Consider the following 111,830-nt stretch of genomic DNA (forward strand, 5'->3'; position numbering starts at 1 on the left):
AATCCCTGCTGAAATTCTCAGCAGGTCAGTGGAACACCCTGGTCAATATTGGATTGGCACTTTGCGGTTTAGCTGGTCAAGATTGCATCGGCACCAACAGTCTATCCATGATGGCCAACGCTCATGCGCACCGACAGGGACTGATTCCTGTGCCGACGCGGCACTAGGCAAACATCACACCGCTCCCCTCAACTCTTTGGTTTACGACCGCTTGAAACTGGTCGAACTGCTGGTGTGCTGCCACCGTGTTCAGCCCACCATTCGGTGAGGGCCTGCATCGTAGGGCCAAGCGCCCGCGCTTTTGACGTGATCTCGTATTCAACGCGCGGCGGCACCTCCGCAAACACGGTCCGCGATACCAATCCATCCGCCTCCAACTCGCGCAACTGCGCCGTCAGCATGTGCTGCGTGATCCCGGGTATCGCCTTGCGCAACTCGCCAAAACGGTAGATCCGCTGGTTGAGCAACCACATGATTTCCAGCTTCCATTTGCCTGAAAGCAGGGCAAATGCACGCCGCATTTCCTCGTGCATGTTGATCCCGGTGTTTTCATTAGTCTGCTTTTTCATACTAAGCACCATTTTTTCATCCTACTTGTCAATATTTATCTTAAACGACATCCTTGCTGCATGTTGAACTCAATTGCTGACTAGCAAAACACCATGGCCACTGTCTACCTCTACTGGATCAGCACCGCGCTGCTGTCTCTGCTCTATTTCGCTTCAGCCGCGATGTACATCGCCAAAGGCGACTTTGTACGCAAGGCGCAGGCGGAGCTGGGCTATACAGCCCCGCTCCTAGTGCCTTTCATGATTGTTATCAAGCTGCTCGGGCCTATCGCAGTGCTGTGGCACTTCAACGTGGCGCTCAGCGATCTGGCCTACGTTGGCATCCTCTATCACCTGGTCTTGTCAGGCCTCGCGCATCTGGGCGTCCGCAAGCCCAAGGGCGCCATTCCAGCGGCTGTGGGACTCATCCTGTTGGTTGCTTCCTTCGCTACACAAAACGCCGCCCGCGAACTGCAATCGCCTTACGCACCCGCATTTGCGCCTGCGTCGACCGCAATCGAAGCACCCTTCAACTAACGGAGAAACGAATGAGCCAATTTCACGCCATAGTCTCGGAGCAGCCTTTTGCAGCGAAGAAGTACCTCGACATTCACGGTCACAGGATGGCCTATATCGACGAAGGCGAGGGGGCGCCCATCGTCTTCCAGCACGGGAATCCGACGTCTTCCTACCTCTGGCGCAATGTGATGCGGCATCTCAAGGGACAGGGGCGCTTGATCGCCGCTGATTTCATGGGCATGGGCGATTCCAAGAAGCTCGACCCGGCGCTTGGCGCGTCTCGATACAGCTTCAACGAGCAGCGCAAGTACCTGCATGGCCTGTTGGACGCACTGGACCTCGGAGATGAGGTGATCCTTGTGTTGCATGACACCGGTTCGATGGTCGGCTTTGACTGGGCCAACCAGCACCGCAGCCGCGTTCAGGGTATTGCTTACATGGAATCCATCGTTGCCCCGCTGCTCGTGTCGGACTTTCCTGAGTATGTGCAGGCGCAGCTCAAACACATGACACCTGAAGGACTGGAGGCAAGCCTGCAGGGCGCTGACTTTCTCGAAGGCTTTTTGCTCAGTGCACGTGACTTCACCGATGTGGAGAAAGCTCACTATCGCGTCCCGTTCCTCAATCCCGGCGAGGACCGCAGGCCTCAAATTTCGTTCGACTTGCCAATTGAAGGCCAACCCGCGCACACCGTGAAGATCGTTGAGGACTATTCGCGCTGGCTTGGCCAAAGCGATGTCCCCAAGCTGCTCATCCGTGCCGAGCCGGGCTATCTGCTGAGCAGCCGTCTGTACGACATCGTGAAGACTTGGCCCAACCAGACCGAGGTTACGGTTAAGGGTGGTCACTATATCCAGGAGACCAACCCCGATGAAGTGGGGACGGCAATTGCCGATTTCGTTCGTCGTGTGCGCAGCTAGGCCGTACATCGCTTCGCTTACATCACGGTGAGCTGAGCGCTTGCCGGATAAGGATGAATGAAGCATAGCGTTTGAGGCTGAACGAACATCTGGATGTTTCACGGGACGCGTTCAAGGTCGGCTATGAAAGCCCTTCGCAGTTCAGTCGAGAGTACAGCCGCTTCTTCGGCGTAGTACCCAAACGGGACATCGCAGCGCTCCGACTTGAGGCGGGGGCCAAGACTGCACAGAAGTGAGGTTCGGCAGCCAGTCGTGGAATTGGATTACCTGAGCCAGCTTCAGGGTAGCTTGGCTCCACCAGAGAGTACGGTTTCGATCAAAGCTGTCTTTCGCCCCTCCAGCCCGTCAGTCCGTTCCCAGCCTGAAGCTGCCACGCTGGAGGTCGGTTTTGCAGCGGTTGCGGACCATTGATGGCGGCGTGCATATTTCTGCTTTGCCCCAGTAACCAGACGATCACACGAGCACCCAACTAGAGAGCCACAGCTCCCCAAGAAGATCTGGATGGCTACTAGCTTGAACTGATCGAGCATCCAAGATGCGTGTTGACATGATTAGGTCATTTGTCCTACGATATTAGGACAAACGACCTAAACCTTTGGAGTCTTGCATGCATGAGCTTTTTGCCCCCTTCATGCTGAGCGACATGTTGCTCGGCAACCGGATCGTCATGGCGCCGATGACGCGCAACCGCGCTGCACCAGAGGGCGTACCGTCCCCTCTCATGTCGATCCACTACGGACAGCGTGGAGATGCCGGGCTTGTGATCTCGGAATCTGCTCCCGTGTCGGCTCAGGGGGTTGGATATCCTGGAACGCCCGGGATCTACACGGAGGAACAGGCGCTGGGATGGCGGAAGGTCACTGACGCGGTCCATGCCAAAGGTGGGCACATCTTTGCCCAGCTACAGCACTGCGGTCGTATCTCACACCCCCGTCTTCAGGTGAACGAGGAACTGCCCGTGGCCCCTTCAGCGATCAAGCCCGAAGGTCTGGCAGTCACCTATGTTGGGATGCAGCCGTTCGTGACGCCAAGAAAGCTGACCACTGCGGATATCCTCCAGGTGGTGGACCAATTCAAGAAGGCCGCCGCAGTGGCAAAAGCTGCAGGCTTCGACGGAGTCGAGATCCACGCCGCGAATGGGTACCTGATTGATCAGTTTCTGCGAGACGGAAGCAATCAACGGGGCGACCGGTATGGAGGATCACCCGCAGGGCGGTTGACGTTTCTGCTGGAGATCGCGGCTGCCGTCAGCGAGATCTGGCCGAAGGGACGTATCGGTGTGCGATTCAGTCCAGAAAACTGCTTCAACGACATGCGCGACAGCGACCCGGCAGCGCATTTTGGGTACTACGCCCAAGAGCTTTCCAAACTGCACCTGGGATATCTTCATGTGCTGGAGGGGGATATGTCGGCCATGGCTACCGCCATGGACTATCGAGAACTGCGGCGCCGCTTTGGCGGTACCTACATCGCCAACAACGGTTACGACAGAGCCCGAGCCATGGCAGCTATCGAGCAAGGCACTGCCGACTTGATCGCCTTCGGCAAGCCCTTCATTGCCAATCCGGACTTGGTCACACGACTGCGTCGAGATCTTCCTCTCGCGCCTTCCCATCCGGCCACGTTCTATGGGGGAGACGAGCGCGGATACACGGACTATCCATCGGCCGCTGAGCAGTCGCTTTCAACAATGGCGGCAGCATGAAGTCCGCAGCGCCTAAACCCAGCACGCGGCAGGAGATCGTCGAGAAAGCCGATCTCCTGTTCTATCAACGCGGCTTTGAGAACACTTCGTTCGCGGACATTGCTGATGCAGTGGGTATCTCACGCGGCAACTTCTACTACCACTTCAAAACCAAGGACGACATCCTCAAGGAAGTCATCGCTCACAGAGCGGCCAAGACGCAGGGGATGCTGGAGGCCTGGGCGCTCAAGGGGCGCACGCCTATCGAGAGGCTGAAATGCTTTGCTCAGATGCTGATCGACAACCGCAAAGACATTCAGCGCTTCGGTTGCCCAGTAGGAACGCTGTGCGCCGAACTGGCAAAGCTCGAACATCCCTCACAAGGCGAGGCGGGAATGATCTTTGGCCAGTTCCGACGTTGGCTGGCGCAGCAGTTTGTAGAGCTGGGTCGCATCAAGGATGCCGATGTTCTGGCCATGCACCTGTTGGCGCGAAGCCAAGGCATTGCAGCTTTGGCAAATGCCTTCCATGACGAGGCTTTCATTCACCATGAGGTCAAGCAGATCGAAGCCTGGGTGCTGGATGCAGCGGGTCCAGGCGCACCGCAAAAGTAGACGCGGATTCCAACTCTGAAATCGCTATCAATAGGAGAGAGTTCTCATGCACATTGTCTTGCTCAAATTCGGACCCAATCGTTCGCAAGCCCCGCAGTGGATGGCCGGGCACAAGGAGTGGATTGAAAAGGGGATCAGCGATGGGGTGTTCCTGCTCGCAGGCTCTCTGGAGAATGCGCAAGGCGGTGCGCTCCTGGCAGTCAAGCTCAGCAAGGCCGAGGTGACCGCTCGGGTTGAAGAAGACCCTTTTGTGAAGCACCACGTTGTGGAGCCAGAGATCATCAGCATTGCGCCGTCGCGAATGACCATGGGTTTGGCTGAGCTCGTGGGGTGAGGGGCCATTGGCTCGCATCCCTGATAACCAGGCTGTAGAGGGCTACTCACTGCCCGGTGGCGCAAGATCGGAGAATGAGCAGAACATCGTGGTGGACGGCGAAGGCTGACTGCTATTGATGACAGCAGTCGTTCAGCGATGTACATGTGGACGACGGCTCTCGCCAGCTGGCCTCGCTTCGCGATCTGCTTAGCCGCTTCGATCTTGAATTCTTCGGGATACGGTTGCTTTGTCATGGAACCCCCTATTGGGCTAGGGCTTGAGGCTCGAAAGTGTCTAGCTCAGCCGGGCGATTCACTATTCGCACTTGCTATCAAGCCACGCAGGAACACCATGATCATGCGTCCGGACGGATGCAGGCGATCGGTGGTCCTTTGCAGTGCCAGCCCATGTGAAAGCGCCATGAAAGCAGCGGCCAGTTCATCCAGTGCTGCTGGAGGAGCACGCCCGATCTTTTCGAACAACAGGCCAATCACGCCGCCGATCTCGGACCGGTGTTTGTCCCACACCTTCTGGTACTCCGCAGCGAACGTCGGGCTGCGATTGGCATGCAACTGCAGTTCGATGGAAAGCATGCACCAGTCGGCATCTTGATTGAGCGTGGAAGCCCAGGCGTCCAATTCGGCCAACATCTGATCGGGCTGTTGCGAGTCCTTGCCCATGACCGTGGAAAGCTGCATTGCTTCCGCTTCCATGTGCCGTCGCAGCAACTCCAGCAGGACGTCTTCCTTGCTCGAGAAATTTGAATAAAAAGCGCCTTGGGAGTAGCCCGCCTTGTCCGCAATGTCGCGGATCGACGCGCCCCCATACCCGTTCGACACGAACAATTGCTGCGCAGTGTCGATCAGGCGCTCGCGCGTCTGCGCCCGACTTTCCTCGCGGGTCAGGCGCCTTCTTGCTGTCGTGGGGCTCATGCCATAAACATATCACATGAACTTTGGATATCGACTGCAGGGGCGTGCTTCTGGACACAAGTTGCGCTCCATTTCAGATATCACTTGATATTTCAAAGTGTCAAATGTACATTCAAAGCTCACTTGATCTTTGAATTTCAATCGATATGGAAAAAACCTACACTCCAAGGTCAGCGTTTGTTACTGGCGCCACCGGCCTTCTCGGCAACAACCTTGTGCGCGAGCTGGTTGCACGTGGTGTCTGCGTCAAAGCCCTCGTCCGCTCGAAGGCCAAAGGCCTGCAACAGTTTGCGGGGGTGAAAGGCGTTGAGCTGGTGCTGGGCGACATGGCGGATGTAACCGCGTTCTCCCGGGCACTGTACGGATGCGATGTGGTGTTTCACACCGCCGCTTTCTTTCGAGACAACTTCAAGGGAGGCAGTCACTGGGATGAACTCAAACGCATCAATGTGGACGGCACGCAGCAGCTCATCGCGCAGGCCTATGCCGCGGGTATACGGAGCTTCGTTCAGACCTCATCCATCGCGGTACTGAATGGCGAGCCGGGGATGCCCATCGACGAGACCTGTCTGCGTGACCTGGCAGATGCCGAGGACGACTACTACCGCAGCAAGATACTGGCCGATCAAGTCGTGTCTGCCTTTCTTTCTGCGCACCCGGACATGCACGCGAGCTTTGTCTTGCCAGGGTGGATGTGGGGGCCCGCCGATATCGGCCCCACCTCGTCAGGGCAATTTGTCAACGATGTGGTGCTTGGAAAATTGCCTGGATTGCTGCCGGGGAGTTTTTCCGTTGTCGATGCCCGCGATGTAGCGGGGGCTCAGATTGCGGCTGCGGAGCGAGGGCAACGTGGCGAGCGCTATTTGGCTGCTGGGCGCCACATGACGATGCAGGAGTTGGTGCCTTTGATGGGGAAGATCGCAGGCATCAAGACGCCGACACGCAACTTGCCCTTCCCGCTCCTGTATCTCCTTGCGACCGTGCAGGAGTTCTACGCGAGGATCAGCGGCAAACCCATCTTGCTCAGCCTGGCGACGGTGAGGCTGATGCGCAAGGAGGCTGGGCGCAGTCATTTCAACCACACGAAGAGCGAGCAGAACCTTCAACTGAAATTTCGCCCGATCGAGCAAACCGTTGCCGATACGGTCGCTTGGTATCGCAGCAATGGCTGGCTGCCCAGTGTGTCGCCCCAATAGCGCCCCGTAGATCACTTCATTGCCCGAGTGACGGACGTGAGCCGCCAAACCCATCAAAGGAAAAACCGTGACTAACAAATTGATCTTGAAACTTTTGACGGCCCTTGGCGCCGTCCTTCTTGCTGTGGCAGCGCCGAGCGAATCCGCAGCGCAGGGCATCTCCCCGGTCAGGACAGCGGACAGCATGGCCGATTTCTGCAGGAAAGGACAGGCCGAGTACCCAGGAGGAATCGCTCGCATGCATCCCTCGTTCAAGTTCAACATCTGTTGGTGGCTTGAGGATGCCGGCATCAAAGCAAGCACATTCGATGAAGTCGTCGGAGCGCTGCCGGAGCATGCGGGACCGTTGCAGTCGGCCTGGCAAGCCACTTTCAGCAAGCCCGCCCAGGTGCACCTGGAGCAAGCGCACGTGGCCGAGGTGCGGGGCGACCGTGAGACCGCATCGGCCGAATACAAGAAGGCCGCTTTCTATCTGCGGATGAACCGACTGCCCAAGCAGGTCCCCATTGCGGACATACAGGCGACCGAAAAAGCCCATGCGGTTCTGGGAAAACCACTCCAACGGATCAAATTCAGGGCTGGTGAAAAAGAATTCGTTGGCTATTTTCGAGCACCGCCCGCACGGAACAGCAGCAATGAGAAGCCACCGGTACTGGTCATTCTCGGTGGTCTCGACAACCTGAAGACGGAGATGATCCGGCACAGCGACTACTTCGTGGGTCGTGGGTTCGCAACCCTCGTTGTGGAAAATCCAGACACCGGGGAAAACCAGTTGGGATTCCGTCCAGAGTCCTCTGCGATGCTCGACACCGTTGCGGACTACATCCAGACCCGCAGCGACCTGGACGCGAGCCGGGTGGCGATTTACGGTTGGAGCATGGGGGGTTATTTGGGAACGCTTGGTGGATTGAGGAACGACTTTTACAAAGCGATTGTCAACATAGGCGGCCCCAGCGATTCGAGCTTCGGACAAGCGCATTGCAAGACAGCGCCTGCATGGATCGTCGCGCCCTACACCGTATTTGCCAATATGAATCCGCAGACGACGCCTCGCCAGGCAATGTGCGAGTACTACGAAGCATTCCAACTCTCACGCCAACTGAAGATGCCAACCGCAGTTCAGTTGCGCAAACCGATTCTCATGGTGAACGGTGCCCGCGAAGATCTCGTCTCCAAAGACGAACCTGCATCGCTGACCGCTCTTGGCTTCAATGTGACGCAACTGGTCTTTGGGGAAGATGGCCATACGGCGGAGTCGAACATGCAGGAGCACTTCGAGTTCACCGCGAACTGGCTCATGCGGCAGTTGAAAATCGCCAACGGACCTGACCTCTGACAACGAATCGGCTCACCTTACCCCCTTGTAACAAATTTTCCACATGCGTAACGTTGATCGTGCGGCAGGGGGCGTCTAACGACCGGTGTTGGCGGTTGCTGCCGTTCAGACGCTGGACCGTGAATGACTTAGATCAGTCTGAAGCCCGCCACGCTGGAAGTCTGTCCTGCAGCGTTTGCTGTCCTTCGCTGGCGCAGTCCGTACTCACGCTGACTGCCATTAAGCGGTCGCTGGTCCTGACGACCTGGGAGCGCACAGCTGCCAATAAACGAGGCGCAGTATGTTGATTTCCACACAAACCTAACCCACCGGGGCTTGTTGGCCCAGGCGTCCCTCGACGCCAGCCGTACTGGCTGGCGTCGGAGGAGAAATCCGCGTCCTTTCCTGGGGTCAAACCGCCGTTGGCATGCTGAACTCAGCGCCCGTGCGTTTGCCCGCCGGCCAGCGCTGCATGATGGATTTCTGCTTGGTGTAAAAGCGCACGCCCTCTTCGCCATAGATGTGGATGTCGCCGAACAGGCTCTTCTTCCATCCACCGAAACCGTGCCAGGCCATCGGTACGGGCAACGGCACATTGATCCCGACCATGCCCACTTCGATCCTGCGGGCGAATTCACGGGCAGTGCCACCGTCGCGGGTGTAGCAGCACACGCCGTTCCCGTACTCATGGGCGTTGATCAGATCAACAGCTTCGTTCAGCGTTGCAACGCGCAGGCAGCCGAGTACCGGGCCGAAGATCTCTTCTTTGTAGATACTCATCTCAGGGGTCACCTGGTCGAACAGCGTGCCGCCCAGCCAGAACCCGCTGTCGCAACCGGCGCCCGCACTTGCATGGGTGAACTCGCGCCCATCCACCAGCAGCTTCGCACCTTCGCTCTGTCCTTGCGCGATGTAGCCGGCGATCCGCTCCCGCGCGGCGCTGCTGATGATTGGCCCCATCTCCGCCTCAGGGTCCGTTCCGTTTCTGACCTTTAGGGCACGAGTCTTCTGCGTGAGGATCGGAAGGATGCGTTCGGCTGCGTCGCCGACCATGACGGCGACGGAAAGAGCCATGCACCGCTCGCCTGCAGAGCCAAACGCTGCACCAATCAAGGCGTCCGCTGCCTGTTCCATGTCTGCGTCAGGCATGACGACCATGTGGTTCTTCGCGCCACCCAGCGCCTGCACCCGCTTACCCTGCCTGGCGCCTTCGATGTAGATCTTGTGCGCCACCGGAGTGGACCCGACGAATGACAGCGCCATGACGTCTGGGTGTTCCAGGAGCGCGTCCACGGCTGCCTTGTCTCCCTGCACTACATTGAACACGCCATCGGGCAGGCCGGCTTCCTTGAGCAACTGCGCCAGCATGATCGAGGGAGTGGGATCCAGCGGGCTGGGTTTGAGGATGAAGGTGTTGCCCGCCGCAATCGCGACGGGGAACATCCACATCGGCACCATCACCGGGAAATTGAATGGGGTGACACCGGCCACGACGCCCAGCGGCTGTCGCAAGGTCCAGTTGTCGATGCCGGTAGAGACTTGGTCGGTGAAATCCCCCTTGAGCAGTTGAGGAATTCCGCACGCGAACTCAACGATCTCGATTCCGCGCGTCACCTCGCCCTGGGCATCAGACGTCACCTTGCCATGCTCGCGGGTGATGGCAGCAGCCAACTCGTCACGATGCCGATTCAGCAACTCCAGGAATTTGAACAGCACGCGCGCGCGGCGGATGGGAGGCGTCAGCGACCAGGCGGGAAAGGCGCGCACGGCGGATTCGACGGCGCGGTCGACATCCTCACTCGTCGCCAGCGAAACACACGCGGCAATATCGCCCGTTGCTGGGTTGAAAACAGGCGAGGTCTTGATGTCGGCGACCGGGATGACCTGGCCGTCGATCCAATGGCCGACGTTATGCGCAACTGGGCTGTCAGCGTTACTGTGGGTTGGAGTCATGGCGTTTGGCGTTGGGTGATTTCTGCGTTTTTGGAGTTCCTGACCAGCTCGATGGCGGCCAGACAGTCGGTGGCGTTGTAGTACTTCTCGACGCTCTCGGCGACCTTGCGGCGGTCTTCCCCGTAAAGGGTCCAACGCCAGAGGTTTGAGCTTTCTTCGCGGTAATAGATGAATTTCATGGGGTCTTTGCTCCTGGGGATTAGCGCGGGGTCTCACCCTGCATCGTTTGCTGCATGGATGGCCGCTGGGCAAATTGGTCGTACCACTTGGCCAGGTGTGGCGCTGGATTGCGCCAGTCGTCCTCCGGGAAGCGGAAGTCGGATGTGGCGCAGGCGCACGCCACCGCGATCTGGCCCAGATCCGGCTCATCTCGAAAGTCGCCGCAGATCTTGTCGAGGTACTCGTAGCAGCGGTCCTGGCGGTCCATCATCTTGCGCACGAAGCTGCCCGAAAATTCCTGCGGATTGGGCGACCCTTCGCGCTTGCGCAGCATCTCTGCGCGCCGCAGCACTTGGGCCTCCATCAAGCCATGTGTGGCGATGGAGACAACGGAGAGAATCTCCCAGCGCTCCCTTCCCGTCTGAGGGCACAACCGGAAGTTGCCGAGTTCGTCGTTCAGGTACTCGCAAATCGTTGACGAGTCGGTCAAGCGCAATCCGTCTTCGGTCAGCAATGCTGGAATCCTGGCGATCGGGGATGCGTCGAGAAAATCCTCCCGATACGGGGTGGTCTCGGTCCCCCAGTTGTGAGGCCAGTTGGTGGGGATCAACTCGAAGCGGTCTTCCAGACCCAGTTCGATGAGCGTGACGCGGCACTTGCGCGTGAAGTGCGAGGCAGGGGTAATGAAAAGTTTGTTCATGATTTTCAATGGCCGAAGTACAGCCGCAGGGCTGTTTCAGAGATTTGCCGCCGCTGCAGCGGGTCGGGGACAGCGTCCAGGAAGGACTTGACCGCTTCGCCATAGGCGTAGCCTTCATGCGCCGCGACGAATGGCCAGTCGCTGCCCCAGAGCACGCGCTCCGTACCGACCGAAGAGAGCAATGCGGCGCCGACTTGCGGGCCGATGTCCCCAAGACGATGCCAGGCAGCCATCTTGACCCAGGTGCGGTCGTTGTCGACGGCGCGTACCGCAGCTTGGTAGCCGGGGCACCGGGTTCCAAGTTCGGGGGGCGGGAATCCGAAGTGGTCGACGACCACTTTCGCGGGGCAGTCCGTCAGCGCCGCCAGCACTGGGCCGAGGCGCTCGCCACCCAACAAGATCTCGACGTGCAGATCGAGATCTGCAAGTCGCGCCAAGAACAGCCGGTACTCGGCTGAACGCAGATCCGGCAGGTCATGCTGCATGAACCAGACCCAACGAACACCCACGACCCCGTCGTCGCGCATGCAGCGCAAGATGTAGGGATCGATGTTCGGCGGAACAATGACCGTGCCGCGTAGCCGTGGCGACGCCCGCAGTGACTGGAGCGTGTACTCGTTGTACTCACCGAACATGCTGGCCGCAGCAATCACTCCAAACGGGATATGGTGCGCGTCCAGATTGGACAGGAAGTCCTCGACCGGCGCCGGCTTCTCCACTGTGCGCCACGCATCCTTTGCCACTGGCATGGACGCGGTGTAGATATGGGCGTGTGTGTCCACCAGCGGCAGCTCCGCCACGCCTGTGACCTCGGGCATGCTTTCGGTCCTCGTCATTGCTGCGGGTTGAACTTGTAGACGTTGGTGCGCTGGGCCAGCTCCGGCACAGGCACGCCTGCGCGAATGTCCGCGTACCGCTTGGCCTCGCCGGCCGCGATTTCGTGGGCGCGCTTGAGTACGGCTTGCACCGCATCTCGAGGGACAAAACAGACGGCCCCCTCGTCTGCCACCACCAGGTCACCAGGCCGCACCTGGACGCCAAGAATGGTCACGGTTCCGTTCACCGCCACCGTCTCCAGGCGCCACTTGCCGGTGATCGAGCTGGGCCCGCGCGACCAGATTGGGAACTGGTGCTCGCGTGCGTGCTGGACGTCCCGGATGCCGCCGTCGATGATCGCGCCGACCTCGCCCTGGCGTTGTGCGATGGTGACGGAGAGTCCGCCCATATTGGAGATACCCACCACACCCTCGATCACCAGGACATCGCCAGGCTCGGCCAGGTTGTGCGCCTCGATCTCCGCCATCTTCGAGACCCGCTCCTTCGCCCCGCGGTAGGAGTTGTCCCGCTGTTCGACATTGCGAAGCGTGAGGGCGGGCCCGACGATCCTGGCAGAAGAGAAGTTGGACGGCAGGTTGCAGCCGGGCACCACGGTGTCGATGCCCATTTCGTCCAATGCGTCGGAGACCGTGCCAGTGAGGTCTTCCAGCTCGTGGAAGCCGTCGATGATTTCCCGGTCATAGCGAGGGATGCTCAGCTGCAGGATCGCTTCGCGCGGAATCTTTCCCAGGGGTTGCTTCGTCATGTTGTCTCCTTGGGCTTTCATGAGAGGATGGTCTTGAAGAGGCGCATGAAGTTGCCTTGCGCGATGCCTTCAACCTGGGCCCGGGTCAACTCCTGCGCGAGAAGGGACTCAAGCAGTTCCTGCTGCTGTTGCAAGTTGTCCACCGGAAAACGCCAGGGCCAGGTGCCATACACCTCGGGCTTTTTCATGAACTCCTGATAGCGCTCCGCGGGCTGGTCGGTGATGAAGTCGGAGCCGATTCCCACGTGCTCAGCGCCTATGCGCTTGGCGCAATGGGTGATATGGGCGATGACGTCCTTGGCCGAGGGCGCGCCTTCCGTGGGCATGCGCACCAACGGCGGGAGGTAGGTGATGCCGATCACGCCGCCGTTGTCCTTCAGCGCGTCGAGCAGGGCATCGGACTTGTTGCGCATGTTCGGACAGACCGTAAATGCGTTGGCATGCGTGACGGCGACGGGATGCTTGGACAGCTTCGTCGCCTCGACGCCCGAACGGTCGCCGACGTGCGACAGGTCGATCACGATGCCCAGCTCGTTCAAGGTCACGACAAGTTCGCGCCCCAAGGACGACAGGCCTGCGTCGGCAGGTTCCGCGCACCCGTCGCCGTAGAGGTTGCGGATGTTGTGTGCGATCTGGATCACTCGCACGCCGGCGTCATGAAACAGGCGCAGCAGGTTCAGGTCGCGTTCGACGCCAGGGACGTTCTGGTAACCCAGAACCACAGCGAGTTTCTTGTCGGCGCGTGCGCGTTCGAAGTCGTCGGCCGACTCCACCATCCTTACCAACCCGCCCAGCGTACGCAGATGCGCGCGGTAGTTGGCCAACTGGTTGAGCGAGTGGCGAAGGTCGGGAACGGGGTTGATGCCCTGGAAGTTGTTGAGCGTGACGTGAATAGCTTCCACGCCATTTGCCAGGCAACTCTCGACGTATGGAGCTGTCAGGCGCGACCCATTGAGGAGATCGAAGATTTTGAACATAGATGTTTCGGGTTGGTTCAGGTCGTCGATCCACCAAATGGACCTTTGCGACGAAAGAATTTTCATTGGCACGTAAAATCTACGCAAATACATGCTTATATGGTCCGTTATGTGAACCTTCTGTATTTTCTGCCTTGAAGTTTCAATGGCTTTTCTTCAAGACAACGGCCTACCTTGCCCATCGCCTGGTGCGGAGGGCCCGTCGAGTTGTGCTATGCCACGGGGCGCGGAGAATGACGCGGCCACAGCGCCACAAGGTGGAGCTTCACCCTTTGATCCGGCGCCTGGTGCTGCCGCGAGACCACTCCGCCCGCGTTCCGTCTGGGTGTTCGTGTAGGCAATGGGCTTGGTGCCGCTGCCAACCGGCCGTGGCGTGGTCGTTTACTGCTTGCGGGAGGACTTCCTCGCCGAGGGTGCGAGGGCTGGACGCCTAGCCGACGCGCCTAACCGACGCGCCTAGCCAACGCGCTGCTGAAGTGGCGGCTCGTTACGCAGAACGCCATGGCGCGGGACGGGCTGCACTCGCGCACTTTCCAATTGCCTCAAGGCGCCCTCGGCACGAGAAAGGAGCCGAACTGCAGGCCGAGGTCGGCGCGCGCTTATCGAGAATGCCGACGCCTGCGCGCGGCGCAAGCGGGTGAGTCCACACACTTGCGCGAGCGGCACTTTGCTGTGGCGCTGGCTGCGATGGACACGTTCGAGCTCATGCCTCTCCGAGGCCGGATTTCATGTGAGCGAGACGATTCCGACGCGCCCGCTGTCGTTCTCCTCACGTTCGACACACAGTGGACGGGTAGGTATTGAGGCGCTGCTCATCGCCTCCGTGGACTGCCCCACAGCAGAGTGACATGGGCCAGAGGCCACGACGAGCCAGACATCGCAGGCACCGCGCCCATGTATTCATTCACCCGCTAAGCCAACGTGACGAGCAGGTCGTTCAGGGATGCTTGCCCGGTACCTGAAAAATCGACTGATGTTCGGCCGAGATAGCCACTAGGCGCTCAAAGTCAGGCGAGGCAGGTGAAATTTCACGATCAAGATGCTCGAACAACGGCTCGAGCGCCTCACGGCTGCCGATATTGAACATCTGACCGCCACCTTCGCCAAAACGGAACGAGTGAACCGTGCCCCCGGGCAAGTGCACGAGAGTCCCGGCTCGGGCGACAATCTGCTGCTCCTGATCGCCGGAGCCGAACTTGAATGCGATTTCGCCGCGCGTGACATAGAAGGTCTCATCCCACGGGTGATGGTGCGGCGGCGGACCACTGCCTTCCACACCGTCCTGCAACAAGGCTTCATATGCCCCGGTCTTTTTGGCCGAGGCAAGGACCGTGACGCTCACGCCGACGACCTGGAGTGGTCGAGGGTAGCTGGCAGGTTCGATGAAGAAGGCCGACCGATTTGTGGGATCCATGATGATTTGTCTCCTGAAATTTTTGATATGAACTTTGCAATGAGCCCGGTGCAAAGTGGAGGATGGTGCACGGCCTATCTACGGGATTGGATGCGCACGGCCGCACGAAACCGTTGCTGCATTCGCTTCGGTGTTGCCATGCTAGTCAGAACTTGACGGGCTACAAGTCTTTGTCACTGTGTTCCACTATTTGGACCCATTTCATGAATAGAGCGACTGGTGCATGGGCGATCAATGAGGCAGAATCACAGGTACCATTCCGTAAATTGGACCCATTGATGAGTACCCAGACACTTGAGCGCGCAATAGGTCTGATCCGCATCCTGGCAGCTGGTGGCGCTGAAGGCTACCGGCTTGTAGATCTGCAGCAGACATCCGGCCTGACTAAACCGACGGTGCACCGCATCCTTGGCACCTTGAAGGAACAAGGGATGGTCGAGCAGGTGGAGGACAGTCGTCGGTATCGACTGGGCCAGGAAATGGCGGTGCTGGGGTGGTCGGCCAACCGTACGGTCTACGACCTCAAGGAACTCGCTGCGGAGGATCTCGCTGCCGTCGCTACAAAGACCGGCGACACTGCTTTCCTTTCGATCCGCAGCGGCACCGAAACAGTCTGCATCGACCGGCAGGCCGGCGCCTATCCGGTGAAAGCCTTCACAGTGGAAGTGGGAACCCGCCGCCCGCTGGGCGTGGGTGCTACGGGGGTGGCTCTGCTTGCAGCGCTGTCTCCGGAGGAGACGGAGACCGTGCTCGACGCCGTCAAGGGCAGCCTGGCCCGCTTTCCCGATGCGGGGTTACGGCATATCCGGGAATCCGTGCAAGGCGCCCGCAAAGCAGGCTACGCACTGAGTGACGGCCTCATGCTCAAGGGCGTGCGCGGTGTTGCTGTCGTGATCCGCGACGGCGCGGGCCGACCCATTGCAGGCATCGGGACAGCGGCCATCAACGACCGCCTGCCACCGTCTCGCATTCCGGAGATCGTGCGGATCCTTCGCATCCATGCCAACCACGTCGAACAACGAATTGCGACTGCTGAAAGCGGCACTGGCACTGGCAGCGTGCGGCGTTTCCGCGCCGCCGAGGGAAAGCCGACCGTCCACAAGAGGTCCAAGTAATGGAACAATAAATTGAAGTGTTGCCGTTGAAGCTCCAGGAGCGGGAAGATTGAGGCGCGTTAACGGTCCATATTTTTGGACCCTCAAAATACCCGGGCCCCACCACATGAAGCGACGCCAATTCACCCACGCCATGGTAGCGGCCGGCTGCGCGCCAACTGCGGCCGTTCACGCGCAGGAGCCCTATCCTGGCAAACCGGTGCGCCTGCTCGTGCCGTCCACTGCTGGTGGAGGCATCGACCAACTGGCCCGCATGTTCGCACAACGGCTGTCCGAGCAGATGGGACAGCCTTATGTGGTTGAAAATGTGGGCGGTGCCGGCGGCACCATCGCCTCGGGGATGCTCGCCCGGGCCGCGCCGGACGGCTACACGCTGATCTTTCAAGCCACCACCGCGGCGGTGAATGCAGCGTCGCTGCCCAAACTGCCGTTCGACGCCGCGAATGCGCTCACGCCGGTTTCCATGGCTGCACGCTTCCCCCTCGTCATGGTGGTGAACTCCGCGATTCCAGCTGGCAACCTGCGCGAGTTCATCGCACTGCTGCGTGCCAACCCGACGAAGTACACCTATGGCTCGGCCGGCGTCGGCACAGGCACTCACCTGGCTGCCGAGTGGTTCAAGCTGCTCGCCAAAGTACGCATCCTGCACATCCCTTACAAAGGAACGGCTTCGGTGATGCCCGATCTGATGTCCGGCCAGGTTCACATGCTGTTCGACGGCGTGCCGCCACAGTCGGGCCATATCAAAGCCGGAAGGGTCAGGCCGCTAGCAGTCACATCGAAGCAGCGCAGTACCGTGCTGCCTCACGTGCCAGCCATGGCTGAAGTGCTGCCGGGTTACGACCTGCCCTTCTGGACCGGCGTGTTTGCGCCTCCCGGCACGGCGGGGCCAATTGTGGACCGACTGGCTGCGGAAATCCGCAAGGCGGCGGGCTCGGCGCAACTGGTGGCCAGGCTGCAGGAGTTCGGTGCTGAGGGTGCTCCCATGGCGCCGAACGAGTTCGCCCGCTACTGGAAGGAGCAGATCGCGCTGTACCGCAAGATCATCAGCGATGCGAACATCAGGCTGGAGGCGGGCTGACGCACACGGATGACCGTTTCCGCTTCAGCCGGTGCTGCGCCGAGCGAGAACAGTCTGGCATAAAGGTATTTGCAATCAAACTGCGCTGTGAGCTTTCGTAAGCGTCAGAAAAGGCCCATGTCGATGGATCGACATTGTGGATCCGAGCGACGCTATGCCCATTGGCTTAGCGCACGATCGACCTGCCCGAACCCAGCAGCACCAGCTCGGAAAACGTGCTACCCGTGCGGTCACCTGCGCCATAGCGCACCAACAGTCCACCCAGCTCCAGTGGTCGGAACGACTCCAGCGCGCGCACCAGTTGTTCGCGTGTGGCGCGTGGTCCGGCTCGCCGCAGGCCTTCCACCAGTACACGAGCTTCCAAATAGCCCTCCAGACCGTGGAAGGACGGCTGTGCCGCAGGATCGAGGCGGGCCAGATGCGCGCGGTATTCGCCGGCAAGCGCCGACGTGGGGCTGGTGGGCGCCGGAACCGGTTGCGAAAGCCCAATGCCCACGGCCAGCGGACCGAGCTCGGCCCGCAGGTCCTCGGCGCGAATGACCGAGAGGCCGAAGATGCGGGCCGCGCCGCCGCCCCCGCGGTAGGCGCGCAGCACACCGGCGAACGGCTTGGGCAGCACCGAGATGAAGATGACTTCGGGTCGCGCCTGCAGCAACTGCGCCGCCACCCGCTTCGCATCGTCGCTCGCTTCAAACGCCAGTTCGCCGAACTTCCGGCCCGCTCGGTGCAGCGCGCTCGTGTACGCCGCTGCGCCGGAAGGGCCGTAGGCCTCGCGACTCGTCAGTACCATGAAGCGCTGCGCGCCCAGCGTCATCTGATGCCGCACGGTGGCGGCCGCTTCCTCGATGGCCGAGACGCGCACCGGGAATATCCAGCGGCGCGGCGGCTGGCGTGCATCGTTGGCGATGCTGGAGGCGCCCACCAGTGGCGCGCCCATGCGTTCGGCCACCTCGATCACTGCCGGCACGGTCGGCGTGCCGAAGGCGCCGAGCAGGGCGAAAACTCCATCCTGCGACAGCAGCGATTGCGTCTCGCGTGCGGCCCGTGCAGTGTCGTAACCGTCGTCGCGGTCGAGGACAACGATGCGCTGGCCGGCGATGCCTCCGCTCGCGTTGGTGTGCGCCATGCAGGCGTCGGCGCCTTGCGCGCGCTGGCGGGCCATGCTGGCGAAAGCCGGAACTCCGTACGGCAGCACGCGCCCGATCCGGATCGCGTTGCCCACATCGTCCGCAGCCCGCAATGCTGGAGCCACGGTGCAGGACCCAACTGCCGCCAAGCCTTGCAGCCAATGGCGGCGTGTGAAAGACGCGGCCATGTTCAGTGCTTGGGGGTACGGGCCTCGAACGAAACCAGCTTGCCCAACGGCTGGTAGGTCTCGCCGTCGAAGCGCATCAGCTGCAGGCTCTCGATGGGATAGGGATCGGTGCCCGCGCGCGTGCTCAGCGTGATGCCGGGCAGCAGCATGCCCAGTTCAACCCTGTCCAGGTTGCGCGCGGCGTCCAGCATGGCCTGTCGCGTCGGCTGGCGCATCAGCTCCAGCACGCGCACCAGCGCTTCGCCCGTCAGGTAGCCGACTTGTCCTTGCGAATCGGTCCTGTCGAAGCGTGGCTTGGCCGCCGCATGGTCGGCCAGGTAGCGCTTGACTCCAGCGTCGTCTGCAAAAGCGGCTGCTTCCACCGGCTTCACGAACTGGCTGGTGACCAGCCCCTTGGCATTGGCAAGGCCCGCAGGCCTGAGGGCAGCGACCGAGGAGGCAATGTATGAGAGCAGTGTCTCCGGCTTCCAGCCACTCTCGCTGGCGAACTTCACCGCCTGCGCGCCCTGGCGCGGTGGCGCGATGATGACCAGCGTGTCTGCACTAGATGCCTTGAGGTTGATCATTTGGGTGTCGATGGTGGGATCGACCGGCGTCACCGCCTGTTCGGCCGTAATCTGCACGCGCGAGCCCTTCAGTGCATTGGCGAAGGCGGCCTTGAAGGTCTGGCCAGTCTCGGTGTTGAGGAACAGCAGCGCCACCTTGGCGTCCGGCTTGCTTGTTTTCAGGTACTCGGCAAACACTGCTGCCTCGGTGGTGAACGACGGCACCAGCCCGATCATCCAGTTGGGTCCCTCGGCCAGCTCCTGCACGCCCGAATACATAAAGAGGTTGGGCACCTTGCGCTGCTCGACATAGCGGCCAATTGCCTGGTTGTTAGGTGTGCCGGACACGCCCACCAGCGCGAACACCTCGGTCTGCTCCACCATCTTGCGCACGTTGGCAAGCGTGCGCTGCGGATCGATCGCGTCGTCCTGGATCACCAGTTCGATCGTGCGCGCCATGCCGTCGCCCATCTTGACACCACCTGCTGCGTTCACTGCGGCGACCTTGGTGCGTATGCCTTCCGACACGGCACCGACACCGGCGACCGGGCCAGTGAGCGGCGCCGAGATGCCGATGCGAATGGTCTTGTCGGTGATGCCGGGTTCAGCCGCCTGGGCTGCGGCAGCGGCCAGGCTGAGCACGGCGGCTGCGATGCGCAGAGCGCTGCGGCGCTTCACGTTGGAAAGAGCGGTCATGGGGATGTCTCCTGGTTGTTGTGGTGGGGAGTGGTGGCCGTAGCGGCCGACCGAGGGGGAAGGCCCTTGCGGGCGAGTGAGAACACGGTGGGCGCGATGCGCCGTGCCAAGCCAACCAAGCCATCGCGGGCAACGAGCATCATCGCGATCAAGCAGGCGCCATAGATCAGGCCCCCTAGCGCCGGGCTGAGTTCGGCGGTCCATTCCGGCACGAACACCACGAACAGTGCACCGAGGAAGGCGCCGCTGACGCTGCCGATGCCGCCGACGATGGCGCCGATCAGGATCTCGATCGAGCGCCCTGCCAGGAAGGACTGCGGGCTCACGTAGCCGTTGAGAATGGCGAACAGCCCACCGCCCAGCCCGGCGAAGGCAGAGCTGACGGCGAAGGCGGCCAGCCGTGCCCGAACCAGGTCCACTCCGAGCGAGCTGGCGACCAGCGGGTTGTCGCGCAGGGCCTGCAGGGCGCGACCGCTGTCGCCGCGCGTCATGCGCAGCGCAAGGACGGTACATACGGCGGTCGCGGTCACGCACAGTGCGTACAACCACAGGTCGGGCCCTACCGGCAGCCACGCTGGCGGCGCCGGGGGATCGAATGTGATGCCGGTGACGCCACGGGTCAGGCTGTCGAACTTCAGGATCAGCTGCGGGGTGAGCACCGCGACGCCAAAGGTGACAATGGCCAGCTGGAGCCCGCCCAGCCGCAATGCTGGTAGGCCGATCACGACACCGGCCAGCGCGGTGATGGCGGCTGCAGCAGGCAGTGTCGCGAGCGCCGGCCAGCCCCCCTGTGCCACCAGGATGGCCGTGGTGTAGGCACCGCAGGCAAACAGCGCGCCCTGCGCCAGGCACACCTGGCCCGCGAAGCCGAGCAGCAGGTTGAGACCAAGAATGGCGAGCGCGAAAGTCAGGGCCGTGCTCACCTGCATGAGCAAGAAGTTCGGAAGCAGAGGGAGCAGCACAATCACGAGCAGGACCAGCGCGAGCGGAGCAGATTTGGCCCAGTGCGCCATGGCGAAGCGAGCGGATCGTGGCGGATCGAAACGCGCGGCAGAAGTAGGTCGCAAGGCATTCATACGCGCACCGCCATTACTTGACCAAACAGTCCCTGCGGCCGCAGCAGCAGCACTGCCAGCGTGAGCACCAGCGGGATCAGCAGGCGAAGCTCGGAGCCGATGAAGGGCAAAAAGGTCGCACCCACGCTCTCGGCGACCCCGATCAAGAGGCCACCCACCACGGCTCCGATCGCGCTGGTCCAGCCGCCGAGCGTGGCGGCCGCCAGCGCATACACCAGCACCGGAGCCATCATGGTGGGGCTCAGGAACAGGCGCGGCGCGACGAGCACGGCAGCGAGGAAGCCGACCACACAGGCCAGGCCCCAGCCGAGCATCAGCATCACCTCCACCCGGATACCGACGATCGTGCTCTTGTCTGCATCGGCTGCCGCGGCGCGCAGCCCGAGACCCAGGCGGGTGAAGCGGAACAGCGCGGCGAGCGACAGCGCCAGGGCGCAAAGCACGCCCAGCACACCCAGGTTGTAGGCGGTCAAGCGCACACCAGCCAAGGTCCAGCCCCCGGTTGGGAACAATACGGGAAAAGTCCGCTGATCGGCCCCCCACAGCCACAGGCACAGCGCCTGGAACGCGAGGAACAGGCCGAGCGTCACCACCACCACGGTTTCCACTGAGGCGCGCGATACCGGACGCACCACCAGTTGGAACACTGCAGCGCCGAGCACGAACGCCAGCACCGCCGAAACCGCCAGGGCCAGCGCGACGGGCATGCCCCACTCGCACAGCTGCCAAGCCAGGAAGGCGCAGAAGGTCGCCATCTCACTCTGTCCGAAGTTGACGATGCGCGTGGCACCGAAAATCAACACCAGCGCTAGCGCGAGTGCCGCATAGATGGCGCCGACAGCCAGGCCGTCGACGATCTGTTGCATAAGTAACTGCATATCAGGCTCCAAGATAGGACTGCTGGATGGCGGGCGACACCAGCAACTCGTCACTGCTGCCCTGCAGCGTGATCTCGCCGGTTTCCATGACATAGGCACGCTGTGCCAGACGTAGCGTGAGGTCGGCGTTCTGTTCCACGATGAGCAGCGTGGTCCCATGCTCGCGGTTGATGCGCTCGAACACACGGAACATTTCCTGCGTGACGGCGGGCGCCAGGCCGAGTGACGGTTCGTCGCACATCAGCACGCGCGGCCTCGACATCAGGGCGCGGGCAATCGCCAGCATCTGCTGCTCGCCGCCGCTCAGCCAGGCGGCGCGTTGCCGCCGCCGCTCGCGCAGCCGAGGGAATACCTCGAACCAACGCTCCATGTCGGTGGCAATCTGGCGGCGTGATGGCACGGTGTAGGCACCCAGCGCCAGGTTGTCCTCGACCGTGAAGTCGCCAAAGGTGCCACGCCCCTGGGGCACATGCGCCAGGCCGAGCGCAAAGCGGCGCGCCGGGGGGATAGTGCCAATGTCGAGACCGTCGAAAAGCACCTGCCCGCGCGTCGGAAGCAGCCCGGACAGTGCGCGCAAGGTGGTTGTCTTGCCGGCGCCGTTGGCACCGAGCAGCGCGACGATCTCACCGGCATGCACGTCGATGCTGATGCCACGCAGCACCTGCGTGGCACCGTAGCCCGCATGCAGGCCACGGACTTGCAGAAGGCTCATGCCGATCTCCCGAGATACGCGGCCACCACTTGCGGATTGGCGCGGACGCTCGCCGGGTCACCCTGGGCCAGGTTGCGCCCCAGGTTCATGACGACGATCCGGTGGCACAAGTTCATCACCAATCCCATGTGGTGTTCCACCAGCAGCACGGTGAGACGGTGCCTCGCACAGATGCCCCGCACCAAGTCGCCAAACTGCGCTACCTCGCCGTGCGTCAAACCGCCTGCCGGTTCGTCCAGCAGCAGCAGGCGCGGTTCAGAGGCCAGCGCCCGCGCGATCTCCACGCGCTTCTGGGTGGGATACGGCAGCGCGCCGGCCGGCTCCGCCGCAAGCGCCTGCAGGTCCAGTTCGGTCAGGATGCCATGGCAGCGCTCGGCCAGTTCTCGCTCGGCGCGCGCCGTGCGACGCGGCTGGAACAGACTGGTGATCAGGCCCTGGCGTGCGCGGTGGTGCGCACCCAGCATCACGTTCTCCAGAACAGTCATACCAGGGTACAGGCCGACGTTCTGGAAAGTACGCGCTATGCCGGTTGCAATCACTTGGCGCGGGTGCAGCGCTACGATGTCGCGCCCCTCGAAAACGATGCTGCCGCCCGAGATCCCGCAAAGACGCGTGATGCAATTGAATAGCGTGGTCTTGCCGGCTCCGTTCGGGCCAATGAGTCCGCAGATCTCGCCCGGCTGCAGCGCCAAGCTCACGTCCCCAAGCGCCTGCACGCCGCCGAAACGCACGCCGACCTGTCGCACCTCCAGCAGTGGTGATGGCGGGGCCCCCGCTGCTGCATTTATCGGTGATGTCATTTTTTGTCTCCTTCTTTTTGTCAAGCCGAGATGGGTCAGCTACTTCTGAGGGCCTGAGCAAATTCGCAGCGTGCGCGTTCGCCATGAATGTGCTCATAGTCAGGTGCAGGTGAGGTGTCACCCGCTTCGAGATGAAGCTCGACGAACGTCGGACCGGGTGCGCTCAACAGCGACTCGGCCCTGGCTGCAAAGGCCGGTAGCGCAGAGAACGATTCGGCATGGCGGTATCCCGCGCTGCGCGCAATCCCGACAAAATCGAGAACGCCTTGTGCCGGGATGGGGTGCCCACCATTCGCTTCGTAGCTTCCGTTGCGCGAGACGAAGTGGATGAGGTTCTTCGGCGCGGCCGCCGCGATGGTGACCAGCGTTCCAAGGTTCATCAGCAAGCTGCCATCTCCGTCGAGCACCACGATGCGCCGCTGCGGCATGGCCAGCGCCAGGCCCAGCGCGTGGGAGGACGCCAAGCCCATCGCGCCCACGGCCACGTAGTTCAGAGGGTGGGGCCGAATCGCGAGCCACTCGAAGGCAGACGAGTAGGTGGACACCACTATGTCGTGGGGCAGAAGATCGGCAAGCAGCCGGAAGCAAGCGTCACGTTTCATGGCTTAGGCACTGGGATAGCGGGTAATGAGGACGGTGAGGGGTTCACTGCGTTCGAAAGCTTGAGTGAGGGCCGGTGCAATCGCGGCGGCTTCGTCGTCATTCCTTGCCAGTCGATACGGCATACCCAGCGCTTCGATCAACGGGATCATTCGGTTGACGCCGTAGTTGACGGACTGCCTCGGATCCTCGGGAGCGTCCACGAACAGCAGGCCCACCAACATGCAGATTGGCTGGCGGTACTCCATTGCGATGGCGCGTATCGCGTTCATGGACGCCATGAATCCCGTGTACTGGATCAAGACGGCCGCGCGCTTGCCGCCCGCCAGGAGCCCGGCGCAGATGGCTATGGCTTCCTCCTCTCGGCATACCCGGACCAGCTTGAGATGCGTGTCTTTGGCGAGCGGGCGCAAGACACCCTCGGAGGTAGTCAGGTCGGGGACAGAAATGACGTACTCGATTCCTGCGCCCTTGAGGGCATTCAGGATGGAAGCGCCCTGAAGCTGGGTTGTGTCGTTCATTGGTACTCCATCCATACGCTCTTGGTTTGCAGGAACTCGCGCACAGCCTCCTGCCCGTTCTCACGGCCGAAGCCGGACCTCTTGAAACCGCCCAGCGGGGTCATGCTGCTCACCCCGCGATAACTGTTGATCCAGACCGTCCCTGCCTGGAGTTCCTTGTGCAGCCGCAACGCGCGGTCCAGATCGCGGGTCCACAATCCAGCCGCCAACCCGAAGGGAGAATCGTTGGCGATTGCGACTGCTTCGGCCTCGGTCTCGAAGCGCATCACGGCGAGCACGGGCCCGAAGACCTCCTCCCGCCACACTCGCATCTGCGGGGTCACGCCGGTGAAAATATGAGGGGGCAAAAACAAGCCTCCACTAGGGAAATTCGAAGAGCGCTCGCCTTTGAACGCGCAAATGGCTCCCTGTTCGTGCGCATCGAAAAGGTGCGACTGGATCATTTCGAACTGGGCGCGGGTCGTGATCGGTCCCATCGCCGTCTCTGCTGAAAGAGGATCGCCAACGACAATGGCACGGGCCCGGTCGATGAGACGTCTAAGGAACTCGTCGTAGATGCCTGCCTGCAGCAAGAGCCGCGAACCTGCGACACAGGACTGGCCGCTGGAAGAAAAGATGCCGACGGCAACCGTCGGAACCGCCCGGTCGAGGTCCGCATCGTCGAAGACGATGACCGGCGACTTACCGCCCAACTCCATCACCGTGGGTTTGAGGTGCTTCGCCGCGAGGGTTGAGACGGCGCGCCCGCCAGCTTCCCCCCCTGTGAAGGTGACTTTCGCGACCTTCGCGTGAGCGACCAGTGCCTCGCCGACCTCGTGCCCGTAGCCGGTCACCACATTCACAACGCCGGCCGGGAACCCGGCCTCAGCCACCAACTTGGCAAAGTGCAGCGTGGAAATCGACGCATGCTCGGACGGCTTGACGATGGTCGTGCAGCCTGCAGCAAGGGCAGGAGCAACCTTCCACGAAGCGATGACAAGCGGGGAATTCCAGGGGGTGATGGCGAGAACCACACCCACGGGCTCATGGCGCGTGAAGTTGAACACCCCATTGCGGTCGACCGGGATGACTTGGGCCTCAAGCTTGTCGACAAGGCCCCCAAAGTAACGCCAATGCTGAGGCAGGTAGGCGTATTGCTTGCGCAGCTCGGATATGGGCTTGCCATTGTCGCGTGCGTCCAACTGCGCGAGCAGCTCCGCGTCCCGTTCCAAGAGGTCCGCAAGGCGGAACATCAGGGCGCCGCGTTGGGTGGGCGTCAGCTTCGCCCATGCGCCGCGCAGCGCTTCATGCGCGGCCGCTGCAGCCACTTCGGCATCCTCCACGCTTGCGCGGGGAATCATCGCCCAGACCTCTTCGGTTGCCGGATTCAGCGAGCCGAGCCACTCTCCACTGCGCGGGTTGTGCGCCTTTCCACCGATCTGCATCGGGTATCGCGCTACTTCGATTTGTTCAGACATGATTCCATCATTCGGACTTTTGGTGACAGGTAATGTGCTTCACCCGACAGTCTCTTCCAAGCTGAATGAAATTTGTTCCGAATAATGGACCTACGTGGAAGGCTTTTCCGAGCGTGGAAAGCTCTGCATGGACGAAATCACGCAATGTTTGCACCTTGTGCTCGACAGGAACGTCGACAGCATCAAGCGAAGAACTGCTACGAAACCACTCTGGAAAACCCATGAGGCGCCGGTTTTTATCGGTGCGATGGAACGAGCGGTCGGGTGGGAACGCACGTGACGCTGGCTTCACCATTCAGGCCGGAAGCTCCCTGCTTGCGATCAAGACAATGCTGCACGTCCAGGTCAAGTACGCATGGATCGAAGCCTCTTGCAATCCCTTTTCGGTGTTGATTCAAGGTCTGCGCACATGTATTTGGATTGCTTGATGGGCAATCGTGTAGGGCCCGCAGTCAGTCGGCTAGGATTTCCTATGCAGATCGAAGCCTCATGGAACTACGTCTCTCGAACTCCACGGTCGAGCGGCAGGTGTTGAGGCAGATGCAGTCGGTCGAGCCAATCGACGTTCAATGACCGCAGTTTCAAGGTCGCCGTCGTCCAGGCCTACGTCCGCGAATGACTCAGCTCAGCCTGAAGCAGCCTCAAATTGCTGGCGTCGGCCTCGCAGCGAAAGGAGCCCGTCACTGCAGGCCGACGTACTTACGATAAGCGCCATCAAGCCGCCCTTGAATTCAGCGGGTGGCGCTAGCCCGAGCGGTCGCTATACGAGGTACAGCTGACGCCCGTCCGCGATCGGTTGGATTGGGGCCGTCGTCAGGTTCTGGTCCTTCACATGGCCGACCCCACGGATGGATTGCGGCAGGCGGGCCAGTTCCAGTGCAGTCGCAGCGCATGCGGGAGCGACTCGGCGGTTGTCCTGAAGGCGTAAGGCTGGCACACGCGTGGGTAGCACGCGGCACCGGGGCAATGGCACACGCTCCAGGCGCTGCCTGCTCAGCCGAGGACGCCGTCGAGCAGCGTATCCAGTGCAGCCTGGACCGGTGCACTTCCAACCTTCTCGGGCATGAGAAGACCGTCGATGCTGAGCATGGTGAGACCGTGCACTTGCGCCCAGCAGGCCGCGGCTTGGCCCTGCAAAGGCCGTTTCTTGAAGGCGCCGGTCTCCTGCCCACGGGCTAGCACGTCCAGCAGCACCCCCAGCGCCGACAAGGCACTTTCGCTGATGTGCGCGACCTGGAGGTCACCCGCGTCGCTGCTGAACATCAGGCGGTACAGCGCAGGGTTGCTCAAACCGAAGGCGATGTACGCGCCACCGACTGCCAGGAACTCTTTGCGAGCGGAGCGCGGTCGAGGAACTATCGCCGCTTTCAACTCTTGGCCTAACTGATCGAAGCCGCGCAACGCCAGCTCTAGCAGCAGCGCGGCCTTGTCAGGGAAGTGCTTGTAGGGAGCGGCATGGCTGACGCCTGCCCGGCGCGCCACCTCGCGCAGTGTGAACTGCCAGCCCTTGTCCTCGCGCAGCATCGCTGAGGCGGTTTCAACGATCGCGCGTCGCAGGTCTCCGTGGTGATATGGCCTATCGACGGCATCCAGCTTCGTGTTCAGCGTCTTTGTTGATGGCGGCAAGTGGCGGCATCCCCAGTATTCCCGGGGCTCATGAATGGGCGTGGTCGCATTATACCAAATGTAGACATAGATCACATTGTTTACGCTGACAACATATCCGTGTATAGTCCGCTCATGTTGTCATCGTCTACATGGGAATCAGAAGCAATAGGAACGCTGACCGCTGCGTTTGAAGTCGCGGCGCAGCCGGCCTTCACGTATCCCCTCAGGTCGGCCTGCGCAGCTTCGTGATCTCCAGGTGATTCGACATGCCGTCGTTCCCTTCGCGGGGGCTTGAGTTCCACATTTCCGTCAACCGGAGAACACCAGAATGAAACTGATCGTCGATGGCAAGGACCATGTGGTCGATGTCGAACCAGAGATGCCGCTGTTGTGGGTGCTGCGCGATGAACTCGGCGTCACCGGCCCCAAGTACGGTTGCGGCGTAGGCCAGTGCGGCGCCTGCACCGTGCACGTGGGCGGCGCTGCGGTGCGTTCCTGCTTGATGCCCGCGAGCGCCGTACAAGCGCCGGTGACCACCATCGCAGGGCTTGGACAGCCGGGTGCGCTGCACGCGGTGCAGCAGGCGTGGATCGAGCACCAGGTCGCCCAATGCGGCTACTGCCAGGCCGGCCAGATGATGACGGCCGCGGCATTCCTGGCCAGCGAGCCGAACCCGACAGATGAACAGATCGATCAGGCCATGTCGGGCAACCTGTGTCGCTGTGGCACGTACCCACGCATCCGTCAGGCGGTAAAGACCGCCGCTTCGCATATGAAAGCGGCTTGAACCATGACCAACATTGCACGCATTGCCCGTCGCACTTTCCTGATCGGCGCCGGCGCCGTGGCCGCCGGCCTGGCGGTGGGCACCTTTCTTTACAAGCGCGACCCGGCGAATCCCTTGCTCAAGGGCCTGTCCGACGGCGCGGCCACGCTCAACCCCTATGTGCGCATCGATGCCAGCGGCATCACGCTGACCACGCCGCGCGCCGACAAAGGGCAGGGAGCGTATTCGATCCAGGCGGCGCTTATCGCCGAAGAGCTGGACCTTGCCTGGGGCCAGTTCCAGGTGGACCCCGGGCCGCCATCCGCCGCCTATTACAACGGCGCGCTGGTGGCCGAGGGCTTTCCCATTGCGGCCACCAGCGACAGCTTCATGGCCCGAACAGGGCGCGGTGCGGGCGACGTGATGGGCAAGATGCTGGGCATTCAGGTCACCGGTGGTTCAACCACCGTGCCCGATGCCTTCGACAAGCTGCGCGTAGCCGGGGCCGTGGCGCGGCAGATGCTGCTGGCGGCGGCGGCGCAACAGACCGGGATACCGGTCGCGCAACTCAAGACCGCCGATGGCCACGTGCTCATGCCCGACGGGAAACGCATTCCCTACACCGCGCTGGCCGCCGCCGCGGGCAAGCTCAGCCCGCCCTCGCAGGTGACACTCAAGCCCGCCAGCGAATGGCGGCTGCTGGGCAAGCCCATGCAGCGGCTGGACATCGTCGACAAGTCCACCGGCGCCGCGGTGTACGGCATCGATCTGCGGATGCCGGGCATGGTCTATGCCACGGTGCGAACCAATCCGCGCTGGGACGGCGGCATCAAGCGCTTCGATGCCGGGAAAGCCGAAGCCGCTAAGGGCGTGCTGAAGGTAGTGCCTATCGCAGGCGGCGTGGGCGTGATTGCCGACAACACCTGGCGCGCCTTCCAGGCGGCCAATCTGCTGGAGATCGAATGGGGCGCGGCGCCCTACCCCTTGACATCGGAAGCGATGTTCAAGCAGGCGGCCGCGTCCTTCACGCCCGAACGCCAGGACAGCCGCTTCAAGGACGAAGGCGATGTCGAAACCGTCTTGAAGGCCGCCGATTCCGCAAGCGTTCTGCAGGCCGAATACCGCGTGCCCTACCTGGCCCACGCGCCGCTGGAGCCCATGAATGCCTTGGTGCTGCTCAAGGACGGCCGCCTGGATATCTGGACCGGCACGCAGGTTCCTCTGTTCGTGCTGGCCGGCGCGGCCGCCGTGAGCGGGCTGGCCGAGGACCAGATCCATGTGCACGTGCAGATCATGGGCGGCAGCTTCGGCGCCCGGCTCGAAGAGGAGTACGTGCGCCAGGCGGTTGAATTGGCCAAGGCCCACCAGGGCGTGCCGATCAAGATGACCTGGAGCCGTGAGGAAGACATGACGCACGACTACCCGCGTCCGCTGGCCATTGCCCGCGCACGCGGCATGGCGGCCAAGGGTCAGGTGCAGGCTTACGACCTGGAAATAGCCTCGCAGTCGGTCAACGCCTCGCAGCTTGGGCGGCAGAAGGTGCCCACCCTCGGACCCGACGTGGCCATCGTGGCCGGGGCCTGGGACCAGCCTTTCGCCATCCCCCACTACCGTGTCACCGGCTATCGTGTGCCGGAGATGGTGCCGGTGAGTTCATGGCGAGCGGTAGGCGCGTCGGGCAATGGCTTTCTGCACGAGTGTTTTCTGGACGAGTTGATCCTCGCTGCCGGCGCCGACCCGCTGGCCGAGCGCCTGCGCCTGTGCTCCCACGAACCCTCCAGACGGGTGCTGCAGACGGTGGGCGAGCTGTCCGGCTGGACCACGCCGCTGCCCAAGGGACGCGGCCGCGGGCTGGCCTTCACTCTGTCCTTCGGTGTACCGGTGGCCGAAGTGGTGGAGGTCTCGGCCACGCCAAAGGGCATCCGCATCGACAAGGCATTTGTGGTTGCCGAACTGGGCCAGGTGCTGGACCCAGTGAATGTCGACGCACAGCTGTCGGGCGCGGTGATCTGGGGCCTGGGCCACGCGATCATGGGCGAGTTGACTTATGCGGACGGCGCGGCACAGCAAACCAACTTCCACAACTATCCCAGCATGCGGCTGTACCAGACCCCGCAGATCGTGACCAGGGCCTTGCAGACCACCGGCAACATCAAAGGCATCGGCGAGCCGGGCGTGCCGCCGGCCGCGCCGGCGCTGGCCAACGCCATCTTCGCCGCCACAGGCCAGCGCATCCGCGAGTTACCGCTGCGCAAGCACGTCGATTTCGTTTGACCATGGCAGGAAGATTCATACCCCCTTGCCGTGCTTTCCCGGTGCGCACTGATTGGCGTCTCCATGCAGTTGATGTTCCAGGCCGCGAGCAAGATCAATGAAACGCCCCTCCTTGCCGCTCGCAGGTGCGATGGCTGCATTGCTGTGCAGCGGTCTGCTCTTGGCCTGTTCGACAGTTTTCAATGACTCGGAGCAACCGCCAATGCAGACCTTTGCCAACCCATATGTTCTGACCGAAGACACAGGCGCCCGGGTGTCCGCCACCTACTTCCTGCGCCGCGCCTGGGTGCAGATCACCCGCGATCTCAGCCGCACCGAGGTGCCGCCCACCGTGCCGCTTGACATCGAAGCCATGGCGCAGCGGCCCTTCGCGGTGGCTTGGTTGGGCCACTCAGCGATGCTGATGCGGGTAGGCAGTCTGTGGGTGCTGCTCGACCCCGTGCTCACCGACACGGCTGCTCCTGTGGCCGGCTTCGGGCCAGCGCGGCTGACCTCGCTGCCGTTGCCGCTCGACGGACTGCCGCACATCGACGTGGTGCTGACGTCGCCCGACCATTACGACCATCTTGACCTGCCCACGGTGCGACATCTGGCCCGACAACGCGGCGGGCCGCCACGCTTCTTTGTGGGTCGGGGCCTCGAGTCCTGGTTCGAAGACCATGTGCAGGCCCCGGCGCACTCCTTTGACTGGTGGCAAGCGGCGACGGTAGGGGCTGTGACATTCCAGTTTGTACCCGCACAGCACAGCAGCGGGCGAGGACCGCGGAAGCACAACACCACGCTGTGGGGTGGCTGGGTCGTGGAAAACGAGGTCGCGGGCTCACTGAGGCGGTTTTACTTCCCCGGCGACACGGCTTACGTGCAGGCGATGTTCAAGGACATCCGTCAGCGCGTCGGGCCCATTGACTTGGCAGCACTGCCAATCGGCGCCTACCAGCCGCGGGCGCAGATGCGTTTCGAGCACATGGACCCGGACGATGCCGTGCGAGCCCATGAGGACCTGGGCGCCGCACGCTCCTTCGGTGTGCATTGGGGGACCTTCCAGCTTGGCGACGAGGAGCCGTTCGAGCCGGCTCGCGACCTCACGGCGGCGACGAAACGACGCGGTGGCGATGGGTTCGGCCTCATTCCGGTCGGCGCAGTTCTCGACGTGGTTTCTGTCAGCGGTGCGGGCGCCGCTCTGCTTGAACCGTCGGATCTGGTTCCCTCAACCGCCAAGGGCGCCCGGGGCGCGATGGATTCAAAGTAAATGCCTCGATGTTGCTGACGAAGAATGAAACAACTGCGACTTTGAACGCATAAGCTGCGACCCTGGACGAATAAGCCGCAAGCGGTGTATTGTCGAGGGCGCCCGAGCGCACCCCGGTTCGTCGAACAAGGGAGCAATCATGGATCAGCAGCGTCGCCGCGCTTGCACAATGCAGTAGATGAGTGGCAGATTCCAGTGCGAACCGATCGACCGTCCTGAAAACTCTGGCGGGCAGCTATAGGCAACCTCCGACATTCGTCCATCAAATTCGCACGGCCGCAATCAGCCTAAATCTGCCGCACCAGAGGTCGGTTCTGCAGCGGTTGCAGTCTGTCATGCTTGAATCGTGACCGACCGCTCAATTGTGCAAAGCGGCCATGCGCAGAGATTGCCACACATAAGGTCTGCAGCATCATTCGCCCATTGGCATCCAGGCCAGCAAAACCTAGGTAGTCGAACGACGTCGTCTTGCCGGCGGTGCAGCGCTCTCGGTTGTAGACGCATTTATGAATTCGGATGCACAGCTATGTGGATCGAAGAAAAAACAAGCTGGGTTATCGTCCGTCCTACTGCTTCAGGCGATCCAGAGGATCGTTCACGAAACCCAATGCTGATGTACCGCGCACGACTCTCCCTCGCATTCGCCGCCCTGGTGGCCCTGGTGTGTATCCAGGCCGCCTTTGTGTACTGGGGCGCCAACCGCGTCAACGACTATGCGCAGCACAGCCGGCTGGCCAGCGACATCCAGTCGGAGCTGCTCGACCTGTCGGCCAACAAGCAGCGGCTGCGGGTGTGGGCCCTGCAGCGGTTGATGAACACCGACGCCCAGCCCGAGCAGCGCGAGCGTCTGGTGGCCGCGATGGTCGCCAGCGCCGCCAACCTGGATGACCTGGTGCAGCGCGATCTGGCGCTGTGGAACGAGATGGTGCGCCGTGAAGGCGTGAGCATGCCGGCCGAGGTGCCCCAGCTCGTGGGCGTAACAGAGCTGATGCGCGACAACATCCAGGCTGTGGAAGCACGATTGGCGCAACTGGTGCCGCTGGAGCAAGGAGCGGACTTTCCGGCCCTGTGGGCTGAACTCACGCAGGTGTTCGACATGGCGCGCGGGCGCGACCTGCGCGAATTGATCAACGGCGCGATTGCGCACCAGCGCGCGGCCGTGCCTGTGGCGCGCGCCGCCACCGAGCGCGGCCTTGATCTGCTGCGCGCGCAGGCCATCGGCATGGCCCTGATCACCCTGGCCGTGGCAGTGGTACTGGCCCTGCACCTCAAGCAACGGTTGCAGCGCCCGCTGGACCGGCTGCTGGAAGGCACCCAGGCCCTGCAGGCCGGCGCACTCGACCACCGGGTGGCCACCGGCTCCAACGACGAATTCGACCGCGTGGCCCAGCACTTCAACGCCATGGCGGCCGAACTGCAGCAACACCGCGCCCAGGCCGACGCCGCCCGCCGTGGCCTGGAAGACGCGGTCCAGGCACGCACACAAGAGCTGAGCGCTGCCCACGACACCCTGCAGCGCCTGGACCAGCGCCGCCGCCAGTTGTTTGCAGACCTGGGCCACGAACTGCGCACCCCCGCCACCTCCATCCGCGGCGAGGCCGAGATCGCCCTGCGCGGCGGCGACAAACCCGTGGACGAATACCGCCAGACGCTGGCGCGCATCGTGGGGGGCGTAGACCAGCTCACCCGCGTGATCCATGACCTGATGCTCATTGCCAAAGCCGACGCCGACCAGCTGGTGATGCACCCCGCACCGGTGGACGTCCATGCACTACTGGGCGACGCTGCTGAGCAGGCGGCCGCCCTGGGCGCGCCCCATGGCGTGCAGGTGCAACTGCTGCCAAGCCCGCCCAGCCCTCAGGAGGGCGGCGATGTGCTGCCGCCCGGCCCAGCGGTCGTCGTGCATGCCGACGCCGACCGGCTGCGCCAGGCCCTGGTGATCGTGCTGGACAACGCAGTGCGCTACTCGGCCAGCGGCAGCACCGTGTGCTTGTGGCTCCAGGCTGCTCCGGGAGGGGTCGAGGTGGTGGTGCGCGATGCGGGCATCGGCATCGACGCGGACGAATTGCCGCACGTGTTCGACCGCTTTGTGCGCGGGCGCAGGGCGCGGGCGCACCGGGCCGATGGGACGGGCATCGGGCTGTCCATCGCGCAGTCCATCGTGCAGGCACACGGCGGGCACATTGCCATCACCAGCGTGGCGCAACAGGGCACCGTGGCCCGTATCGCGCTGCCGTTGATGGACGGCACCACCATAACCCCCGCCCTCAACGCCAAAGCCGCATCACCGGAGCGCCGCGTATGACCCACATCCTGGTCGTGGAAGACGATGCGCGCGTGGCCGACTTCCTGGTGCGCGGCCTCAAGGCCGAGGGCTACCGCGTGGAGCTGGCGCGCACCGGCCCCGAAGGCCTGGCCCTGGCGCGGAGCGCCGAGCCCGGCGTGCTGCTGTTGCTCGACCTGATGTTGCCTGGCCTGAGTGGGCTGGAGCTGTGCCAGACGCTGCGCGCCGAAGGCCACCACCTGCCGGTGCTGATGCTCAGCGCGCTGAGCAATACCGAAGACAAGGTCACCGGACTGCGCCTGGGCGCGGACGACTACCTCACCAAGCCCTTTGCGTTTGAAGAACTGCTGGCCCGCATCGAAGCGCTGCTGCGCCGCGGCCGCGAGCAGCGCCCGCGCGCCAGCACCTTGCACGTCGCCGACCTGGTGCTGGACCTCGAGCGCATGCAAGCCAGCCGGGCCGGCCAGCCTATCGTGCTGACTGCGCGCGAGCTGGCGTTTCTGGAGCTGCTCATGAGCGCCCCCGGTCGCGTGTACAGCCGTGAGCGCATCCTCTCCAACGTCTGGGGCACCAACGAGGACCCGCTGACGAACGTGGTCGATGTGTACGTGCGCCGCCTGCGCACCAAGATCGACGAAGGCCAAGGGCTCGCGCTCATCAAGACCGTGCGTGGCTTTGGCTACCGATTGGACGCCACGGCGGATTGAATCGTGGGGGAGTATGTCCTGGCGCCCGCTTGCCGGGGGGCAGGCGACCTGGCGTTCATCCGTTGTTCATGTGCTGCTCACATGGCTGTAACCCGGCTTTCAGAACCGGTTCATGCCGCTTTGGTGAACTGTAGGTCCCGCTGCAGCCCTTGGGAAAACGGGCGGGAACCAACCAGTTCAACCAGTGAAAACCATGAAAAAACTCACCTGTATCGCCGTTGCCAGCTTCCTGATCGGCGGAGCCATCCTGCCCGCCGCCGCTAAGGGCCCTGTGGTCAACCACGCCATCTCCGAAACCGAAGTGCTGGCGGCCCAGCAAGCTTGGTGCAAGGCGCTGGTCGATATCTCGACGGTGAACACCACCAGCGGCCAGCCGGCAGCCAAGGCTTTGGCCGAGAAGGTGATCGACAGCGCGTACGGCTACCAGATTGGGACCGTGCTGTTCAAGCCGACCCTGACTGAGGTGCCCCAGACCTTTCGCACCACCCGAGAGGGCGCACTCTCGTATTTCGTGGGGGGCAATCCTGCATACCCCAAGGACACCGGGTTCGCTCTGAAGGGCTGGACGAAGTGCGAGATTGCCAATGCTGCAGTCTTCATCTCCGGTGACTCTGCCAATACCATAGGCAACGTGATATTCACGGGCAAGGACGGCAAGGTGACCACCGTGGACAAGAGCTGGGCCTTCGTCAAGGACGATGCGGGCAAGCTGCGCATCGTCGTGCACCACTCGTCACTGCCGTACGCGGGCAACTGATCGGATCGTGTGCCGATTGGCACACGCTACCGAGCACTAAGACGGCTGTGATCGGGAACGCACGACTTGATGTCTGCAGCATCCTCGTTTCGGGGATGTCTGTCGCCGTACCCTTGGGCGGACGAGGATACCTGGCTTAGAAAGGCTGGTGACGTCGATGTAGGATTTCCTGGTGGTGTTGATGCGCCGCCGGCCGCTTCATCCGCAGGCCCCGGGGCCCAACTTGTTCCTGTACCTCACCTGCGAGGTACCTGTGACCTTCAGTGTCACGTTCGTCATGAGGCGGGAAGCAGCGCTTCTGTGCAACTACCAGTACGCGATCACCGGCCTCGAAGCAGTCGTTGATGCGCTTGAAGAAATCGATGTCGGCGAGCAGCAGCGTCGTCGAGAAGCCCCGGTGGGGCGGCATCTACCTCATACCTCATCGCGCGGCGGTTCAGGGCTCCGGTCAGCGGGTCGGTGGAGGCGATTGTTCGTAACCGTTGTTCCGATGCAAGTACCGCCTTGTAGTAGACGTTCGAGAATAAGCCCAATACCAGGAAGCCAGCGCTAGCGTTGAACCACCGTAACAGCGTCGATACATCATCCGCCAGCGTCACTTGGGGTGCGTGGGCATGCGAATACCCATCGAGCGCGAGATAGATGGCGAACAGCACAACGCCATGCATTGGACTTCACCCGTTCAAAGTGATACCCCAGCGCTGGGTGGTGGAGTGCAGCTTTGCGTAGTTGGAGAAGAACAGGCGGTGTGGAAGAACTGCGAGAGGCTACTGAACACCAGCTTGCAGTTCATCCACTTGTATTGTTGGCTCTGCTGCTCAGAATATTTTGAACAGGTCTTAGTCGGCTGACTGACCAAATTTCGCCGTCGACGTTAGGTTGCGTAACCATTGCATGCAGGAGTTTTTGACTTTCACCGAACCATCCATACAAGAGGCCGCGCTCGAGAGGCGCCCCCGTTTCTGACTCTCGAGGTCTCGAACTGGGGCAACCTCCTCACCGACTAGAGCACCCTCCTCAGGTTCCACCAAGCTCGAAGAGCGCAAGCCGGCGCACCACTTTTTTTGGCAATCGCCATAAGTTGTTAGATGCCAGGCCTGCCGCTGTCCAGGGAACGCGCAGCACTAACATTCGCTGGGCGTTATGAAACGCTAACCGGACGGTGTGGCGGCGTGTGGGGGTGCCGGAACCATAGAAGGCGCCAGCATCGGCCACAAATTTGAATTCACAACGGCAGGGTCGTTGAGCGCTTGATCTCCTTGAGCGAGAAACCCGTGTACATCTCCTTGACATTGCCAAGCGTGCGAATCTTGTGCATGGCAAGTTCGTGGAAAGCATTCATGTCGCTCACGACAACTTGCAGCAAGTAGTCGTATTTTCCTGAGACATTGTGGCAGGCGATAACGTTAGGAAGCGCCATTACGCCGCTCTCGAAGCGGTTCATCGCTTTCTCGGAATGGTTGTCAAGCATGATGCTGATGAACGCGAACAGGCCCAAACCCAACTCCCTGGGCTCTAGCGAGGCGTGATAACCCCGAATTACTTTCTCCTCAAGCCGCTTGAGCCGCTTCCAACATGCTGGGGGTGACAGTGCCACACGCGACGCTATCTCTGTATTCGCCAGTCGGCCGTCGGTCTGCAGAAGCTGCAAGATCGCTCGATCGGTATTGTCTAACTCCGCCATTCCATTCTTCCTCGGTACACACATAGGCAGGCCAACCCGCAAGGGTTCACCACTGAAATGTCGAGCTCGTCGCTCCCCTGCAGCCACTTGAGCCGAGATCCGTGGCCTGAGATGTTGCGGCGTCTTCAAAGCTAGTAGTCAGTTAATAAAATTAACCAAATGATCGCACTCTTGGAGCAATTAGAAATCATATTTCTAGAAGGTAGGAACAGAATTTCCAGACCTACAGCCGATGGCTTCTTGCTCCGAGAGAGGACAACGTTATGCACACTGATTTCGAACAACGTGGAATCAACACGGCCCTGGCTCACGCCGGCTCTCATCCGGAAGACCATTACGGCTTCGTCAACCCGCCTATCTACCGCGGCTCCACAGTGGTCTTTCCCAGCGCAGCGACGATGAAGTCAGGTAGTCAGCGCTACCAGTACGGCCGTTGGAACAACCCGTCCACAGAAGCGCTCACCGAGGCGATCAACGTGCTCGAACGTGCACAAGGAAGCGTGCTTTGCTCATGCGGACTGGCTGCCTGTGTCACTGCCATTCTGGCTGTGGTGGGGGCGGGGGATCACCTGTTGGTGCCTGATAGTGTTTACGGGGCCACCCGCCATTTCTGCGACACAGCCGGCAGGCGCTTCGGCTTCGAAACGACCTATTACGACCCATGCATCGGCGCGGGCATCGAAGCGCTGTTTCGCCCGAATACGAAAGCGGTGTTTACCGAGTCGCCCGGGTCACACACTTTCGAGATTCAGGACATACCGGCTATCTCGGAGATCGCGCACCGCCGCGGCGCCCTGGTCATCATGGACAACACCTGGGCCACACCGCTATTTTTCAAACCGCTGACCATGGGCGTCGATCTGAGTGTGATGGCTGCCACCAAGTACGTGGTGGGCCATTCGGACGCGCTCATCGGCACTGTAGCGGCAGGGCCACGCGCTTGGGAGCTACTGAAAGCGTACCAATTTCAGGCAGGTGTTTATGTCGGGCCGGATGACGTGAATCTTGCCTTGCGCGGCCTGCGCACGTTGGGAACAAGGCTTGCGCGCCACCAGGAGAGTGCTCTTAAGGTCGCGAGCTGGTTGGAGGGCCGCGACGAGGTTGCGCGTGTCATATACCCAGCCCTGCCTTCACATCCCAACCATGCACTGTGGCGCCGTGATTTCACTGGTGCCAGCGGCTTATTCTCATTTGTGACCAAACCGGTTTCTCTCGAAGCGGTCGAGGCGATGCTCGATAGCCTTTCATTCTTCTCGCTTGGATACTCTTGGGGCGGATTCGAGAGTTTGGCGATGACCGTCGATCTACGAAAGATGCGAAGTGCCTCCAAGTGGGACGAAGTAGGTCATCTGGTGCGCCTTCACATTGGGCTGGAAGATGCAGCCGATCTGATCGCAGATCTGGAGAAGGGGTTTGCAAGACTTAGTGACGTCGGGTGATCAACACAAGGCCAGAGCTGCGGAGCGGACAAATCCATGAGCACCTTGGAGTCACAAGCACTTGAATGCCTAGCGGCTATCCTTGAATCGCCCCGGGTTTGAACTGGCCCCTAGAAGTTGGACGGTCACGATTCCGCCGATTAGGCGGTGCTTCTCAATCGGTATTCCACCGGACTGAGCCCCTGCAGCCGGAGCTTGATGCGTTCGTGGTTGTAGTAGTTGACGTAATCATGCACGCCGCTTCGAGCGTATCAATGCTATCGGGCCTTTCGAGATGGAAGTACTCGGCTTTCAGGGTGCCGAAGAAGCTTTCAATCGCCGCGTTGTCGAAGCAGTTGCCCTTGCGGCTCATGCTTTGCTCGACTCCGCGTCGCACGAGCATCGCTCGGTAGGGCTGCATCTTGGTAAGCGTCCGGCCAATACATCTTGACCGAAAGCAGTCGCACGCGGCTAGACTTCTGCCATCGGCCAAGCGGCGGTTCAGCATGAGGCACAGCGATGAAAGCCATGTCGAGGCAAACGGTGGGCGTCATCGTTTTTGTTTTGAGGGGATCAGAAAGGGACCGAGAGCTACTGTTCCTGCGTCGTTCAGGTGGCGCCTACGCCGGGCAATGGTGGCCAGTTGGTGGAACCTGCAAATTCGGCGAGGTTCCGCTTCAGACAGCGTTGAGAGAGGTTCTGGAAGAAACGGGACTATCACCGACGGCGATCTATAGTTTTGGCGAGGATATCCCGCACATCGATGGATATTCACGCATTGAGGCCTTCGTCGCCTTTGTGGCCCCCCCGATTTCCATCGTGCTCAACCACGAGCATTCCGAGTTCAAATGGCTATCTGCAGATGAGGCTTCAACGATGGTAGCGGATCCGGCACCTATCCAAAGGCTTAGTGACCGGTTCATGCGAACGGAGCCAGAAGCATCAGCGCTTTTCCTTCGGGCATAGCACGTTTCAAAAAATTGCGAGTCAAACGTGTGCGTCCACGGTCCCAAATGACCCCAAGATCATAGACTGCTTGCAGTCATCGCTCGCCAAGCCGTTGACGCACTCATTGGGAGTGAGCGACCAGTCGGCCGACCTTGCAGGCGATCGGGGGCTATGGGCGGGCCGCCAACGATGTGGCAGTGGGTCCTCTTTGCGGCTGTTAAGCTGCGTCGGAAGCAGGTGCAGAGCAGCGCGCAGGTGGGTCCAAGGCTCACCGCAGCGGCGCACACATCCACGCTGCACACTCGCTGGCGGTGGTGGCCGATTAGGTGTATGGGTGTGACTGCTGGCGGTGGCCCCCGGGCGACGATCAGATGGCGTCGGGTTGCCAGCGATGCGGCAGCAAGTCCTCGATCTGGCTGGCCTTGTGCATCGGCAGCCGTGTGAGGACATCTTTGAGGTAGACGTATGGATCGTGCCCGTTCATGCGCGCTGACTGGATCAGGCTCATGACAGCTGCAGCCCGCTGGCCGGCGCGCAGACTGCCGGCAAACAGCCAGTTGTTGCGACCAATGGCGATCGGGCGGATCTGGTTCTCGATCCAGTTGTTGTCCACCGGTAACTGTCCATCATCGACGAATCGGGTCAACGCCTCCCAGCGCCGCAGGCTGTAGTCCAGTGCCTTGGCGGTGGCCGATCCATCCGGCACTTTCTGGCGCTGCAGCCTCATCCATTCGTGCAAGACGTCGAGCACCGGCTGGGTCTGCCTGCGCCGAATGTCTTGGCGCTGCGTGGCATCAATATCCCTCACCTCACGCTCGATGTCATAGACCCGGGCGAACTGCTGCAGCGCGAACCCGGCGATCTGACTCTTGTTAGCCGCGTGCAGATCAAAGAACTTGCGGCGCGCATGCGCCAGGCAGCCCACCTCCGTCACCCCGCTCGCAATCAGTGCCTTGTAGCCGCTGAAGTCGTCACAGGTCAGGCTGCCTCTCCACTTCCCAAGAAATGCCCGAGCGTGCTCGCCGGCACGCGACTCACAGAAGTCGTAGACCACGGCTTTCATGCTCTCGAACGCCCCAGGCGCGTAGGCCCACAGGTAGGCGCGGTGCGTTTTGCCATCACCCGGCTTGAGCATCGCCACCGGCGTCTCATCCGCGTGAAGCACGCGGTGTTGCAGGATCTCAGCCTTGAGGGCATCCACCAGAGGCTGTAGCCGCACCCCGCATGTGCCCACCCACTGCGCTAAGGTCGAGCGCGGGATGGCTAGGCCGGCACGCCCGAAGATCGTTTCCTGGCGGTACAACGGCAGGTGATCGGCGTACTTGCCCACCAGCACCTGGGCCAGCAGGCCGGCGGTGGGGATGCCTTTGTCGATGACGTGAGCATCCACCGGCGCCTGGGTGATGGTTTCGCACTGGGTGCAGGCCCACTTGCCGCGGATGTGGCGCTCTACGCTGAAGACCCCTGGTACGTAGTCCAGCTTCTCGGCCACGTCCTCGCCGATGCGTTTTAGCGGGCAACCACACCCCGGCGTACGGCAGGTGGTGAACTCGGGTTCGTGATGGATATCGCGGCGTGGCAGATGCGCCGGCAGGGGGAGCCGCTTGGGCTGCTTCTTCTCCTGCAGGTTCGGGGTACCTGGCTCCTGCTGCAGGGCGTCGATCTCGGTGGCAAAAGACGCCAGGTCGGCCTCGATCTCGTCTTCGAGCAGGCTTTTCTGCTCGGGGTTGAAGCGCTCAGACTGTGCGGCGAACTTCATGCGCTTGAGCAGCGAGTTCTCGTGGGTGAGCTTCTCCAGCAAGGCGCCCTGGTGACGAAGCTGGGTCATCAGGCGTGCAGCCATCTCGCGCAGTTGATCGGCGCTCAGATGCTCCAGAGATTGCAACGCCACCACCATGGCCGTCACTGTGCCAGCACCAACACGCGTGCACCATTGACGCATGCACCAATTGGCAAGTACCGATCACTGCCGGAGAGTCAGACCACGGTGATGACACCGCCGTCGGCCAGGCGTTGCCAAGGTAGGCCCATGACCAGCGCATCGAGCTGCTGGCGCTGCAGCGTCAGGTTGGAACTACCGGCCAAGGGCCAGATGAACTTGCCCTGGTGCAGTCGGCGTGCGGCCAGCCAGATACCGATGCCGTCGTGCACCAGGATCTTGATGCGGTTGGCGCGTTTGTTGGCGAACAGGTAGGCATGGTGGGGATAGGCAGCGCCGAAGACGGCAATGACTCGGGAGAGAGCCGTATCCGTGCCGGCGCGCATGTCCAGCGGGGTGGTGGCCAGCCAGGCTGCGTCGATCCGGATCACCGAAGCCAATCCCGCAACCAGTCCGCGCAGGACGACGACGCCTCGACGGGCCAGCTTACCGTGATCACGCCAGTGCTGCGTCGGATCTCGATGCGGATATCCGCCGAGGAGCTCCCCGCTACGCCAACAGGCGCGGCGTCCTCTACCTCAGGCGAGGGAAGGTTCACCGGGATGAACGGATTGATGGGTTTGGGTGCCGCCGCCGGGTGCTCGCGTAGCCAGCGATGAACGATGTTGGCGTTGATGCCGTGGGCCAGGGCCACAGCCGCAATCGATGCGCCATCCGCTCGGCATTGCGCCACGACGTGCGCCTTGAGTTCTGGACCGTAGAAGCGCCGCTTGGGGTTTGGGGCGATCGCCTCGCTCGCCATGGTGTGCATGATCTCCATCGTGCACACGATGCCTGCTCGAACAGGCTATCTCAAGATGGGTTTGCCGGACGCATACGCATCTTGTAGTGCCAACCTTGGTCGGAATGCACGATCAGGCCTGCGACGCAATTGGTCCGCGAGAGCGCGGCCTCAAGCATGCTGGAAACCATCTCGAAGACCGGCCGCCTTGCCATGCGATACGCGACGATCTCGCCGTTGTACAGGTCCATGCAGGCCGACAGGTAGAGCTTTTGCCCGCTTACATTGAACTCGGTGACATCGGTCGCCCATTTCTGGTTCGGCGCGGTCGCGCAGAAGTCGCGCTGCAGAACGTTGGATACGTGTGCATCGCTCGTGCCCGGGACATGCCAGGAGCGCTTCTTCGCCCGGATCAACGCACGTAGCCCCATCTTTTGCATCAGACGCTGCACGCACTTGTGGTTGACCGGCTGTGCCATTGAATTGCACAGCGCTGCCGTGATCCGCCGGTATCCGTAGCGACCCTTGTGCTCGTCATAGACAGTGCGGATCCTAGCCTCCATGGCGCTGTGCTGGTCGGCGCGCCGGCTCGCTTTGCATTGGTAGTAGAACGTGCTGCGTGGCAGGCCTGCGACCTGCAACAGGTATGCCAATTTATGGTGATGCCTCAACCCGGCAATCAGATGCGCTTTGTCGGGGCAGCTGATCTCTTCGACCGAATCAAGGCCTGCAATTTTTTTAGGTACGCGACCTCCGCGCGCAGTCGGTCGTTCGCTTCCCGCAGGGTTTTCTCCGCATCGGCAACGACCGTGCTAGACGGTGCGGCAGAGCGTCGTTTTGGCTTCATATTAGGCTGTTCTTCATTCCCGCTCTCGCGCGCCTGCAGGCAGCCTTGATCGAGATTGCGCCGCCAGACCACGATCTGGTTGGGATTGCGGATGTCATAGAGCGCCGCGACCTGACGACTGGAAAGCTGCTCGCGATCCTGATGAGCTAGCACCTGCAACTTGAGCTGCGCACTGTACGCGCTGCGCTTGGGGCGCAAACCGTCGATGCCGTGCAGGCGGTAGTGGCTCACCCACGTGCGGACCTTCTCCTCGGGAACCGACCACCGCCGAGCCAAGAGCTTCGCGCCGCCTTCGCCTGCCAAGAAGCTTTGGACCACTTCCAGCTTGAACTCCGTTTTGTACTTCTTCATGAAACCCCTTGAAGTTTGTCCAACTTCTAGGGGCTAGTTCAAAACCGGGGCGATTCACAGCCCATTCGAGAGGCGTTCAATAGCTAGTGCCGAATTATTTGAACATCGCTAGGTCCACCGCAGTGGCCAATTTGGCGTAACCAGCGTCGTTTGGATGTAGGCTGTCACCACTATGTAAATGGGTAGGAATCCGAAGCGGGTCCTCTGGATCCTGTATTGCCTTGTCGAAGTCGATTACACCGGCGACTTCTTGATTTGCTCGCACCCAGGCATTTATCGTCTGACGCTTCGCTTCGCCTTCAATTGTGTAGAAAAATCCCCCTTTGAACGGAATGAGAGTACCGAGATACACCTTCACGTTTTTGGCCTTTGCCAGAGAGATCACTTCCGTCATGGCCGCAATGACCTGCTCAGCCGTGACCACCTGATCTTGATATAGCTGTGAGAGCCCTAGATCGTTTGTGCCGAGCAAAATGATGGTGTGAGTGACGCCCGTTACGCCGAGAACCTGCTCAGTGAAACGACGCACACCGGGGAGACCAAACGGCGTGTTCAGCCATCTATTTCCCCCCATTCCTGCATTCACGACTGAAATGTTGCGGTCGATTTTCAGTGCACGGTTAGAGAGCTGGCTTGGGTAGTCTAAGAAGGCATTCGTGCTCGAAGCAACGCCGTCGCTAATTGAGTCACCGAACGCCACCACTACCTTACTCGCATCACTCCTTTCCACAGCTATCTCACTCATGAAATAGCTGGATGAGCGCACATTCTCGGCGGCGGAGAAAATATCACGCGCGGTTGTTTGATCGCCGGTACTGACGTACGTAGAAGAAGTAGAGAATCGATGTCCTGTGGCAATAGTCGCTTTTTCCATGTAAATACTGACTGCCAGCCGTATTTGGGGCTCCACTGGAAGGGCAACAGCATCGCTCCATCTATCTTGACCGGCTTCAATGGTTACGCTGGGAGCTCCAGCAAAGGTGACTGCATGGTCGCTCGAAGTGTCAATCTCTGCAGCACCAACGCTCCGCGCAACGTGCACCTTGTTCAGGGTCAAAGGGACTTTCCCGAAGCGGTTTGAGAACTTGATGCGAACAAGATTACCGTCCAACGAAAGCCTGGCCACCTGTCGAATGGTCTGATTCGTAAACTCCGCGGGGGTGGGCTTCGGAATACCGAGAGCGCTAACGTCTTCTGTAAGATCGCTCTGTGAAGCAGTCCACGCGGCCGCTCTGGTAGCAGTCGAGTCAACGTTACCTCCGCCACAGGCAGTCAATACATATGTAAAAGCTAAGATAGCACTGCACTTAAGCAGTTTTCTGCGGACCTGTGATGACCGCATGTATTTGTGTTCTGGAACCGGCATTGGGTGTCTCCTATATTTTTGGAAAGTTCTCGTGTGTACATCGCGAGCGACCAAAGATAACTAGGATTGAGGTTCACATATATCAAGAATTGCGAGCGCTATCGAGAAACGCCGAAGGATTTCCCTTAGCTTCTGCGAAGGGTATTCCCCAGTGAGGGGCTGAAGGCCGCAACGCTACTGTTATCGCTTCGGTCTGAATTCGTTATGAGTACTACACACAAAACATCAAGCGGCAACACCGGTGAGCTCCTGCTTACTACGGATGGCCTCCCATCGTGGGGCGGGTTTCCCATTGTTGTAGCCCGATCTGCGGAACGCGGGACTTGGGCTGGGGAAGCGCTATCTCACTTCTACCTAGCCGTCGTTTTACGTGGCGCTTGTGCCGTGGACCTCCGCTATGGCACCAAACGAAGGCACGTAAACTTCACACCCGGTTGTGTTGCCGCTTACCCTGCTGGGCAACATTGGGACAGCCTAAGCTACGAAGGAGCCGTGGAAAGCGTCAATGTTTCTTTCGACTGGAGTGCGCTCGGATCCTTGGCTGATGAACCTGCGCTGACGCACCAACTCAGCGCTGTCTACGCTTGTGTGACAGATGAGTCGATAGTAAGTCTCGCCAAGTGCCTGGCTCGCGAGGCAGCAGATGGAGGTAGGTCGGGGCGGTTATACGCGGAGTCGCTCTGCATCGCCTTAGCACAGCGCGTACGGAGCATTGCCGATGAGGGTGCGGGACGGAAAGCCAACAAAGCCGAAAGTGCTCGCTTCTCACCAATCCAGGTGCGATTGATCAGGTCATATATCGACGCTTTTCTATCAGAACCTTTAACCGTTTCGGCACTTGCAGGGAATGCGGACATGAGTGCTAGCCACTTTGCCGCTCGCTTCAAAGCGACATTCGGCCTCCCGGTTCATAGATATGTCGTACACGAACGGATACGCAAAGCGAAGGAGTTGCTGCAGACTGGGTACGAAGCAGCGCATGTTGCGTCGGCATGCGGGTTCGCGACGCAAAGTCATTTCACAGAGACCTTCAGAAGGCTGGAGGGCATTACTCCAGTAGCCTACCAAAAGAGCCGCCGGTGATTCAGTAGGTAGGGACCAGTAAGCCGGCGCCAAATCTCGACCAGCGTGTTGCGAGAAATACGTCTGCTAGGTTGGCAGGGTTTGACCTTCTTACCTCCACCCATCTCACGGGGATACCAGCCTACGCAATCGTAGGAGACGAGGCGACCGATAGCTCATTTCTAACAATTGTTGGCTTGCTCAGCGTTGGGTGGAACACCGGCTCGTCGAGCACATCGCTTACCGTGTGTATCCAGAGCACTTGTGAATCGCCCCGGGTTTGAACTGACCCCCAGAAGTTGGACAAACTTCAAGGGGTTCCATAGATCATTCAACATGACGGACGCCAGTGCGTGGGCGAGTCGCGGCGATTTGTGCGCCAGGGCGGTAGAGATACGGGAAACAGCCTTGATGTTGGCTGCGTTCTTCTGACTAGCATTGGCCGGGAGTTCGCGCCGATCTGCGATTCGAAGATCAATCAGGACTGCCATTGGCTGCTCCTGGCCGCGGGATGCCCTTCGTGATCCCACAGCTTCCGGTGATCTAAGGCCCACAGCTCAGCCGCCCCCTGTGAGAATTTTGTGCTCCGTCAACTCAAATCTCAGTCTGTTCGGATAGCTCAAGAGCATCGTCGACCTCAATGCCAAGGTAGCGGACAGTTGACTCGATTTTTGAGTGGCCCAGGAGTAGCTGGACTGCGCGGAGGTTCTTCGTTCTGCGGTAAATGAGCGTAGCCTTGGTGCGCCGCATGGAGTGCGTTCCATACTCTGCTGGATCCAAGCCCAGCTGCAACACCCAGCGCCCGAGAATGCGGGCGTACTGACGCGTCCCTAGATGCGGCGACTTGTGAAGTCGGCTCGGAAAGATAAAGTCTTCTGGTTTCAGCTTTGCGGTCTTGATCCATAGCTGAAGCGCTTCACGAGTGGTCGCCGTTATCTCGAACTGAACGGGATGATGAGTTTTGTGCTGCATGACCGTAGCTCGTGAAGCGACTTGGTCGCCATGGCAAACATCGCGTACTTTTAGGGCGACCAAGTCGCACCCGCGTAGCTTGCTGTCGATTCCCAGATTGAAAAGCGCAAGCTCACGCACCCGGTTCTCCATCTGAAGGCGCACGCGCAGCGCCCAGATGTCTTTGGGCTTAAAGGGCGCCTTCTGACCAACGATCTTTCCCTTGTTCCAGGGCTCGCGATGAACCAAGTTTTGAACGGATTCCATACTGGTCTCCCATCAAGTAAAGGGGTCAAAACCATGCGCCTTATGTACGCGAATGTCTACGGGTGACCACGTTAGCCGTATCAGTTCTTTGGGGGGACAGAGAACAGCCTTGGATCTTCCCCACTGTCTGCTATTGGTCGCAGCGGCCGTCCAACGACTGCAGGCCGAAAGTCAGCAACCAGCCTGAAGCCGCCTTCGCCGTGACGACCCACAGCTCCACTGACGTTGTTGTTATCTACCGATCGTAAGCGTAATCGCGCTTGGTGCAACAACCAGTCATTCGACCAACGACCCCTTGTCGTTAGTCTGGTAGCAGCACCAGCCCTTTTGAAGAAGAAGTCCTCAACAGTCTGGAAAATCAGAGAGATGTAGTCCTTGAGTGTGTCTCGATAGGGGGCAATGTCGAGCCGTCCCGGGATCCACACCCAGCAACGATAACGCCTATCAGCCGATCGGATGCGTCACCGTGACTAACCGCTGTCGAAGCCGTTAGGGGGCCTAGGAAATATGAGGGTCTGAATGCTCGATGGTGAGACATTCGTTGCTTAGCGCATCCGGACCGATTTGTGTGCAGTGCGACTGGGTACATCGGTAGCCCGGGCGATCACAGGCAACAGAACTGCAGTGGCATTGCCAGGGGATCTGCCGACAGCATTGAACTGCAACTGGCAAGCCTTCACTAGCGCCTGCAACTGCGTGCATGGCGCCTGCTCCTCTCCCTGAGGCGTCGCCCACTTTTCCACTGCCCAGTTGCATCCGCTGGCGTCGCGCTCCGGCAAGGCTACCAACCGCGGTTGCAGGTCGCTCAGGTGCTCGTGCCGCTGCGCTTCGTGGACCATCAGTGTCCGGAGTTGATCGAAAGTCTTGAGTTGGCGCATCCTGACCTCGGGGCGTTGTGTGTGTATGAGCAAGAACACTCAAATTGTCACAAGCCCGGCATCCAAGTGTCAAATTGTGCAATCCAATTGCGTATAGACAATAGATTCGGATTCTGATCTTTCAGCATTTCGGTCGCCGGAAAGAGCGTAGCAAGCCCCTGTGCGCAACGAATTTTCGATTGCCGATAGGGGTCGTCTTAGCAGGAAGAGTCGAGCCAAGGTTCCGACGCGCTCACCACATTCATGCAGCACTTGGGTCGCCGCACGATGCCCCGTGCACCCGGTCCCTTCACTCCCGCACGCGCATCCGCACGCCCGAATAGCGGCAAAAGAGTTGCTAATCAATTTTTGAAATGATTGTCTGTATACAACCAATTGTTGTATTTGACAATTTGAACCTAGAAATCGAGACTGCATGCACCAACACAAGGAAGCCATGCAGACATGAAACGCCTTACCGACTACACGAGCTATGCCGATGCCCAGAGCCACTTCGCTACTGAGAGGTTGTGGGAGCTTTTCGATGGCGACCGCAGCGTCTTCAACATCGCCCACGAATGCGTAGACCGCCATGCGGGCCGAGGTCGCGAAGCGGTCATCGTCTGCCGCGCGGATGGCACGGACGAGAAGATCAGCTTCGACGATTTGTCGCGCGACTCGTCGCAGTTTGCGCACTACCTGGAGCGCAAGGGTGTGCAAAAAGGTGATCGCGTTGCGATCATGCTGGAGCCATCGCGTGAGTTCTATACCGCCATGTTCGGCGTGATCAAGCGCGGCGCCATTGCAGTCCCGCTCTTCACTCTGTTTGGACCCGATGGCGTGCGTCTGCGCGTTGGCGATTGCAAGCCAGCCCTCCTTGTAACCAACGAGGACAAGCGGGAAGTGGCGGCCGGCCTAGGCACTACACCCTACGAAATTTTCAATTCCGCCCTCTGGCAAGAGCTTGGCGTCCTGCCATCAATGTATGAAATCCAGTCGTCCCCCGACGAGCTGGCAGTGTTCCAGTACACCTCAGGTACCACGCGCGAACTGCCCGAGGCCGTGAAGCACACACACAAGGCCCTGGTCACTCTGATGGTGGCTGCGCTCTATGGAACGGGGCTGCGCCCAGGAGACCGCTTCATGTGCCCATCTTCCCCCGCCTGGGGCCACGGTCTGTGGCATGGGACGCTCGCGCCGCTGGCCCTAGGCCTCACGGTGGGAAGTTACAGCGGCCGATTCAACCCTGAACGGTTGTTGCAGGCTCTATCGTCACATCGCTTCACCAATATGTCGGCGGCCGCTACCCACTACCGCATGATGAAGAACTGTGGCAAGGCAGGTGACTACGAGTACCACTTCAAGAAGCTGTCCTTCACCGGCGAGCCCATCGACGACGACACGGCTGACTTCGTACAAGAGTGTTTTGGTCTGCCTGTGTGCAGCATGTACGGCACCACTGAGATCGGAGTGGTGCTGGCGAGCTACCCTGGAGCAGAAGACTTTCCCGTCAAGCGAGGTTCGCTGGGCAAAGCCGTGCCGGGCACGGTGGTCGAGGTCCACGACGCCGAGGGCAAAGTCTGCCCTCCTGGCACTACGGGCCAGCTGATGGTGCTGCGTCGTGGCCAGTGGGTACCTACTAAGGACTTGGGTCGTACCGATGAGGACGGCTATTTCTACCATGGTGGCCGAGCAGACGACGTGATCATCTCTGCCGGCTGGACCATGAGCGCGGTGGAGATAGAGAACGTGATCCTGATGCATGAGGACGTCCTCGAAGCCGCCGTTATCGGCGTTCCGGACGCAATCCGTGGTCAGGTCGTCAAGGCATTCGTGGTCTCAGACCGAGCATGCAGCGATGCCTTTGCCGACGAGGTGCAGAGCCTTGTCAAGACCAAGCTCAGCCAGCACGAATACCCGCGCCACATCGCCTTCGTAGCGGAGTTGCCAAAGACCCCCGCTGGCAAGGTGCACCGCAAAGTCCTGCGCGAGCGCGAGGCCGCTGCTCTGACTGCTTCCCCTGTGTGAGCCGGCATTCATGCCACACCCCTTTCGCAGACTCATTTCCCGTTCCAACCAACCGCAAAAAAAGGAGACACACATGTCAACCGAAACGCAACGCACCTTTCCTAAGATCACCGATAGCGGCCTTGACGAACTTCGCCAGCGCATCGGCGTGAAGATTGGACAGACCGCCGAACCGTGGTGCTATGAGGCCACACGCGACAACATTCGCCACTACGCTCACGGAATAGGCGACGACAACCCGTTGTGGTGCGACCCCGATTACGCGGCCAAGAGTCACTACGGGGGTATTGTGGCGCTGCCCAGCTTTCTGTTCTCGACCAGCCGCATCGTGTCCGGTTATGTGGGCGGATTGCCCGGCGTGCACGCCATGTGGTCTGGCGCCGACTGGACCTGGCATAAGGAAGTGCGACGCAACGACGTGATCTCCACCGAGTCATACCTCAAGGATTTGGTCGAGCATCAAACCCGCTTTGCCGGTCGCGCCATCCAGCAGATCTATCACGTGGACTTCTTCAACCAGAGCGGTGACAAGGTGGCCGAGGCCGACAGCTGGTGTTTCCGCACGGAACGTGATCATGCTCGTGAAAACGGCACCAAATACCGCGAAGTGCGTGAACGCGGCGTGCGTCGCTACACCGACGAGGAACTGGGCGAGGCCTACAAGTTGTACCGCGATGAAGAAGTGCGCGGCGCTGTGCCCCGTTATTGGGAAGACGTCAACGTAGGTGACGAGTTGCCGACCATGTTCAAGGGCCCGATGACGGTGACTGGCTTCGTCGCCTACGCACAAGGCTGGGGCGGCCTCTACATCCGTGCCAACAAGCTGGCCTGGAAGCTGATCGACGCGCATCCTGGTGTCGGCATCAAAAACCGCTTTGGCATCCCGGACGTACCAGAGCGAGTGCACTGGGAAGAAGACTTTGCTTTGGAAGTAGGGGCACCCGGCGCATACGACTATGGCCCGGAGCGTACCTCGTGGATGACGCACCACCTGACGAATTGGATGGGCGACACAGGCTTCCTGCACAAGGCCAGTTGCAAGGTCCGTCGCCACAATCCGGAGGGAGACATGGTGTTCATCAAAGGCAAGGTGACTCGCAAGTTCCTGGAGAACGGCAAGCACATGGTGGAGATTGAGCAGGAAGCGCAAAACCAGGACGGCGAACAGTCCGCAGTAGGCGGTGGCGTGGTTGTTCTGCCCAGCCGCGGGTGAGCACTATGGCGACCACCAGCGCATCCACTGCGCTGGGGGGCCTGCGGGTCGTAGATCTGACCCGGGTACTCGCAGGCCCCCTTTGCACCCAGATGCTCTCCGACAACGGTGCCGACATCGTCAAGATAGAGCCTCCAGGAGGTGACGAGACTCGTCACCTTGGCCCGCCGTATGACGCAATGGGGAACTCTGCTTACTTTGCGGCGCTCAACCGTGGCAAGAAAGCGCTGAGTCTGGACCTCTCCCAGCCCGAGGCGCAAGAGGTACTGCACCGCCTGCTCGATGGTGCTGACGTCCTTGTGGAAAACTTCCTGCCAGGCACCATGGAGAAATGGGGCTTGGGCTACGAGGACGTACTGGCTACGCGCTACCCACGGCTTATCTATTGCGCCATCTCCGGCTTCGGCCGCGACGGCCCGCTCGGCGGCCTTCCCGGGTACGACGCGGTGCTGCAGGCGCAATGCGGTCTGATGAGCATCAACGGCGAGTCCTCCAGCGGGGCTACACGCATGGGCATCCCCATCGTGGACCATCTGACCGGCTACGTCGCGCTCACCGGCATCCTCATGGCGCTGTGTAGCAGGCAAGTCAGTGGTAAGGGCCAGCGGGTGGAGGCAACCTTGTACGACACAGCGCTCAGCCTGCTACTTCCGCATGCGTCGAACTGGTTTGCATCTAACCAGACGCCGGGCCTGCTCGGCAGCGCGCATCCGAACATCGCGCCTTACGACAAGTTCAGAGCGCGCGATGCTCACGTGTTCATCGGCATTCTCAACGACGGCCAGTTCCGCCGGTTCAGCCGCCACATCGGATGTAGCGAACTGCCTGACGATCCGCGCTTTCGAACGAATGCCGAGCGCCTGGCGCACAGGCCGCAGCTCAAAACTCTGATCGAAGCCGCGATTGCCAAAGACGATGCCGAGACCCTGTGTAGGGAACTGATGCGCGTGGGGGTGCCTGCAGGTGTAGTCAACGACGTGCCTCAGGCGCTAGCTCAAGAGCACTGCGCACATCGCCAAATGATCATTCAGCGAGGTGCGTTCACTGCGCTCAGGGGACCGATGCGCCTCTACGGGACCCCGGCATCGCCGGGCGACCCGCCACCGGGTTTCAGTCAGCACGCGGAAGAGGTGCTGTCCGATCTCGGATTCAACGAGACCCAGAGGAGAGATTTCTACGACAGAGGCATCGCCCGCGCCCACTCCCCTCTTTGACCTTCAGAATACAAATACAAGGAGACAAGCATGCGAAACATCGCTGCCAGAATGATCACCACGACTGCCGCCAGTCTGCTGCTTTTCAACGTACAGGTAGCCCAGGCGCAGTCACCCACCTATCCCAATAAGCCTATCCGCATCATCGTTGCCTACGCTGCCGGCCAGGGCACCGACGTGGCCACCCGGCTGCTGGGCGAGCAGCTTTCAAAAGAGTTGGGGCAGCCCATCGTTGTGGAGAACAAGGCAGGCGCCGGGGGTATTTTGGGGACCGAGATGGCGGCCCAGGCTGCTGGTGACGGCTACACCCTGACCATGGGCACCAATGCCACTCATGTGCTCAACCAGTTCCTCTATGCCAAGATGCCTTTCGATCCAGCCAAGGATTTCGAGCCTATCGCAATGGTCGGGACGTTCCCCATGGTGCTTGCGGCAGGCGCAAATACTCCTTATCGCACCGTAGGCGACGTTCTGGAGGCGGTAAAGCGTACGCCAGGCTCGGCAGACATCGCCATGCCAAGCACATCGGCGCGTCTGGTTCTGGAGTTCCTGAAAGAGCGTTCAGGAGCTCCGCTATTCGGCATCCCTTACAAGGGCTCTGGAAGTGCGATGACAGATGTACTCGGTGGACAGCTTTCCGTAACGATTGACACCCCACTCGCACTCCGCCCCCATCTGGCATCTGGCAAGCTACGCGCCTTGGGAGTCACATCGGGCACTGCAAGCAGTCTTGTACCTGGAGTCAAGCCAGTCGCAGAGCAAGGCCATCCTGGTTTTGAATTCGTGGCATGGAATGCACTCTACGCCCCCAAAGGAACGTCAGCAGAAATCACTCGAACGCTCAACACAGCCGTCAATAAAGTGCTGGCAAAACCCGATGTTCGCCAACGCCTGCTAGATCTGGGGTTCGAACCTGCGGGTGGGAGCTCTGGCTATCTTGGTGTCTTTGCCAGGAAGGAACGTGAACGGTGGGCACCCATCATCAAGGCTGCCGGCATCCGGGCAGATCAGTGACACCGAGAGCGGGCTGGGCGGCGAGTGTCGCCCGCTTAGCGGTGAGGGCGTTGGGCCAAACTTAGGCTGCATTGCTCCGGGAGGCGAGCCGAAATGTGTGACATGCGGCCTTTCTGCCTCGCCATATTCAATCGACGAACGCCGACGGACACTTAGGACGTGCTCACAGTTGTCTGGCTTGCCCGACATACGAGAGATGCGTCTATGGGACTGATGGAGAAATGAAAAACTGGACAGCGCCCTCAGAGCGCAATAGCGGCTCAGAAGCTTCCTGGAAAAATATTATCGGGCACTTCCACGACAGCGGGGACATAGCGTAATTGCGCACCGAGCAATTTCTCCTCCCCGATCTGCCCACGGTCCTCACTGCAAGCTTCGATGTCAAGCAATGCGTGGGCCGTATCTCCAGCTATCCAACGGCAGCGAAAGGTTATGCACTGTCCCAAGCGAGGTCGCCCGCTAATCGAGATACCTGACAGACCAATCAATTGCACCGGGCCGCGAAAATGCTGGCCCGGTAGAACGGCACCAGCTAGATCCATTTTTGCCAGCAGCCACCCTGTTGGGACATGGCCACTTGCATCGATGTCTGCGGGCATGGTGATGGTCTTTAAGACCGTATGCCAGTTCGGTATCTCTAATTTCTTGGACATGACACTATGCTCCCAGGTCCAGCAACGCTGAAAGATCAGCCGCTTCACGCTGCATCGCCTGAGCCATTTTTTCAACTCGTGGCGCACCAAGCTGACTCGTAAGTCCCACAGCTACAAGTGTGTGGACCAGTCGTCCACTCGATGAGAGGACCGGCACCGCCACCACGGTGATGCCGGCCATGAAATTGTCTCTGTCCAAGGCCCATCCGCGCAGGCGGGTCAACTCGACTTCTTTTTTCCATGCTGTGTAGCTTGGCGCCTTGTCCCAGGCAACCCGGGCAAATTTCTCTTTAAGCGCTGGCCATCCTTCCCCGCTATGGGCCGCAATCAATCGTCCCGTGGCGCTTACCAAGGTATCGAACTGGCTACCCACATCGGTGTGTACGCGAAACGGTTGGTTGGACTGCGAAATGGCCAGCACCATCACCGTCTGCCGGGCAGAAATCTCCACGCCCATAGCGGTCACGCCGAACTGTGCTGCCATGCGGTCCAGCACCGGTTGGACCAATTGCTTGAACCCGCCGCCCTCAAGTACGCTGCGAGCGAGACTGATCATGCCCGTTCCCAGAGCGTAGCGTTTAGTGTCGGGATCCAATGTGACGAGATCTTCTGAGACCAGCACTCTCAGAATGTGCAAGCAAGTACTTGGCACCAGGTCGAGTGCCTGTGCCACGCTTTTTAGCGTGAGCGGCTGCTTCTGTTCGCCCAATAGCCTCAGGATAGCGATCGAGCGTGTAACTGCCGGGACGGGACGCACGCGCACGCTCCGACCAGTTTTGGTTGCTGAAGGCGCTGCGGCTGAGGTGGATCGGGATGCCATGCGGGAGTGCTTCTTCTGGAGCTGCAATCCGGCTAGGTTAACCCCATTTGCATCTGCTTCAGGCGATGCTCCGCCCGTCGCCATGCCATACAAGGCCATCAAGCTGTGCTGTGCGGGAATGCTTCTTTCCATGGCGTTTCCTCGTTCATACACTTCGCGGGGCCGACTGGCAGCATGGCCATGCCCCACCGGGGATTAAGGACTCCTCTTCAGTGGCTTCATCAGCGCTTGGGCACCCAGCACCAAGCTATCGTCCACGCGCAAATCGCCACGCATGAAAATCAGGGAGCCAGTGCACCGGGTGACTTGGGCCCGCGCTTCAACGAATTGGTCCGCCAGCACCGGGGCGGCGAAGTGCGAATCCAGCTGTAAGGTGACGCAAGGCACCCGGCCAGCGGCCTCCCAGGCCACCGTGCTCATTGCGTGATCCATGAGAGTGAGCAGGGCGCCGCCATGCACCACGCCGGCGGGGTTCAGGTGCTGTGTGCTGATCGCAAAGCCATAGGCCCAGCCATCTCCTTCGCGCCGCGCCCAAAGGGGGCCAGCATGGGCTATGAACCCTTGGATGGCGCGCATCCTCCATTCCGCGGTTGCCTCAGTCTCCAAGACAAGCTCCTGTGCCGTGAATCGGCACTGATTCATTATTGTACATTTGTCTTTATAATTGTACTTAGACAATTTATGAATGCCGTCCGAGGGCGACTGATGATCGTCGTAGCAAAGCTCATTGTCTTCAGCAACGACCCTTTCAGGAGTTGGATACTCAGCCGGTGTGTTTCGGGAACGCTGATGCCTACGAGTGTTCCTGCGTTGGCTTTCGCCTGCTTGATAAGGTTGCTCAGGGTTAGAGGGATGCAGCCAATGTTGAGGAGGCATCACTGGACAGTCGTCCACCGGTCGTTCCACCACTTAAGGTGGCTGAATCGTCCACTGCGCGCTACCCTTGAGTTCCTCAAGCAGCTTCCATCCCACGGGCATCGAGACCCCCACTCCGGGCCGTGACCGCGCAGAATAGGCGCAAGCTGTGGTCTGCAGACGGCCTGGTCGAGATTGCACCGCCAGTCCACGATCTGGCAGGGATTGCTGATGTCATAGAGCGCCGCGACCTGACGACTGGAAAGCTGCCCGCGATCCTGATGAGCCAGCACCTGCAACTTGAACTGCGCACTGTACGCGCTGCGCTTGGGGCGCAAACCGTCGATACCGTGCATGCAGTAGTGACTCACCCAAGTGCGGACCTTCTCCTCGGAAACCTACCACCGCCGAGCCAAGAGCTTCGCGCCGCCCTCGCCCGCCAAGAAGCTTTGGACTACTTCCAGCTTGAACTCAGTTGTGTACCTTTCATGAAACCCCTTGAAGTTTGTCCAACCTCTGGGGGGCAGTTCAAACCTGGAGCGATTCATAGAGCCTCTGCCGCTATGGCTCACACGCAATCGCAGGCATCTTCATCAAGTCTGTCCATCTCCACGAAATGCCCTGGCCTCTTGCTGCAACCAATCAACAAGGGCGGCCACGCCCGGATTCCCCCTGCCCCGGTGCGGCAGGATCAGGTGGTAGCCAGCGGCCAGGGGGACGTGGTGCGGCCAGGCTTCGACCAGCCGGCCCGCGCCCACATCGTGCGCCACCAGGGCGTCGTGTCCGATCGCGATGCCCAGCCCCTGGACGGCGGCGGTGAGGGTGGTTTCGGCGTCCTGCAGCTTCATGGACCGGGTGCAGGTCAGATGCATGGCGTGGCTTGCCACAAGCCACTGCTGCCACTTACTTCCGCGCAGTGAGTCATGCAGCCAGGGAAACCGCTGCAGGTCTTCCAGGGTCTTGATCGGCCGTTCGCGTGCAAGCTGGCTGGAGATCACGGGAACGAGGCTATCGTGCAGCAGGAGTTGCGATCCGGGCAGTGATCCGTCGCCATAGTGGATGCCTATATCAAACCGCTCCTTGCGAAACTCCGTGTCCCAAATAGAGGTCGCCAGCTCGATATCAGCATCGATGCCCGCTAGGTGCAGGCGCGCAAGGCGCGGGATGAGCCAGCGCGAGGCGAACGAGGGCATCGCCAGGATCTTCACCGTGCGCGATCGCGGCGCACTGTTCGCCATCCGGGCGGCGCCGCGCTCCAGTTCCTCGAGCGCGCGCTGGGTCGACTGTAGGTAGATCTCGCCCGCTGGTGTCAACTGAACGCGCCGGTGCCCGCGCAGTACCAAGGTCTGCTTCGTGGTGCGCTCCAGAAGCGCGATGTGGCGGCTGATCGCGGATTGCGAGCACAGCAAGTCAGCAGCGGCGGCCGTGAAGCTTCCGCACCGGGCCACGGCCCGAAACGCCTGCAGTGCTGCAATGGTGATATCGCTCATCGGCTCCTTCGCAAAATGGTGGCTGGCAAGCCGCTGGGGCGGCAGCCGCGCCGTGGCTTCACGCCGCAGCCACGCGCACCGGCAGGCTGCGGGGGCGCTGACCCACCGCTGCGGCCACAGCGTTGGCCACCGCAGCAATCACGGCGGATGTGCCGGGCTCGCCGATGCCGCCAGGAGCGTGGGTGCTGGGCACCAAGTGCACATCGACGCTCGGTGCCTCCGCCAGTCGCAGCAGCCGATAGTCATGAAAATTGCTCTGCTCGACGCGGCCGCCCGCCAGGGTGATTTCGCCCCACAGGGCTGCCGTCACGCCAAACTGGATGCTGCCGTCCACCTGCGCCTGCACTGTATCCGGATTAACGACCACACCGCAGTCCACCGCGCACACCACCCGGTCCACGCGAATGTCGCCGGAGGTGTTGACCGTCACCTCTGCAACCTGGGCCATGAAGCTACCAAACGCCGACAGGACTGCCACACCCCGCCCCCGGCGGGCGCCAGCAGCCGGGCTGGCCTGCAGCGGAGTGGCCCATCCAGCCTTCAAGGTGGCCAGTTCGAGCACGCTGCGGGCCCGCGAGTCTGGAGCCAACAGGGACAGGCGGTATGCCACAGGGTCTTGCCTTGCCAGTGCGGCCAACTCGTCCACAAAACTCTCGACAACAAAACAGTTGTGCGTGGGCCCCACGCCCCGCCACCAACCGGTGGCCAGGCCCGCCATGGGTTCCTGGCGCACGTAGTCGATCTTTGCTGCAGGCCAAGCGTAGGGCCCAAGGCCTGCTTCCACAGCGTCCACATCGAGCCCGTTGCGTACAAACCCTGGGGCCACGCGCGCCAGGATCGATGAACCCACGACCCGGTGCACCACGGCCGTGGGCTTACCCTGCGCGTCGATGCTCGCGCTCATTCTGTCGGCATACATCGGCCGCAGTATGTCGTGCTGAATGTCGTCTTCGCGTGACCAGATGAACTGCACCGGCTCCCGGATGTATCGTGCCAGGGCGACCGACTGCTCCACGTAATCAGCCTCCAGCCGTCGGCCGAACCCGCCGCCGATCAGGTGGTTGTGGATGCGCACCTTTTCGGCGGGCAGCCCCGAGGCCTGCATGGCTGCATCTTGCGCCCGGGTGGGAGCCTGGGTGCCTACCCATACGTCGCAGCTATCGGCTCGCAGATGCACCGTGCAGTTGACCGGTTCCATGGCTGCATGGGCCAGAAAGGGAGAGTGGTACACCGCAGAGTGGCGCGCGACTGCGTTTTTCATCGCGGCGTCGATATCACCTTCTGAGCGTGCCACCGCCGCGCTCTCGCGCTCCAGACCGCGCTCCAGATCCTTGCGCAGCTGGGCGGTGGAAACCTGTGCGCCAGCGCCGTTGTCCCATTCGAGCTTCAGGGCGGCGAGCCCTTGTCTTGCAGCCCAGGTGTGGTCTGCAACAACCGCCACGGCGTTCTCGATGCGCACGATCTGTCGCACGCCGGGCACAGCTTCGGCGGCTGTGCTGTCGACGCGCGCGAGCTTGCCGCCAAATACGGGGCTGGCCGCCACAGCGGCATAACGCATGCCGGGCAAGCGCACGTCGATGCCATAGATCGCGGCGCCGTTGGCCTTGTCCGGGAGGTCAAGGCGGGATACGGGCTTGCCCACCAGTTTAAAGAGATGGGGCGGCTTGAGCGCTACGTTTTGCGGCACTGGCAAGCCTGCCGCTCTTTCGGTGAGCTGACCATAGCGCAGACGCCGCCCGCTGGACGGATGGCTCACTACGCCATCCAGCGCCGCACATTCGGACACCGGCACACCCCATTGCTCCGCGGCCGCCGTCACCAGCATCACCCGGGCTGTGGCGCCCGCAATCCGCATGGGCTCCCAGGCACCTATGACGGAATTGGAGCCGCCAGTGATCTGCGCCCCCCCTGCGCGGGGGTTGCCATAGCGGACGGCGTCGGCTGGCGCGTGGGCCAGTTTGACCTGCGAAAGCGGGACTTCCAGCTCTTCGGCAATGAGCATGGAAAGCGCGGTGTAAATGCCCTGTCCCATCTCGACCCGCGCCATGGTCAGGATCACGGTGTCGTCGGTGTCGATGCGAATGAATGCATTGGGAGCGAATGGCGCCGTGTTCTGTGTAGCGGCTGCGGTAGAGCCGAGGCCACCTGGAAGAGCGACCCCCAGCGCCAGGGATCCCCCCGCCGCGAGAAACACTCGGCGCGAAAGCACAGGCGCCTGGACAGCCATGGGCGCCGTCTCTTCGGTCATCGGGGGCGTGCCATGACGTGGGCTGGTGGCTACGGATTGGTGAGTCATGCCTTGTCTCCCGCGCTGGCCGCACGGTGGATGGCCACCCGGATGCGCGAATAGGTGCCGCAGCGACAGAGGTTGCCGGACATCGCAGCGTCGATGTCTGCGTCGGTGGGGCGGGGCTTTTCGCTTAGCAGCGCACATGCCGCCATGATCTGGCCCGACTGGCAGTAGCCGCATTGCGCCACGGATTCTTCGATCCAGGCCTTTTGCACCCGCTGCCCCACAGAGGTCTCGCCAATGGCCTCGATGGTAGTCACGCGCTTGCCCGCCGCCGCTGAGATGGGCGTCTGGCACGCACGCACAGGGACACCGTCCAGATGCACTGTGCAGGCCCCGCACAAGGCAAGCCCACAGCCGAACTTGGTTCCGGTCAGGCCCACGACATCGCGCAGGGCCCACAGCAGCGACATCTCGGGCGCAAGATTCATATCGATCGGACGGCCGTTCAGTTCAAATTTCATGATGACTCACTCCACTGCGATAGCGTCGATTTCAATCAGCCAGTCCGGGTTGACCAGGCCGGCCTGCACCACGGACATCGCCACCTTGTGATCGCCCAGATAGTCCTGGCGGATCTCGGCGCCCCGCCGCCAGTCGCTCGCGCTGGCAAGCCAGACGGTCAGCCTGGCCAGGTTCTGGCGGCCCATCCCGGCGGCGGCGAGCGTGGCGTCGATGTTGGACCACACGCGGTGGGCCTGGGCCTCGAAGTCGCCCGCGAGGTTCCCCTCAGGCGTGAGTCCCATGGTCCCGCTGATGAAAAGCAGGCGCTGCACAGAGGTGGCTTCGACCGCCTGGGCGTAGGGGCCGATGGGCGCGTAAATATCGGATGGCGTATGCACTTTCAGCATGGAATTCCTCACTTAGGGCTGTTAGGCGATGACCTATTAGAGGAGAGAAGCTCCGCAGGCTCATGCGGCCTTTTGATCTCATGCCATTCGAACATCGCATGGCATGCCCGACCCGCGGCGGGCGGAGTGCAGGACTACGGTCGCCGTCCCAGCGCGCGATACCGCCCCCAGCTGTAAGGCGCGAGCTCGATTGCGGCGGGGCGCCCGAGCACTAGATCGGCCACGGCGCGCGCGCTGCCGCAGGCCATCGTCCAACCCATGGCGCCGTGGCCGCAGTTGAGCCACAGGTTCCGCTGTAGTGCGGCGCCCAGAAAGGGGACATTGTCGGGCGTCATGGGGCGCTGGCCGATCCACCGGGCGGGCTGCAACGCCGCCAACTCCGGGAAAACTTCGGCCGCAAAACGTTCCAGCGCCTCGAAACGCCGCCTGGCGCGACTTTCGCCCGGTATCCCGATGTCGGCATAGCCGGTAAAGCGTACCGTCTCATCGCCAAATGCGGCCCATGCGACCTTGTGGGGTATCGACACCGCTCCAACGCGCGGCCTTTTCGACCCTTTGACACGGTATGTGACCGAGTAGCCGCTGACCGGATGAATCGGCAGTTCATGGCCCAGGGGTGAGAGTAAATCGCGCGACGACAGGCCGGCTGCCATCACCACCGCATCAGCGACATGGTGGCCACGATCCGTGGTGACGCCAACCACCGCGTCGCCCCGCGTTTCGAGGCGAAGCACCCGCTGTCCAAAGCAGGCAGTAGCCCCAAGCCGGATAGCCTCGTCTACACAGGCAGCCGCATACCGTGCCGCGTCTCCGGTTCCATCGTTGGGGCAATACACCCCCTGCGAAAAATGCACCCTAGCTTGGCGCAGCAGCGGCTCGTGCTGCAAAAGCTGTTCAGCATCGAGTTGCGCGAACGCCTCCCCTGCGCCGCGCAGAAGGGCCGCATCATGGGTGCTGGGCGCATGGTCGGGCCCGTAAAGGTACAGAATTCCGGCATGCTGACCACCATAGGCATCGACGGGGATGGCAGGCGTGCCAAACTGGATGTCCCTGGAGTAGCTGGCCAGCGCCAAGGCCGCCTTGGAGTTGGCCAGCCAACGCTCGCGTGTGCTCTCGCGTGCAAACAAGGCGCCCCATCGCAATAGGGCGGGGGTCCATGGCTGGCAGATTCCGATGCCGTCGCCCCATCCAAGCAGGGACTTGGCCGCCATCGTCATGACGCCGGGTTCTGCCCAGCTGAAGCAGTGGCCCGGCGAGATGAGTCCCGCGTTGGCAAAGCTCGCGCCCATCGCAGGTGAGGGTACCGCGTCGATGATGCTGACCGAGCAGCCCTCCTGAGCGAGCGCAAGCGCCGTCGTCGCTCCCGCTATCCCTGCTCCCACCACAATGACATGCATCTCACATCTCTCCGCTGCATCGAGGGCACGGGCGTCCGAATGGGCGCGGCGTGTGGTCCACAAGGAGCAAGTGTAGAAGAATTTTGCGTATACGCAAAATTCAGTGCCAGTGGATCTTGTCCGGGAGCACCCTTGCGGGTGTGCCCAAAGGGCAAGGTGCTGGCAGAATCCTTCGCAAAGGAACACCTCAGTGACGGACCAGAAAACACGCCGCCCGCGCGCGCAGAGCCCTATGGACCCGAGCACCCTGGGAGACCGCTTGCGCACTGTACGCAAGCAGCTTGGATGGACGCTTACGCAGTTGGCAGAGCTGTCTGGCGTTTCCATCACCACCATCTCGCGCGCCGAGCGAGGCCAACTCGCGCTGGGGTACGAGAACGTTGCTGCACTGGCGGAGGCCCTGCAATTGGACTTGGGTGCGCTGTTCTCAGGAGAAGCCGGCGGGTCTGCGGCGCATCAGACGTCCATGGCGGTCACGCGCGCGGGGCAAGGTTCTGCCTACCGGGGCCACGCACTCACCTATGAATTCCTTGCCACGTCCGTGGTGGGCAAGCCCATCAACCCCGTGCTGGGCACAATTCACGCCCGCCGCGTGCAGGGGCCGCAGGACTTCGCCAGGCATGCAGGGGTGGAGTTCGTGTACGTGCTCGCGGGGGAGGTCGAAGTGCACTTCGAAAACGGTGAAAAGGTGCGCTTGGCAAAAGGCGACTCACTGTATTTCGACAGCCGAATTGGCCACGCTTTCACCACTGTAAGCCGGCAGCTCGCCAAGGTGATCGGCGTGATCACCGCAGAAAGCAAGCACATGGCGCTGGCGCGCCAGGGTGAAACCCACGCGTAGTGCATTGAAGTGGCCTAGGAGACCCGTCCGCCCGTGCGCAGCGCGGCGCGGTGACCGCCGCTTTGCACGGCAACACAGCCCGTACAGTTCATCGACTTAATCGAGAAGCTGCGCTCGGATTGCGGCGCGGAGCGTAGGTCTGCACCGCGAAACGCTTCCCCACCCGACAAGCCATTGCACGAAGTGCTGTGGTGAACGATGTTCTCAAGAAGCCGCTTGGAGGCTCCGGTTGGTTCGCCGAGGGGTCTGCAGTTTGAACCCGTGCCCACAAGGGAAGCCAGCCGCGTCGAAAGCGTATCGTCGAGGTAAGGCGTGCAATCACGCCGCCCGCGCGTCAATGTGGCGTATCAGTGTTCTTGCCTCATCTCCCTCGGGGATCGGGCGTCCGCTATCTCGCCATTCGATGGCCGCTTTGAATCCGTGCTCTTGCGCATGGCGGCGGAACCACAGGCCTTCTGGGTTGTGCCGGGTGATGCCATCGAAAAGGGTGGCAATCATCTGGGTCTGCTCGACTCCCATGTTCAGCATCACCTGGTTAACCACCATCTTGTGCATGGCCAGATGCGAACGCGGCACGCCAGCGATCCGGTTGGCCAGCTTCATGGTGGCGGCCTCCAGCTCTTGCGGTGGCACAGCTAGGGTGGCAAGACCCCATTCAGCAGCCTTCCTGCCATCAATGAGATCGCCTGTGAACATCATCTGCTTGGCCCGCATGGGGCCCAGACGAAATGTCCACATGGCCGTGGTCGGGCAGCCCCACACACGCGTTGGCATGTAGCCAATGCGGGCGTCTTCAGCCATCACCAGCAGGTCGCAGCACAAGGCGATGTCGCTGCCCCCCGCTGCCGCGGCGCCATGCACCTTGGCGATGGTGGGTTTGGCGCTCTTCCAAAGCGTCATGAAGTCTTCGGTATTGCGCTTCATGTAGGCGTAATCAACCATGGGGTCCCAAGGCGACTTCTCTTGCTGGCAGGGATGCTCAATATGTTGCTCGGCGTACCCGGCCAGGTCGTAGCCACCACAGAAGCCTTTGCCCGCACCCTCGACGACGATCACATGCACCTCATCGTCTGCGTTGGCCCATTCCACCGCCGCCCGGATCTCCCGGGGCATCTCGTCGCTGATGGCGTTGAGCCGCTCGGGTCGGTTCAGGAGCAGGCGTGCGATGCGGGGATTCTGGGGGTCTTTTTCAATCTGGAGAGTGCTGAACGTAGGCATGGCTGGATCCTTGGTAGGGGAAAACGTGGACTGTTGTCTTGACAGTCAGTGTTGACTGTATGCGCGCCGCGCCGTACAGTCAACACTGACTGTTTAACCATTCCCGTCCATGCAAGTCACTTCGACAAAAACCAAAAACCTGACGAACGATGCCGCCCCGGAGCGTTCCATTCGCGATCGGATCCTTGATGCAGCCGTTCAGTCGTTGATCGAGCAAGGCGCGGCCCGTACCACCACCTTGGAGGTGCAGCGCAAGGCCGAGGTCAGCCGTGGGGCGCTACTTCATCACTTTCCCACCCATGCCGAGCTGCTGTCGGCCACGGTGACCGACCTGGTGCGCCGCAATGAGCAAAGCGTGTTCGAGCTTTTGGACAAGCTGCAGAGTGCGCCGGATGCAGTGGAGCGCGCGATTCGCGCGCTGGCATTGATGATGGCCCAGCCGCCCTTCATGGCCGAACTAGAGCTGTGGACCCTGGCCCGCACGGACGAAGGCCTCAGAGAGGCCCTGCTCAAGGTCGAGCGTGACGCACGAAAAGAGAGCGAGCGCGTCCTGCGTGCGCTGTTTGCGCCGGTGGCGGACAGGCCCGGCCACGATGCCGTAATCGCCATGACCACGGATTTCCTGCGCGGCTTCGTGCTGTCCGGCGTGTTACGCAGGAACCCCGTGCGTCGCCAGCAAATGATCTCCAACTGGGTGCGCGCCACCCAGATCCTTCTTGCACACTGGAAGTAAGCAACAACATGCCGAGACTGCCCGACCCCACCCTTTCTTACTGGCCCGCCGATACGTCCCGACCGCTGCTCGACCTGGCCGCAGGCGATGCGCTGCGACAGGCGGCAGAACGCCATCCTGACCGATGCGCCCTGGTCGAAGTGGTGCCAAAGGGCTTTGCGACCTTGACCGGAGCCACGCGCACGGACAGGCGCTGGACGTACGCAGAGTTGCTCGCGCAGGCCGAGCGGTGCGCCCACTGGATGCTGGGCCGCTTTGCACCTGGCGACCACATTTGCCTGTGGGCCCCTAACGTGCCCGAATGGGTCATCCTGCAGTACGGCGCTGCCTTGGCGGGCATGGTGCTGGTCACGGCCAATCCCGCACTACGGGCCGAAGAGTTGCGCTACGTGCTCAAGCAGTCACGGTCCGTTGCACTGATCCATGTCGATGCTTTTCGGGGCACGGACATGGCTTCCGTTGCCGAGCAGATGCTTGAGGAGGTAAAGGAGGTGTTCAGCCTGAGCCGATGGAGCGAGGTGCAAGCCAGTCGACCAACGAGCGCACTTCCAGTCGTGGCGTCACGTGCACCGGCGCAACTGCAGTACACGTCCGGCACGACTGGGCAGCCCAAGGGGGCTTTGCTGCACCACATGGGGCTACTCACCAACGCCAGCTATGTCACCGCACGGCTGGAGCTGAGCGATGGCGTGCTGGTCAGCCCCATGCCACTTTTCCACACCGCTGGCTCGGTGATGAGCGTGCTGGGCAGCATGGTCAGCGGTGCCACGCTGGTACTGCCCCAGTTCTTTGACACGGATGCGGTGCTAGCGGCCATCGAGCACGAGAAGGCAACCGTTCTCTATGGCGTTCCGACCATGCTCATTGCCATGGTCGAGCATCCCAAGCGGGTGCAATACGATCTATCGAGCCTGCGCTGTGCGAACTCCGGTGGCGCCCCTGTGCCCCCAGAACTGCTGCGTCGGGTGCAGGCCGGCCTCGGCTGCGATCTGCTGTCGGTTTATGGCCAGACCGAAGCCAGTCCAATCATTTGCCAGACTGCGCCGCACGATGCACCGGCGGACAAGGCGGAAACGGCCGGTCAGCCCTTGTGGCAGGTGGAGGTAAGGATTGCGGACCCGGTGAGCGGCGCGATCATGCCCGTCGGCACGGATGGGGAGGTGCAAGCAAGGGGCTACCAGACGATGCTCGGCTACTACGAAATGCCCGAGGCCACGGCCCAGGCGTTCACTGCGGATGGTTGGCTGCGCACCGGAGACTTGGGGGTGATGGATGACCGGGGTTATGTGCGGATCACTGGGCGGCTCAAGGACATGATCATCCGGGGTGGCGAGAACATCTACCCCGTGGAAATCGAGGCGCGTCTGCTGGAGCACCCTGAGGTCGTTGATGTGGCGGTGTTCGGTATGCCAGACCCCCACTGGGGCGAGGTCGTCTGCGCCGCACTGCGTTTTCGCACGCCCCAGTCCATACCCACGGCGGTTGAGTTGCGGGACTTTTGCAGGCAATCGCTTGCGCCTCAGAAGGCACCTGCGAGGTACTTTGTGAGCAACCTGTTTCCGCTCACAGGGTCGGGAAAGGTGCAAAAGTTTCGACTGATCCAGCAGGCACGTGAAGGTGCCATACCTCCACTTCAATAGGATCTGCAGTCAATAGGCACGGTAGGCTTGAGCAAATACTGCGCTTCAGGAGAAGGCTCGGGCTCAAGTCTTGCTGCAAAACAGACGGTTGAATGACTGAATGCGTTTGCCCGTACCAGTGAGGTCACTGGCAGCTACACAGCCTTCACAAAGGCGTAGAGGACTCGTCTTCTGACTTTTCTCTCCTGCATTTTGGTCCGGCACATACGGCGGCGCGTTAGACAGGAACTCGTATCCCTCGATGGCTTCGCCATACCTGCCCTCGAGGTCGAAGAAGCGAGAAATTGATTTGATCAGTTCAGCTTCACCGAGTTTCCATTTGATGTTCTCGCGAGAATCGGTCTTGACTTGGACAGCAACAAACTTCCCCGAGGCTAGCTCTATCAGATAGTCCTCATGGTGCTCACACCACAACGCATGCATGTCTCGAATGCCGACGAAGCCTTGGGCTAACAGCAGCACTCCAGCTGCCCATTGGTAGCGCAGGCGCTCCTGCATTTCATCGCCGCGATCTATTGGTGCAGTCGCACGCCCATTGACTTGATCCGGCACTCCCAGTGGGATTCCCTGATTGCTGCGCCGCATTACCCCTCCCTGAGCTTTCATGGCGTTAGATCGAATGTCTTCAGCGACTTCCTTTGGCTGGCGGAGGGTCTTGCCTGTTCTCTTGTCCAGCTTCTCTTCTTGGCGCTTAGCAAGCATCCTACCCTAGCACCTTCGCTGAGCGGAAACCGTTGGGTCAATGCAAAACGATCATCAGACTGGGTGATCTTTGAATGACTGGTTTCGGCGCAAGCAGTCATTGAATAGCTAAGACTCGACGGCCGCTTTCAGCCTGTAGTTGACTCCTAACTGTCCTGCATGCCTCTCCGCATCAAAGCAATCCTCCGGGATGCCTGGCCGGCCAATGGGCGCGGACATTGAAGCACCGAATCCCACCTCGCTCCATCACCGCGCCTTCTTCCACACCCCCATCGATATCCGCTGGGCACGCGGCGGCAGAACGAACGCCGGCGGCGCGATCGCCTCAGCACCGGCCTCCTGAGCCAGGCGATCCCAACTGTCGTGAATCATCTGGTACGCATGGTCGAGAAAGTCATCGGCCATCCCATAGTCCAGGCCAAACTGTTTGGCAGCCAGCAGCAAGTTGTCCGCCGTCGCTCCCGCCTCGCCATTGCGCAACACCCCCATGGACAACGACTTCACATCCAGCACCTTGCCGCCATGGGGCGTATAGGGCGCAATGTCATAGGCTGGCGACAGCCTCCAACCCTTACCGGTTCGCAAGAAGCCATGGTTGCGCGGGTGATCATCACCATTGCCCACCAGGACGTTGAACGCCATCCGGCGCCACAACTCTGGAAAGTGCCCCTGCACGCCCCAGCGTCCCGCCTGAAGGGCGAGCGCCAGGTAAGTGCGACCCAGTGCATCTCGGATGGCTGCGGCAGCCCCCAAGATCGTTGCGGCGCTGGCAAAGTGATGCCTCAGGCAGTGACCACTCTCATCCACCAGCCGATCAAACCGCCGAATCAGGACCGCAGCACGCCCGCTCTGCTGGACCCACTCGACTTCAGCAGCGTCAATGCCCACCAGGCTGGCCAGCTTCATGCACAGGTATTCCCGCAACGGTGATGTCGGATCGTCCTGCGGCCCGGGAAACTTGGCGATCCACCACTGGCCTTTGTGCAGGACCGTGAACTTGGGTCGCTCACCCCCCAGGCCAGTGGAGAGCAGATCCCGCAGACGGGCTGCCATCGGCGCATGGGCCTGAACAATATCCAGATCTCTCATCACGTCAAACATGTCTTGTGAAAGTGTCGGACGGAACGCGGACTTGGCCGCGATGTCATCACACACCTGTACCGCACCGACGGCATCACCGGCGCAGAACTCCAGGGCCTCCAGATCGCTGAGACTGTCCGAATCCCTGCGCTTCTGGAGCCAGTCCATGCCAAACCCCTCCGGCCTCGCATCCCGGAAGACATCGAACAGCCCTTGGTAGTCCGTCGCCTTGGCCACACCCTTGAAGCGCAGGAGTTGACGTTGATCCAGAGAGATCCGATGGTTGTTCTCGACGTACCCGGGATCGTATCCAAAGGTTCCCACGGGGCTGCCCGCAGTGCCGCCAAGCGTGAATGTCCCGGCCCGCGTGGGCTCGGCCTCGCCAGGCAACCAGACCCACACGGGTTTGCTGCTCATGCCAGGCAGCCCGTCGCGCGCAGGCGCAATGCAATGGGCGGTGTGCGGAGCTGGAAGGCGCGTTTCATGCGCGTTTCTCTATGGGAGTTGGCATGGAGGTGTGCCCACTATGACACTGAAGCCACCTGGCGCTCAACAAGAAATCGCAGGCCTCTGGCATCGGAGCACAGGAACGGCTGGGCAGCGTGGAAAGCCGCTCAGCGGGATTGAGTTTGCACCGTGGTATCACTGCAAACCAAATCACCGATTACCTTCTCCATTCCCCGCAAACCCAGTGTTGACAAGGTTTTCGCGCTCCTGGATGATGAGCTGCATGTCCCGCCACACCGCCTCCATATCCACGGTCTCCATAGTCGTACGCACGACCGTCGAGCGGTGCCTGGTACCCGGTTGAAGACCTAGTTCTCCGATTCCACCAGCCCGCAGTTCATCACCGCGGAGCCTGGCACCCCACCCTCAGGCCACCCCCACCGGGCTCCGCAACCAGGAGCCCACCATGCCTTTCAGATTCCCATCGTTATCCCCGCATCCTGTTCCCAGCAGTTGGCGAGGGCAGCATGGACTTTGACAACGCTCTGGATCTCTTCGAGCGCACCCTTGCCACAGAGAGGAGCCGACCCGACGTGCACACTGCCATGCTTGCGTTGGCGCTGCCCGACACCATCGGCACAGCAAGCACACAGATCCAGCAGGCCCGGGCCCGTGGTGAGCGGGTCTGGATGACGGCGGACCTGCATCTGTGCCACGCCAATGTGATCCGGTACTGCAACCGGCCCTTCGCCAATGTCACCCAGATGAACAAGCACCTGGTCTCCCAGACCCAGAAGATCGGGGATGGCGAGTGGCTGGTGATCGTGGGCGACGTGGCCATGGGAGAGCACCAGCTGGCCATGGAATGGATCCGGCGCATTCCGGGCCGCAAGGTACTGGTGCTGGGCAACCACGATCTCACGCGGAGCGGGGAATGCCGGTACCTGGCAGAGCGAGCCCTGGACGGTCAGCGTCCGCTGTTTGATGCGGTGTTGCCCTTCCTGGCGTCGAAGGACGAGCTCGGTCAGAGCGTCTTTGTGAGCCACTACCCAGCGACTGTCGATCACAGCTTCGGCCGGCTCCTGAACTACCACGGGCATCTGCACCGCGAGGTGCTTGAGCCCACAGAAACCACCCACTTCGTGAACGTGGGCTGGGACGTCACACAAGGACTGGTATGCCTCTGAACCCACAAACCGTCAAAAGACGATCCGAGCCCTCTGGACGGGCCTGCATCGATAGCCGCTACCGCTTTCCGTTGCCACCGGAGATGGGGTGGAAGGTGGGGAGCCGCGTGTATTTTTCGCTGAAGGGTCCTGGCAAGGGACTCATGGTCAGCGCCAAACCAGGGCCGCTATTGAACGGACGGTTGATCTCAAGTCGGATTCAGCGAGTCAGCTTTACGCCGTCTGCCAAGGTGCGCAAGAAGCCCCGCCGGAGTCGACCATGAATCCGCACAACTCTCCGATGGAGCCTCCATGAAACTGCTCGTTTACTCTGACCTGCATCTGGATCTGTACCCCCTGAAGCTGCAGCTGGACCCCGACTTCCTCAAGACCATCGATGTGGTGGTGCTGGCCGGCGACATCACCGAAGGCACCAAGGGCCTGCACTGGGCACGCGAGACCTTCCCGGACAAGGTCATCGTCTATGTGGACGGCAACCACGAGTTCTATGGGCAGAACTGGGACAAGCACGTTGATGTCATGCGCGAGTTGGCGCGGCAACGCGAGATCCACTACCTCGAGAACGATGCTGTCGTGATTGGCGGAGTGCGCTTCCTGGGCTGCGCGCTGTGGACGGACTTTGCGCTGCACGGGATCGACAGCAAGCTGGAAGCAATGAGCACTGCGCGCCAGCGCATGAACGACTACAAGCGGATCAAGATTTCTCCGCAGCCAGAGATGTACTGGCAGCGCAAGCACCGATTGTTTCCGGCGATGGCAGCGCGTCGACACCAAGAGAGCAGGCAATGGCTGGAGGAACAGCTAAGTCAGTGTGATCCACAGAACACGGTGGTGGTCACCCACCACGCGCCGCATCTGCGGTCGATTCCCGAGGACTTTGCCGGGCACCCGTTGTCACCCTGCTATGCGAGCGATCTGGACGCGTTGATGGGACGGGCCAGCACCTGGATCCATGGGCATATCCATGACAGCGTGGACTACCGGGTGCGGGGGACTCGGATCGTTTCCAATCCCCGGGGATACAAGCTCGGGGGTGGAGGGATGGAGAACCTGGAGTTCAGGGAGGATTTCCATGTCGATGTGAACCCATAGCGCCTCCTCCACTCCGAGTGTCCTGCACTGTGATTGCCTGAAAGTCTTGGGTAGGTTGATTTCACAATGCAGGAAATGACCGACAGACTTTATTTGCATCCGACGAACTTTATTTCTTGTAATCAATCAAAGCCAGCGCCCCCAGCGCGTCACTCCACAGTGACACTTTTTGCCAAATTTCTGGGCTTATCCACATCCGTCCCCCGCGCACACGCCGTGTGATACGCCAGCAACTGCAGCGGCACGACATGCAGCAGCGGGCTCAGCGGGCCATAGTGCTCGGGCATGCGGATGACGTGAATGCCTTCGCCGCTTTCGATGCGGGTGTCGGCGTCGGCCAGCACGTAGAGCACACCGGCGCGCGCGCGCACTTCCTGCATGTTGCTCTTGAGTTTTTCCAGCAGCGCATCGTTGGGCGCCACCGTGACCACGGGCATGGCGCTGGTGACCAGGGCCAGGGGCCCGTGCTTGAGTTCACCCGCCGGGTAGGCCTCGGCGTGGATGTAGCTGATTTCCTTGAGCTTCAAGGCACCTTCCAGGGCAATGGGGTAGTGCAGGCCCCGGCCCAGGAACAGGGCGTTTTCCATGCGGGCGAAGTCTTCGGCCCAGCTGATGAGCTGGGGCTCCAGCGCCAGCACCGCCTGCAGCGCCACGGGCAGGTGGCGCATGGTTTTGAGGTGGGCAGCTTCTTGCTCCTCGCTCAGCCGACCTTTGGATTGGGCCAGCGCCAGCGTCAGCAGGAACAAGCCTGCCAGCTGGGTGGTGAAGGCCTTGGTGCTGGCCACGCCAATCTCCACACCCGCGCGGGTGATGTAGGCCAGCTTGCACTCCCGCACCATGGCGCTGGTGGCCACGTTGCAGATGGTGAGCGTGTGCGACATGCCCAGGCTTTGCGCGTGGCGCAGCGCCGCCAGCGTGTCGGCCGTCTCGCCCGACTGGCTGATGGTGACGACCAACGTGCGCGGGTTGGGCACGCTGGTGCGGTAGCGGTATTCGCTGGCCACCTCCACCTGGGTGGGGATGCCGGCGATTTCTTCGAGCCAGTATTTGGCGGTGCACCCGCTGTAGTAGCTGGTGCCGCAGGCCAGGATGAGGACGCTGTCGATCTCCTTGAACACGCGCCAGGCGGCGGCGCCGGGCTCGCCGTGTTGGCCCGCGCCGTCGAACAGCTCAGGCACGATGCCTTCCACGCCTTCGAGGGTGTCGGCAATGGCGCGCGGCTGCTCGAAGATTTCCTTTTGCATGTAGTGGCGGTAGGGGCCCAGCTCGGCCGCGCCGCTGTGGGCCAGCACGGTGCGCACGGGGCGTTGGGCGGGCGTGAGTGCGGCGCCGTCCTTGCCCACGATCCAGTAGCGGCCCAGTTGCAGGTCTGCCAGGTCGCCCTCTTCCAGGTAGACGATCTGGTCCGTCACGCCGGCCAGTGCCATGGCGTCGCTGGCCAAGAAGTGCTCAGGAGATTGCGAGGCCCCTCCGGCAGCGTCTTTGCCAACCCCCAGGATGAGCGGCGAACCGGCGCGCGCCCCCACCACGCGGTGGGGTTCGTCCTTGTGCATCACCGCGATGGCGTAGGCGCCGTGCAGCTCGGCCACGGCGGCCTGCACGGCATCGAACAGGTCGCCGGTGTAGTGGCTGTCCACCAGGTGGGCGACGACTTCGGTGTCGGTCTGGCTCGCAAACACATAGCCGCGTGCCTGCAGTGCCTTGCGCAGTTCTTCGTGGTTTTCAATGATGCCGTTGTGGACCAGGGCCACGCGGCCAGCGCTCTGGGCGTTGGCGTCAGCGCCCGTGCCGTGGCTGAAATGCGGATGGGCGTTGTGCACGGCAGGCGCGCCATGGGTGGCCCAGCGGGTGTGGGCAATGCCGGTGGCGCCGTCGATGCGTTCCGTGGTCACCTGGTCCAGCAGTTCGGCCACACGCGCCGTGCTGCGGGCGCGCTGCAGGCCCGCCGGGCGTGCAGCATCGAGGCTGGAGGCGTGCACGGCCACGCCGCACGAGTCATACCCCCGGTATTCAAGCCGCTGCAGGCCCTGGACGAGGATGGGAACGATGTTGCGCGTGGAGACCGCGCCGACGATGCCGCACATGGTGTTTGCCTTGGTTTGAAAGCGATGGGCGATGTTAGGCAGCCCAGTAAGAAATTGTTGATTGATATTTATTAATTTTTGAACTTTAATTTCACAAATCATTCATTGTGAAATTTTCTTTCAAATCACAAAAATTTATGGAATCCATATCGCTCGACAGCACGGACCTGCAGCTGCTCAACCTCCTGCAAACCGATGCCGCACAAAGCAACCAGGCGCTGGCCGAGCAGGTGCATGTCTCGCCACCCACCTGCCTGCGCCGCGTCAAGCGCCTGCACGATGTCGGTCTGATCGAGCGCCAGGTGGCCATCCTGCAGCCCGACCGGCTGGCGGCTGTTCAAGGCCACGGGCTGGCATGCATCGTCGAGGTGTCGCTCGACCGCCAGGGCGCCGAGCAGCTCGAAGCATTCGAAGCCCGCGCCGTGGCCGACGACGCCGTGCAGCAGTGCTGGCGCGTGTCGCCCGGGCCCGACTTTGTGCTGGTGGTGCACACCCGGGACATGCCGGGCTACCTGGCGCTGTCGCAGCGCCTGTTCACAAACGATGCCAACGTGCGCAATGTGAAGGCTTTTTTCGCTACGCGCCGGGCAAAATTCGATACAAAAGTGCCTCTAGCGCTTGATTAGAAAGCGTTGCATGCTATTAATTTTGAAAACCCCAACGGCAACCACACTGCAGCGAATCCATGGCGATACCGTGCCGCCGCTGCCCGTGCAGTTGCCCTCTGCGGTGCCTGGTCATTTCGTGCTGGTATCGCTCCTGGGGGAGATGTAAGCTCCCCAGCCACCACCACCCCTCGTGCCCAGCCCATCGGGGGGCGCTGCGGGCCGCCCCCATTCCGCCCATGCCCACACCCCGCCGCCAGATGCCCCGACGTATCTATCCCCTGCGCATTCTGGGCATGGGGCTGGGCGGCATGGTGGTGGGCGTGGTGCTGTGGGAGCGCCATGCCAGCGTCACCGCCTGGCTGACCATGGCGCTGCCCGCATTCGTCTGGCCGCATGTGGCCTATCTGGTGACGCGCCACAGCAAAGACCCTTACCGGGCCGAGACCCGCAACCTGCTCATCGACTCTGCCCTGGCCGCCAGTTTTGTGCCGCTGATGCACTTCAACCTGTTGCCCAGCGTGCTGCTGCTGACACTGACCATGGTGGACAAGATCACCACCGGCATCCGCGGGCTGTGGGCGCGCGCGCTGCCCGCCATGCTGGCCGGAGGGCTGGTGGGCGCGGCGCTCTCAGGCCTGCACTGGGCGCCTGAAACCTCCATGCGCGTCATGATCGCCTGCCTGCCGGTGATGGCACTGCACACGCTGTCGGTCAGCCTGGTCAGCTACCAGCTCATCCGCCAGTCAGCGCGGCAGAACCAGCTGCTGGACGAGTTGCGACGTGTGGATGCACTCACCGGTCTGTTCGGGCGCGGTCACTGGCAAGAGCAGGCCGAGGCCGCGCTGCGCCGCCACCACACCAGCAACGAACCGGCCTGCATGCTGATGCTGGACATCGACCATTTCAAGGAGATCAACGACGCCCACGGCCATACCGTGGGTGACGAAGTGATCCGTGCACTGGCCCATGTGGTGCGCGGCAACGTGCGCGCGGGCGACTGCGCGGGGCGCTACGGTGGTGATGAATTTGCCATCGTGCTGCCCGGCATGCAGGCCAAGGACGCGCTGGCCATTGCCCACCGCATCCGCGAGCAGACCGAGAGCGTCCGCCTGCGCAGCCTGCCCGGCGTGCGCGTCACCAGCAGCATTGGCGTGGCCCCCGCCGACCACCGCCACAGCAGCCTGCGCGCCTGGATCGACGCGGCCGACGCCGCGCTGTATGCCGCCAAGAACGGCGGGCGCAACCGCGTGGCAGGGTGCATGGAGCCGGACCTGGTGCCAGCGGTGTAGCGGGCGGCCGCCGGTTCAGCGTCAGGGGTTGGTGGCCCCGGGGTCAGCCTCCGTCGCAGCACACTCCACGGGCCATTGCACACGCACCGTGCAGCCCCCACCCGGCATTGCCGTAGCGCTGAGGTGTGCGCCATGGCGTTGCGCCACCGCACGGCACAGCGCCAGACCCGTGCCCACGCCGTCAAACTCAGTCTCGCGGTGCAGGCGCTGGAACACACCGAACAAGGTGCCCGCACGCGCCGGGTCAAACCCCACGCCGTTGTCTCGCACCGTAAAGGCCAGTTGGCCCCGTGGCGCCACATCGGCCTGCACGGTGATGCAGGGCTGCGCCACGGGGCGCGTGAACTTCAAGGCATTGCCCAGCAGCTGCACCAGCAGCTCCTGCAGCAGCGCGGGGTCGGCCTGCAGGATGGGAAGGTCGGGGGCCACATGCCACTCCACCACGCGCCCGGCCCCTGCAGCGGCCAGCGCGGCGCGCGCCTGGGCGACGGCATCTGCCAGCGGCACAGGCTGCTGGCGCAGCGGCGCGCGGCTGGCGTGCACCAAGGCTTGCAGGCCGTCGATCATGAGCCCCATGCGCCGGGCCGACTGGTCCATGGTGGCCAGAAAGCCCAGCGCCTCCTGCACCTCGGCGCCTTGCAGCACCTCGGATGGCAGGTCACCCAGCACCTCGCGCACCAGCTTTCCGTACGAGGTCACATGCCGCAGCGGCGCGCGCAGGTCGTGCGATACCGCGCGCAAGAACTCCTCCTGCGCACCGGCCATTTCGGCCACCTGCTGCTGGCTGCTGGCCAGCGCGGCGCGCAATTGCTGCAAGGTGTGTTGGGTGTCTTCGTCGTTCATGGACATGTATTCACCCTCATGAAAACTGACGCGGCCGCTGCGAGTGCACCCGTGGAACTGGCTTTGCCAGGCCACGGGGTGCGTCCCCTCCCGAAGGAGAGGGGGAAGGCGCGCAGCGGCTCAGGGGGTGTTTCACTTCTTTGGCCGGACCCAGTTGGCGATGCTGACCTGCTTGCCCCGCGACACACTGAGCGCCCCTGGCGCCGTGCTCTTGGTGATGGTGCTGCCCCCACCCACCGTGCCGCCCGCACCAATGGTCACCGGCGCCACCAGCACGCAGTTGCTGCCCACGTGCACGTCGGCCTCGATCACGGTGCGGTGCTTGTTCGCGCCATCGTAGTTGGCGGTGATGCTGCCCGCACCGTAGTTCACGCGCTCGCCCACGGTGGCGTCACCCAGGTAAGCCAGGTGGTTGGCCTTGGCGCCGTCGGCCAGGGTGCTGTTTTTCACTTCCACAAAATTGCCGATGTGCACCTCGCGGCCCAGTTGTGCACCGGGGCGCAGGCGGGCAAAGGGGCCGATCAGCGCGCCCTCGCCCACGGTGGCGCCAGCCTTCTCGCCGTCGATGTGGGTGAACGGATGGATCACGGCGCCCGCCGCGATGCGTGCGTTGGCAATGCAGCAGTTCGCGCCAATGCTCACGCCCTCGCCCAGCTCCACGCGGCCGGCGAAGACGCAGTTCACGTCGATCTCCACATCCTGCCCACACACCAGTTCGCCGCGCACACCGGTGCGGGTGTCATCGCGCACATCGAACCGCGCCGGGTCGGCCAGTCGCACGCCCTGCTCCATCAAGGCCCGGGCCTCGCGCAGCTGGTGCGCGCGCTCCAGCTCGGCCAGTTGCAGCGGGCTGTTCACGCCCGCCACCTGCAGCGCATCGGTGATGCGGTGCGCCACCACGGGCACGCCATCGGCCACGGCCATGGCGACGATGTCGGTCAGGTAGTACTCGCCCTGGGCGTTGTCATTGGTCAGCCGCGCCAGCCAGCCGCGCAGCAGCTTCGCGGGCACGGCCATGATGCCGCTGTAGACCTCGGTGATGGCGCGCTGGGCGTTGGTGGCGTCCTTGTGTTCGACGATGCCTTGCACGGCATCGTATGCATTGCGCACGATGCGGCCATAACCCGTGGGGTCGGGCAGGGTCACGGTCAGCAGGGCCAGCTTGCCGCCTTCGCTGGCCGCCACCAGGGCACGCAGGGTGTCGGCCTGGGTCAGCGGTACATCGCCCGACAACACGACCACCGTGCCGTCATCGCGCAGGTGGGGCACGGCCTGCTGGACGGCGTGGCCAGTGCCCAGCTGGGGCTCCTGGCGCACGAACTTGAGGTCAAAATGGCCTCCAGCGCTTGCTGCACCTGCGGTAGCAGCTTCTACTTCTGTAGCACCATGGCCGGTGATGACGATGGCGCTGCGCGCCTGCAAATGCGCCGCCTGGTCCAGCACATGCTGCAGCAGCGGGCGCCCGGCCAGGCGCTGCAGCACCTTGGGGAGGCGGCTTTTCATGCGCGTGCCCTTGCCGGCCGCCATGATGAGGATGTCGAGTGAGGTCATGAAAAAGGAGGTGGGGTTGCGCAGCAAAAGCCCGGCGTGCGGGCATGGCGTGGATTATCGGCTGCGGCCAACACAGCGCAATATGCTATTCAAACCATAGCTTCTTACGCTTACCACACAAGCGCCAGAGGCCAATTTGATCAAATTTCTGCCGCAGCAGTACCTCTACAACAGCGGCATCAGCCGGGGCGGCGTGTCGTAGTACTCGGCGATGCGCGCCAGCGCGCGGGTGTTGAGCAGGCGCAGCCGCCCGTTTTTCAGCTCATGCAGGCCCAGCAGCGACAGGCGCCGCAGCGTCTTGTTGGTGTGCACCAGCGACAGCCCCAGTGCATCGGCAATGTGCTGCTGGTTCAGCGGAAACGCCACCGCGCCGTCCTCCACCAGCCCGATGCGGTCGAGCCGCCGGTACAGGTGCATGAGCAGCATGGCCACGCGTTCGGTGGCGTTGCGGCGGCCGGTGGTCAGCAGGTTGTCGTCCACATGGCCTTCTTCGTGGGCCGACAGCCAGGTGATGTCGTAGCCCAGGCGCGGGTGCTCGCGAAACAGCGCCCACAGGCTGTCGTTCTGGAACACACACAGCGAACAATCGGTCAGCGCCTCGATGCCGTGGGTGGAGACATCGCCAAACTCCTGCTGCAGGCCCACGAGGTCGCCAGGCAGCAAAAAATTGAGGATCTGGCGGCGCCCGTCGCTCATGGTCTTGTAGCGAAAGGCCCAGCCCGAGTACAGCGTGAACAGCTTGGCGTTGGTCTGGTTCTCGCGCACCAGCGCGCCGCCGGCCTCCACGGCCAGGCTGTCCGTGCGAAAGCCTTCAATGAAATCCAGCACCTCGGGCTTCACGGCCGTGAACGCGCCGGTCTTTCGCAGCCGGCAGTCGTGGCAGGTCGGGGGACAGGCGTTGGCAGGCAGGGTGACATTCATGGTGGCGCAATTCTCATCGATTCACACTGGGCGACAGCACCACGACGCGCGGGGTGGTGCAGCAGTTACACCTATGTCTTTTGACATTGTGCAACCGCCGCGCGCCCCCTACATTGACCTCACTTATGAACGTATCCCCCGTCCTCTACGAGGTTCTCTATGTGAGCACCCTCGCCCCCGATCAACCCTTGAGCGTGGTGGCCGAGATTGCAGGGCGCGCGCGCCATGTCAACGCGGAGCTGGACGTGACGGGGTTGCTGATTTTTGACGGCCAGCGCTTTTGCCAGCAGCTCGAAGGCCCGCAGAAGGCGGTGCTCAAACTCATCGAACGCATCCGCAACGACCCCCGCCACGTCAACGTCGAGGTGCTGCACCACGGCCCGCTCGCGGGGCGGCGTTTCCACCAGTTCAGCCTCGCGTTCAGCACGGTGGAAGACGTGGACGCGCTGGCGCGCATGGAGCATCTGGACGGGGACGCAGCGCTCGCGGCCTTTGAAGCCGTGCGCGGCGAACTGGTGCTCTGAACAGGCCCCTGCCCGTCACGCGGCTTCGGGCCAGCGCCGCAGGATCAGGGTCGCGTTCACGCCCCCAAAACCAAACCCGTTGAGCATGGCATGCGTGAGCGCCATCGGCCTGGGCCGCAGCGCCACCATGTCCAGCCCCTCGGCCAGCGGATCGGGCGTGTGCAGGTTCAGCGTGCCCGGCACCACCTGGTCGCGCAGCGCCAGCGCCGTGAAGATGGCCGCCACCGCACCCGCCGCCCCCAGGAGATGGCCGGTGGCCGACTTGGTGGAACTGATGGCCACCTGCGCCCCCGTGCCAAACACACGGCGGATGGCGGCCAGCTCACCACGGTCACCCACACCGGTGGACGTGGCGTGTGCGTTCAGGTGCTGCACATCCTGGGCTGTGAGGCCTGCCTGCGCCAGCGCGGCCAGCATGCTGCGCGCTGCGCCATCGCCATCTTCGGGGCCGGAGGTGATGTGGTACGCGTCGGCCGACGTGCCATAGCCCACCAGCTCGGCCAGTGGCTGTGCGCCGCGCGCGAGGGCGTGGTCCAGCGCCTCAATCACCAGCATGCCTGCGCCCTCGCCCATCACAAAACCGTCGCGCTGCGCATCAAACGGCCGCGAGGCCTGCTCGGGGGTGTCGTTGAACGCCGTGCCCAGGGCCTTGGCCGCTGCAAAACCGCCCAGGCTCACGCGGTCAATGGCCGCCTCGCTGCCACCGCACAGGGCCACATCGGCCTCGCCGCTGCGGATCAGGCGCGCGGCATCGCCAATCGCCTGGACGCTGGCGGCGCACGCGGTGACCGGCGCGCCCAGCGGCCCCTTGAGACCATGGCGGATCGACACCTGCCCTGCCGCCAGATTGACCAGGAACGACGGCACCGTGAACGGCGACAAGCGCTGCGGGCCACGCGTGTCGGTGGTGCGCACGGCCTCGGCAATCGCGCCAAAGCCACCAATGCCCGAGGCGATCACCGTGGCCGTGCGCTCGCGCGCCCGCTCATCGGCAGGCGGCCAGCCGGCCTGCGCCAGCGCCTGCTGCGCCGCGCCCAGCGCAAAGGGGATGAAGCGGTCCATCTTGCGCTGGTCCTTGGACGAGACGATGGCATCCACGTCCCAACCCCCCTCCGCGTCGTCCGCGACGCTGGGCACCTGCCCCGCCACCTTGGCGGCAATGCCGTCCGTGACCGCCTCCGGCAGGCGCGACAGGCCCGAGCGCCCTGCCAGCAGGCGCTGCCAGACCAGTTCCACACCGCAGCCCAGCGGCGACACCAGGCCCATGCCCGTGACCACAACGCGCCGCATCAGGCCACCGCCTTATCGCAGCACACACCACTCCACACCTCGGCACCACAGCCGCCAGGGATAATTTTTTTCATGCATTCACCTCGTCAGACAGATTGGGCGCAGCACCAAGAACCGGTTCCAAGGCACTGCAGCGACGCACGGAAACGATCCGCGCCTTTATGATTGCAGCCGTCATCATAAAGGCATCACCACTTTTTGCGTACGCTCGCAATCAATAAGAGGCAGCATGAAGGTTTCCAAAGCACAGGCCGCAGAGAACCGGCAGGGCATCCTCGACGCGGCCTCCCGCCTGTACCGCGAGCGGGGGCTGACCGGCGTGGGCGTGGCCGACATCACGCGCGACGCGGGGCTCACCCATGGCGGGCTGTACCGGCATTTCGCCTCCAAGGACGCGCTGGTGCAGGAGGCCTGTGCGCGGGCGTTCGACTGGTCCATCGCCCCGCTGGACGGAGCCACCCCGAACACCACCATCGGCGAGCGCATAAAGAGCTACCTCTCGCCCCAGCACCGCGACTCGCCGGGCACAGGTTGCCCGGCCGCCGCGCTGGCGGTGGATGCCGCCCGGGCCGGCAGCGAGCTGTCAGAAGTGTTTGCCCAGGGCATCGAGCGCAACATCGGGCGTTTTGCGCAGTTGCTGACAGACAGCAGCGCCCCTATGCCGCCAGAAGACCGAGCGCGCGCCATGCAAGTCCTGGCCACCATGGTCGGCGGGCTGGTGCTGGCCCGCGCCACTGCGGCGGCGCGGCCGGCGTTGTCCGATGAAATACTGACGACGCTGCAGGCCCAGTTGATCGGGCTGTTGGGCGAAGCGCCGCGCCAAGGCCTCGAAGGTTGAGCCGCTTGAGGCGCTGGCGCTGCACATGTCGCATGTACAAACGCTATCAAAAAAAGAGCTGCTAGCGCTTGATGATCAAGCGCTAGCAGCTCTTTGAAGCTCTATTGCACACCAGAACCGAGGCGAGGTCAGCCCCCCCTTTCCCGGATCAGGCCAGCGCCCTCAGGCGCAGCAGGCGTCGCCCCACGCGGGAGCCCCGTTGCCAACGGACGCACGGCGCCACCACGATGCAGGGCGGGCACTGGCAGCCTCGCCGCGCACCCAGCGGTACTGCAGGCGGCGGCCATTCAGGGGCTCGACCACCACCGATTGGCCTGCGGCCACGGGCAGCGACTGCCCGGCGCAAAGGAACACGTCGCTGCTGTCGCCCAGGCCCTTGCCCAGCGTGACCCAGGCTTGGCCTTCGGCTATGCGCAAGGTCATCGCAGCCTTGGGGGCCAGGCTGACAGCGGCGCCAGCGGCCACCGTGCCAGTGCCACCCGCTGCCGCACCCACAGCGCGGGAAGATGAAAACAGATGAAGAGCGTGAGAGGTTGTCATGGCTTTCTCCGGGTTAACCCTAGTAATACCGTATGGTGCGCGGCTTGCAGAACAACGTCCAATGAAAAGCACGGCACCTATTGATGCTTTTCCTGCATATGCGTTTCAAGCTGGCTTGCGCTGTAGCGGTGCTGCTATCCGATGCAGAGCAAACCGGGCCAGACCTGCGGCAAAACGCCCGCCCGCGCCCGCCACATCCGCCAGCGCTGCACCCAGGGCACGCCCGCCTTGGCCCAGTGCATGCACCAGGTCGCGCAGCGGCTGCACCACACCACATTCCCAGTCGCGGGCAGCCAGGCTGGCGGACTGCGCCGTGGCGGGCGCCACCACGCTGTCCCAACGGAACGCCACGGCATCGGCGTGCCCCGAGGGGTTCCAGGCTTCCATCACCACATGCTGGCCCGGTGCGATGACCAACCGGTCACCCGCCCGCAGCACGTGGTCTGCCGCCGCACCCGGAAAATCCGCCAGAGGCCCGCTCAGGGTGAGCCAGACCTGCCCCTGCGCAATCTGCAACACACCATGGGTATGCGGGTGCAGCGACAAAGCCTTGCCTGTGGTCAGTTTCCAGCAACCGGCCGCAGGACGGCCAGCCAGGCTGGCTTGCACGGATTGTTGCGATTCCAGAACGTTGCGGGGGGACATGACAGGCTCCTTGGCTTCAGTAAAAGGTGTTTCGGAGACTGGATAGTGCGCTTCGCCATGCACACAGTCCAATGAAAACGCGGTACGCTATTCATTCCGACAACGCATGAATCGCCTCCAGGACACCTGCCATGGCCTCTGCCGAATACTCCCCCGCCGTTCTGCGCACCCGCCCCGTGGCCACCGGCCACTGGCGCGCCTTTCTGGCGGTGGCGCGCCATCTGAACTTCCGCGCCGCTGCCGATGAGCTGGCGCTCACCCAGTCAGCCGTCAGCCGCCAGATCCAGGCCTTGGAAGAAGAAGTGGGCGTGGCGCTGTTCCTGCGCCACACGCGGGCGGTGGAGCTGACCAGCGCGGGCGCGCAGCTGCAGCGCGCCGTGGCCCCGGCGCTCGAGCGCATGGACGCCGCCGTGCGCCTGGTGCGCCAGACGGCCGGGCGCCGCAGCGTGGCCATCACCACCTGGGCCAGCTTTGCATCGATGTGGCTGATCCCGCGCATGGAGGAGTTCCAGCGCGACAACCCGGGCATCGACATCCGCATTGATGCGAGCGACGTGCCGGTGGACCTGGAAACCTCGGACGTGGACCTGGCCCTGCGCTACAGCATGCCGGGCGCGGGCACCCTGGGGGGGCAGCGCCTGTTTGGCGAGCAGCTGGCCGTGGTGGCCAGCCCCTGGCTGCTCAAGAGTGGCAAGCCCCTGCGCACGCCGGCCGACGTCACCCAGTTCACGTTGATCGAGGCGGGCGACGCGCACCGCAGCCAACACCTGGAGTGGCTGAGCTGGCGCCGCTGGTTTGATGCGCGGGACCTGGCCAAGCTGCAGCCCGAGCGCTGGCTGTATTTCAACTACGCCCACCAGATCGTGCAGGCTGCCCTCGCCGGCCAGGGCCTGGCGCTGGCGCGCATGCCGCTGATTGCCGATGCCCTGGCGGCTGGCGATTTGGTGGAGGTGCTGCCCGGCCACCGCATCGACTCGCCACTGGCCTACTGGCTCATGGTGGGGCCCCGCAGCGCGCAGCGGCCGGAGATCAAGGCGTTTTGCGCCTGGCTGCAGCTGCAGGCCCAGGCCACACGCGAGGCGATCGGGGATGTGCCCGACCCGGACTTGAACGACAACCTGGACTGACCATAAAAAAGCGCTGAGCCCGGCTGGGTCAGCGCTTTTATTTTGATAGCTACTCGCGCTTATTCATCAAGCGCTAGCAGCCCATTTGACCTAAAAATCAGGACAAAGTCACCCGTGCAAACTTGCGCTTGCCGACCTGCACGACGTAGGTGGCGGCGGCCAGCTTGAGGCCCTTGTCGCTGACAACACTGCCATCCACCCGCACACCGCCGCCGTCGATCAGGCGGTTGGCCTCGCTGCCGGACGGGGCCAGGTTGGCCTGCTTGAGCAAGGCACCGATGCCCAGCGGCGCACCCGACAGGGACACTTCGGGAATCTCATCGGGCACACCGCCCTTGCTGCGGTTCATGAAATCCTGCTCGGCCGCATCGGCCGCCGCGGCGCTGTGGAAACGCGCGGTGATTTCCTTGGCCAGCATCACCTTCGCGTCCTTGGGGTTGCGGCCACCTGCGATCTCAGCCTTGAGCGCTGCGATCTCGGCCAGACTCTTGAACGACAGCAGCGTGTACCAGTCCCACATCAGCGTGTCGCTGATCGACAGCACCTTGGCGAACATGGTGTTGGGCTCTTCGGCAATGCCGATGTAGTTGTTCTTGGACTTGGACATCTTGTCCACGCCGTCCAGGCCCACCAGCAGCGGCATGGTGAGCACGCACTGCGGCTCCTGGCCGTATTCCTGCTGCAGATGGCGGCCCATGAGCAGGTTGAACTTCTGGTCCGTGCCCCCCAGCTCGAGGTCGCTTTTCAGGGCCACCGAGTCATAACCCTGCATCAGCGGGTACAAAAATTCGTGCACCGCAATGGACTGGCCGGTGGTGAAGCGCTTGTGGAAATCGTCGCGCTCCATCATGCGCGCCACGGTGTACCGGGAGGCCAGCTGGATCATGCCGCTCGCACCCAGGGGCTCGCTCCACTCGCTGTTGTAGCGGATCTCGGTGCGCGCGGGGTCCAGCACCATGCTGGCCTGCTTGTAATAGGTCTCGGCGTTCACCTTGATCTGCTCGGGCGTGAGCGGCGGGCGCGTGCTGTTGCGGCCCGACGGGTCGCCGATCAGGCTGGTGAAGTCCCCGATCAAGAAAATCACCTGGTGGCCCAGATCTTGCAATTGCCGCATCTTGTTCAGCACCACCGTGTGGCCGATGTGGATGTCGGGTGCCGTGGGGTCCAGCCCCAGTTTGATGCGCAGTGGCTGGCCCGTGGCCTCCGAGCGCGCCAGCTTCTTGACCCATTCGTCCTGCGGCAGCAGCTCTTGCACGCCGCGCAGCGAGATTTCGAGGGCCTGTCTTACACCATCAGAGACCGGGGTTGTTGTAACAGCAGATTGATTCATAAGGGTTTTTTGGGATGTCTAGACAGCATGCACCGCTATACTTCAGCCCACATTGCTTGAGGCGGATTCTAGTGGGCCCGCCGTTTCGACCTGTTTTTCACCATTCTGTCGAATGGCTGCAGCCTGACAGTCTGTGCTCCTGGCCTCGCCCCGTCTTCGCACCGGGGGAGTTTCAGGAAATCACGTTCACCCTGGGGATAGACCATTGATTCACGGCCTCACTACGGTCCGCACCGCCAGCACCGCTTTGCTTGACCGACTGTCCCGCACGCTCCAACAACATCCCAAACGCATTACCGCCGCCGTTACAGCCATCCTGCTGACGGGTGGCGGCGGCGCATTCGCCGTGGCGTCCTTTGCACCCGACCCGGCCGAACTGCCGGTGCGCATGGTGAGCTATCCCGTCGAGTCGCTGGCGGAGAACCTCGTACTGGGCGAGCTTGACGCTCCTGGCTTCTCGCTGTTCCGCTCCGAGCAGGTGCGCAGCAGCGACACCCCCGAATCCCTGCTACAGCGCATGGGCGTGGCCGACCCGGCTGCCGCCGCCTTCATGCGCGGTGACACTCCTGTGCGACAAAACGTGCTCGGCCGCACCGGCCGTGTCGTTTCGGCCGAGACCACCGACGACCACCGCCTAGTCCGCATGACCGTGCGCTGGGTGCCGGACGACAGCGGCAACTTCCGCCGCCTCATCGTGGAACGCAAGGGCGACAACAAATTCACCTCGCGCATCGAGACCGCCAAGATGACGGCCAGCAGCCGGCTGTCGGGCGGCGTCATCAACAGCTCGCTGTTTGCCGCAACCGATGCGTCCAACATCCCCGACGGCGTCGCGGTGCAGATGGCCGAACTGTTCTCGGGCAACATCGACTTTCGCCGCTCGCTGCGCAAGGGCGACCGCTTCTCGGTGGTGTACGAAACCCTGGAAGCCGACGGAGAACCCCTCTCGAGCGGCCGCGTGCTGAGCGCCGAGTTCGTCAACAACGGCAAGACCCACCAAGCCATCTGGTTCCAGGAGCCCAATGCCGCCAAGGGCGCCTACTACACGCTGGACGGCGAGAGCATGCGCCGCGCCTACCTCACCTCACCGGTCGAGTTCTCGCGGGTGACCAGTGGCTTCAAGATGCGCCTGCACCCCATCCTGCAAACCTGGCGCGCCCACTTGGGCACCGACTTCGCAGCCCCCACCGGCACCGCAGTGCGCACCGTGGGCGATGGCGTGGTGGAGTTTGCGGGCGTGCAGAACGGCTTTGGCAATGTGGTCTTCGTGAAGCACCGCAACCAGCACGTCACCGTCTATGCCCACCTGAGCCGCATCGATGTGCGCCAGGGGCAGTCGGTGGAACAAGGCCAGACCCTGGGCGCCGTGGGCGCCACGGGCTGGGCCACCGGCCCGCACCTGCATTTCGAGTTCCGCGTGAACGGGGTGCACCAGGACCCGCAGACCATCGTGGCCCAGAGCGAGGCAGCCACCCCGGTGTCGGCGGCTTCGCGCCCTGTATTTGATCGCCTTGCGGCCAACATGCGCATCCAGTTGTCTGCCGCCGCACTGATCGAGCAGGCCAGCGCAGATTGATGTGAAGCCCCCCCTGAGTCGCTTCGCGCCTTCCCCCCACGGGGGGACGCCGCCAGCGCACGCAAGCGAAGCGCCGCATACGCGGCGGGGCGGCCCTTGCGCGGCGGCCGCTGACCTTCGCTGCGCCCGTTGCAAAGGCCTTGGCGCCTCTGGACGCGGGGCATTCCAGTCCACGCCTTCACAGTCCACACGGCTCCTGTGAGCGCATCCGAGTTGTACATCGGCCTGATGTCGGGCACCTCGCTCGATGGGATCGACGGGGTGCTGGCCGATTTTTCCGGCCCGCACTGCGTCGTCACCCACCATGCCAGCGCGCCCTTCGCGCCCGAGTTGCGGGCCGAACTGATGGCCCTCAACACCTCTGGCACCGACGAACTGCACCGCGCCGCGCTGGCGGGCAACGCCCTGTCACAGGCCTACGCGCAGATGGTGCAGACGCTGCTCGAACAAAGCGGCCTGCCTGCCACGTCCATCCGCGCCATCGGCGCCCACGGACAGACGGTGCGCCACCGTCCCCAGGAATTCGATGGCACAGGCTACACGCTACAACTGGGCAGCCCCGCCCTGCTCGCGGAACGCACGGGCATCACCGTGGTCGCTGATTTCCGCAGCCGCGATGTGGCTGCGGGCGGGCAAGGTGCGCCCCTGGTACCTGCGTTCCACCAGGGCGTGTTCGGCCGTGCGGACGAGACCGTGCTCGTGCTCAACATCGGCGGCATCTCCAACCTCAGCGTGCTGGGCGCCGACGGCAATGCGCTGGGGTTTGACTGCGGCCCTGGCAACGCACTGATGGATGACTGGTGCCAGCGTCACACAGGCCATGCCTTTGACGCGGGGGGCGCCTGGGCGGCCAGCGGCCGGGTGCTGCCGACCTTGCTGGCCTCGCTGTTGGATGAACCCTTCTTGCGCAAACCGCCCCCCAAGAGCACGGGCCGCGATCTGTTCAACCCCCAGTGGCTCGCACACCACCTTCAGGCATTTGGAGATGCAAACCCGGTCGACGTGCAAGCAACCTTGACAGAATACACCGCTAGCGCTTGCTCCATAAGCATTAATAGCTACAAACAAGATAGCAAAATTGTGGCAGTGTGTGGAGGCGGCGCGCTCAACACGTACTTGATGGCCCGCCTGCAGGCCACCTGCCCCAGCGTGCAGGTTGCCGCCACCGATGCACTGGGCCTACCCGCCTTGCAGGTGGAAGCTGCAGCCTTTGCCTGGCTGGCCCGGCAGACGCTGCACGGATTGCCAGGCAATCTCGCCAGCGTCACAGGCGCAGCAGGCGCCCGGGTGCTGGGCGCGGTCTACCCGGCCTGATCGGAGCGGGGGCTGGTGGCTGCGCCCTCGAACCGCAATCAACCATGGTCCGTCGCATCCGCCGTGGCGGCCACCTGGCTTCTGGCGCGGTCTTGCGGTGGCAGTTGCCAGAAGATGCCCGCCGAAGCCACGGTGATGAGCCCCATGCAGGCAAACGTGGCCTGAAATGCCATCAGGGTCTGGTGGACGGCGGCAGCGTGAAAGAAGTCGGTGAACGCCACCAGCACCGCCCCGGCGGCGGCCACCCCCATGCCCATGGCCACCATCTGCACCATCGACAGCAGGCTGTTGCCGCTGCTGGCCATGGTGTGCTCCAGATCCTTCAGGGTCACGGTGTTCATGGCGGTGAACTGCAGCGAGTTCACGGCGCCAAACACTGCCAGTTGCACGATGTGCACCCACAGCGGCTGCGTGGGAGTGGCCAGGCCAAAGCTGGCCATCACCAGCCCCACAAGCAGTGTGTTGCCGACCAACACCTGCCGATAGCCAAAGCGGGTGATCAGCGGCGTGGTGAACCGCTTCATCGACATCCCGGCCACGGCCACGGGCAGCATCATCATGCCGGCGTGCAAGGGCGAATAGCCCATGGTGACCTGCAGCAGCAACGGCACCAGAAACGGCATGCAGGAACTGCCCAGCCGCGAGAACAGATTGCCCAGCAAGCCGATGCGCAGGGTATCGACGGAAAACAGCCGGGGCGAAAACAAGGGGTCCGGCCGCCGCGCCGCGTGCAACCAGTACGCCACCAGGCTGGCCAGGCCAAAAATCATCAGAACCAGCACACCGGCCTGGCGCAAACCCAGGCTCGCCAGCCCGTCCAGCGCCAGAGACAGGGCGACCATCCCGAAAGCCAGCATCAGATAGCCCGCCAAGTCGAAGCGTGGCATCACGCTGGCGGGCTCGCCAGGCATATAGCGCCACGTGGCAATGCACCCTACCAGCCCCACCGGCACATTGATGAGAAATATCCAGTGCCAGGATGCGACCTCCACCAGCCAGCCGCCCAGCGTGGGGCCAATCAGTGGCCCGATCAGGCCCGGGATGGCCACGAAGCTCATGGCTTGCAAGAACCTTTCGCGCGGGAAAGTGCGCAAGACCACCAGCCGCCCCACCGGCAGCAGCAACGCCCCTCCGAGTCCCTGCACCACGCGCGCAGCCACCAGCTGGCTGAGGTTCTGCGCCAGGGCGCAGCACACCGATCCCGCCACAAAAAGCACGATCGCCGCCAGATACACGCGGCGTGCGCCGAAACGGTCCGCCACCCATCCCGAGGCAGGGATCAACATGGCCATGGCCAGGGAATAGGCCACCACCACCGATTGCATACGCAAGGGGCTCTCCCCCAGGCTTCGGGCCATGGCAGGCAGCGCGGTATTGACGATGGTGGCGTCCAGCGTCTGCATGAAGAAACCGATGGCCACCAACCACAAGAGCACCGTCAAGGATCTGTCTTGCTGCATCAGTGCTGTTCAGAAAAATCGGGACGGAGTGTCCCCATGAAAAAAGCCGCCCGGTTGGGCGGCTGATCTTATTTGCTCCAGGCCGCAGACACGACCTGGAACCCCCATGAATCTCAGGCAGAGAAACTGGAGCCACACCCGCACGTGGTGGTGGCGTTGGGGTTCTTGATGACGAACTGGGCGCCCTGCAGGTCTTCCTTGTAATCGATCTCGGCGCCCACCAGGTACTGGTAGCTCATGGCGTCGATCAGCAGCGACACGCCATTCTTGGTCATGGTGGTGTCGTCTTCGTTGGTGATCTCGTCGAAGGTGAAGCCGTACTGGAAGCCGGAGCAGCCGCCACCCTGCACGAAAACGCGCAGCTTCAGGTCGGGGTTGCCCTCTTCGGCAATCAGGTCCGCCACCTTGGCCGCCGCACTGTCCGTGAACAGGATGGGGGCAGGCATTTCGGTCTGGATGTTTTCGGCAACAGCGCTCATGGGGTACTCCGGGTTCAATGTTTGCGGTGAATAGTACTGCAGACCGCTCGGGAATTCAGATCACTGGCCGTTTGACGCTAACTTCAGTGGGGGCTTTTCCTCCACCAGCACGGCCACCGGGCACATCTGCCCGGCAATCACGGCACCCTGGTGCATCTCCAGCGCCTTGTAATGCACATTGCCGGTGATCTTGGCCTTGGGCTGCAGTTCGAGCAGTTCTGCGGCATGCACGGGCCCGATCACCTGGCCATTGATGATCACGTGGTCGGCATGCACCGCACCTTCCACGCGCGCCGTTTCGGAAATCACCAGGATGCTGGGCTGCTCGGAGCCCGCGCGGATGTCCCCCACCACCTCGCCATCGATGCGCATGCCTTCTGCGAAGTGCACATCCCCCTCAATCCGGGTGCCCTGCGCGACCAGGCTTTTGATCGGCGGCTGTTTTTTGCGGGAAAACATGGGTGAAAACTCCTGAAAGCGCATGCTCCGATCCAGAACATACAAAATAGAAAACGATGAGGGCGCCCAGAGAAGGTTGCCGTACTGCGCGTGCGAGGCGTCTAGAAGCCAATAGGAGCGTCAGGCTGCTCCCGGCCCGACCACAACCCTCTTGCCTAGTCGATGGCCATCGCCTGGACGGCGCGAACCGTCGTGCCCTCCAGCACCCGGGCCGTCACGGTTTTTACCACGGCGCTGGGGGGCAGATCGAGCACACCTTCCACACGCCGGTATTGCTTGACCTGCAGAGGCTGCCCCTGGGCTGGCTGGGTCTGGGTCCAGGGCTTGCCATCCTGGGTGCCAGTCAGCACCAGCTCCAACCGGCCATTGAATTCTGGGGCATTGCGCGCCGCCTGGATCACCAGAACCTGCCACCGCAGCTGCATCCCACCCAGCACTTCGGCCTGCAGGCTGCGGATCGCCAGCCCTTCGGTCTTTGCGGCGGGGATCAGTTTTTCAAAGAACCCCAGGTCTTCACGCAGCGTGCGGTTGTCGGCCTCCAGCTGCCGAACCTGCGCCATCAGGCTTTCCTTGGCCGCCCGCTCGGCCACGAGCAGGCTCTCGGCCGTGTGGGCCACCGTCTGCTGCTCCTGGCCCTCGGCGCGCCAGCGGTCTACTTCTGCCCGCAACTGAATCAATTCGTCACGGGATACGGTGTCCAGACCTGCGATGGACTTTCCAAACTCGAAGGCCCACAGCGCTACCGCGGCACAAAAGCCGAAGACCACGGCCAGGGCCAGCCAGCGAAATGGCCAGGGCAAGGCACTGCGGATGGCGACCCGCGGGGCGCTGATCGTCAGCCGACGGCGCAGAAGGCGAAGGCGCATGGTGGGAGCAGGTGGATCATCAGGATGGCGCGGAGAAAAGAGCGCACCTTAAACGAAAAAACCGCCCTGAGGCGGTTTTTTGATCTGTAAAGCAGTCCGGGGACGCTTTCGCAGGGTGGGATGCCAGCCCGGAAGCTGACATCCACGCAGGACCCAGCCAGCTTAACGCTTGGAGAACTGCTTTGCGCGGCGTGCAGAGTGCAGACCGACCTTCTTACGTTCGACTTCACGGGCATCACGCGTCACGAAGCCAGCTTGGCTCAGGACGGGCTTGAGGGATGCGTCGTAATCGATCAGGGCGCGGGTGATACCGTGGCGGGCAGCGCCAGCCTGGCCGGATTCACCACCACCGTGCACGTTGATCTGGATGTCGAAGGTTTCGACATGGTTGGTCAACGCCAGGGGTTGCTTGGCAATCATGATCGAGGTTTCGCGGCCGAAATAGGACTGGATGTCCTTGCCGTTCACCGTGATCTTGCCGGAGCCTTTTTTCAGAAACACGCGGGCGACGCTGGACTTGCGACGGCCGGTGCCATTGTTCCATTCACCAATCATCTCAAGGCTCCTTAGATTTCCAGCACTTTGGGCTGCTGGGCGGTGTGGGGATGCTCAGCACCACCGTACACCTTGAGTTTCTTGATCATCGCGTAGCCAAGGGGGCCCTTGGGCAGCATGCCCTTGACAGCCTTTTCCAGCGCGCGGCCGGGGTGCTTGGCTTGCATGTCGCGGAAGTTCGTGGCCGTGATACCGCCGGGGTAACCCGAGTGACGGTAGTACACCTTGTCCAGGGACTTGGTGCCGGTGACCTTGAGCTGGGCGGCGTTGATGATGACGATGAAGTCACCGGTATCGACGTGAGGCGTGTAAATGGCCTTGTGTTTGCCGCGCAAACGGAGAGCAACTTCGCTGGCTACTCGTCCGAGGACCTTGTCGGTCGCGTCAATCACAAACCACTCGTGCACGACCTCAGCGGGCTTTGCGCTGAAAGTAGTAGTCATGAGTTTCTCTTCAAAAGAGGGTTTGGCGGGTCCTTTTCCACGGTCGGTGCTTCTCTGAAGGAAGCCTCTTAGGTGGGAGTCAGTCTTCGCCGCGGGACCACAAAGCGCTGCGAAGCCCTCGATTATACGAAGTTGCCCACCTGTGGCGCAAGCCCGGTTCATCGCGGAACTCATTTCGACATCCCCGGGCGCTCGGCAGCGGCTAGTTGGGGGTCTGGCGGCGGCGCTGTTCTTCGGCCTCGTAGCGGCGGCGGTTCTCTACGCAGATGGGCTGGTTGGCCTGGGAAGGCTTCTGGCATTCCTGGTGGACGCACATAGGACGAGACAGGAAATTGGCATCCGCGCAGGCCTCCTGCGGGCTGGGTACCCGTGGAGGTGGGCGGGGCTTGGGCTCGGCCACCACGGGCGGGGGTGGCGGCGGTGGTTCCTCACGCACCACGATCGGGGTGGGGGCGGGTTCAGGGACAACACGCCGAGTGACCCTGGGTGGCGTGCGCGGCGCAGACGCAGGAACCAACGCAGACGCTGGCACGGAGGCCGCTGCCGCCGCATCGCTCGCAACGCCATCCACCGCAGCGGATGCCCCGGTGGCCGGATTCGCCAGCGCAACCTCGACCACTGGGGGGGGCGGCGCGGCGGCAGGAGGTTCCGCCATCTCGGTGATGATGTCATCCTGGGGAGCCTTGCTGCTCTGGACCCAGCGCAAGCCGGCAGCAGAAGCCACCACGGCAAAAACAGCAATTCCAAGCCAGACCATGGCGGGCGAACGCCGCGTCTTTTTTCCCGTTTTACTGTGGGGGCGGGGAATCTCCCGCTCCATCTGACGCTGCCGAGGCTCCGGCACATGCCGTGTGGTTGCGCCCTGCTTGTGATTGCCCGCAAGATCGTCATAGCGTGAGTCATCGGCGACCACCGTGTCTCCCGCGTCGATGAAGACCGTGTCGCCCGCCTCTGCTGCCACCGTGTCCGGCCCTCCCAGCATCACGGTGTCTCCGCCTACATTCGGCTGGCCTGCGGGGCGGCCGTCCTCATCGGCATCGTGGGGAGATCCTTCCTCGATTGCGCGCAGTGCCTGGGCATGCATCTCTGCCACGATGCTGGGTGCCGATGTCACATCCACCGTGGGCGTTATCAGGCCAGGGCCAGGCTGGTCGGCAGGTTCCACCCAGATATCGCCCAGGTCGGTCCGGAAGTCGAAGTGCTCGCTCCCTTCCGGCGCAGAGGTCATCTCCATGAGCTGCAAGAACGCGTCGATGCTCTGCGGCCGGTCCTCTGGCTTCAGCGCCAACGACTGTGCGATCGCCGCAACGAAGGGCGGGGAATACTCCACGCCAAACTGCCGCTTGACGGTTCTGGCGACGCGGGAGAACGACACCATGCGATCACGGATGGAGCGCAAGGTCGCAGGCAGCGGCGTGTCATTGCACAGGCAGCCATGCACCACGGCAGCCAGGGAATACAGGTCGCTCCAGGGCCCCTGGCGCAGGTCCTCGTCGCCATCGGAGTACTGTTCGATGGGTGCGTAGTTGACCTTGAGGACGGCGGTGTGTTTGCGGTCCTGGTCGTTGATCGCATGCCGGGCAGCACCGAGGTCCAACAGCACAGGCGGGCCAATGTCCTGCAGGAAGATGTTGTCGGGCGAAATATCCCGGTGCAGGGTTTTGCCGTCGTGCAGCACCCGCAGGGCACCCAGCACGGACCACAGCACCTTGCGCAGCCAGATCTCGGGCGGCGGCGTGCGCATCTGGGCACGGGCCTGCTTGAAGGTCATGCCGCTATAGAGGGGCATGACCATGTAGGCGGTATTGTTGGCCTCCCAGAAGCGGAACACCTTGACGAGCGAAGGGTGGTCAAACTGCGCCAGCAGGCGTGCCTCGCCTACGAAAGAGGCCAACCCGGCTTGGAACGTTTGCTGGTCGGACGACGACCGGACCCACAACGACTGGCCCTGCGCCCGGCCCGCCAACGCCGACGGCATGTATTCCTTGATGGCCACCGCCCGGTGCAGCGAATGGTCAAAGGCCTTGTAAACCATACCAAACCCACCGACCCCCAGGAGCGCCAGGATCTCGAATTCAGCAAGGCGGGTGCCCGGCGGCAGCGCATCCACATGGCTGACACCGCTGGCTGGGGCTTGGCTGAAACTTGCGATCATGGTGAAAAGGGTGTGGCGTGCATGCGAGCTTCGACGGAGATTGTGAGCGAACGGGTGCCAAAGCCGCTCCAAACGCAATCATGAAGCATGCCAGCATGCGCTACAGAAACAAAAGGCTTCCGGTCTGCCAAAAAAGTTACACACCCTGGTCAGAAAAGCGTGATTGTGCCGTGCCATGGTCCCAGGCAGCACCCAGCCCCATGACAAATTCGCATGGGACCATGATTCGTGGCCCAAGGGCCTGCGGTCGGGCGCAGGCCTCTCCCCGGCTGCTCCTGGAGCGCACTCGTTACCATAGAGCCATGTTCAGTTATCGCCACGCCTTCCACGCAGGCAACCATGCCGATGTGCTCAAGCACACGGTTTTGATCGCCGCCTTGCAACACCTTACCGAGAAAGACGCGGCACTGACCGTGCTGGACACCCATGCAGGCGCAGGCCTGTACCGGCTCGACGGCGACTACGCCAGCACCAGTGGCGAAGCCGCAGATGGCATCGTGCGCCTGTTTGCCCCCACGGCCCCCGCCCTCACGCCAGCCCTGCAGGCCTATGTGGACATGGTCCGCGCCTTCAACCAGGGCAACACACTGCGGGTTTACCCAGGCTCCCCATTCATCACCCAGCGCCTGTTGCGCGACCGCGACAAGCTCAAGCTCTTCGAGCTCCACCCCACCGATCTGCGGGCACTGGCCGGCAACGTGGCCCAGCTCGAGGCTGGCCGCCAAGTGGCGGTATTGCACGAAGATGGGTTTGAAGGGATCAAGAAATTTTTGCCTCCTCCAGCCCGCCGCGCTTTGGTGCTGTGCGATCCCAGCTATGAAATCAAGAGCGACTATGCAAAGGTGCTCGACATGGCCGCTGATTCGCTCAAGCGCTTTGCCACGGGCACCTATGCGTTCTGGTACCCCATCATCCCGCGCCCCGAGGCCCATGACCTGCCGCGGCGGCTCAAGACCTTGGCCACCAAGGCTGGCAAAAGCTGGCTGCACGCCACGCTCACGGTCAAAAACAGCAAGCTCACCGAAACGGCTGCGGGTGACGTCAAGCGCCCCGGGCTGCCGGCCAGTGGCATGTTCCTGATCAACCCGCCGTTCACCTTGAAGGCAGCGTTGAAGACCGCATTGCCGCAAATGGTGGAATTGCTGGCCCAAGACAAACACGCCACACACACGCTCGAATCGGGCGGTTGACGGCAACATCCGTGATCAGGGGGCGGGGCAATCCCGCTCGCCCTCCTCCAGGGCAAAAAGCTCCACAGGCTTGAGCCCCAAGCCCACCATCCCCAGCACTTCGGCAGCGCCCCGGCTCAGGTCGATCACCCGTTTTCCCGTGTGCGGGCCCCGGTCGTTGATGCGGACAACCACGGAGCGGCCGGTGGCCTGGCTGCGCACGCACACGCGGGAGCCAAACGGCAGCGTGGGGTGCGCGGCGGTGAGCGCCTTCATGTCGAACGGCTCCCCGCTGGCTGTGCGGCGCTTGTGGAACTTCGCGCCGTACCAGGACGCCAATCCCACCTGGTCTGCCGGCATGCGCAGTTGGGAGGAGGCCTGCGCGCTTTCGGCACTGTCCTCCGTTGCAGGGCGCGGCGGATCGATCAACATCGCCTCGCCCGGCACGCTCAACAGGTGTGGCGCCAGTGCGTCGGCCTCGGCTGACAGCCCTTGCGCGCGCCCCCAGGACGAGCAGCCCCACACCGAGACGCAGCAGACCACCCCGAACACCCGCCACCACCAGGCCGCCCGGCGTCCACCCCCCTTGCCTGGTTCGGCGGCATTGCCGCGCGGCTGGCGCATCAGATTCCCAGCCGGCGACAGATCTCCAGCGTCGCGGCACTCTGGTTCATCGTGTAGAAGTGCAATGCAGGTACTCCCGCGCTGCGCAGTTGGTCACACAGGTCGGTCACCACATCCAGCCCAAAGGCCTTGATGCTGGCCGTGTCGTCGCCAAACGCCTGCAGGCGCAGCCGGATCCAGCGGGGAATCTCGGCGCCGCAGGCGTCCGAGAAACGCATCAACTGGGTGGAGCTTCCGATGGGCATGATGCCGGGCACCACGGGCACATTGGCCCCCAGTCGCTGCGCGTCTTCCACAAAGCGGAAATACGCATCGCTGTTGTAGAAATACTGGGTGATGGCCGAGTCCGCGCCAGCTTGCACCTTGGCGATGTAGGCCTTCAGGTCAGCCTCCGGCGACTTGGCCTGGGGGTGCACCTCGGGGTAGGCGGCCACTTCGATGTGGAAATCCCGGCCAGTCTCCGAACGGATGAAGGCCACCAGATCGCTGGCGTAATGAAACTCCCCGCCCGCACCATAGCCGCTGGGCAGATCGCCACGCAACGCGACAAGGCGCTTGACGCCCATGTCCTTGAGCATCGCCAGCTGCTCGCGCACGGACTGGCGTGTGGCGCCAATGCAGGAAAAGTGCGAGGCGGCACCCACACCTTCGGCCAGGATTTCACGCACCGTGCTAAAAGTGCCCTCCTGCGTGGAACCACCGGCGCCGTATGTCACAGAGCAGAAATCAGGGTGCAGCGCATACAGCTGCTGGCGCGCGGCCCGCAACTTGTCGGCCCCTTCCGGCGTCTTGGGCGGGAAAAATTCGAAACTCACCGGGAAACCGGTGCCCTGGGCATTGGCAGCAATCATGTTGCCCTCCTCGCATAAACAAAAAATTCACGGTTGCCATCGCCGCCCTGGATGGGGCTGTCGAGCCAGGCCTGTACGGCCAAGCCGAGTTCGGCGCAGCAGTCACGGATGCGCTTTTCCACCACCGCGTACAGCGCCTCATCGCGCACGATGCCACCCTTGCCCACCTGGCCCGGCTGCAGCTCGAACTGCGGCTTGACCAGCATGAGCAGGTGGCCGTCGGGCCGCAGGAATGCGGCGATGGCAGGCAGCACCAAGGTCAGCGAGATGAAAGACAGGTCGCCCGTCACCACATCGAACACCGGCGTCGTGTCCACCCCCGCGCATTCGGCACGGCGCCGGCGCTGAACCGGCAGCGTGCCCTTGGCACGGGCTTCGGCGCGCTGGGCGCGCTCGGACTTGAAGGCTTCGATGTCCTGCTCTTTGGCGTCGCCGCTGTCATCGTAGGCTTCGTCCACCAGGCCTCCGTTGCGCATCCAGCTGTAGGGCGCCTCGGGCTGCGTCTCGTTATCCTCCTCAGCATCGACGACTTCGGAGAGCGCCAGTTCGCACGCCTCCTGCAACACCTGGGCGGTCAGCGAACGCGCATTCGCACCCTCTACACACACCACCCGCAAATCGCTGCGCAGCCGCTCGTGCAACTGGCCGTGGCCCACGTCCACGCCGACAACTTGCACCGCACCGTGCTGCAGCAGGCAATCGGTGAAGCCGCCGGTGCTCTGCCCCACATCCAGGCAACGCAGCCCGGCCACAGACAGGCCCGTGGCCTGCAACGCCCCTTCGAGCTTGAGGCCGCCGCGCGAGATGTACTTGGCCTCGGCATCGTCCAGCAACTTCACCTCGGCCACGGACGGGATGTCATCGCCGTTCTTGGCCACCTTCTGCCAGGGCGCCAGCGGCGACAGGCGCCACTCCACGCCCGCAGCAATCAGCCGCTGCGCTTGCGAGCGCGTGGCCGCATGGCCGGAGTCCACCAAAAAAACATCTGCGCGCATGCATCACTCTCTCGTCAATCGACGATGGATTTCATAGCCAAATTGGCATCTACCGCTTTATCCATAATGACTTTTTGCTCCAAAAACAGGAGCAAAAAATCAAAATAGATCAGTAGCGGTACGTATCGGGCTTGTACGGGCCTTGCTTGGACACGCCAATATAGGCCGCCTGCTCGTCTGAGAGTTCGGTCAGCATGGCACCGACCTTCTTCAGGTGCAGGCGTGCCACCTTTTCATCGAGGTGCTTGGGCAACACGTAGACCTGGCCGTTCTCGTAGCGGTCCTTGTGCAGGAACAGCTCGATCTGGGCAATGGTCTGGTTGGCAAACGAGCTGGACATCACAAAGCTCGGGTGGCCCGTGCCGCAGCCCAGGTTCACCAGGCGGCCCTTGGCCAGCAGGATGATGCGCTTGCCGTCCGGGAAGATCACGTGGTCCACCTGGGGCTTGATCTCTTCCCACTCGTACTGCTCGAGCGACGCGACCTGGATTTCGTTGTCGAAGTGGCCGATGTTGCAGACGATGGCCTGGTCCTTCATGGCCTTCATGTGGTCATGGGTGATCACATCCTTGTTGCCCGTGGTGGTCACGAAGATGTCGGCCTTATCGGCCGCATATTCCATGGTCACGACCTTATAGCCTTCCATCGCGGCCTGCAGGGCGTTGATGGGGTCGATCTCGGTCACCCAGACCTGGGCCGACAGCGCGCGCAGGGCCTGGGCACTGCCCTTGCCCACGTCGCCGTAGCCGGCCACGCAGGCCACCTTGCCGGCGATCATCACGTCGGTGGCGCGCTTGATGCCGTCCACCAGCGACTCGCGGCAGCCGTACAGGTTGTCGAACTTGCTCTTGGTCACCGAATCGTTCACGTTGATCGCGCGGAACAGCAGCGTGCCCTTGGCCGACATTTCCTTCAGGCGGTGCACGCCCGTGGTGGTTTCTTCGGTCACGCCGATGATCTGGGCGCTCTTGCGCGTGTACCAGGTCGGGTCCACGGCCAGCTTGGCCTTGATCGATGCGTACAGGCAGGTTTCTTCTTCGCTGGTGGGGTTGTCGAGCAGCGACGCATCCTTCTCGGCGCGCTGGCCCAGGTGCATCAGCAGCGTGGCGTCGCCACCGTCGTCCAGGATCAGGTTGGGGCCTTCGCCTTCGCTGCCGGCAGGGCCGAAGTCGAAAATGCGGTGGGTGTAGTCCCAGTATTCGGCCAGGGTTTCACCCTTGATGGCGAACACGGGGGTGCCGGCAGCAGCAATCGCAGCCGCAGCGTGGTCTTGGGTGGAGAAGATGTTGCACGAAGCCCAGCGCACTTCTGCGCCCAGGGCCTGCAGCGTCTCGATCAGCACGGCAGTCTGGATCGTCATGTGGAGCGAGCCAGTGATGCGCGCACCCTTGAGGGCTTGTTTGGCAGCGAATTCCTCGCGGATGGCCATCAGGCCAGGCATCTCCGTTTCGGCGATGCGGATCTCTTTACGGCCCCATGCGGCCAGGCCGATGTCGGCAATGATGCAGTCGGTATTGACCGGGGCGTTGACGCGTGCGTTCATGATGGTTTGCTCCAAAGCATGTTTGAAAAACCACTGGTCGCGGGAGTGAAAAAGCTCACCACACGAGAAGTGGATGAGCGTCGTTGCTAGATGACTCCGAGCCTCACGCCCCGCCTGTGCTGGGGACGCTGCAACGCTCCTCGGATCGACAGATTATAAAAGCAAGTGCTGGAGCCCACGCCCCCCCTGCTTTCACACCTGCAGTCGGGCTACGGAGCAAGCACGACCACATGGCCCTCCTGCGGATCGATGCGGCCCGCATGGATGTCCGCAATCAAGGCCTGCGCCGCCGCGAACCCCTGGTGTTCGCGCACCCGCATCCAGGGCGGGCTGGCGTGGCTGACACGGTCGATGAACGCGCGCTGGGCGGCATTGAACTTCTGGTTGACCACCTCGGGACCCCAGTCGGCATTGCGCTTCTTGATCTGCACCGGGGCGAAATAGAACACGGGCGTCGGCCCCGGCAGGGCCGTGCTGCGCAGAAAGCGCGTGTTCTGCGCCGATCCCGCGTAGCAGTCGTACACCAGGGCATCGCCCAGGTGGTGGTGCACCAGCGAGCGCAGATCCTCATCGCCGGAGAAATCGACATACAACGTGGGCACATCGGCCTCCAGCGCTTCCAGTTCGCCATACGCCACCGTGCGCTGGTAGCAGCCCAGGCCTCGCACGAAGGCGATGTTGCGGGGCGAGGTCAGCCCCACACGCTCGATCTGTCCGGGCCCCTCCAGGCAGAACGCGGTTCCGTAGGCCGTCTTGCTCGATGCGCTGGAGAACACCAGCCGCTGCGCGCCGAAAAACCCGTTGTCCTGCAAGAAGTCCGCCAGCATGAACGAGGTGATGAACAGCGGCCGCACCAGCATCTGGTAGTTTTCATCGCCCGCCCGGTACGCCGGGTCGGCGCTGGTGCGCGTGTACTGGTTGTAGGCCGAGGTGAGTGACTGGCGGTGCTCCGCTCCGTCGTAGAAACCCCGGGCCGTCACGCGCACCGGCTCCATGCGCAGATGGCTCGCGATGGGCCAGTAGCCGTAGAAACGCTCGCCCACGGCCACGCCTTCCACGTCGGAGGCCACCACATCGGCAAAGCCCCACACGGGCATGTGGCCCCAGCCCGCCTCGCCCGTGGGGAAGAAATCCCAGTACTTCATCGCATCACCAAAGGCGGCATAGGTAATGTTGTTCGTCGTCACCGCCACGCGGTCCACACGCAGCAGAGCCTCGCCGGGCTGCAGTGGAGCAAGGGGGAGTTCCTCGGTGCGGGTGTGATTCAATGCATTTTTGTCGGTTAACAGGCGGGTCAGCAGCGTCATGGAAGGTCTCCGTTTGAGGGATGAAAAAGCACTCAGGGCACTGTATGGCGCCACGCCGCCGCGTGGGTTCGGAAACCGATGAACCCGCCGCGCAAGGCCCTTGCTGCCGGCTCCAGCACGGCCCCCAAGCCGCTCAAGCGCCCTCGCCAGGCCCGGGCGCGCTTCACGGTGCAGGCCATCTACGACGCCTTTGTTCGGATTTGGCAACGTGACGGCTGGGACAAGCTCACCACACGCAATGTGGCGCTGGAAACCGGCATTTCCGTCGGCACGCTGTACGACTATTTCCCCAACAAGACAGCGCTGCTGTCGGGCTATGTGCGCCACTGCATCGAGTCCCTGCTCGCCGCCATCGACCGCGAGGCCGTGCAGCCCACCGACCTGCCCTGGACCGCGCGCGTCCACCATCTGGTGCGCCTGGTGTGCGGCGTGGATGCGCCCGAGCTGCCGCCCTTCCACCCCGACATGCTGGCACTGGAGGCGCAGATGGCAGAGCCTCGGCACCACCGCCGCGTGCACGAGGAACTGGTGACCGCCTGGGGCCGGGTGTTTGCAGCCTGCTCCGACCTGCCCTGCCCGCCTGGGCAGGAACTGCTGCAGGTGCTGCACCTCTCGGCCTGGGGCGGGCGGCGCTACGTGTTGCTGCTGCAGCTTGACGCCGTGCAGATGCGCCAGTGGGCCGAGGGTGTGGAGCAGCTGTGCTGTGCGGCCATCCGCCAGGCCCCGAGCCCACCGGACTGAGAACCTGTCGCCTGCGCGGCTGCCTTGCCCGGCGGGCCGCCCGACACTGGCGCCCTCACCGAACACCACCAACGGAGCATTGCATGGACGCCAAGGACAAAGTCATCATCGTCACCGGCGGCGCCAGCGGCATCGGCCGCAGCATCGCGCGGCGTTTTGCACAAGAGGGGGCCCGCGCCGTGGTCGTGGCCGACCTGCACCTCGCGCCCGCCCAGGCTGTGGCCGACGAAGTCAAAGGCCTGGCCGTGCGCTGCGATGTGTCGAAGGAGGCCGACATCCAGGCTTTGGTCGCCACCACCCGCGAACGCTATGGCCGGGTCGATGCCTACATCTCCAACGCCGGCATCCTGGGCCGTCCGGGAGGCATCGAGCTGGAAGACCCGCTGTGGGAGGCCATGTGGAACATTCACGGCATGGCCCACGTGTGGGCAGCGCGTGCCGTGGTGCCCGAGATGGTGGAGCGCGGCGAAGGCTTCTTCCTCGTCACAGCCTCGGCAGCCGGGCTGCTGACCATCGTCGAATCCGCCCCTTATGCCGTCACCAAACATGCGGCCATGGCCTTTGCCGAGTGGCTGCGCATCGCCTATGGCCGCCGTGGCGTGGGCGTCGCCTGCCTGTGCCCGCAGTCGGTGCAGACCGCCATGGTCACCGGCGACGGCGGCTCGGCCTCGCACGACGGCATCCTGCCGCCGGAGCAGGTGGCAGGCGATGTGTTGGCCGCCATGCAGGACGGGCGCTTCCTGGTGCTGCCCCACCCCGAAGTGGCGCAATACTTCCGCAACAAGGGGCAGGACTACGAACGCTGGCTGGGCGGCATGCAGAAGATGTATGCCCGGCACACCCAGGCACAGCTCAGCTGAACGGAAACAGGGCGTTGAAGAAGGGTCTGAAAAGGGTTCGCAGCGGGCGCCGGTAAAATCGCCGCTTCCGGGCGCCGCTGCGCCTGCCGCGCCGACTGCCGCAGAACCCTGCCGCAGCGCGCCCTGACCCCCTTCTGGAACCACCCCCTGTGTCCTACGCCTCAGAAACCCGGCGCCGCCGCACCTTTGCCATCATTTCCCACCCCGACGCCGGTAAAACGACGCTGACGGAAAAGCTGCTGCTGTTCTCGGGCGCGATCCAGATCGCGGGTGCCGTCAAGGGCCGCAAAGCCAGCCGCCATGCCACGTCGGACTGGATGGAAATCGAAAAGCAGCGCGGTATCTCGGTGGCCTCTTCGGTCATGCAGATGCTGTATCGCGAACACGTGATCAACCTGCTCGACACCCCCGGCCACAAGGACTTCTCTGAAGACACCTACCGCGTGCTTACGGCCGTGGACTCAGCGCTGATGGTGATCGACGCCGCCAACGGTGTGGAAGCGCAGACACGCCGCCTGATCGAGGTCTGCCGCCAGCGCGACACGCCCATCATCACCTTCGTGAACAAGATGGACCGCGAAGTGCGCGACCCGCTCGACATCCTCGACGAAGTGGAGCGCGAGCTGGGCATGCCCTGCTGCCCCATCACCTGGCCCGTAGGCCAGGGCAAGAGCTTTGGCGGCATCATCAACCTGCGCACGCAGACCATGACGGTGTTCACCCCCGGGAGCGACCGCGGCCCGAAAGACTTTGAAGTGGTGCCGCTGGCCGAGGCCGACAGGCTGCGCAAGCGCTTTGGCCAGCCCTTTGACGATGCGCTGGAGAGCATGGAGCTGGCCGTGGGTGCCTCGGCGGCCTGGAGCCACGAAGACTTCCTGGCCGGCAAGCTCACACCCGTGTTCTTCGGTTCAGGGGTGAACAATTTCGGTGTGATGGAGGTTCTGGACGCCGTGGTCGACATGTCACCGCCGCCCGGCCCGCGCGTGAGCACGCTCGAAGTCAACAAACAGCCCGTCGTGAAGACCATCGCGCCCGAGGACGAGGGTTTTGCGGGCGTGGTGTTCAAGGTCCAGGCCAACATGGATGCCAACCACCGCGACCGCATCGCCTTCGTGCGCGTGGCCTCGGGCAAGTACATGCCGGGCATGAAGCTCAAGGTGCAGCGCACCTCCAAGGAACTGCGCCCCACCAGCGTGGTGACCTTCATGAGCCAGCGCCGCGAGGCGGTGGAAGAAGCCTACGCGGGCGACATCATCGGCTTTACCACCCACGGCGGCGTGCAGCTGGGCGACACCATCACCGACGGCGCCAACCTGCAGTTCACCGGCCTGCCGTTCTTCGCCCCGGAAATGTTCATGACCGTGGTGCTCAAGAACCCCTTGCGCACCAAGCAGCTGCAGCAGGGCCTGGCCCAGCTGGGTGAGGAAGGCGCGATCCAGGTCTTCAAGCCTGACGCTGGCGGCAACATGCTGCTGGGCGCCGTGGGCCAGCTGCAGTTCGAAGTGGTGCAGCACCGCCTGAAGGCCGAGTACGACGCCGACGTGCGTCTGGAAGGTTGCCAGTACACGGGCGCCCGCTGGATCACCGCGGACAACGCGGCCGACCTGCGCGCCTTCACCGACGCCTACCCGCTGCGCCTGGCGCACGATGCGGCCGACACGCTGGCCTATCTGTGCACCAGCCCGTATGACGTGCGTCTGGCGCAGGAGCGGTTTCCCAAGATCCACTTCCACCCGCTACGCGAGCATGCGGGGCTGGCGCTGCAAGGAGCCTAGCCCGCACAAGATGGGAAGTTATTGCGCAGTCAGACCTTTTGTTTTTTCTTGCGCAGACACGACTCGCCCAGCCCTCCACCATGGAACAGCCACCACTGAAGCCCCGTCCTGCCTCGTTGACGATCATCTGCCCGATGAAGAACGAGGCCGGCAATCTCGCTGCTTTTCTTGCCCGCCTGGTCCCTGTTTTGGAATCGGCTGCGGACACCTATGAAGTCGTGTGCATCAACGACGGAAGCAGTGACGACACCCTGTCACGCTTGCTGCTGGCGAGGGAGCAGAACCCCCACCTGCGCATTGCCGACCTGTCGAGGAATTTCGGCAAAGAGGCGGCACTCACTTGCGGCATCGAGTTGGCGAGGGGCGACGTCGTCATCCCGATGGACGCTGATCTTCAACACCCGCCCGAAGCTATTCCAGAAATGGTGTCCCGCTGGCGCGAAGGCTACGAAGTGGTCCTGGCGAAACGGCAAAGCCGTGAAGCGGAACATTGGGCTCGCCGCAAGACCGCCGGGTGGTTTTACAGCTTGCAGAACCAGATTTCCGAAGTCGATATTCCCGCAGACGTCGGCGATTTTCGGCTCATGGACCGCAAGGTCGTCGAAGCCCTTAAAAGACTGCCCGAACGCCGCCGCTTCATGAAGGGCCTGTTCGCTTGGGCCGGCTTCCGGCAAACGACGGTGACTTTTGTCTGCGAGCCCCGTTTTGCGGGCGCCAGCAAATTCTCGGGATGGCGTTTGTGGAACTTCGCCCTGGAAGGGATCACCTCGTTCTCCACGGTCCCGCTTCGCATCTGGACTTACATCGGCTCCACCATTTCCGCCCTGGCCCTCGTCTATGCCATCTTCCTGTTGCTCAAGACTTTGATCCTGGGGCGTGATGTGCCGGGCTACGCCTCCCTGATCACATCCGTCCTGTTCCTCGGTGGACTGCAGCTCGCGGGGCTTGGCGTGCTTGGTGAGTACATCGGCCGCATCTACGGGGAAGTGAAGCAGCGGCCCATTTATATTATTCGCGACCTCTATGACTTTCCGGATCGCTCCTGACTCCTTGGCGGGCAAGATTGCCAAGTTTTCTGGCATCGGTGTGATCAATACGCTGATCCATACGGCCGTCGTTGTCTTGTCCGTCGAGCGCTTCGGGGTTCACCCGTCCATCGCCAACGCCATCGCGTTTGTGGCGGCCAACAGCTTTTCCTATTGGGCAAACCGCCGCTGGAACTTCAAGACAGAGGCATCACTGGGGCAATACGGGCGCTTTCTCCTTGTATCCCTGGCCGGGCTTGCGATCACCGTGCTGGTCAGCGGGTTTGCGGCTTGGGCAGGCTGGCATTACCTGGTGGGGCTCGGACTGGTCTTCGTCGCGCTTCCGGCGCTCACTTTCCTCCTCCATTGGCGATGGACGTTCAAGCATTGAGAGCCGCGCGGCTCGCGCTGCGCGAGCGCATCGACCGCCACCCCTGGATCGAATATCTCGGCGCCACACTGCTTCTGTCCCTGCTCACCCTGCTGGCCCATGGCGCATCACTCCAGGGATCTTGGCGCTGGGATGACGGCGCCCACCTGAGCTACGCCGCCCAACACACACCCTGGCAATATTTCTTGGAGCCCCACATTGCCCAGGGGCACTCCAGCGCCAATGTCGCTCCGTGGAACCTGCTGTTCTACGACATCAACCTGAGCCTGTTCGGCATGGCCGCCGCGGGCCACTATGCGCACCTGCTGCTCATCGTTGCGCTGGGTGCAGCGCTGTTCTACGCCGTGTTGCGGCAGTGGCTGGCGCCCCTGCCCGCGCTGATCGGTGCCGTTGCGCTGTTGCTTGGCAAGCCCACTGCCCACATCGCGGCGGGACTGATGCATGGGCACTATGCGACCGGCTTCGTGTTCGCCATGCTGTCGATACTGGGGTGGACTCGGTATCTCAAAGGCGGGCGCGGATACTGGCTGGGGCTGTCGACCCTGGCCTACCTGCTGGCGACTACCTGCAAGGAAGTCTATGTACCCCTGGTCGTCCTCTTGCCCTTCCTGCCCGTGGGCACGCGGCAGCAACGGGTGCGTGCTCTGATACCGTTTGTGCTGATTGCACTGGTCTACATAGGGTGGCGCTACCTGCTACTTGGGCGCCTCGTGGGCGGCTACAGCCAAGGGGTTTTCGATGCCAGCGAGGCCCTGCGCCAGTTGCTCCGGGTTCCCAAATTGCTCCTCGGCTCCAAACCGCCCGGCAACATCCTTGCCGTTGTATTTCTCGGCCTTCTGTGTCTTGCGGCCGTGAAGCGCCGCCTCCATGCGCCTGTGTTCTTCGTGTCCTTGGGCATCGTCCTGCTGCCGCTGATACCGCTGACGGCTTTTCCGGGAATTCACAGTCCAGACCGCTATCTGTTCGTGCCGTGGATTGCGTTTTCGGCCTGTCTGGCGGCCATCTGGCCCCGAGAGGCACGCCCTGCTGCTGCCCTTGCCGGAAGCGCTGCGCTTGTTGCAGCCCTGGCGGGTGTGCATGCGCAGGAGACCCAGGCGCTCAGGCCCAACCTGGCGTATTGGGACACGCTGTATCGCTTTGCGCTGTCGCTCGACAAAGAGCGGCAGGCCATATTCGTAGTCCCAGAGTTCGGAGGCACCGATGATGGATACAAACGCTCTGTACTGATCCGCGCCAGAAACACCGCCGACCTGTTTGCGCCAAAGCCGCAGCCAGGCGATTTGCACGTCGTGGACGAAAAGGGCCGTGGCCTGGAACAGGTCCCATTGGCCACCCTGCAGCTATTCGAGTTCCGTGGCGGGGACATGGTGCCCATGCCCCCCGAAAGGGTCGCAGAGAAACTCCCGAGCCTGGCGCGTGGGCAACCTGCCCAAAGTGTCCGTTAGAAGCAGCCATCTCTTCGTCCACAGAAAAAGGTGCAAGCCCGAGCGACAGCCCTCCGCGACTTTCACCAACGCCCCCTCTCGCCATCCCTATGCCTTCTCGTTCCCCCATGCTTCCGTTGAGTACCTGGAATCCTCCCGCCCGCCTAGTCGGCCTGCTCACCGACATCGACGACACGCTGACCACGGAGGGGGTTGTGCCTGCGCACGTGGTGCAGGCGATGGAGTCGCTCAAGGCCCGGGGACTGGCCGTGATCCCCATCACGGGTCGCCCCGTAGGCTGGAGCGAGCCCTTTGCGACCGCCTGGCCTGTGGATGCCATCGTGGCCGAGAATGGTGCTGTGGCCCTGCAGCGCTCTCTGGAAAAGCGCGATGCGCTATTAAAACGATATCAGCAGGATGCAGCCACGCGCGCAGCCCATTTCGCCCGCATGCAGCAAGTGCTGGCTGACATCGAAGCCAGGGTGCCCGGCGCCCGCCGCGCGACCGACTCGCCCGGACGCGAAACGGACATCGCCATCGACCACAGTGAGTTCACACACCTGCCCCAAGAGCGGATCGACCAATGCGTGGCGATCCTGCGCGCCGCAGGCATGAACGCCACCGTGAGCAGCATCCACATCAACGGCTGGTTCGGCGCGCACAACAAGCTGGAGGGCGCGCGCTGGATCGTGCGCGAGTTGCTGGGACGCGACCTCGACGCGGAGATCGACCGCTGGGTGTATGTGGGCGACTCGACCAACGACCAGCTCATGTTCGAGCACTTCCCCCACAGCGTGGGGGTGGCCAACATCGCGCGCTTTGTGCCACAACTGCAGCACCTGCCGCGTTATGTGACCCAGGGCGAACGTGGCGCGGGGTTTGCCGAAGTGGCACGGGCGATCCTGGCGGGTCTGGATCGCAGCGGGAGCTGAGCCTGAAGCAGCCTTGGCCGAGAAATTTGAATAGAAATATGGCCTAGCGCTTGAGGGATATGCGCAAATAACTATATTTTTAATAGCAAAACTTCACAACCCCACGCCCTTCTCAGGCCTTGAGGAAGATGTCCGTATCCGGCGCGAAACACGCATGCAGCGGCAGCAGCGCCCCACCCAGCGCGCGGGCGTCCGAGCCCATGGTGCCCAGCTCCAGCCGGGGGGGCTGGTGCAGGCCTTCCCAGTTGTAGTCGGCCAGCGCGTGGCGGGCACTTTCGCACAGCGCCTGCAGCAGCTCGGGGGCTGCGGCGCCATCGACCACCACGGCATCCAGGTCCAAAAACGCGGTGGCCGAGACGATGCAGTGCGCCAGGCCCGCCGCAGCGCGCGCAATCCAGCCCCGGCTGTGTTCTAGCCACGGGGCCTGCAGCACACGCTTGTCGTAGGCGGCCATAGGGTCGAGGCCATGTTCGCGAAAGCGCTGCTCCAGCTCCCACAGCGATGCCTGGCTGATGAGCTGCGCGGGCGCCTGGCCCGGCTGGGCGGGTGACAGCGGCAGCGAGGCCACCGCACCTGCGTTGCCGTGCAGGCCCCGGTGCAGGTGCGAGTTGATGACCAGCCCGCCGCCCACAAAGGTGTCCATGAACAGGTACAGAAAACTCGGGATGTCGCGCCCGCGCCCCTGCAGCAGCTCGGCCACGCAGGCGGCGGAGGTGTCCTTGGCAAAGCTCACGGGCAGCTCGGTCATCTGCTGCACCTGCTCGGCCAGGTCGATGTTGTTCCAGGCTTCGGACTGGGCCTCGGTCAGCCCCAGCATGCGGTGCCAGCCGCCGAGCTGGAACGGCGCTGCCACGCCCACACCCACCACGCGCGAGCGCAGCGGGCCCAGGCCGTCGAGCAGCTGGTTCAGGTGCGTGCGGATAGCGGGCAACAGCACGTCGATGTCGGGGAAGGCGTAGTCGAGCACGATGCGCTCGCGCACATGGCCGGTGAAGTCGACCAGCAGCCAGTCGGCGCTGCGGCGGCCGATCTTGATGCCGATGGCAAAGGCGCCGTCGGGGTTCAGGCCAATCGGCACCGAAGGCTGGCCCACGCGGCCACGCACCGGGGCTTCGCGGCGCAGCAGCTGGTCTTCATCGAGCCGCGCAGTAATGAGCCCGATGGTCTGCGCCGTGAGTCCCGTGACCCGCGCCATCTCGGCCTTGGCCAGACTGCCGTGGGTGCGCAGCGCCTGCAGCACCACCCGCTCGTTGAACTGGCGCAGCCCCACGTGGTTGGAGCCGCGCTGGCGCAGCAGCGCGGGGCTGGCGGCAGTGTTGTCAACGGCAGAGGGAGAAGCGTCGGTGTCCAGCATGGTGATGAAACGGTCAGGCGTTCAGAGTGTCGCCGATGACGCCCTTGCGCAGCAGGAAGTTGCCCCAGGGCTGCAGCTCGCCGGTGACGACGATGGCATAGGCTTTTTTGACGCGCTCGTAGAACGCAAAACGCTCCACACCCTCGGCCTGCTCGCTGGCCACGCCCTCGCGCGCCAACACGTCCATGGTTTCGCGCTGCAGGGCTGAGCGGTACGGCACCTCGGTGCCACCCACCTGCATGTAAGCCACGGGGTGCGGCACATCCTGTGCCAAGGGCAGCACACTGGCCACGGCCTGCACAGCGCGCGCCATGCCAATGCCAGGCAGGCGCAGCACCGGCTTGCCTGCGCCCAGGCTCATGGCCGTGAAGTTGGCGTCGGCCAGCACGATGGCGTCGTCATGGCCCATCTCGGCCAGTACCTTGAGCAGGTCGGGGGTCAGCAGCGGATCAATGTTCTTCAGCATGGGAGGCGTTTCAGGCAAGGCATTCTGCGGGCAGGTCGGACGCTGCCATGGCGCCCGTCATCACGGCCACGGTGTCGCTCATGCTGATCTTTTTGGGGTTGACCACGGCCGCACGCTTGCCCAGGCGGGCGATATGGATACGGTCGGCAATCTCGAACACGTGGGGCATGTTGTGGCTGATGAGGATCACGGGCAGGCCCTTGTCGCGCACGCGGCGGATCAGCTCCAGCACCATGTTGCCCTCCTTCACGCCCAGGGCGGCGGTGGGCTCGTCCATGATGACCACATGGCGCGCAAAGGCTGCCGCGCGCGCCACGGCCACGCACTGGCGCTGGCCACCCGAGAGTGTCTCCACCGCCTGCGTCATGGAGCGGATGCCGACCTTCAGCTCGGCCATGCGGGCCACGCTTTCTTCCAGCATCTTCTTCTTGTCGAGCATGCGCAGCGCGCTGCCAAGCAGTCCGGGGCGGCGCAGTTCGCGACCCAGGAACAGGTTTTCGGCAATCGTCATGGCTGGGGCCACGGCCAGGTCCTGGTACACGGTTTCGATGCCCGCGCGGCGCGCATCGATGGGGCTCTTGAACTGGATGCGCTGGCCGTCGAGCAGAATCTCGCCTTCGTCGGGCACGGTGGCGCCCGACAGCGCCTTGATCAGGCTCGACTTGCCCGCGCCGTTGTCGCCGATCACGGCCAGGATTTCACCAGCGCGCAGCTCAAAGTCGGCGCCGTCGAGTGCAGTAACTTGGCCGTAGCGCTTGACCAGGCCCTTGGCCTGCATGACCAGCGGGGCGTTCGTGGTGTGTGGGGAGTTGGTCATGATCAACGCACTCCTTTGCGCGAGAGTTGGTCGGTGGCCACGGCCAGGATCACGAGGATGCCGGTCACCAGGATCTGGTACACCGACGACACGCCCATCAGCGTGAGTCCATTGCGGAACACGCCCACAATCAGTGCCCCCACCAGCGTGCCCAAAATCATGCCGCGCCCGCCAAACAGGCTGGTGCCGCCCAGCACCACGGCGCTGATGGCGTCGAGGTTCTCGGTCTGACCCGCATTCGGGTCACCCGCGCCGGTGCGGGCCACCGACAGTACCGATGCGATGCCGTAGAACAGGCCGGCCAGCACATACACGCCCAGCAGCACCTTGTCGGTGGCAATGCCGGTGAGGCGTGTGGCTTCGGGGCTGTTGCCCACGGCGTACACGTGGCGGCCGGGCGCAGTCTCGCGCAGCGCAAACCAGGTGACGAGGTACAGGGCCAGCATGAGCACGGCCCCCCACACGATGGCGGTCTGCCCCAGCTGGAAGGTGTTGCCCAGCGCGGTCATGCCGGCCGGGATGTCGGTGATCGTCTGCGCGCCCGAGTACAGCTGCGTGGCGGCAAACGCGATGTTGAGCGTGCCCAGCGTGACGATGAAGGGTGGCAGCTTGATCTTGGTGACCAGCAGGCCGTTGATCAACCCGAATAGCATGGTCACCGCCATACCGCAGGCAATCGCCACGGGGGCCGAGAGGCCGTAGTCCGCCGCCATCTTGGTCATCACAATGCCGCCCAGCGCCATGACCATGCCACACGACAAATCGATGCCTGCGGTGAGGATGACCAGCGTCTGGCCAATGGCGATGACCGCCACCACCATGACCTGCTGCAGGATGAGCGCGAAGTTCTGCGCCGACAGGAAACGCTCGCTCTGCGTGGCAAAAAAGGCGCACGCCAGGATCAGCGCGATGAACGGCCCCAGCGTGGCCAGGGGCGGTAGTTTGGAAGCGGTCGAGGACATGGCGGCTCCGTGCGGGTGGATGAGGTGACTCTCAGAGAGAAGGCGTTTTTTCAGAGCTGCTCGCAAAACTCAGCGAAGCGGTTCTGGCTAGGCGCTGCGTCGCAGGCAGTACGGTAGTACGACAAGACGCAGCAACGACGCCAGAAGAGTTTTGAGAACGGCTCTTACTTGGCGCCCCAGCACAGGTCGGTGCCGGTCTTCACATCCTTGCTGTCCACGCCCGCCATGGGCTTGGCAGCGATCAGCGTCACGCCGGTGTCGGTGTAGCCGCTGACCTTCTTGCCGGTCTTGGCGTATTCCACGCCTGCCGCCACGCCCATGGCGGCCATGCGCAGTGGGTACTGCTGGCTGGTGGCGGCGATCACACCCTTGCCCACGTCGGCAATGCCCGCACAGCCACCGTCCACCGAGACGACGAGCACGTTCTTCTCCTTGCCTGCGGCCTTGAGTGCGTTGTAGGCACCGGCGGCAGCGGGCTCGTTGATGGTGTAGACGATGTTGATGTCAGGGTTCTTCTGCAGGCAGTTTTCCATGCCGGTCTGGCCCTTGGCGCGGTCACCAAAGCTGTCGGCCATGCACACCACTTCGGCGGGGCGCGACAGCTCATTGCTCTTGGCATCGTTGGCCTGCAGGCCAAAGCCCTTCAGGAAACCGTTGTGCCGCTGCGCGCCCACCGGGTGGCCGGGGAACAGGTCCAGCGTGGCAATCACGGGCTTCTTGCCTGCAGCGGCGGCCTTGGCGTACTGGCCGATCAGCTCGCCGGCCTTGTAGTTGTCGGTGGCAAACAGCGCGTCGGTCGCATCCATGGGCTCGGTGGGACTGTCGAGCGCAATCACCATCACGCCGCGCGCCTGCGCCTTCTTGATCGCGGGCACGATGGCCTTGGCGTCGCTGGGGGTGATGAGGATGGTCTTGGCACCGGCGGCGATCAGGTTCTCCATGGCCGTGACCTGGCCCGCGTTGTCGCCATCGGTCTTGCCTGCGGCCGACACCAGCTTGGCACCCAACTTCTTGGCCTCGGCCGTGGCGCCCTCTTTCATCTTCACAAAGAAGGGGTTGGTCTCGGTCTTGGTGATGAGGCCGATGACGGGCTCGGACGTCTGCGCCTGGGCCAGGCCGCAGGCCAGGGCGCCGGTGAGGGCAAGGGCAGAAAGCGCGAAGGCGGGGGTGCGTTGCATGGTGTTGTCTCCGGGTGTTGGGATGGCAGATTCCTGTCGGCCCCGTACTGCGCGGCTGGCAGGTGAACCACTC

General features: G+C 62.7%; 106 protein-coding genes, 2 pseudogenes and 1 riboswitch. Of the genes and pseudogenes, 42 read left to right on the plus strand and 66 right to left on the minus strand.

The window, feature by feature from the left end; translation table 11 throughout:
- Positions 1–188: 188 nt before the first annotated feature.
- Positions 189–569 (minus strand): helix-turn-helix domain-containing protein, encoded by a 381-nt coding sequence (locus ASE39_RS04305; protein WP_199864239.1) that lies wholly within the window; start codon positions 567–569, stop codon positions 189–191.
- A gap of 93 nt (positions 570–662) precedes the next feature.
- Between ASE39_RS04305 and ASE39_RS04310 the strand changes: the two genes are divergently transcribed.
- From ASE39_RS04310 to ASE39_RS04330, 5 genes are all read left to right on the plus strand, one after another.
- On the plus strand, positions 663–1,085 hold the full coding sequence (locus tag ASE39_RS04310) for a DoxX family protein (RefSeq protein WP_057270338.1): 423 nt from the start codon (positions 663–665) through the stop codon (positions 1,083–1,085).
- A gap of 11 nt (positions 1,086–1,096) precedes the next feature.
- The gene (locus ASE39_RS04315; protein ID WP_057270339.1) at positions 1,097–1,987 is read left to right on the plus strand and encodes a haloalkane dehalogenase; all 891 of its coding nucleotides are present in this window, start codon (positions 1,097–1,099) and stop codon (positions 1,985–1,987) included.
- A 607-nt stretch (positions 1,988–2,594) separates the two neighbouring features.
- Positions 2,595–3,692, plus strand: a complete 1,098-nt coding sequence (locus ASE39_RS04320; protein ID WP_057226060.1) for an alkene reductase — start codon at positions 2,595–2,597, stop codon at positions 3,690–3,692.
- Positions 3,689–4,285: a TetR/AcrR family transcriptional regulator gene (locus ASE39_RS04325; protein WP_057226058.1), complete on the plus strand. Its 597-nt coding sequence runs from the start codon at positions 3,689–3,691 to the stop codon at positions 4,283–4,285. The genes ASE39_RS04320 and ASE39_RS04325 overlap by 4 nt, the downstream gene beginning before the upstream one ends.
- 46 nt (positions 4,286–4,331) lie before the next feature.
- Positions 4,332–4,619, plus strand: a complete 288-nt coding sequence (locus ASE39_RS04330) for a hypothetical protein (protein ID WP_057226057.1) — start codon at positions 4,332–4,334, stop codon at positions 4,617–4,619.
- 281 nt (positions 4,620–4,900) lie between these two features.
- Here ASE39_RS04330 and ASE39_RS04335 read toward each other — a convergent pair whose 3' ends face one another.
- Positions 4,901–5,533, minus strand: coding sequence for a TetR/AcrR family transcriptional regulator (locus tag ASE39_RS04335; protein ID WP_057226056.1), 633 nt, complete (start codon positions 5,531–5,533; stop codon positions 4,901–4,903).
- A gap of 146 nt (positions 5,534–5,679) precedes the next feature.
- On the opposite strand from ASE39_RS04335, the gene ASE39_RS04340 reads away from it, so the two are divergent.
- On the plus strand, positions 5,680–6,729 hold the full coding sequence (locus tag ASE39_RS04340; protein WP_057226054.1) for an SDR family oxidoreductase: 1,050 nt from the start codon (positions 5,680–5,682) through the stop codon (positions 6,727–6,729).
- 67 nt (positions 6,730–6,796) lie between these two features.
- Positions 6,797–8,065 (plus strand): alpha/beta hydrolase, encoded by a 1,269-nt coding sequence (locus tag ASE39_RS04345; protein WP_029413333.1) that lies wholly within the window; start codon positions 6,797–6,799, stop codon positions 8,063–8,065.
- Positions 8,066–8,455: 390 nt separating this feature from the next.
- Here ASE39_RS04345 and ASE39_RS04350 read toward each other — a convergent pair whose 3' ends face one another.
- From ASE39_RS04350 to ASE39_RS04380, 7 genes are all read right to left on the minus strand, one after another.
- Entirely contained in the window at positions 8,456–9,997 is a 1,542-nt protein-coding gene (locus ASE39_RS04350) for a CoA-acylating methylmalonate-semialdehyde dehydrogenase (RefSeq protein ID WP_057270340.1), read from the minus strand.
- Positions 9,994–10,176 (minus strand): DUF1508 domain-containing protein, encoded by a 183-nt coding sequence (locus ASE39_RS04355; protein ID WP_057270341.1) that lies wholly within the window; start codon positions 10,174–10,176, stop codon positions 9,994–9,996. The genes ASE39_RS04350 and ASE39_RS04355 overlap by 4 nt, the downstream gene beginning before the upstream one ends.
- A 20-nt stretch (positions 10,177–10,196) precedes the next feature.
- Complete coding sequence (locus ASE39_RS04360; RefSeq protein WP_057270342.1) at positions 10,197–10,856, minus strand: glutathione S-transferase family protein; 660 nt, start codon at positions 10,854–10,856, stop codon at positions 10,197–10,199.
- Between the two features lie 5 nt (positions 10,857–10,861).
- Entirely contained in the window at positions 10,862–11,674 is an 813-nt protein-coding gene (locus ASE39_RS04365; protein WP_158004235.1) for an amidohydrolase family protein, read from the minus strand.
- Between the two features lie 14 nt (positions 11,675–11,688).
- A complete protein-coding gene (locus ASE39_RS04370) occupies positions 11,689–12,438 on the minus strand; it encodes an RraA family protein (RefSeq protein ID WP_057270436.1) in 750 nt (249 codons plus the stop codon).
- Between the two features lie 17 nt (positions 12,439–12,455).
- Complete coding sequence (locus tag ASE39_RS04375) at positions 12,456–13,508, minus strand: membrane dipeptidase (RefSeq protein ID WP_082615329.1); 1,053 nt, start codon at positions 13,506–13,508, stop codon at positions 12,456–12,458.
- A gap of 844 nt (positions 13,509–14,352) precedes the next feature.
- Positions 14,353–14,829 carry a cupin domain-containing protein gene (locus tag ASE39_RS04380; RefSeq protein ID WP_057270345.1) on the minus strand — a complete coding sequence of 159 codons (477 nt, stop codon included), beginning with the start codon at positions 14,827–14,829 and terminating at the stop codon, positions 14,353–14,355.
- A 278-nt stretch (positions 14,830–15,107) separates the two neighbouring features.
- Between ASE39_RS04380 and ASE39_RS04385 the strand changes: the two genes are divergently transcribed.
- Positions 15,108–15,944, plus strand: coding sequence for an IclR family transcriptional regulator (locus ASE39_RS04385; protein ID WP_057270346.1), 837 nt, complete (start codon positions 15,108–15,110; stop codon positions 15,942–15,944).
- Between the two features lie 106 nt (positions 15,945–16,050).
- The gene (locus ASE39_RS04390) at positions 16,051–17,025 is read left to right on the plus strand and encodes a tripartite tricarboxylate transporter substrate binding protein (protein WP_057270347.1); all 975 of its coding nucleotides are present in this window, start codon (positions 16,051–16,053) and stop codon (positions 17,023–17,025) included.
- 166 nt (positions 17,026–17,191) lie between these two features.
- Here the strand turns inward: ASE39_RS04390 and ASE39_RS04395 are convergent, their stop codons facing one another.
- From ASE39_RS04395 to ASE39_RS04440, 10 genes are all read right to left on the minus strand, one after another.
- Positions 17,192–18,340 (minus strand): ABC transporter substrate-binding protein, encoded by a 1,149-nt coding sequence (locus tag ASE39_RS04395; RefSeq protein WP_057270348.1) that lies wholly within the window; start codon positions 18,338–18,340, stop codon positions 17,192–17,194.
- A gap of 2 nt (positions 18,341–18,342) precedes the next feature.
- On the minus strand, positions 18,343–19,581 hold the full coding sequence (locus tag ASE39_RS04400; protein ID WP_057270349.1) for an ABC transporter substrate-binding protein: 1,239 nt from the start codon (positions 19,579–19,581) through the stop codon (positions 18,343–18,345).
- Positions 19,578–20,657, minus strand: a complete 1,080-nt coding sequence (locus ASE39_RS04405; protein ID WP_199864240.1) for a branched-chain amino acid ABC transporter permease — start codon at positions 20,655–20,657, stop codon at positions 19,578–19,580. Before ASE39_RS04405 ends, ASE39_RS04400 begins: the two co-directional genes overlap by 4 nt.
- On the minus strand, positions 20,654–21,523 hold the full coding sequence (locus ASE39_RS04410; RefSeq protein WP_199864241.1) for a branched-chain amino acid ABC transporter permease: 870 nt from the start codon (positions 21,521–21,523) through the stop codon (positions 20,654–20,656). The genes ASE39_RS04405 and ASE39_RS04410 overlap by 4 nt, the downstream gene beginning before the upstream one ends.
- 13 nt (positions 21,524–21,536) lie before the next feature.
- Positions 21,537–22,247, minus strand: a complete 711-nt coding sequence (locus ASE39_RS04415; protein WP_057270351.1) for an ABC transporter ATP-binding protein — start codon at positions 22,245–22,247, stop codon at positions 21,537–21,539.
- The gene (locus ASE39_RS04420) at positions 22,244–23,047 is read right to left on the minus strand and encodes an ABC transporter ATP-binding protein (RefSeq protein ID WP_057270352.1); all 804 of its coding nucleotides are present in this window, start codon (positions 23,045–23,047) and stop codon (positions 22,244–22,246) included. Before ASE39_RS04420 ends, ASE39_RS04415 begins: the two co-directional genes overlap by 4 nt.
- A 35-nt stretch (positions 23,048–23,082) precedes the next feature.
- Positions 23,083–23,649, minus strand: coding sequence for a thiamine pyrophosphate-dependent enzyme (locus ASE39_RS04425; protein WP_057270353.1), 567 nt, complete (start codon positions 23,647–23,649; stop codon positions 23,083–23,085).
- A gap of 3 nt (positions 23,650–23,652) precedes the next feature.
- A complete protein-coding gene (locus tag ASE39_RS04430) occupies positions 23,653–24,168 on the minus strand; it encodes a thiamine pyrophosphate-binding protein (RefSeq protein WP_057270354.1) in 516 nt (171 codons plus the stop codon).
- Complete coding sequence (locus ASE39_RS04435; RefSeq protein ID WP_057270355.1) at positions 24,165–25,625, minus strand: aldehyde dehydrogenase; 1,461 nt, start codon at positions 25,623–25,625, stop codon at positions 24,165–24,167. Before ASE39_RS04435 ends, ASE39_RS04430 begins: the two co-directional genes overlap by 4 nt.
- A 993-nt stretch (positions 25,626–26,618) precedes the next feature.
- A complete protein-coding gene (locus ASE39_RS04440; protein ID WP_241777053.1) occupies positions 26,619–27,326 on the minus strand; it encodes a TetR/AcrR family transcriptional regulator in 708 nt (235 codons plus the stop codon).
- A gap of 235 nt (positions 27,327–27,561) precedes the next feature.
- Between ASE39_RS04440 and ASE39_RS04445 the strand changes: the two genes are divergently transcribed.
- The 6 genes from ASE39_RS04445 to ASE39_RS04470 all read left to right on the plus strand — a co-directional run bounded on the left by ASE39_RS04445 (position 27,562) and on the right by ASE39_RS04470 (position 35,270).
- Positions 27,562–28,020, plus strand: a complete 459-nt coding sequence (locus tag ASE39_RS04445; protein WP_057228333.1) for a (2Fe-2S)-binding protein — start codon at positions 27,562–27,564, stop codon at positions 28,018–28,020.
- Between the two features lie 3 nt (positions 28,021–28,023).
- Positions 28,024–30,273 (plus strand): molybdopterin cofactor-binding domain-containing protein, encoded by a 2,250-nt coding sequence (locus ASE39_RS04450; RefSeq protein WP_057228332.1) that lies wholly within the window; start codon positions 28,024–28,026, stop codon positions 30,271–30,273.
- Positions 30,274–30,370: 97 nt separating this feature from the next.
- Positions 30,371–31,522, plus strand: a complete 1,152-nt coding sequence (locus ASE39_RS04455; RefSeq protein WP_082615333.1) for an MBL fold metallo-hydrolase — start codon at positions 30,371–30,373, stop codon at positions 31,520–31,522.
- A 613-nt stretch (positions 31,523–32,135) separates the two neighbouring features.
- The gene (locus tag ASE39_RS04460) at positions 32,136–33,827 is read left to right on the plus strand and encodes a HAMP domain-containing sensor histidine kinase (protein ID WP_057228589.1); all 1,692 of its coding nucleotides are present in this window, start codon (positions 32,136–32,138) and stop codon (positions 33,825–33,827) included.
- On the plus strand, positions 33,824–34,513 hold the full coding sequence (locus tag ASE39_RS04465; RefSeq protein WP_057228288.1) for a response regulator transcription factor: 690 nt from the start codon (positions 33,824–33,826) through the stop codon (positions 34,511–34,513). The genes ASE39_RS04460 and ASE39_RS04465 overlap by 4 nt, the downstream gene beginning before the upstream one ends.
- Before the next feature lie 193 nt (positions 34,514–34,706).
- Positions 34,707–35,270 carry a hypothetical protein gene (locus ASE39_RS04470; protein WP_057228286.1) on the plus strand — a complete coding sequence of 188 codons (564 nt, stop codon included), beginning with the start codon at positions 34,707–34,709 and terminating at the stop codon, positions 35,268–35,270.
- A gap of 320 nt (positions 35,271–35,590) precedes the next feature.
- On the opposite strand, the gene ASE39_RS26220 is transcribed toward ASE39_RS04470, so the two are convergent.
- A complete protein-coding gene (locus ASE39_RS26220) occupies positions 35,591–35,926 on the minus strand; it encodes a hypothetical protein (RefSeq protein WP_140426270.1) in 336 nt (111 codons plus the stop codon).
- A gap of 16 nt (positions 35,927–35,942) precedes the next feature.
- Between ASE39_RS26220 and ASE39_RS26225 the strand changes: the two are divergent.
- Positions 35,943–36,102, plus strand: a pseudogene (locus ASE39_RS26225) (IS5/IS1182 family transposase); the annotation flags it as partial.
- Between the two features lie 393 nt (positions 36,103–36,495).
- Here ASE39_RS26225 and ASE39_RS04480 read toward each other — a convergent pair.
- Positions 36,496–36,954, minus strand: a complete 459-nt coding sequence (locus ASE39_RS04480) for an Lrp/AsnC family transcriptional regulator (protein ID WP_057228282.1) — start codon at positions 36,952–36,954, stop codon at positions 36,496–36,498.
- A 263-nt stretch (positions 36,955–37,217) separates the two neighbouring features.
- Between ASE39_RS04480 and metC the strand changes: the two genes are divergently transcribed.
- The gene (gene metC / locus ASE39_RS04485; RefSeq protein ID WP_057228280.1) at positions 37,218–38,393 is read left to right on the plus strand and encodes a cystathionine beta-lyase; all 1,176 of its coding nucleotides are present in this window, start codon (positions 37,218–37,220) and stop codon (positions 38,391–38,393) included.
- 140 nt (positions 38,394–38,533) lie between these two features.
- Here metC and ASE39_RS27040 read toward each other — a convergent pair.
- Positions 38,534–38,763: pseudogene (locus ASE39_RS27040) on the minus strand (IS3 family transposase); the annotation flags it as partial.
- Positions 38,764–38,891: 128 nt separating this feature from the next.
- Here ASE39_RS27040 and ASE39_RS25640 point away from each other — a divergent pair.
- On the plus strand, positions 38,892–39,338 hold the full coding sequence (locus ASE39_RS25640; RefSeq protein WP_010459655.1) for an NUDIX domain-containing protein: 447 nt from the start codon (positions 38,892–38,894) through the stop codon (positions 39,336–39,338).
- A 349-nt stretch (positions 39,339–39,687) separates the two neighbouring features.
- On the opposite strand, the gene ASE39_RS04495 is transcribed toward ASE39_RS25640, so the two are convergent.
- From ASE39_RS04495 to ASE39_RS04525, 7 genes are all read right to left on the minus strand, one after another.
- On the minus strand, positions 39,688–41,214 hold the full coding sequence (locus tag ASE39_RS04495; protein WP_181147531.1) for an IS66 family transposase: 1,527 nt from the start codon (positions 41,212–41,214) through the stop codon (positions 39,688–39,690).
- An 83-nt stretch (positions 41,215–41,297) separates the two neighbouring features.
- Positions 41,298–41,630: an IS66 family insertion sequence element accessory protein TnpB gene (tnpB, locus tag ASE39_RS04500; protein ID WP_010459652.1), complete on the minus strand. Its 333-nt coding sequence runs from the start codon at positions 41,628–41,630 to the stop codon at positions 41,298–41,300.
- Positions 41,627–42,019, minus strand: coding sequence for a transposase (locus ASE39_RS04505; protein WP_010459650.1), 393 nt, complete (start codon positions 42,017–42,019; stop codon positions 41,627–41,629). Before ASE39_RS04505 ends, tnpB begins: the two co-directional genes overlap by 4 nt.
- Before the next feature lie 32 nt (positions 42,020–42,051).
- Positions 42,052–42,633 (minus strand): IS3 family transposase, encoded by a 582-nt coding sequence (locus ASE39_RS04510; RefSeq protein WP_082615335.1) that lies wholly within the window; start codon positions 42,631–42,633, stop codon positions 42,052–42,054.
- Positions 42,634–42,659: 26 nt separating this feature from the next.
- The gene (locus tag ASE39_RS04515) at positions 42,660–43,178 is read right to left on the minus strand and encodes a helix-turn-helix domain-containing protein (protein WP_057228279.1); all 519 of its coding nucleotides are present in this window, start codon (positions 43,176–43,178) and stop codon (positions 42,660–42,662) included.
- 94 nt (positions 43,179–43,272) lie between these two features.
- Positions 43,273–44,235 (minus strand): GDSL-type esterase/lipase family protein, encoded by a 963-nt coding sequence (locus ASE39_RS25645; protein ID WP_158004177.1) that lies wholly within the window; start codon positions 44,233–44,235, stop codon positions 43,273–43,275.
- A gap of 1,965 nt (positions 44,236–46,200) precedes the next feature.
- Positions 46,201–46,824 carry a tyrosine-type recombinase/integrase gene (locus ASE39_RS04525; protein ID WP_057270358.1) on the minus strand — a complete coding sequence of 208 codons (624 nt, stop codon included), beginning with the start codon at positions 46,822–46,824 and terminating at the stop codon, positions 46,201–46,203.
- A gap of 1,322 nt (positions 46,825–48,146) precedes the next feature.
- Here ASE39_RS04525 and ASE39_RS04535 point away from each other — a divergent pair.
- From ASE39_RS04535 to ASE39_RS04550, 4 genes are all read left to right on the plus strand, one after another.
- On the plus strand, positions 48,147–49,709 hold the full coding sequence (locus ASE39_RS04535; protein ID WP_057270360.1) for an AMP-binding protein: 1,563 nt from the start codon (positions 48,147–48,149) through the stop codon (positions 49,707–49,709).
- Between the two features lie 73 nt (positions 49,710–49,782).
- Positions 49,783–50,922: a MaoC family dehydratase N-terminal domain-containing protein gene (locus tag ASE39_RS04540; protein WP_057270361.1), complete on the plus strand. Its 1,140-nt coding sequence runs from the start codon at positions 49,783–49,785 to the stop codon at positions 50,920–50,922.
- Positions 50,923–50,927: 5 nt separating this feature from the next.
- A complete protein-coding gene (locus tag ASE39_RS04545; protein ID WP_057270362.1) occupies positions 50,928–52,136 on the plus strand; it encodes a CoA transferase in 1,209 nt (402 codons plus the stop codon).
- A 30-nt stretch (positions 52,137–52,166) separates the two neighbouring features.
- A complete protein-coding gene (locus tag ASE39_RS04550; RefSeq protein ID WP_057270363.1) occupies positions 52,167–53,150 on the plus strand; it encodes a tripartite tricarboxylate transporter substrate binding protein in 984 nt (327 codons plus the stop codon).
- A 260-nt stretch (positions 53,151–53,410) separates the two neighbouring features.
- Here ASE39_RS04550 and ASE39_RS26235 read toward each other — a convergent pair whose 3' ends face one another.
- From ASE39_RS26235 to ASE39_RS04585, 9 genes are all read right to left on the minus strand, one after another.
- On the minus strand, positions 53,411–53,803 hold the full coding sequence (locus tag ASE39_RS26235) for a hypothetical protein (protein WP_140426682.1): 393 nt from the start codon (positions 53,801–53,803) through the stop codon (positions 53,411–53,413).
- 4 nt (positions 53,804–53,807) lie between these two features.
- Positions 53,808–54,755 (minus strand): IclR family transcriptional regulator, encoded by a 948-nt coding sequence (locus ASE39_RS04555; protein WP_082615336.1) that lies wholly within the window; start codon positions 54,753–54,755, stop codon positions 53,808–53,810.
- A gap of 63 nt (positions 54,756–54,818) precedes the next feature.
- Entirely contained in the window at positions 54,819–55,199 is a 381-nt protein-coding gene (locus ASE39_RS04560; protein ID WP_242421361.1) for a PaaI family thioesterase, read from the minus strand.
- Positions 55,200–55,532: 333 nt separating this feature from the next.
- Complete coding sequence (locus ASE39_RS27330; protein ID WP_348981569.1) at positions 55,533–55,679, minus strand: hypothetical protein; 147 nt, start codon at positions 55,677–55,679, stop codon at positions 55,533–55,535.
- Positions 55,680–56,071: 392 nt separating this feature from the next.
- On the minus strand, positions 56,072–56,968 hold the full coding sequence (locus ASE39_RS04565) for a LysR substrate-binding domain-containing protein (RefSeq protein ID WP_057270365.1): 897 nt from the start codon (positions 56,966–56,968) through the stop codon (positions 56,072–56,074).
- A 58-nt stretch (positions 56,969–57,026) separates the two neighbouring features.
- Complete coding sequence (locus tag ASE39_RS04570) at positions 57,027–59,264, minus strand: xanthine dehydrogenase family protein molybdopterin-binding subunit (protein WP_242421362.1); 2,238 nt, start codon at positions 59,262–59,264, stop codon at positions 57,027–57,029.
- Positions 59,261–59,722 (minus strand): (2Fe-2S)-binding protein, encoded by a 462-nt coding sequence (locus tag ASE39_RS04575; RefSeq protein WP_057270367.1) that lies wholly within the window; start codon positions 59,720–59,722, stop codon positions 59,261–59,263. The genes ASE39_RS04570 and ASE39_RS04575 overlap by 4 nt, the downstream gene beginning before the upstream one ends.
- 6 nt (positions 59,723–59,728) lie before the next feature.
- Positions 59,729–60,109 carry a RidA family protein gene (locus ASE39_RS04580; protein ID WP_057270368.1) on the minus strand — a complete coding sequence of 127 codons (381 nt, stop codon included), beginning with the start codon at positions 60,107–60,109 and terminating at the stop codon, positions 59,729–59,731.
- A gap of 134 nt (positions 60,110–60,243) precedes the next feature.
- Entirely contained in the window at positions 60,244–61,506 is a 1,263-nt protein-coding gene (locus ASE39_RS04585; protein WP_140426683.1) for an FAD-dependent oxidoreductase, read from the minus strand.
- Between the two features lie 259 nt (positions 61,507–61,765).
- Between ASE39_RS04585 and ASE39_RS04590 the strand changes: the two genes are divergently transcribed.
- Positions 61,766–62,347, plus strand: coding sequence for an XRE family transcriptional regulator (locus ASE39_RS04590; RefSeq protein ID WP_348981570.1), 582 nt, complete (start codon positions 61,766–61,768; stop codon positions 62,345–62,347).
- Positions 62,348–62,665: 318 nt separating this feature from the next.
- Here ASE39_RS04590 and ASE39_RS04595 read toward each other — a convergent pair whose 3' ends face one another.
- Positions 62,666–63,565, minus strand: coding sequence for a crotonase/enoyl-CoA hydratase family protein (locus ASE39_RS04595; protein ID WP_057270370.1), 900 nt, complete (start codon positions 63,563–63,565; stop codon positions 62,666–62,668).
- 109 nt (positions 63,566–63,674) lie between these two features.
- Here ASE39_RS04595 and ASE39_RS04600 point away from each other — a divergent pair, with 109 nt between their 5' ends.
- Positions 63,675–64,298: a TetR/AcrR family transcriptional regulator gene (locus tag ASE39_RS04600; protein WP_057270371.1), complete on the plus strand. Its 624-nt coding sequence runs from the start codon at positions 63,675–63,677 to the stop codon at positions 64,296–64,298.
- A gap of 8 nt (positions 64,299–64,306) precedes the next feature.
- Entirely contained in the window at positions 64,307–65,938 is a 1,632-nt protein-coding gene (locus ASE39_RS04605) for an AMP-binding protein (RefSeq protein WP_057270372.1), read from the plus strand.
- 63 nt (positions 65,939–66,001) lie between these two features.
- On the opposite strand, the gene ASE39_RS04610 is transcribed toward ASE39_RS04605, so the two are convergent.
- The gene (locus ASE39_RS04610; RefSeq protein ID WP_057270373.1) at positions 66,002–66,640 is read right to left on the minus strand and encodes a dsDNA nuclease domain-containing protein; all 639 of its coding nucleotides are present in this window, start codon (positions 66,638–66,640) and stop codon (positions 66,002–66,004) included.
- A gap of 246 nt (positions 66,641–66,886) precedes the next feature.
- Positions 66,887–68,137, minus strand: a complete 1,251-nt coding sequence (locus ASE39_RS04615) for a type II toxin-antitoxin system HipA family toxin (protein WP_057270374.1) — start codon at positions 68,135–68,137, stop codon at positions 66,887–66,889.
- Positions 68,138–68,694: 557 nt separating this feature from the next.
- On the opposite strand from ASE39_RS04615, the gene ASE39_RS04620 reads away from it, so the two are divergent.
- The gene (locus ASE39_RS04620; protein ID WP_057270375.1) at positions 68,695–69,354 is read left to right on the plus strand and encodes a metallophosphoesterase; all 660 of its coding nucleotides are present in this window, start codon (positions 68,695–68,697) and stop codon (positions 69,352–69,354) included.
- A 291-nt stretch (positions 69,355–69,645) separates the two neighbouring features.
- Positions 69,646–70,446: a metallophosphoesterase gene (locus ASE39_RS04625; RefSeq protein ID WP_057270376.1), complete on the plus strand. Its 801-nt coding sequence runs from the start codon at positions 69,646–69,648 to the stop codon at positions 70,444–70,446.
- A 149-nt stretch (positions 70,447–70,595) separates the two neighbouring features.
- On the opposite strand, the gene glmS is transcribed toward ASE39_RS04625, so the two are convergent.
- Positions 70,596–72,530: a glutamine--fructose-6-phosphate transaminase (isomerizing) gene (gene glmS, locus ASE39_RS04630; protein WP_057270377.1), complete on the minus strand. Its 1,935-nt coding sequence runs from the start codon at positions 72,528–72,530 to the stop codon at positions 70,596–70,598.
- Between the two features lie 137 nt (positions 72,531–72,667).
- On the opposite strand from glmS, the gene ASE39_RS04635 reads away from it, so the two are divergent.
- Together ASE39_RS04635 and ASE39_RS04640 are read left to right on the plus strand one after the other, a co-directional pair.
- Positions 72,668–73,156 (plus strand): Lrp/AsnC family transcriptional regulator, encoded by a 489-nt coding sequence (locus ASE39_RS04635; protein WP_057270378.1) that lies wholly within the window; start codon positions 72,668–72,670, stop codon positions 73,154–73,156.
- A gap of 218 nt (positions 73,157–73,374) precedes the next feature.
- A complete protein-coding gene (locus tag ASE39_RS04640) occupies positions 73,375–74,427 on the plus strand; it encodes a diguanylate cyclase (RefSeq protein ID WP_010466627.1) in 1,053 nt (350 codons plus the stop codon).
- Between the two features lie 21 nt (positions 74,428–74,448).
- On the opposite strand, the gene ASE39_RS04645 is transcribed toward ASE39_RS04640, so the two are convergent.
- From ASE39_RS04645 to ASE39_RS04655, 3 genes are all read right to left on the minus strand, one after another.
- Positions 74,449–75,276, minus strand: coding sequence for an ATP-binding protein (locus ASE39_RS04645; RefSeq protein WP_057270379.1), 828 nt, complete (start codon positions 75,274–75,276; stop codon positions 74,449–74,451).
- A 126-nt stretch (positions 75,277–75,402) separates the two neighbouring features.
- Positions 75,403–76,821 (minus strand): bifunctional UDP-N-acetylglucosamine diphosphorylase/glucosamine-1-phosphate N-acetyltransferase GlmU, encoded by a 1,419-nt coding sequence (glmU, locus tag ASE39_RS04650; RefSeq protein ID WP_057270439.1) that lies wholly within the window; start codon positions 76,819–76,821, stop codon positions 75,403–75,405.
- 165 nt (positions 76,822–76,986) lie between these two features.
- Positions 76,987–77,742 carry a Crp/Fnr family transcriptional regulator gene (locus tag ASE39_RS04655; RefSeq protein WP_010466630.1) on the minus strand — a complete coding sequence of 252 codons (756 nt, stop codon included), beginning with the start codon at positions 77,740–77,742 and terminating at the stop codon, positions 76,987–76,989.
- A 125-nt stretch (positions 77,743–77,867) separates the two neighbouring features.
- Between ASE39_RS04655 and ASE39_RS04660 the strand changes: the two genes are divergently transcribed.
- On the plus strand, positions 77,868–78,266 hold the full coding sequence (locus tag ASE39_RS04660; RefSeq protein ID WP_010466631.1) for a BLUF domain-containing protein: 399 nt from the start codon (positions 77,868–77,870) through the stop codon (positions 78,264–78,266).
- A 15-nt stretch (positions 78,267–78,281) separates the two neighbouring features.
- Here the strand turns inward: ASE39_RS04660 and fabF are convergent, their stop codons facing one another.
- On the minus strand, positions 78,282–79,556 hold the full coding sequence (gene fabF / locus ASE39_RS04665; RefSeq protein ID WP_010466632.1) for a beta-ketoacyl-ACP synthase II: 1,275 nt from the start codon (positions 79,554–79,556) through the stop codon (positions 78,282–78,284).
- A gap of 229 nt (positions 79,557–79,785) precedes the next feature.
- On the opposite strand from fabF, the gene ASE39_RS04670 reads away from it, so the two are divergent.
- On the plus strand, positions 79,786–80,394 hold the full coding sequence (locus ASE39_RS04670) for a TetR/AcrR family transcriptional regulator (protein ID WP_057270380.1): 609 nt from the start codon (positions 79,786–79,788) through the stop codon (positions 80,392–80,394).
- Between the two features lie 162 nt (positions 80,395–80,556).
- Here ASE39_RS04670 and ASE39_RS04675 read toward each other — a convergent pair whose 3' ends face one another.
- Together ASE39_RS04675 and ASE39_RS04680 are read right to left on the minus strand one after the other, a co-directional pair.
- The gene (locus ASE39_RS04675) at positions 80,557–80,934 is read right to left on the minus strand and encodes a DUF2917 domain-containing protein (RefSeq protein ID WP_029414354.1); all 378 of its coding nucleotides are present in this window, start codon (positions 80,932–80,934) and stop codon (positions 80,557–80,559) included.
- A 105-nt stretch (positions 80,935–81,039) separates the two neighbouring features.
- On the minus strand, positions 81,040–81,579 hold the full coding sequence (locus ASE39_RS04680) for a DUF2917 domain-containing protein (RefSeq protein WP_057270381.1): 540 nt from the start codon (positions 81,577–81,579) through the stop codon (positions 81,040–81,042).
- A 131-nt stretch (positions 81,580–81,710) separates the two neighbouring features.
- Between ASE39_RS04680 and ASE39_RS04685 the strand changes: the two genes are divergently transcribed.
- Entirely contained in the window at positions 81,711–82,706 is a 996-nt protein-coding gene (locus ASE39_RS04685) for a LysR substrate-binding domain-containing protein (RefSeq protein WP_057270382.1), read from the plus strand.
- Between the two features lie 97 nt (positions 82,707–82,803).
- Here the strand turns inward: ASE39_RS04685 and tyrS are convergent, their stop codons facing one another.
- Entirely contained in the window at positions 82,804–84,036 is a 1,233-nt protein-coding gene (gene tyrS, locus ASE39_RS04690; RefSeq protein ID WP_057270383.1) for a tyrosine--tRNA ligase, read from the minus strand.
- Positions 84,037–84,241: 205 nt separating this feature from the next.
- Here tyrS and ASE39_RS04695 point away from each other — a divergent pair, with 205 nt between their 5' ends.
- Both ASE39_RS04695 and ASE39_RS04700 read left to right on the plus strand, forming a co-directional pair.
- A complete protein-coding gene (locus ASE39_RS04695; RefSeq protein ID WP_057270384.1) occupies positions 84,242–85,612 on the plus strand; it encodes a M23 family metallopeptidase in 1,371 nt (456 codons plus the stop codon).
- Between the two features lie 198 nt (positions 85,613–85,810).
- Positions 85,811–86,926: an anhydro-N-acetylmuramic acid kinase gene (locus tag ASE39_RS04700; RefSeq protein ID WP_282434119.1), complete on the plus strand. Its 1,116-nt coding sequence runs from the start codon at positions 85,811–85,813 to the stop codon at positions 86,924–86,926.
- 38 nt (positions 86,927–86,964) lie between these two features.
- Here the strand turns inward: ASE39_RS04700 and mdtD are convergent, their stop codons facing one another.
- The 7 genes from mdtD to ASE39_RS04735 form a co-directional block, all read right to left on the minus strand.
- Positions 86,965–88,386, minus strand: a complete 1,422-nt coding sequence (mdtD, locus tag ASE39_RS04705; RefSeq protein WP_029414356.1) for a multidrug transporter subunit MdtD — start codon at positions 88,384–88,386, stop codon at positions 86,965–86,967.
- A gap of 113 nt (positions 88,387–88,499) precedes the next feature.
- Positions 88,500–88,865, minus strand: coding sequence for an iron-sulfur cluster insertion protein ErpA (gene erpA / locus ASE39_RS04710; protein ID WP_008907234.1), 366 nt, complete (start codon positions 88,863–88,865; stop codon positions 88,500–88,502).
- A gap of 60 nt (positions 88,866–88,925) precedes the next feature.
- On the minus strand, positions 88,926–89,324 hold the full coding sequence (locus ASE39_RS04715) for a polymer-forming cytoskeletal protein (RefSeq protein WP_029414357.1): 399 nt from the start codon (positions 89,322–89,324) through the stop codon (positions 88,926–88,928).
- Positions 89,325–89,479: 155 nt separating this feature from the next.
- Positions 89,480–90,190 (minus strand): DUF6776 family protein, encoded by a 711-nt coding sequence (locus tag ASE39_RS04720; RefSeq protein WP_010466642.1) that lies wholly within the window; start codon positions 90,188–90,190, stop codon positions 89,480–89,482.
- Between the two features lie 162 nt (positions 90,191–90,352).
- Positions 90,353–90,745 (minus strand): 30S ribosomal protein S9, encoded by a 393-nt coding sequence (gene rpsI / locus ASE39_RS04725; protein WP_005798582.1) that lies wholly within the window; start codon positions 90,743–90,745, stop codon positions 90,353–90,355.
- Positions 90,746–90,756: 11 nt separating this feature from the next.
- Positions 90,757–91,188: a 50S ribosomal protein L13 gene (rplM, locus tag ASE39_RS04730; RefSeq protein ID WP_008907237.1), complete on the minus strand. Its 432-nt coding sequence runs from the start codon at positions 91,186–91,188 to the stop codon at positions 90,757–90,759.
- A 202-nt stretch (positions 91,189–91,390) separates the two neighbouring features.
- Positions 91,391–93,343 carry a serine/threonine-protein kinase gene (locus ASE39_RS04735; protein ID WP_057270385.1) on the minus strand — a complete coding sequence of 651 codons (1,953 nt, stop codon included), beginning with the start codon at positions 93,341–93,343 and terminating at the stop codon, positions 91,391–91,393.
- A 302-nt stretch (positions 93,344–93,645) separates the two neighbouring features.
- Between ASE39_RS04735 and rlmJ the strand changes: the two genes are divergently transcribed.
- A complete protein-coding gene (rlmJ, locus tag ASE39_RS04740; protein WP_057225983.1) occupies positions 93,646–94,533 on the plus strand; it encodes a 23S rRNA (adenine(2030)-N(6))-methyltransferase RlmJ in 888 nt (295 codons plus the stop codon).
- Positions 94,534–94,548: 15 nt separating this feature from the next.
- On the opposite strand, the gene ASE39_RS26240 is transcribed toward rlmJ, so the two are convergent.
- The 5 genes from ASE39_RS26240 to ASE39_RS04765 all read right to left on the minus strand — a co-directional run bounded on the left by ASE39_RS26240 (position 94,549) and on the right by ASE39_RS04765 (position 99,832).
- On the minus strand, positions 94,549–95,136 hold the full coding sequence (locus tag ASE39_RS26240; RefSeq protein ID WP_057270386.1) for a septal ring lytic transglycosylase RlpA family protein: 588 nt from the start codon (positions 95,134–95,136) through the stop codon (positions 94,549–94,551).
- Positions 95,136–95,987 (minus strand): methylenetetrahydrofolate reductase [NAD(P)H], encoded by an 852-nt coding sequence (gene metF / locus ASE39_RS04750; protein ID WP_057270387.1) that lies wholly within the window; start codon positions 95,985–95,987, stop codon positions 95,136–95,138. Before metF ends, ASE39_RS26240 begins: the two co-directional genes overlap by 1 nt.
- Positions 95,984–96,982 carry a TlyA family RNA methyltransferase gene (locus tag ASE39_RS04755; RefSeq protein ID WP_057270388.1) on the minus strand — a complete coding sequence of 333 codons (999 nt, stop codon included), beginning with the start codon at positions 96,980–96,982 and terminating at the stop codon, positions 95,984–95,986. Before ASE39_RS04755 ends, metF begins: the two co-directional genes overlap by 4 nt.
- Positions 96,983–97,091: 109 nt before the next feature.
- Positions 97,092–98,525, minus strand: a complete 1,434-nt coding sequence (gene ahcY, locus ASE39_RS04760) for an adenosylhomocysteinase (protein ID WP_010466652.1) — start codon at positions 98,523–98,525, stop codon at positions 97,092–97,094.
- 68 nt (positions 98,526–98,593) lie between these two features.
- A riboswitch (S-adenosyl-L-homocysteine riboswitch) is annotated at positions 98,594–98,673 on the minus strand.
- A 61-nt stretch (positions 98,674–98,734) separates the two neighbouring features.
- Entirely contained in the window at positions 98,735–99,832 is a 1,098-nt protein-coding gene (locus ASE39_RS04765; protein ID WP_057225977.1) for a DUF2855 family protein, read from the minus strand.
- Between the two features lie 78 nt (positions 99,833–99,910).
- Between ASE39_RS04765 and ASE39_RS04770 the strand changes: the two genes are divergently transcribed.
- The 7 genes from ASE39_RS04770 (at position 99,911) to ASE39_RS04800 (ending at position 106,980) form a co-directional block, all read left to right on the plus strand.
- Positions 99,911–100,573: a TetR/AcrR family transcriptional regulator gene (locus tag ASE39_RS04770; RefSeq protein WP_010466656.1), complete on the plus strand. Its 663-nt coding sequence runs from the start codon at positions 99,911–99,913 to the stop codon at positions 100,571–100,573.
- 83 nt (positions 100,574–100,656) lie between these two features.
- Positions 100,657–101,433 (plus strand): SDR family oxidoreductase, encoded by a 777-nt coding sequence (locus ASE39_RS04775; RefSeq protein ID WP_057225975.1) that lies wholly within the window; start codon positions 100,657–100,659, stop codon positions 101,431–101,433.
- Positions 101,434–101,582: 149 nt separating this feature from the next.
- Positions 101,583–103,208, plus strand: a complete 1,626-nt coding sequence (locus ASE39_RS04780; protein ID WP_010466660.1) for a peptide chain release factor 3 — start codon at positions 101,583–101,585, stop codon at positions 103,206–103,208.
- Positions 103,209–103,288: 80 nt separating this feature from the next.
- On the plus strand, positions 103,289–104,254 hold the full coding sequence (locus tag ASE39_RS04785) for a glycosyltransferase family 2 protein (protein WP_057225973.1): 966 nt from the start codon (positions 103,289–103,291) through the stop codon (positions 104,252–104,254).
- Positions 104,232–104,624, plus strand: a complete 393-nt coding sequence (locus tag ASE39_RS04790; protein WP_057270389.1) for a GtrA family protein — start codon at positions 104,232–104,234, stop codon at positions 104,622–104,624. Before ASE39_RS04785 ends, ASE39_RS04790 begins: the two co-directional genes overlap by 23 nt.
- Positions 104,606–106,069, plus strand: coding sequence for a hypothetical protein (locus tag ASE39_RS04795; protein WP_140426684.1), 1,464 nt, complete (start codon positions 104,606–104,608; stop codon positions 106,067–106,069). Before ASE39_RS04790 ends, ASE39_RS04795 begins: the two co-directional genes overlap by 19 nt.
- Positions 106,070–106,176: 107 nt before the next feature.
- Positions 106,177–106,980, plus strand: a complete 804-nt coding sequence (locus ASE39_RS04800) for an HAD-IIB family hydrolase (protein ID WP_057270391.1) — start codon at positions 106,177–106,179, stop codon at positions 106,978–106,980.
- 112 nt (positions 106,981–107,092) lie between these two features.
- Here ASE39_RS04800 and ASE39_RS04805 read toward each other — a convergent pair whose 3' ends face one another.
- The 5 genes from ASE39_RS04805 to ASE39_RS04825 all read right to left on the minus strand — a co-directional run bounded on the left by ASE39_RS04805 (position 107,093) and on the right by ASE39_RS04825 (position 111,757).
- Positions 107,093–108,334 carry an ROK family transcriptional regulator gene (locus ASE39_RS04805; protein ID WP_057270392.1) on the minus strand — a complete coding sequence of 414 codons (1,242 nt, stop codon included), beginning with the start codon at positions 108,332–108,334 and terminating at the stop codon, positions 107,093–107,095.
- 13 nt (positions 108,335–108,347) lie between these two features.
- Entirely contained in the window at positions 108,348–108,800 is a 453-nt protein-coding gene (locus tag ASE39_RS04810) for an RbsD/FucU domain-containing protein (RefSeq protein WP_057270393.1), read from the minus strand.
- A 10-nt stretch (positions 108,801–108,810) separates the two neighbouring features.
- Complete coding sequence (locus ASE39_RS04815) at positions 108,811–109,617, minus strand: ATP-binding cassette domain-containing protein (protein ID WP_057270394.1); 807 nt, start codon at positions 109,615–109,617, stop codon at positions 108,811–108,813.
- 2 nt (positions 109,618–109,619) lie between these two features.
- The gene (locus tag ASE39_RS04820) at positions 109,620–110,579 is read right to left on the minus strand and encodes an ABC transporter permease (RefSeq protein ID WP_057270395.1); all 960 of its coding nucleotides are present in this window, start codon (positions 110,577–110,579) and stop codon (positions 109,620–109,622) included.
- A 164-nt stretch (positions 110,580–110,743) separates the two neighbouring features.
- Complete coding sequence (locus ASE39_RS04825) at positions 110,744–111,757, minus strand: sugar ABC transporter substrate-binding protein (protein WP_057270396.1); 1,014 nt, start codon at positions 111,755–111,757, stop codon at positions 110,744–110,746.
- Between the last annotated feature and the right edge of the window lie 73 nt (positions 111,758–111,830).

Source organism: Acidovorax sp. Root267, from assembly GCF_001429215.1.
In the GTDB taxonomy this organism is placed as follows: domain Bacteria; phylum Pseudomonadota; class Gammaproteobacteria; order Burkholderiales; family Burkholderiaceae_C; genus Acidovorax; species Acidovorax radicis.

What these genes read in the sequence shown, in the direction of transcription:
- ASE39_RS04305 (WP_199864239.1), bottom strand. Translation starts at nt 569, where the DNA reads ATGAAAAAGCAGACTAATGAAAACACCGGGATCAACATGCACGAGGAA.
- ASE39_RS04310 (WP_057270338.1), top strand. Translation starts at nt 663, where the DNA reads ATGGCCACTGTCTACCTCTACTGGATCAGCACCGCGCTGCTGTCTCTG.
- ASE39_RS04315 (WP_057270339.1), top strand. Translation starts at nt 1,097, where the DNA reads ATGAGCCAATTTCACGCCATAGTCTCGGAGCAGCCTTTTGCAGCGAAG.
- ASE39_RS04320 (WP_057226060.1), top strand. Translation starts at nt 2,595, where the DNA reads ATGCATGAGCTTTTTGCCCCCTTCATGCTGAGCGACATGTTGCTCGGC.
- ASE39_RS04325 (WP_057226058.1), top strand. Translation starts at nt 3,689, where the DNA reads ATGAAGTCCGCAGCGCCTAAACCCAGCACGCGGCAGGAGATCGTCGAG.
- ASE39_RS04330 (WP_057226057.1), top strand. Translation starts at nt 4,332, where the DNA reads ATGCACATTGTCTTGCTCAAATTCGGACCCAATCGTTCGCAAGCCCCG.
- ASE39_RS04335 (WP_057226056.1), bottom strand. Translation starts at nt 5,533, where the DNA reads ATGAGCCCCACGACAGCAAGAAGGCGCCTGACCCGCGAGGAAAGTCGG.
- ASE39_RS04340 (WP_057226054.1), top strand. Translation starts at nt 5,680, where the DNA reads ATGGAAAAAACCTACACTCCAAGGTCAGCGTTTGTTACTGGCGCCACC.
- ASE39_RS04350 (WP_057270340.1), bottom strand. Translation starts at nt 9,997, where the DNA reads ATGACTCCAACCCACAGTAACGCTGACAGCCCAGTTGCGCATAACGTC.
- ASE39_RS04355 (WP_057270341.1), bottom strand. Translation starts at nt 10,176, where the DNA reads ATGAAATTCATCTATTACCGCGAAGAAAGCTCAAACCTCTGGCGTTGG.
- ASE39_RS04360 (WP_057270342.1), bottom strand. Translation starts at nt 10,856, where the DNA reads ATGAACAAACTTTTCATTACCCCTGCCTCGCACTTCACGCGCAAGTGC.
- ASE39_RS04365 (WP_158004235.1), bottom strand. Translation starts at nt 11,674, where the DNA reads ATGCCCGAGGTCACAGGCGTGGCGGAGCTGCCGCTGGTGGACACACAC.
- ASE39_RS04370 (WP_057270436.1), bottom strand. Translation starts at nt 12,438, where the DNA reads ATGACGAAGCAACCCCTGGGAAAGATTCCGCGCGAAGCGATCCTGCAG.
- ASE39_RS04375 (WP_082615329.1), bottom strand. Translation starts at nt 13,508, where the DNA reads ATGTATTTGCGTAGATTTTACGTGCCAATGAAAATTCTTTCGTCGCAA.
- ASE39_RS04380 (WP_057270345.1), bottom strand. Translation starts at nt 14,829, where the DNA reads ATGGATCCCACAAATCGGTCGGCCTTCTTCATCGAACCTGCCAGCTAC.
- ASE39_RS04385 (WP_057270346.1), top strand. Translation starts at nt 15,108, where the DNA reads ATGAGTACCCAGACACTTGAGCGCGCAATAGGTCTGATCCGCATCCTG.
- ASE39_RS04390 (WP_057270347.1), top strand. Translation starts at nt 16,051, where the DNA reads ATGAAGCGACGCCAATTCACCCACGCCATGGTAGCGGCCGGCTGCGCG.
- ASE39_RS04395 (WP_057270348.1), bottom strand. Translation starts at nt 18,340, where the DNA reads ATGGCCGCGTCTTTCACACGCCGCCATTGGCTGCAAGGCTTGGCGGCA.
- ASE39_RS04400 (WP_057270349.1), bottom strand. Translation starts at nt 19,581, where the DNA reads ATGACCGCTCTTTCCAACGTGAAGCGCCGCAGCGCTCTGCGCATCGCA.
- ASE39_RS04405 (WP_199864240.1), bottom strand. Translation starts at nt 20,657, where the DNA reads ATGAATGCCTTGCGACCTACTTCTGCCGCGCGTTTCGATCCGCCACGA.
- ASE39_RS04410 (WP_199864241.1), bottom strand. Translation starts at nt 21,523, where the DNA reads ATGCAACAGATCGTCGACGGCCTGGCTGTCGGCGCCATCTATGCGGCA.
- ASE39_RS04415 (WP_057270351.1), bottom strand. Translation starts at nt 22,247, where the DNA reads ATGAGCCTTCTGCAAGTCCGTGGCCTGCATGCGGGCTACGGTGCCACG.
- ASE39_RS04420 (WP_057270352.1), bottom strand. Translation starts at nt 23,047, where the DNA reads ATGACATCACCGATAAATGCAGCAGCGGGGGCCCCGCCATCACCACTG.
- ASE39_RS04425 (WP_057270353.1), bottom strand. Translation starts at nt 23,649, where the DNA reads ATGAAACGTGACGCTTGCTTCCGGCTGCTTGCCGATCTTCTGCCCCAC.
- ASE39_RS04430 (WP_057270354.1), bottom strand. Translation starts at nt 24,168, where the DNA reads ATGAACGACACAACCCAGCTTCAGGGCGCTTCCATCCTGAATGCCCTC.
- ASE39_RS04435 (WP_057270355.1), bottom strand. Translation starts at nt 25,625, where the DNA reads ATGTCTGAACAAATCGAAGTAGCGCGATACCCGATGCAGATCGGTGGA.
- ASE39_RS04445 (WP_057228333.1), top strand. Translation starts at nt 27,562, where the DNA reads ATGAAACTGATCGTCGATGGCAAGGACCATGTGGTCGATGTCGAACCA.
- ASE39_RS04450 (WP_057228332.1), top strand. Translation starts at nt 28,024, where the DNA reads ATGACCAACATTGCACGCATTGCCCGTCGCACTTTCCTGATCGGCGCC.
- ASE39_RS04455 (WP_082615333.1), top strand. Translation starts at nt 30,371, where the DNA reads ATGAAACGCCCCTCCTTGCCGCTCGCAGGTGCGATGGCTGCATTGCTG.
- ASE39_RS04460 (WP_057228589.1), top strand. Translation starts at nt 32,136, where the DNA reads ATGTACCGCGCACGACTCTCCCTCGCATTCGCCGCCCTGGTGGCCCTG.
- ASE39_RS04465 (WP_057228288.1), top strand. Translation starts at nt 33,824, where the DNA reads ATGACCCACATCCTGGTCGTGGAAGACGATGCGCGCGTGGCCGACTTC.
- ASE39_RS04470 (WP_057228286.1), top strand. Translation starts at nt 34,707, where the DNA reads ATGAAAAAACTCACCTGTATCGCCGTTGCCAGCTTCCTGATCGGCGGA.
- ASE39_RS04480 (WP_057228282.1), bottom strand. Translation starts at nt 36,954, where the DNA reads ATGGCGGAGTTAGACAATACCGATCGAGCGATCTTGCAGCTTCTGCAG.
- metC (WP_057228280.1), top strand. Translation starts at nt 37,218, where the DNA reads ATGCACACTGATTTCGAACAACGTGGAATCAACACGGCCCTGGCTCAC.
- ASE39_RS25640 (WP_010459655.1), top strand. Translation starts at nt 38,892, where the DNA reads ATGAAAGCCATGTCGAGGCAAACGGTGGGCGTCATCGTTTTTGTTTTG.
- ASE39_RS04505 (WP_010459650.1), bottom strand. Translation starts at nt 42,019, where the DNA reads ATGGAGATCATGCACACCATGGCGAGCGAGGCGATCGCCCCAAACCCC.
- ASE39_RS04515 (WP_057228279.1), bottom strand. Translation starts at nt 43,178, where the DNA reads ATGAAGAAGTACAAAACGGAGTTCAAGCTGGAAGTGGTCCAAAGCTTC.
- ASE39_RS04525 (WP_057270358.1), bottom strand. Translation starts at nt 46,824, where the DNA reads ATGGAATCCGTTCAAAACTTGGTTCATCGCGAGCCCTGGAACAAGGGA.
- ASE39_RS04535 (WP_057270360.1), top strand. Translation starts at nt 48,147, where the DNA reads ATGAAACGCCTTACCGACTACACGAGCTATGCCGATGCCCAGAGCCAC.
- ASE39_RS04540 (WP_057270361.1), top strand. Translation starts at nt 49,783, where the DNA reads ATGTCAACCGAAACGCAACGCACCTTTCCTAAGATCACCGATAGCGGC.
- ASE39_RS04545 (WP_057270362.1), top strand. Translation starts at nt 50,928, where the DNA reads ATGGCGACCACCAGCGCATCCACTGCGCTGGGGGGCCTGCGGGTCGTA.
- ASE39_RS04550 (WP_057270363.1), top strand. Translation starts at nt 52,167, where the DNA reads ATGCGAAACATCGCTGCCAGAATGATCACCACGACTGCCGCCAGTCTG.
- ASE39_RS26235 (WP_140426682.1), bottom strand. Translation starts at nt 53,803, where the DNA reads ATGTCCAAGAAATTAGAGATACCGAACTGGCATACGGTCTTAAAGACC.
- ASE39_RS04555 (WP_082615336.1), bottom strand. Translation starts at nt 54,755, where the DNA reads ATGGAAAGAAGCATTCCCGCACAGCACAGCTTGATGGCCTTGTATGGC.
- ASE39_RS04560 (WP_242421361.1), bottom strand. Translation starts at nt 55,199, where the DNA reads ATGCGCGCCATCCAAGGGTTCATAGCCCATGCTGGCCCCCTTTGGGCG.
- ASE39_RS04565 (WP_057270365.1), bottom strand. Translation starts at nt 56,968, where the DNA reads ATGAGCGATATCACCATTGCAGCACTGCAGGCGTTTCGGGCCGTGGCC.
- ASE39_RS04570 (WP_242421362.1), bottom strand. Translation starts at nt 59,264, where the DNA reads ATGACTCACCAATCCGTAGCCACCAGCCCACGTCATGGCACGCCCCCG.
- ASE39_RS04575 (WP_057270367.1), bottom strand. Translation starts at nt 59,722, where the DNA reads ATGAAATTTGAACTGAACGGCCGTCCGATCGATATGAATCTTGCGCCC.
- ASE39_RS04580 (WP_057270368.1), bottom strand. Translation starts at nt 60,109, where the DNA reads ATGCTGAAAGTGCATACGCCATCCGATATTTACGCGCCCATCGGCCCC.
- ASE39_RS04585 (WP_140426683.1), bottom strand. Translation starts at nt 61,506, where the DNA reads ATGCATGTCATTGTGGTGGGAGCAGGGATAGCGGGAGCGACGACGGCG.
- ASE39_RS04595 (WP_057270370.1), bottom strand. Translation starts at nt 63,565, where the DNA reads ATGCCTACGTTCAGCACTCTCCAGATTGAAAAAGACCCCCAGAATCCC.
- ASE39_RS04600 (WP_057270371.1), top strand. Translation starts at nt 63,675, where the DNA reads ATGCAAGTCACTTCGACAAAAACCAAAAACCTGACGAACGATGCCGCC.
- ASE39_RS04605 (WP_057270372.1), top strand. Translation starts at nt 64,307, where the DNA reads ATGCCGAGACTGCCCGACCCCACCCTTTCTTACTGGCCCGCCGATACG.
- ASE39_RS04610 (WP_057270373.1), bottom strand. Translation starts at nt 66,640, where the DNA reads ATGCTTGCTAAGCGCCAAGAAGAGAAGCTGGACAAGAGAACAGGCAAG.
- ASE39_RS04615 (WP_057270374.1), bottom strand. Translation starts at nt 68,137, where the DNA reads ATGAGCAGCAAACCCGTGTGGGTCTGGTTGCCTGGCGAGGCCGAGCCC.
- ASE39_RS04620 (WP_057270375.1), top strand. Translation starts at nt 68,695, where the DNA reads ATGGACTTTGACAACGCTCTGGATCTCTTCGAGCGCACCCTTGCCACA.
- ASE39_RS04625 (WP_057270376.1), top strand. Translation starts at nt 69,646, where the DNA reads ATGAAACTGCTCGTTTACTCTGACCTGCATCTGGATCTGTACCCCCTG.
- glmS (WP_057270377.1), bottom strand. Translation starts at nt 72,530, where the DNA reads ATGTGCGGCATCGTCGGCGCGGTCTCCACGCGCAACATCGTTCCCATC.
- ASE39_RS04635 (WP_057270378.1), top strand. Translation starts at nt 72,668, where the DNA reads ATGGAATCCATATCGCTCGACAGCACGGACCTGCAGCTGCTCAACCTC.
- ASE39_RS04640 (WP_010466627.1), top strand. Translation starts at nt 73,375, where the DNA reads ATGCCCACACCCCGCCGCCAGATGCCCCGACGTATCTATCCCCTGCGC.
- ASE39_RS04645 (WP_057270379.1), bottom strand. Translation starts at nt 75,276, where the DNA reads ATGTCCATGAACGACGAAGACACCCAACACACCTTGCAGCAATTGCGC.
- glmU (WP_057270439.1), bottom strand. Translation starts at nt 76,821, where the DNA reads ATGACCTCACTCGACATCCTCATCATGGCGGCCGGCAAGGGCACGCGC.
- ASE39_RS04655 (WP_010466630.1), bottom strand. Translation starts at nt 77,742, where the DNA reads ATGAATGTCACCCTGCCTGCCAACGCCTGTCCCCCGACCTGCCACGAC.
- ASE39_RS04660 (WP_010466631.1), top strand. Translation starts at nt 77,868, where the DNA reads ATGAACGTATCCCCCGTCCTCTACGAGGTTCTCTATGTGAGCACCCTC.
- fabF (WP_010466632.1), bottom strand. Translation starts at nt 79,556, where the DNA reads ATGCGGCGCGTTGTGGTCACGGGCATGGGCCTGGTGTCGCCGCTGGGC.
- ASE39_RS04670 (WP_057270380.1), top strand. Translation starts at nt 79,786, where the DNA reads ATGAAGGTTTCCAAAGCACAGGCCGCAGAGAACCGGCAGGGCATCCTC.
- ASE39_RS04675 (WP_029414354.1), bottom strand. Translation starts at nt 80,934, where the DNA reads ATGACAACCTCTCACGCTCTTCATCTGTTTTCATCTTCCCGCGCTGTG.
- ASE39_RS04680 (WP_057270381.1), bottom strand. Translation starts at nt 81,579, where the DNA reads ATGTCCCCCCGCAACGTTCTGGAATCGCAACAATCCGTGCAAGCCAGC.
- ASE39_RS04685 (WP_057270382.1), top strand. Translation starts at nt 81,711, where the DNA reads ATGGCCTCTGCCGAATACTCCCCCGCCGTTCTGCGCACCCGCCCCGTG.
- tyrS (WP_057270383.1), bottom strand. Translation starts at nt 84,036, where the DNA reads ATGAATCAATCTGCTGTTACAACAACCCCGGTCTCTGATGGTGTAAGA.
- mdtD (WP_029414356.1), bottom strand. Translation starts at nt 88,386, where the DNA reads ATGCAGCAAGACAGATCCTTGACGGTGCTCTTGTGGTTGGTGGCCATC.
- erpA (WP_008907234.1), bottom strand. Translation starts at nt 88,865, where the DNA reads ATGAGCGCTGTTGCCGAAAACATCCAGACCGAAATGCCTGCCCCCATC.
- ASE39_RS04715 (WP_029414357.1), bottom strand. Translation starts at nt 89,324, where the DNA reads ATGTTTTCCCGCAAAAAACAGCCGCCGATCAAAAGCCTGGTCGCGCAG.
- ASE39_RS04720 (WP_010466642.1), bottom strand. Translation starts at nt 90,190, where the DNA reads ATGCGCCTTCGCCTTCTGCGCCGTCGGCTGACGATCAGCGCCCCGCGG.
- rpsI (WP_005798582.1), bottom strand. Translation starts at nt 90,745, where the DNA reads ATGATTGGTGAATGGAACAATGGCACCGGCCGTCGCAAGTCCAGCGTC.
- rplM (WP_008907237.1), bottom strand. Translation starts at nt 91,188, where the DNA reads ATGACTACTACTTTCAGCGCAAAGCCCGCTGAGGTCGTGCACGAGTGG.
- ASE39_RS04735 (WP_057270385.1), bottom strand. Translation starts at nt 93,343, where the DNA reads ATGATCGCAAGTTTCAGCCAAGCCCCAGCCAGCGGTGTCAGCCATGTG.
- rlmJ (WP_057225983.1), top strand. Translation starts at nt 93,646, where the DNA reads ATGTTCAGTTATCGCCACGCCTTCCACGCAGGCAACCATGCCGATGTG.
- ASE39_RS26240 (WP_057270386.1), bottom strand. Translation starts at nt 95,136, where the DNA reads ATGCGCCAGCCGCGCGGCAATGCCGCCGAACCAGGCAAGGGGGGTGGA.
- metF (WP_057270387.1), bottom strand. Translation starts at nt 95,987, where the DNA reads ATGATTGCTGCCAATGCCCAGGGCACCGGTTTCCCGGTGAGTTTCGAA.
- ASE39_RS04755 (WP_057270388.1), bottom strand. Translation starts at nt 96,982, where the DNA reads ATGCGCGCAGATGTTTTTTTGGTGGACTCCGGCCATGCGGCCACGCGC.
- ahcY (WP_010466652.1), bottom strand. Translation starts at nt 98,525, where the DNA reads ATGAACGCACGCGTCAACGCCCCGGTCAATACCGACTGCATCATTGCC.
- ASE39_RS04765 (WP_057225977.1), bottom strand. Translation starts at nt 99,832, where the DNA reads ATGACGCTGCTGACCCGCCTGTTAACCGACAAAAATGCATTGAATCAC.
- ASE39_RS04770 (WP_010466656.1), top strand. Translation starts at nt 99,911, where the DNA reads ATGAACCCGCCGCGCAAGGCCCTTGCTGCCGGCTCCAGCACGGCCCCC.
- ASE39_RS04775 (WP_057225975.1), top strand. Translation starts at nt 100,657, where the DNA reads ATGGACGCCAAGGACAAAGTCATCATCGTCACCGGCGGCGCCAGCGGC.
- ASE39_RS04785 (WP_057225973.1), top strand. Translation starts at nt 103,289, where the DNA reads ATGGAACAGCCACCACTGAAGCCCCGTCCTGCCTCGTTGACGATCATC.
- ASE39_RS04790 (WP_057270389.1), top strand. Translation starts at nt 104,232, where the DNA reads ATGACTTTCCGGATCGCTCCTGACTCCTTGGCGGGCAAGATTGCCAAG.
- ASE39_RS04795 (WP_140426684.1), top strand. Translation starts at nt 104,606, where the DNA reads ATGGACGTTCAAGCATTGAGAGCCGCGCGGCTCGCGCTGCGCGAGCGC.
- ASE39_RS04800 (WP_057270391.1), top strand. Translation starts at nt 106,177, where the DNA reads ATGCTTCCGTTGAGTACCTGGAATCCTCCCGCCCGCCTAGTCGGCCTG.
- ASE39_RS04805 (WP_057270392.1), bottom strand. Translation starts at nt 108,334, where the DNA reads ATGCTGGACACCGACGCTTCTCCCTCTGCCGTTGACAACACTGCCGCC.
- ASE39_RS04810 (WP_057270393.1), bottom strand. Translation starts at nt 108,800, where the DNA reads ATGCTGAAGAACATTGATCCGCTGCTGACCCCCGACCTGCTCAAGGTA.
- ASE39_RS04815 (WP_057270394.1), bottom strand. Translation starts at nt 109,617, where the DNA reads ATGACCAACTCCCCACACACCACGAACGCCCCGCTGGTCATGCAGGCC.
- ASE39_RS04820 (WP_057270395.1), bottom strand. Translation starts at nt 110,579, where the DNA reads ATGTCCTCGACCGCTTCCAAACTACCGCCCCTGGCCACGCTGGGGCCG.
- ASE39_RS04825 (WP_057270396.1), bottom strand. Translation starts at nt 111,757, where the DNA reads ATGCAACGCACCCCCGCCTTCGCGCTTTCTGCCCTTGCCCTCACCGGC.